Source organism: Shimia sp. R9_2, from assembly GCF_017743735.1.
In the GTDB taxonomy this organism is placed as follows: domain Bacteria; phylum Pseudomonadota; class Alphaproteobacteria; order Rhodobacterales; family Rhodobacteraceae; genus Shimia.
Genome location: NZ_JAGHRO010000003.1, coordinates 282781 through 398123 on the forward strand (window position 1 = coordinate 282781; position 115343 = coordinate 398123).

Here is a 115343-nt window from a genome sequence, read left to right on the forward strand (position 1 = left end):
GAGCTATGCGCCTCACGGGTTGCCGGATGTGGGCGCGATGGGGCCTGATATCTATCTTTTCTCCAGCTACAAGACCTATGGTCCGCATCAGGGGATCATGGTGATCCGGCGCACGCTGGGGGAGCTTTTGCCCAATCAGGCGCATTACTTCAACGCGGGCACGCTTGACAAACGGTTCACACCGGCAGGTCCGGATCACGCGCAGGTCGCGGCCTGTGCCGGAATGGTGGACTACTTTGAGGCGCTGGCCGCCCACCATGGGGTGATGGGCAGCACCGCAGCGGCAACTGGGTCAGCGGTGCATGATCTGATGAGAGATCATGAAATCAAGCTCTTACAGCCGCTTCTTGATTTTGCGTCCACACGCAATTCAGTGCGTCTTTTAGGCCCCAAAGATGCGGAAAACCGCGCGCCAACCGTTGCGATGGTTGCGCAAGCGCCCGGTGCTGCCCTGGCCGAACGGCTGGCGGCGCATGATATCATGGCGGGGGGCGGAGATTTCTACGCGGTGCGCGCGCTGGAGGGCATGAATGTGGATGTGATCCATGGTGTTTTGCGGGTCAGCTTCGTGCATTACACCTCTGAACAGGAGGTCTCAAGGCTGATTGACGCGCTGGACGCGGTTTTGTGAAGATTCGTGTGATCCACTCTCTGTAAAATCCCGTAAACTCAGAAACATACGGGATAGGACAACCAGACTTGGCCCAGAACCAAAACTCCAAAGCCACCACTCTCTTTTGGTTCCGGCGCGATTTGCGGCTGTGCGACAACCCTGGCCTTGCGGCTGCGGCCGCACGCGGGGATGTGGTGCCTGTCTTTGTATATGACGACGTGGTCAAGCGACTGGGGGCAGCGTCAAAGCTGCGGCTTGAGTCGTCGTTAAGGGCGCTGGCGCAGGATCTGGACGCGCACGGAATTCGGCTGATCCTGCGCCGTGGTGCGCCAGCGGACATACTCCGAGAGATCGCAGAGGAAACCGGCGCAGATGCGGTGCATTGGAGCCGGGCCTATGCGCCGGATTGGGTGGCACGGGATACAGCGGTTAAAGCGACACTAAAGGCCGCGGGGCTTGATGCGCAAAGCTTTGCAGGCACGCTATTGTTCGAACCCTGGACGGTGGAGACCGGGCAGGGCATGCCTTATCGGGTCTATACGCCGTTCTGGAAGGCTGTGCGGGGGCGCTTTGTAGAGGCACCGCTTGCTGCGCCAAAGCTGACAGCGCCGCAGGTTTGGCCGGATAGCGACGATCTGGAAGACTGGGGTCTTTCGGCAGAGATGCGTCGCGGCGGCGCTGTGGTGACGCAGTTTGTTGCCGCCGGTGAAGCTGCCGCGCAGGAAACTCTGGCGCGGTTTCTGGATGAAAAAATCGCAGATTACAAAGACGCGCGGGACCGGTTGGATCAGGCGGCGACCTCTGAATTGTCTGATGCACTGACCTTTGGGGAGATCAGCCCGGCGCAGATGTGGCACGGTGGCCAGCGTGCGCTTGGGACTGGTGCGGCGGGCGCGGAGCATTTCCTTAAGGAGGTGGTATGGCGCGAATTTGCCTGGCATTTGCTGTGGCATTTTCCGCAGTTACCGGAGGCCAATTGGCGCGAGGGCTGGAATCAGTTTGACTGGATTGAGGATCCGGAGCATCCGCATTTTCAAGCCTGGTGTCAGGGGCGCACTGGGGTGGCCGTGGTGGATGCCGCGATGCGCGAACTCTACATCACCGGCAAGATGCACAACCGCGCGCGGATGATCGTGGCCAGCTATCTGACCAAACATCTGCGCATTCACTGGAAGCTGGGCCTGAAATGGTTTGAGGATTGTCTGGTGGATTGGGATCCGGCCTCCAACGCCATGGGCTGGCAATGGGTGGCTGGCTGCGGGCCGGATGCGGCACCTTATTTTCGGATCTTCAATCCGGACACGCAGGCCGACAAGTTTGACCCCGATCAGCGCTATCGCCGCCGCTGGCTGGCGCATGAGGCGGGGGCTGGCAGCGCGACTGCGCAGCTGTTTTTTGAGGCGATGCCGCTCAGTTGGCAGGCCGGTTTTGACCGCCCGCAGATGCAGCCGATTGTCAGCCTGCCGGAAGGGCGCGCACGGGCCTTGGCCGCCTATGAGGCTTTCAAAGCTTAATAATTTCTTGCCGCTAGGCGGTTTCTGCGCCTAGGATTCAGACCACGCTAAGAGGAGGGAGAAAGATGTTCCTGACTTCAACACAAGGTGAGACCAACTTGCCGCGCTATTTTTCCGCTGTTTTTGCGACAGCCCAAAAGATCAATCACGGGCGGATTGATTTTGTGATGGAGGATGGCCGTGTGTTCCGAGCCGAAGGTCCAAAGCCCGGTCCGGTCTGTGAGATGCATGTGCACAATGGCGATACATTTGGCCGCTTGATGCGCGAAGGCGAACTTGGGTTCTCTGAGGCCTATCTGGAAGGCTGGTGGAGCACGCCGGATCTGCAGGCGTTTTTTGATTTTCTGCGCGCGGACAATGACGCGCTGTACGACGGTTTTCCGGGGATGTTCTTTGTGCGCGCCTATGAGCGTATGCGCCACTGGATGAACAACAATTCCAAGACGCAGGCCAAGAAGAACATCAGCTATCACTATGATTTGGGGAATGAATTTTACGGTCTGTGGCTGGATGACACGATGACCTACAGCTCGGCCCTGTTCAAAACTGGTCAAGAGAGCATGGAGGCGGCGCAAACCGCCAAATATGCCTCCATGGTGGATCAGATGGGCGTGAAGCCCGGCGATCACGTGCTGGAAATTGGCTGTGGCTGGGGCGGTTTTGCGGAATATGCCGCCAAGGAGCGCGGGCTGCGTGTGACCGGCCTGACCATTTCAGAAGAGCAGCTCAAATATGCGCAGGATCGCATTGAAAAGGCTGGTCTTTCTGATCTTGTGGATTTCAAGCTTCAGGATTATCGCGACGAGACCGCGCATTATGACGGGATTGCCAGCATCGAGATGTTTGAGGCCGTGGGCGAGAAATACTGGCCGGTCTATTTCCAAACCGTCCGGGATCGTCTGAAGCCCGGTGCCAAGGCCACGCTGCAGATTATCACGATCACCGAAAGCCGCTTTGAAGAGTATCGGAAGGGCGTTGATTTCATTCAGAAATACATCTTCCCGGGTGGCATGCTGCCGAGCCCAACCGCGCTCAAGGATGAGGTAAAGAAGGCAGGTCTGCTGTTCACCGGGTCGATTGAATTTGGCGAGAGCTACAGCCAGACCCTGCGCCGCTGGTATGACACGTTTAATGCGCAATGGGAGCGTATTCAGCCCATGGGGTTTGATGAAAGGTTTCGCAGGATGTGGAATTTTTACCTAACCTCTTGTGCCGCGGCGTTTCACAGTGGAAGTTGTGACGTAACGCAAATCACAATATCCAAACCGGGCGCATGATCTCATCCAACAAACTGATTGCTGCCATCTCACTCGCCGTGGTCGGCGGGTTTGTGGCGGAATTCGCCAAACCGCAAATGCCGGAAGGCTCAAACCCCGGCTATATGACGTTGATCTCCGCAGCTGTGGGGCTTTGTGTTGGCTGGCGCATTATGGGGCCGCGTGCGGGGCGCAGCGGCTCCATCGGTTTGGGGATGCTGGGTGTCGTGTCATTGGTGTTCTGGGGATTGGCGGTGTTTGGCACCATCGAGATGCTCAGGCTTGCCATGCGCCGACGGTTTGACGAACCGGTTGAGGCGCTTGAGATGATTGTGACCATCGCGTTGAAATATGGGCAATATCTCGCAGCGACGCCGGTCTATATCACCCTTGCGGTTGGCATTGTGATCAGCGGATATGTCACCAACTTTGCTTATCGCCGCTGGGGTTGATTTATGAAAAATCTGTTTGTGTATGGCACGTTGCGACACGTGCCTTTGCTTGAGGCTGTGCTTGGAAAAACCGCCGAAGCGCTGAAGCTGGCGCCCGCACGCCTGAAGGATCACGCGGTTTATGCGGTGCAGGGGCAGGATTTCCCGATCATCAAGGACGCGCCGGGCGAGGTTGCCGAGGGGCTTTGGATTGGCGCGCTCACCGAGGCGGATGTGGCGCGCTTGGAGTTCTATGAGGGCGGCTTTGATTATGATCTTGAGCCGGTCACTGTGGATCTTGATGGCACTACCCAGACCACGGAGGTGTTCAAAAGCGAAGACGCGGGTTGGGTGCCGGATGGGCCTTGGTCACTCAGCGCGTGGCAGGAACGATATGGCGTGGCAGCGGTGTTTGGTGCCATCGAGGAGATGAGCTATTTCGGCACGCGCAGCCGAGAGGACGTGGACAGGATGCTGCCGATGATCCGGGCGCGGGCGACATCCAAAGCACAGGCGCAAGCGCGCAATCTGGCGGTCAGCCCAAGCGGTATGACCCGCGACGACGTCAGCGATGTGATGCTGAACCGCCCCTATGCAAAGTATTTCACGCTCGATGAGCTGACCCTGAGCTTTCGCCGTTATGACGGTGCGCAAAGCGAGATGGTGGAGCGAGCGGTATTTGTGGCGACAGATGCGGTGATCGTGCTGCCGTATGATCCGGTGCGTGACCGTGTGATGCTGATTGAGCAGTTCCGGCCTGGACCTTATGTGCGTGGCGATGCGTTGCCTTGGCAGCTGGAGCCGATTGCCGGGCGGATTGATGCCGGGGAAACAGCGGAGAACACCGCGCGTCGAGAGGCTGAGGAAGAAGCTGGACTGACGCTGGGCGCGCTGCATGAGGTGGCCAATTGTTATGCTTCGCCGGGCTGCACAACCGAATTTTACAACATATTTGTCGGGCTCGCGGATCTGCCGGATGACGTGATCGGTGTCTCTGGTCTGGATCAGGAGGCAGAGGATATCCGCTCTTATCTGTTCAGCTATGACAGGCTTATGGAGATGGTGGATCAGATGCAGGCGGTGAATGCGCCGCTGGTGCTGGCGGCGCTGTGGTTGGCACGCCATCGTGATCGTCTGCGCAGGACCGCTTGAGTTCCGGCGCGCCCTTGCCTACACAGGTTTTCAAACATCCATAAAAGGACCGCGCAACATGCATATTGCCCGTGATCTTGCCCAAGCGATCGGCAACACCCCTTTGATCCGTCTCAACAAAGTGAGCGAGGCGACCGGCTGTGAGATTTACGGCAAGGCGGAATTCATGAACCCTGGCCAGTCGGTGAAAGACCGTGCGGCGCTTTACATCATCAAAGATGCGCTTGAGCGCGGTGAGCTGAAGCCCGGTGGCACCATTGTGGAAGGCACCGCCGGCAACACCGGGATCGGTCTTGCGCTGGTGGGCGCCTCCATGGGGTTCAAGACCGTGATTGTGATCCCTGAGACGCAATCTCAGGAAAAGAAAGATATGCTGCGCCTTGCGGGTGCGGAGTTGGTGCAGGTGCCCGCCGCGCCTTACCGCAACCCCAACAACTATGTGCGCTACTCTGGCCGTCTGGCCGCAGAGCTGGCCAAGACCGAGCCAAACGGCGCGATCTGGGCAAACCAGTTTGACAACGTTGCCAACCGTCGTGCCCATGTGGAAACCACCGGCCCCGAAGTTTGGGAACAGACCGGCGGCAAAGTGGACGGCTTTATCTGTGCGGTCGGCTCTGGCGGCACGCTGGCGGGTGTGGCCGAAGCCATTCAGAGCAAAGGCGTGAAAATCGGTCTGGCCGACCCAATGGGTGCGGCGCTGCACAGCTTCTACACCACGGGTGAGCTGAAGTCCGAAGGTGGCTCGATCACCGAAGGAATCGGTCAGGGCCGGATCACGGCCAACCTTGAGGGCTTTACTCCGGACATGAGCTACCAGATCTCTGATGAAGAGGCGCTGCCTTATGTCTTTGATCTGTTGCAGGACGAAGGCCTGTGCCTTGGCGGCTCTTCCGGTGTGAACATCGCGGGCGCGGTGCGCATGGCGAAAGAGATGGGCCCGGGCCACACCATTGTGACCATCCTCTGTGACTATGGCACACGCTATCAGTCCAAACTCTTCAACCCGGCGTTCCTGAAGGAAAAAGGCCTGCCGACCCCGGAATGGCTGGGCAACAAAGGCCCATCCAGCATTCCGGGCGTGTTTGAAGACGTCTAAGGGCAACTGACGATGCGCGCTTTCGCCCGGACCCTGCTAGCGGCAACCCTGTGTTTGGTTGTCTGGATGACGGCGGTCTGGGCGCAAAGTGCCAGCGGGCCAGATGCCGGGCCAAACTACGAGGATTGGCGCTCCGTCGCGGCCCGTGCCGAATTGGCCATTGAAAACAATCGCGCCTCTGAAGGCGCGATGACCGAGCTGCGCAAACAGCTGGTGGACTGGCGCCGACAGTTTGCCGCCGACAGTTCGCGCAGCAGCGTGTCTTCTCAGACCTTGGAGGCACAGCTCAACCGTCTGGGGCCGGTGCCTGAGGGCGGTGAGGCCGCTGATGTGGCGGCCGAGCGGCAGCGATTGGAAACCCAGCTTTCTGAGGCGCAGGCCCCAATCCGGCAAGCAGAGCTCGCCCAAGCGGAGGCCAATGAGCTGATCCGCGCGATTGATGCTTTGCTGCGCGACCGACAGACAGAATTGCTTTTGGAACCGGGACCAATCCCACTGATCCCCTCGCTGTGGCCTGCGGCCTTTGTTGAAGTGGGCAAGACCATCCGCCTGCTGACGCTGGAGTTTGAGGGCAACTGGAAACAGCAGCGCCTGCGCCATGAGCTGCGCAAGTCATTGCCGCTGATGCTGTTCTATCTGGCGATTGGCGCCTTGCTGGTGACGCGCGGTATGCGCTGGACCGATGCCGCCCTGAGCCGGATTGTTTCTCAAAGCGAGCATATGTCGGCGCTGCGCTGGATCTCGGTCTTCTTGCTATCCTTTGGTCAAGTGCTGTTGCCGATGCTGGGCGCGGTGGCTTTGGCAGAGGCGGTCTATGCCACTGATCTGGCTGGGCTGCGCGGTGGCGTGGTTCTGTCATTGCTGCCGCAGATGACCTTTGAGTTGTTGGTGGCCAAATGGCTTGGAGAGCGCTTTTTCTCCCGCCATGAGCGTCCATTGATGCCGGTCAATCTAACGGAGAAAGACAAGCGTCGCGGACGTCGGGCGGCTACGGTGCTGGGCGCATTGCTGGCTTTGGCGACGCTTACCAGCGAAATGTCTCGCTTTGAAAGCTGGGATCGCGGCACAGAGTCGGTGGTGTTCTTTGTGCTCTGCGTTCTGGCGGCTTTCTGTCTGGTGCAGATCGCATTGCTGGGCAAGAAACACGCCCATAGCCTGACCGATGAGACCTCGCTGAGCCGGTCTGCGCTTGAGCAAATGCTGCGTATTCTGGCGGTTTTTGCAATGGGCGCTGCGGTTGTCGGGATCGCGGTGTCGCTGGCTGGTCTGGTGCGCGGCGGCAGTTTCCTGATTTTCTCCACCGCCAAGACCATGTTGTTGGTGGGTTTCTTGCTGGTTTCCCAACGGGTGATCCAGAAGGTCTACGCCGCGCTGGAAGGGCGCGATGACGATGAAAGCTCACTGGCGGCGGTGATCACGGGCATCGCCATGGTGATTGCCGCGCTGCCGATACTGGCCCTGACCTGGGGTGTGCGCACTGCGGATTTGCAGGAGCTGTGGACCCAGTGGAACAACGGGCTGAGCTTCAGCGGGTTGACCCTGTCACCGCGGGTGATCCTGATCCTGATTGTGGTGTTTGTGATCGGTCACGGCATCACGCGTTTGATGCAGAGCTTTCTGCGCGACAACATCCTGCCAAAGACGCGCGTGGATGTGGGTGGGCAGACGGCGATTGTGTCCGGTGCCGGCTACATTGGTAATTTCATCGCCATTCTGGTGGCCCTGTCGATTGCTGGCATCAACCTGAGCAATGTGGCGCTGTTTGCCGGGGCGTTGTCTGTGGGAATTGGTTTTGGTCTGCAGACCATCGTGTCCAACTTTGTGAGCGGGATCATCCTGCTGATCGAGCGCCCGGTGAGCGAGGGCGACTGGATCGAGGTCGGCGGCCAGATGGGCTATGTGCGCGATATTTCGGTGCGCTCCACACGGATTGAGACCTTTGACCGCACAGATGTGGTGGTGCCGAACTCTGATCTGATCTCTGGCACGGTGACCAACTACACGCGCGGCAACACGGTTGGGCGTGTGATTGTGCCGGTGGGCGTGGCCTATGGCACCGATACGCGGCGGGTTGAGAAGATCCTGATGGAAATTGCAGAGGGCCATCCGATGGTACTGGCCAATCCGGGACCGGCAGTGGTGTTTCAGGGCTTTGGCGCGGATGCGTTGGACTTTGAAATCCGCGCTATTCTGCGGGATGTGAACTGGATGCTGACCGTAAAAAGCGATCTCAACCACGCGATTGCGGAGCGGTTTGTTGCGGAAGGCATCGAGATACCTTTTGCGCAGCGCGATATCTGGCTGCGCAATCCGGAAGCTTTGCGTGCTGCACCTGCTACCGGGCCGAAGCCGATGGATGCGGAGGCCAGAGCGTCAGTTGTGTCCGCCAAGAGCAAGCTGACGCCGCCTGACGCGGAGGATATGGGCGGTGACGGGACCGCTGAGGGGGAGCCTGACGGGGAGGGGCGATGACGGACTTGTTGTTTTTGAAAGATGCGTATCTGAAGGAAGCACCAGCAAAGGTGATCGGACACACGCCGGAAGGCGGCATCCTGCTGGATGAGACGCTGTTTTACGCCACCAGCGGCGGACAACCCGGCGACAGCGGCGAGCTGCGCTGGGATGGTAAGACGCTGAAAATCGCCACGGCTGTCAAAGTGCCGGAAGGCGGCATTGCGCTGTTGCCTTCGGAACCGGAGGAGCTGCCACCCGTAGGGGCGCAGCTGATGCAGGTGTTAGATTGGCCCCGTCGTCACCGCCACATGCGTGTGCACACGGCGCTGCATCTGTTGTCTGTGGTGATCCCGCTGCCGGTGACCGGTGGGTCGATTGGCACCGAGAAAGGCCGGCTTGATTTTGATATGCCGGAGGCGCCTGAGGACAAAGAGGCCTTAACGGAAGCGCTTAACGCGCTGATCTCTCAGGATTTTGCAATATCAGAGACCTGGATCACGGATGAGGAGCTGGAAGCCAATCCGGGGCTTGTGAAGACCATGTCTGTCGCTCCGCCTAAAGGCGCCGGTCGTGTGCGGCTGGTGCGGATCGGCTCTGACACGGAACAGGTGGATTTGCAGCCCTGCGGCGGTACACATGTGGCGAGCACCGCTGAGATTGGACGCGTGCGGATCGGCAAGATCGAGAAAAAAGGGCGTCAGAACCGCCGCGTATATCTTCATCTTGAGGGGTAAAGTCGCAGCGGGGCTCAAGCGCAACATCTATGCGCGAGCTGTGTTCTTTAGCGCTTTGAATTCACGGTAAAAAACGAAAAAAGGCGAGGTGCCATGACCAAATAGACCTCGCCTTTTTCGTGACCAGTGGAGGGATCTCCAGAGGTCTTAACTGTCAGTCACCACAAGCCGCAGGTGGGCATGTTTGGTGGGCGCCAGAGTTGTCTGCACAGCTGTCTTGGGCGCTTTGGCGCTTTGAGCGGCAGGATCAAACTGAGGCATGGAAATTTTCTGCGGGCGCAGGATTGTCGCGACCGGCTCAGAGCTATTCTCGCTTGCGGCTTCGATGCGGCGCAGGAAGCTGCCTTCCAGATCAAAGCGTTCCGGGCTGCGGCCAACGTCGCCATCGATGGTGATCGCGCCGAGGATACGGTTCACCTCACCGGAGTCGCTGCGCAGGGGCAGGAGCATCATTTCGCCTTGCAGACCGGTGCGGCCAAAGCTGCGGCGGGAGGTGAGCTCAAGACGGCCTACGGCGGGTGCGGAGAACACTTTTTCCAGCACTTCGCCAAAACCTTCGCGGGAGTCGCCGTTGATCAGGGCAGACATTGGCATGCCGCGCATGTCCATGCCCATCACGTCAGACAGGGTGTTGCAGGAGACGCGCAGGCGGGCGAGGCCCGGTGCAATACGCTCCAGAATGAAAGCGTGCTTCAGGAGTTTCTGGATACGGCGCGGATCAACATCGCTGCGGTATGGGATGGAGTCTCCATCGCGGAGACCTTCCCAGTAGGCTTTCACCTCCTGCATCACCTCGATGCTGTGCACTTTGGCGGCACCAGATTTTCCGTCTCCAAAAATTCTCACAACTCTCTCCCCGAATACCTATGGCGTTAGTCGTTACTCGTACGCAGAAGCTTTCGTTCTTTCTTGATTATCTGTCGGAACGGAAAGCGTTTACAACTCGTAAAACACTTATCTCACATTTTATTTGTTTTGCGCCCAAAATAGTCAAAATTGGTTAACGCATCGGCGCGTTAACATTGCTCTTCAGCTCAGAATAGATTTAGGTGCAGCAATAGCTTAGCGGCAGGAGGATCTGATGCTGGAGTCAATGACAGGATATGCGTCCCTAAAGGGAGACGCGCTGGGACACAGCTGGACGTGGGATCTGCGCAGTGTGAATGCCAAGGGGTTGGACCTGCGTCTGCGGGTGCCTGACTGGATTGAGGGGCTGGAGCCAGCGGTGCGCGGCGCTTTGTCCAAGGCGCTGTCACGCGGGAGCGTGAACCTGTCGCTGCGTGTTCAGAAAGAAGAAGAGCAGGGCGCGCTGTCGGTGAACGCCGGACAGCTGGTCGCCGTGCTGAGTGCGATCAAGACGGCAGAGGCACAGGCGGCAGAAGCCGGTGTGACACTCGCGCCGTCAAAGGCCAGCGATGTACTGGGCATCCGGGGCGTGTTGGAAACCACCTCTGAGGAGACCGACACCAAAGCGCTGTTGCAGGCGCTGATGGCGGAGGTCCCGGCGCTGCTTGAGAGCTTCAAGGCGATGCGCCAACAAGAAGGTCAAGCGCTTCAGGCCGTGTTGATGGATCAGCTCAGCCAGATTGAAACACTGACCGCACAGGCTGCGGAGGCGGCAGAGGCGCGGCGGGCCGAAAGCGCGGACACCCTGCGCAGCAATCTGGCGCGGGTTCTTGAGAACAGTGATGGAGCTGATGAAGCTCGGGTGGCACAAGAGCTGGCGATGCTGGCCGTGAAATCCGACGTTATGGAAGAGCTGGACCGGCTGCGCGCCCATGTTGAGGCTGCGCGCGGGCTGATCGAAACCGGAAGCCCGATTGGCCGCAAACTCGATTTTCTGATGCAGGAATTCAACCGTGAGGCCAATACGCTCTGTTCCAAGGCGCAATCGGTGGATTTGACGCGGATTGGGCTGGACCTCAAAGCCGTGATAGATCAGATGCGGGAACAGGTTCAAAACGTGGAATGAGACTATGAGCAACAGACGCGGCCTTCTGATCATTTTGTCGAGCCCCTCCGGCGCAGGGAAATCAACGCTGGCGCGGCGCCTGATGGCCTGGGATCCTGGCCTGAAGTTTTCGGTTTCTGCCACCACGCGCGCGCCGCGCCCCGGCGAGGAGCACGGGCGCGAATACTTCTTCATGAAAGAAGATGCATTCAAGGCGCAGGTGGCGGAAGGACAGATGCTGGAGCACGCACACGTCTTCGGGAATTTCTACGGCTCTCCGGCGGGCCCTGTGAAAGAGACCATCGATTCCGGTCAGGATGTGCTGTTTGACGTGGATTGGCAGGGCGAGATCCAGATCCGCAATTCGGATCTCGGCAAACACGCGCTGTCGATCTTTATCCTGCCGCCAAGCATTGTTGAGCTGCGCCGCCGTCTGGAAACCCGCGCGCAGGACAGTGAAGATGTGATCGCCAAGCGGATGCTCAAGAGCTGGGATGAGATCAGCCACTGGGGCTATTATGACTATGTGCTGGTAAATGATGATCTGGATGAGACTGAAGCGCGCTTGAAAACCATTGTCGAAGCCGAGCGCATGCGCCGGATTCAGCAGCCGGAGCTGCAGGACCATGTGCGCCAGTTGCAGATGCAGTTTGAGGAGATGTCCTGATGGCGATTTACGAGCTGGATGGGGTGCAGCCGCAGCAGGACGAGAACAGCTGGTGCGCGCCGGATGCCAATCTGATCGGCAATGTGGTGTTGGAAGCCGGTGCTTCGGTCTGGTTTGGCAGCACGTTGCGCGGTGACAACGAGGAAATCCGTGTTGGCGCGGGCTCCAATGTGCAGGAAAACTGCGTGCTGCATACGGATATGGGCTTTCCGCTTTCGATCGGCGCTGGATGCACGATTGGCCATAAGGTGATGCTGCATGGCTGCACCATCGGCGAGAACAGCCTGATCGGCATGGGCGCAATCGTTTTGAATGGGGCCAAGATTGGCAAGAACTGCCTGATCGGTGCAGGGACGTTGATCCCGGAAGGCAAAGAAATCCCGGATGGCAGCCTTGTGATGGGCACGCCAGGCAAGGTGGTGCGCGCGTTGGATGAGGCGGCGATTGCCAAGCTGCGGCTGTCGGCGCTGCATTATCAGGAGAACTTCCTGCGCTACAAAACGGGGCTGCGCGAAATCTGACGCGTGGGCGGTGAAATATGACAAAGCTGGCTTTGCTGGCCGGGTTTGTCATATCTCTGTTACAAATCTGCGGTTTGAGCCTTGCAAGTGCGCCATGCCGGATTGGCGCGGTGTTTGAGGCAGGGAGTCGACATGCAGCGTGAGTTTTACAGGTCTTATCTGGAGGCCATCCCGCTACCGGCGGTGCTGGTGGACAGCCGCGCCCGGATCATTGGCGGCAATGCGGCGGCGGTGAAGCTGAACCCGCATGCGGATGGGGATCGCCCCCTGATCCTGGTGTTTCGTCAGCCGAGCCTGAACACGGCGGTTGAGGACTGTCTGCGCGAGGGCGAAGCGCAGCGCGCGATCTATTTGCACAGCGAAGGCCCGCAGGAACACCGCTATGATGTGACCTGCTCCCCTGTGACACTGACACCTGATGACAGCGGCCCTCGGGGTTTGCGACTGCCGCAAGGCGGGCAGAGCTTCAAAGGTGTGCTGATCTGCTTTCAGGACGTCACGGAAATGCAGCAGCTCGATCAGATGCGTCGCGACTTTGTGGCCAATGTGAGTCACGAGCTGCGCACGCCGCTGACCGCAATCCTTGGATTCGTTGAGACCCTGCAAGGGCCTGCGCGGGCGGATCCCAAGGCGCAGGACCGTTTCCTTGGCATCATGTCGGCAGAAGCAAGCCGGATGAACCGCCTTGTGGGGGATCTGCTGTCTTTGAGCCGTGTGGAAGAGGTTTCACGGATGCGGCCCACGGATCCGGTGGATCTGGATCAGGTGGTCCGCTCTGTGCTGCAAAATCTTGGGCCAATGGCAGAAGACAACGATTGCGCGCTGATCTATGAGCGGGAGCGCGATCCGGCCGTGGTGGCAGGCGATGCGGATCAGCTTTTGCAGGTTGTCACAAACCTTGTGGAGAACGCGCTGAAATACGGCGGGAACGGCACGCAGGTGACTGTGACCCTCAAAGAGCGCAGCAATAGCAATGGCGTGATGGGGCCAGGCTTTGCGCTGGCGGTCAAAGATGACGGTCCGGGAATCGACTCTGTGCACATTGCACGTTTAACGGAGCGTTTTTACCGGATCGACTCTCATAGGTCGCGGGAAATGGGCGGAACCGGCCTTGGACTCGCAATTGTAAAACACATTATTAACCGTCACCGGGGGCGTCTGCAGATCGACAGCGTGGTGGGTAAAGGTAGTGTTTTCAAGGTGTTGCTTCCGCTGCGTTAACTTTTACCTAACGTCTTTTTTGCGCAAAAGACATATTTTCTGGCCCACTGTCATACAGCTGTTACATAGCCGTCACAAAAGCTTCGAACAGGCGCATTAGACCGCGTCGTGAGACTGACAACGACACAGTCCACAACACATGGAGTTAAATTAATGTCTGTCAAACTGACTGCCTCTGCTCTGGCCATCGCGGCCGTTGCTGCCACTTCTGCCGCCGCGCGTGACCAAGTTCAGGTCGCCGGTTCCTCCACGGTTCTGCCTTACGCTTCCATCGTTGCAGAAGCTTTCGGCGAAAACTTCGACTTCCCAACCCCGGTTGTTGAATCCGGTGGGTCTTCCGCAGGTCTGAAGCGCTTCTGCCAGGGTGTTGGCACCGAGCACACCGACGTTGCAAACGCGTCCCGCAAAATCCGCGACAAAGAAATCAAAGCCTGTGCCGAGAACGGTGTGACCGACATCATCGAAGTGCGCATCGGTTATGACGGCATCGTGTTTGCTTCCCAGCTGAACGGCCCTGAGTATGTGGCTTTCACGCAGTCTGACATCTTCAACGCGCTGGCACCAAAAGTGATGGTTGACGGCAAGCTGGTTGATAACCCGCATAAGAAATGGTCCGACTTCAACGCTGACCTGCCAGCAGAAGACATCCTGGCGTTCATCCCAGGCACCAAGCACGGCACCCGCGAAGTGTTCGAAGAGAAAGTTGTTGCAGCGGGCTGTGAAGCCACTGGCGCTTTTGAAGCGATGATGGCGGCTGGCATGTCTGAGGACGATGCAGAAGACGCATGTCTGGAAGTGATGTCTGACGGCCGCGCCGTGGACATTGACGGTGACTACACCGAGACTCTGGCATCCATCGACGCCAACGCAAACGGCATCGGCGTGTTCGGCCTGGCGTTCTATGAGAACAACACCGACAAGCTGAAAGTGGCGACAATGGCGGGCGTTGAGCCTTCCACCGAAACCATCTCCACCGGTGAATACCCTGTATCCCGCCCGCTGTTCTTCTACGTGAAGAAAGCGCACATCGGCGTGATCCCAGGCCTGAAAGAATATGCTGAGTTCTTCATCTCCGATGAGATCGCAGGCGGCGACGGCCCTCTGGCAGAGTACGGCCTCGTGTCCGACCCAGCACTGGTTGAAACTCAGGATGCAGTTGCTGCTGAGAAAACCATGGGTGGCGACAGCTAATCCGACCTGAGTGTCGATGAAACAAATTGAGGCGGCGCCCGTCGCCGCCTCTTTTCCAATTTGTCTTGGAATAAGACTACTGGGGGACCCATGCCTGTAATTTGGCTCTGTGTGATTGTGCTGGCGATATCCATCGTCGGCTTTATTTTTGGGAGACAGCGCGCGTTGAGCAGCGCTGGTGGTGACGCGCGAAATCTCCATTCCCTGCCGAACTACTACGGCTGGAATGTGTTTATGAAAGTCGTGGCCCCCGCGTTCGGGTTGATGATCGTTTGGCTGATTGCTCAGCCACTTGTCGTCCAGAACAGCATTTCCGGTATGATCCCTGAAACCGAGATCAAAGAAGGCTCCAGCATTGGCCTCGTGATGGCCGAGGTGCGCCGCACCGCGGACGGGCTGAACAACGCGGTGGCCGCCGGTGTGATCTCTCAGGATCTCTCAAACGATCCGGGTGCCGATGTTGAGGCGCTGACCGCCAGCTTGAAAGAGGCGGGGCAGGTTGTGACCTCCACCATCACCCAGCCAATTCTACTGGCCGCACAGGCCTACCGCACCATGACCAACACCGGCAGCCTGATTTTGGCCGCACTGGTGCTTCTGGTTTCGCTGGGTGCCGCGGGCTTTGCCGTGCGTCAGGCCGACAAGGACTACAAAGCGCGCAATGTGGTTGAGCAGGGCGTTCTGGCGCTGCTGATGGCGGCGGCCTCTGTCGCGATCCTCACCACCATTGGCATCGTGCTGTCGCTGGTGTTCAACACCGCCGAATTCTTCCGCCTCTATCCGGCGGCGGACTTCTTCACGCTACTGGAATGGGCGCCAAGCTTCTCCGGCCGTGGTGGCGCCTCCAAGCTGGGCATCCTGCCACTGCTGTGGGGGACGATCTATATTTCGATCATCGCGCTTCTGGTGGCTGTGCCGATTGGCCTGTTCGCTGCGGTATACTTGTCTGAATATGCCACGCCACGTGTGCGCGGCATTGCCAAGCCGCTGCTGGAGATCCTCGCGGGTATCCCGACCATCGTTTACGGTCTCTTCGCTCTGCTGACCATCGGGCCGCTACTGGTTTCCGTGTTTGGCGAAGATGGCGCGGGCTGGATGAGCGGCGGTCGCGCGGTGATGACCGCTGGTATTGCGATGGGCATCATGCTGATCCCATTTGTGAGCTCGCTGTCTGATGACATCATCAATGCTGTGCCTCAGGCGATGCGTGACGGCTCCTATGGTCTGGGCGCAACCCAGTCTGAGACCATCAAACAGGTGATCCTGCCAGCCGCATTGCCGGGCATCGTCGGCGCGATCCTTCTGGCTGCAAGCCGCGCGATTGGCGAGACCATGATTGTGGTGATGGGGGCAGGGGCCGCTGCACGGCTATCCCTCAACCCGTTTGAGGCGATGACCACCGTGACCGCCAAGATCGTCTCTCAGTTGACCGGAGACTCCGACTTTGCCTCCCCTGAGGCGCTGGTGGCCTTTGCCCTAGGGATCTCACTTTTTGTTCTGACTTTGGGGCTGAACGTCTTTGCCCTCTACATCGTCCGTAAGTATCGGGAGCAGTACGAATGACCGACGCAAGCCTTCCCACAGGCGGCGCAAAGCCGCAGTCCGGCTCGCTCACGACCGTGGATGCGCGCACCAAGAAGCGCAATGCCGCTGAGAAACGCTTCCGCGCCTATGGTGTCGCGGCGATTTCGACAGGCATCCTATTTCTGATCGTGCTGCTGTTTTCCATCGTAACAAGCGGTATTGGCGCTTTCCAGCAGACCTTCATCACGGTGCCGGTCTATCTGGATGAAGCCAAGCTCGACAAAAAGGGCAACCGCAACATTGACGACATCAAGAAGGTTTCAACCTTCGGCTATAACCCGCTGATTCAAAAGGCGGTTCTGAAATCTGTGCAGGATGCGGGCATCGAAACACCGCTGACCAAATCCAAACAGATGAAGGCGCTGATTTCGGCCTCTGCAGCTGGTCAGGTGCGCGCGGCTGTGATCGACAATCCGGCGCTGATTGGTCAGACTGTTGAGTTCAAGTTCCTCGCTTCCAGCCGCGTTGACGGCTATCTGAAGGACCGCGTGAAGCGTGAACATCTGGCGCGTGACAAGAACATCGACGCAGAGCACCTCGACATCGTGGATGGGCTTCAGGACGCGGGCGTTCTCGCAAAAACATTCAACCCGGCCTTCATCTTCGGCGCGGATGCATCCGAAAGCCGCGCAGAGCAAGCGGGTATCGGTGTCGCCATGCTGGGCTCGCTCTTCATGATGTTTGTGGTGCTGTTCCTGGCGCTGCCATTGGGCGTGGCCGCTTCGATCTATCTTGAGGAATTTGCGCCTAAGAACCGCCTGACAGATCTGATCGAGGTGAATATCTCCAACCTCGCAGCGGTGCCTTCCATCGTGTTCGGTATCCTTGGTCTGGCGGTCTTCATCCAGTTCATGCACCTGCCGCAATCCGCGCCACTGGTAGGGGGGCTGGTGCTGACGCTGATGACCTTGCCGACCATCATCATCTCGACCCGCGCGTCGCTGAAATCCGTGCCGCCAAGCATCCGTGATGCAGCGCTGGGGGTAGGGGCCTCCAAGATGCAATCGGTCTTCCACCACGTGCTGCCACTGGCTGCGCCTGGCATCCTGACCGGCACCATCATTGGTCTGGCGCAGGCGCTTGGGGAAACCGCACCTCTGCTGCTGATCGGTATGGTGGGATACATTGCCTCGAACGCGCCTGACGGCATTGCCAGCGGTCTGCTCGATCCGAATTCCGCGATGCCCGCGCAGATCTATGAATGGGCAAAACGGGCTGACCCGGCCTATTATGAACGCGCCTGGGGCGGGATCATCATTCTGTTGGTCTTCCTCATCTCAATGAACACTCTCGCAGTCATCCTGCGCCGCCGGTTTGAGCGCCGTTGGTAAGCAAAGGATTGAAACACATGTACGATCAAGCTGAACTGGGGGCCGCTGTGGACCAGAATTCAACCAAAATTTCCGCCCGTAACGTGCAGGTCTATTACGGCGACACCCATGCGATCAAAGACGTGAACGTCGATATCGACGCCAAAGCTGTGACCGCCTTCATCGGTCCGTCCGGTTGCGGCAAGTCCACTTTCCTGCGTTGTATCAACCGGATGAACGACACAATTGATGTGTGCCGCGTGAAAGGCGACATCCTTATTGATGGCGAAGACATCTATGACAAGCGCGTCGATCCTGTGCAGCTGCGCGCCAAGGTCGGCATGGTGTTCCAGAAACCGAACCCGTTCCCAAAGTCGATCTATGACAACATCGCTTATGGCCCGCGCATCCACGGTCTCGCCAAGAACAAGGCAGATCTCGATGATATCGTTGAGAAATCCCTGCGCCGTGGTGCGATTTGGGATGAGGTGAAAGACCGTCTGCACGCGCCGGGCACCGGTTTGTCCGGTGGTCAGCAGCAGCGTCTGTGCATCGCACGCGCTGTGGCAACCGAGCCAGAAGTGCTGCTGATGGACGAGCCATGTTCTGCGCTTGACCCGATAGCAACCGCACAGGTCGAAGAGCTGATTGACGAGCTGCGCCACCAGTATTCCGTGGTGATCGTGACGCACTCCATGCAGCAGGCCGCGCGCGTCAGCCAAAAAACCGCGTTCTTCCACCTGGGCAATCTGGTGGAATTTGGGGAGACCTCGCAGATCTTCACCAACCCAAAAGACGAACGCACCGAAAGCTATATCACTGGCCGGATCGGCTAAGGAGACTGGATTATGAACGACCAACATATTGCCTCTGCCTTTGACCGTGACCTTGAGGGCATTCAGGCGCATGTGATGAAAATGGGCGGCCTTGTTGAGGCGGCGATCGGTGATGCGGCCACCTCCATGCAGAACCGCGACGAAGAGCTTGCAGCTGAAGTGCGCAAAGGCGACAAGGCGGTGGACGCGCTTGAGGATCTGATCAACGAGCAATGCGCCAATCTGATTGCGCTGCGTGCGCCAGCGGCTGTGGATTTGCGGGTTGTGCTGTCGGTGATGAAAATCGCCTCCAACCTGGAACGCATTGGCGACTATGCCAAAAACATGGCCAAGCGCACCGCGGTTCTGGTGCATATGGAGCAGGTTGAAGGCGCGCACAGCTCGCTGCGCCGGATGGCACAGGAAGTGCAGCTGATGCTCAAAGATGTGCTGGATGCCTTTATCCAGCGCGACGTTGCATTGGCCCAGGACGTGCTGGAGCGCGATCAGAACATCGACCAGATGTACAATGCGCTGTTCCGCGAATTCTTGACCTTCATGATGGAAGATCCGCGCCACATCACGCCCTGTATGCACCTGCATTTCATGGCAAAAAACACCGAGCGCATGGGCGACCATGTGACCGCGATTGCCGAACAGGTGATCTATCTGGTGACCGGCTCCATGCCGGAAGAAGCGCGCCCAAAGGCGACCCGACTGGACGCCTGACGGCGGTTTGAGAGGCAAAGCAGATGGCAAAAGATCATCCCACAGTTCTCGTTGTAGAAGATGAGCCGGCGCAGCGCGAAGTGCTGAGCTACAACCTTCAAGCAGAGGGTTTTGACGTGGAGGCCGCCGCAGATGGCGATACGGCACTGCTGATGGTTCAGGAAGTGCTGCCGGATATTATCGTGCTTGACTGGATGCTGCCGGGCACATCTGGCATCGAAATCTGTCGGCGTCTGAAAACGCGTGCGGAGACCAAAGACATTCCGGTGATCATGCTGTCTGCGCGCTCTGAAGAAGTGGACCGTGTCCGCGGGCTTGAAACCGGTGCGGATGATTATGTGGTCAAACCATACTCTGTGATGGAGCTGATGGCGCGGGTGCGCAACCAGCTGCGCCGTGTGCGGCCATCCTCGGTGGGCCAAACGCTGACCTATGAGGATATCATTCTGGACGCGGAAACCCATCGCGTGACGCGCTCTGACGAAGCGCTGCGTTTGGGGCCAACCGAGTTCCGGCTGCTTGCGACCTTTATGGAGAAGCCGGGCCGGGTCTGGAGTCGGGAGCAGCTTCTGGATCGGGTTTGGGGCCGTGACATCTACGTCGATAGCCGCACGGTGGATGTGCATATCGGGCGGTTGCGTAAAGCGCTCTGTGTGCATGGCGGAGAAGATCCGCTGAGAACAGTGCGCGGTGCAGGCTACGCGCTTGGGTGATTTTCTTTTGTGTCATTAGATAGGCAGGGCGCGTTGAGGCGCGCCTTGTATGCGGTTGAGAATCAAGAGAAGTTCGGATGTTAGATTAAGTTTGGCTACGTGATCTGCGTTTCATATAATTGGTATTATGTAATTTTATGACGCACCAACGACCATGAAACCACCTCTGGACACATAACTGGGCTTTACTATAGCTTAAGGATTAGTTCGTGGGGATGAACGGTCCTGATGAAAACTCGAAATTCTGCCGAAATGAGCGCCCGTAGACCGATCCGGCGCTTGTTCGTCTACTTGCCAAACGGATGCACGTATGGACGAATCTTTGGATTATGTTGAAACGGTGATGAACCAGACCAGCCTTGAGGCGCTCTGGGAATTGCACTGCGCCAAAATGGCGACCTATGGTTTTGACAAAATCATCTATGGCTACACCAACTATCGCAGCGGTATGTCGCTGGGTGATGTGGAAGATTTCTTTATCCTGTCCAACCACCAGCGCGACTATCTCGACAAGTATATCGGTGAAGGCCTCTATTTTGACGGCCCTATGATGAAATGGTCGCTGGACAATGCTGGCGCACAAAGCTGGAGCATCATTCAGAACGCCTTTGCGGCTGGAAATCTGACCGAAAAACAGATGCGCGTTTATAAGGTCAACAGAAGCTACGGTTTGAACGCTGGCTACACTATTAGTTTTCCGACGGTTTCGTCACGGCACAAAGGTGCGATTTCACTGGGTGCGCGCACAGACATGTCTCAGGAAGAGGTTGATAAGCTGTGGAAATCTGTAGGTCGAGAGATCTCTCTGATCAACAATGTGGCACATCTTAAGATCCAGTCCCTGCCCTACAAAAACCCAGAACGGGAACTCACAAAACGTCAAAGAGAAGTTTTGGAATGGGTCGGAGATGGCAAAACTATTCAGGATATTGCCCTGTTGATCGAGCGCACTCCCGCGACAGTTGAGAAGCATTTGCGACTCGCCAGAGACGCCATGAATGTAGAGACAACGGCGCAAGCTTTGCTAAAGGCGTCATTTATGCGTCAAATTTACTTGCTAGAGGGGCAAAACTGACGCATGATAGGGTCATTAGTATGGTATCCCTGACTTGTTGGTTATTTGTCAGACTGGCACTATCGAATTGTTCCGTGAGTGGTGGCTTTGGCCTTGGAACACATCGGCACTGATCCTCGCAATTACGAGGCTCTCTGGGTCGACCGGTATCAACCCGGACGTTAGCTTTGGTTTATTTTAACTAGGAGCTGACACTTTTCGGTGGCCTCCCCATCCCCATGTTTTGGAGGCCTTGAAAAAGGGCGGCGTCATCTTTAGGTGGCGTCGCTTTTCTGTTTGGTGCGGAGTTTTTGCACTCCCGAGAATCGACTGCTTAGAAGATTCGGTTTCATACCAACGTGGGCAAGGCGCTGTACTGTTAGGGTTTAAGGTATGACGAGGCCGATCACCTTGCGCGTGCATTCTGAGAGATGGAAGGCCTTTTGCCTCTCAGACCTTTGCACCTAAATGCATAAAGTGATCCAACGGCTTTGTTGTAACGTAAAGAGCCATTCGAGCTGGCCCTCTCTTTTTTAAGCCTTTGTTTTTGAGGCAATTTCACTGCCATTTCTTCAGGCTACGCCTATGCGAGATGGCTCTCAAAACGCCCTCCCCTCATCAAACGCCTGATCAACTCTTTTGCGCGTTTAACCGTTCGTTATCGCCAATTTCTGAGTGTCGCCAAAAGACATGCGGTGGCTTCTGTGGCGATCGCGACAGGCTATAGGAAATGGAGAAGACATGAACAACCTAGCCATCGGTACACGATTATTTGTCACGTTTGGTTTTATGTTGGTTCTCATGATTGGCCTCGCGATGGTCGCCGTTTGGAGGGTTGAAGCAGCCCGCGAAACGCTGGCGCAGATCAACGAGATCAATTCTGTGAAGCAACGTCATGCAATTAACTTTCGCGGCAGCGTACACGACAGGGCCATTGCGATCCGCGATGTTGTCTTGATCCCTGCTGGAGCGGAACGCGATGCGCAGATTGATCTGATCGAAAAACTGGCTGCGGATTATGCGGAAAACGAGGTGCAGCTGACCCAACTTCTGTCTGACAGCACGCAAGCGCAGCCCGAAGAAATCGAAATCGCCGCGCGTATTGCTGAAGTGCAGGCCAAGACCAATCCACTGGTCGACGAGATCGCCGCCAAGATCTATTCGGGTGACCCTCAGCAGCAAGCGCAGGCGCTAGAACTGCTTTATGTGGTGTCGCCTCTGTTTTCTGCCTGGCTCGGGGTGATCAACGAGTTCATCGACTTTGAAGAAGCCGCGAACCAAGCGGCCGGGACGGAAGTAACAGCCGCAATGGACAGCTTTGGCATGCATGTGGTGATCATTCTTTTGTCAGCCGTTGTTTTGTCCGCCTTTGCTGCGCTGTCGGTCACCCGCTCTGTCACCCGCCCGATCGCGCACCTGCAGGCTTTGCTGAGCCGTATGGCGGATGGGGATGTGACCGCGGACGACAGCCTAGCCCAGAGAAAAGATGAGATTGGTGCGCTGGCGCGCGTGGTGGCGTCTCTGCGTGAGGCGCTTGAGGACAATCAGCGCAAGGAAGAGGAAATCCGCGAGAATGCTCAGCAGGTCGAAACCGTTGTTGAGGCACTCGGCAAGGGACTTAAGGAGCTTTCGAAGGGCGATTTGACCTATCGTCTGGACACGGCTTTTGCCGGCTCGATGGACACTCTGCGTAAAGACTTCAACACCTCAGCGGAGAAGCTGAACTCCCTGTTGGCTGCGATCCGTGCAAACTCCTCGACCGTGAAGCATTTCTCCTCTGAGTTGGCGAGCGCTTCTCGTGAGTTGGCACAACGTACCGAAGGCCAGTCGGCGACGCTTGATGAAACCACCTCTGCCATGGAAGATCTGACAGCCAGTGCAAAGTCTGCAGCACAAAGCGCGCGCAACGTCGAGCAGATCGTATCAGAAGCTCGGGAAGAGGCGGATCAAAGCGGCGAGATTGTCTCTATGGCCGCGAATTCGATGACCAAGATTGAGACCTCCTCTAACCAGATTTCGGCGATCATCGCGGTGATCGAGGATATCTCTTTCCAAACCAATCTATTGGCGCTGAATGCAGGTGTGGAAGCCGCCCGCGCCGGAGAAGCTGGACGGGGGTTCGCGGTTGTCGCCTCCGAAGTGCGCTCACTGGCGCTCAGATCCACAGACTCTGCGCAGGAGATCAAAGATCTGATCGCAGTCAGCTCGGATCAGGTGTCTGAAGGTGTGGATCTGGTGGCGCGCATGGGCGGAGAGCTGAAGAGCATCGCTGACAAGGTTGGCGGGATTTCCGATGTGGTCGGAGAGATTGTGCAGGTGGTGGATCAGCAGTCCAATACGATTGCAGAGGTCAACACCGGTATTGCGCAGCTGGATCGTGTCACGCAGCAGAACACTGCGATGGTCGATCAGACACAGCAGCACTGTACAACGCTGGAAGACAACTCCGTTGAGTTGATCCAGCAGATGTCCGTCTTTGAGATCGAAGAGACGGTTGGCTCCGCTGACGGTGATGTTGTCACTGAGACGGAAGCGCAGCACATCGCGGCCTGATCAACGCAGATTGTAGAACCAACGTGAGGGGATCCTGTTTCAGGGTCCCCTTATGCATTCTGGCCTTCTGAGAAGGCCGTATGGCGGCCTTTAGGATGAGAGCCGGAGAGATGCAGCCCCCTGCCCCTAAACGCTCCGTAGATGAAAAACAGAGCCGTTCGGATACAAAAAAACGCCGCACACTCTGCAGTGTGCGGCGTTCAAAATTTTCGACTTCAGAGGGGCTTAGCCCTGAGCGGCTTTCGCCACTTCTGCTGCGAAGTCTTCTTCTTTCTTCTCGATGCCTTCGCCCACTTCCATGCGGACGTAGCCAACGATTTCCGCACCTGCTTCTTTGGCAGCTGCTTCAACGGTCAGGTCTGGGTTGATCACGAAGTTCTGGCCCAGCAGGGTCACTTCGGACATGAATTTCTTCATGCGGCCCACGATCATCTTCTCGATCACCTGCTCCGGCTTGCCGGATTCACGTGCGATCTCGATCTGAACGTTTTTCTCTTTTTCAACGATGGCTGGGTCGAGGTCTGCTTCGCCCAGGGCCTGCGGGTTGGCCGCTGCGATGTGCATGGCAACCTGCTTGCCGAATGCTTCGTCGCCGCCTTTCAGCGCCACGAGAACGCCGATTTTGCCCATGCCGTCGGTCGCTGGGTTGTGAACATAAGAGGTCACAACGTCACCTTCCACGGACGCCATGCGGCGCACGGACATGTTCTCACCGATGGTGGCAACAGCGTCGGTTACGGTTTCTTCAACGGTCTTACCGCCCAGATCCGCTGCTTTCAGCGCGTCAACGTCAGCAACGTTGATTGCTGCGCCAGCAATTTTGGCAACCATGGACTGGAAGTCAGCGTTTTTGCCAACAAAGTCGGTTTCGGAGTTCACCTCGACGGCAACACCTTTGCCACCTTCAACGGTGACAGCCACCAGACCTTCGGCTGCGGTACGGCCGGATTTCTTGGCCGCTTTTGCCAGGCCTTTGGTGCGCAGCCAGTCGATTGCTGCTTCCTGATCGCCATCGGTTTCGGTCAACGCTTTTTTCGCGTCCATCATGCCTGCGCCGGTCATCTCGCGCAGTTCTTTAACCATTGCTGCTGTGATCGCCATCTGTGGCTCTCCTCGTCAGAATTCGGATTGTGGGGGCGGGTGTACCCTGCCCCCATGTCAGATTTGTAACGTCGCTTACGCGTCTGCTGCGGCTTCTTCGGCCACGGCTTCTTCAACCGGAGCTTCGAATTCGCCCAGATCCACACCTGCGGCGCCCAGCTGTGCGGTCATGCCGTCCAGAGCAGCGCGGGCTGCGAGGTCACAGTACAGGGAGATCGCGCGGGAGGCGTCGTCGTTGCCTGGGATGATGTAGTCAACGCCGTCTGGGGAGCAGTTGGTGTCAACCACAGCCACAACTGGGATGCCCAGTTTGTTGGCTTCGGCGATGGCCAGTGCTTCTTTTTTCACGTCGATGACGAACAGCAGGTCAGGAACGCCGCCCATGTCGCGGATACCGCCGAGAGACGCTTGCAGCTTCTCCTGGTCGCGCTCGATGCCCAGACGCTCTTTCTTGGTCAGGCCTTCTGCGCCGGATGCCAGCTTCTCGTCGATCTCTTTCAGACGGTTGATGGACTGGGAAACGGTTTTCCAGTTGGTCAGCGTGCCGCCGAGCCAGCGGTGGTTCATGAAGTACTGAGCGGATTTCTCTGCTGCATCTGCGATTGGCGCTGCGGCCTGACGCTTGGTGCCAACGAAGAGAACGCGGCCGCCCTTTGCAACAGTGTCACGAACGGCTGTCAGAGCCTGGTCCAGCATAGGAACGGTCTGGGTCAGGTCCATGATGTGGATGCCGTTGCGGGAGCCGTAGATGAACGGGCCCATGCGTGGGTTCCAGCGCTGTGTTTGGTGACCAAAGTGAACGCCAGCTTCCAGCAGCTGACGCATGGAGAACTCGGGAAGAGCCATGCTATTTTCCTTTTCCGGTTTACGCCTTGGCGGGGAGAAGTGAGAGCGGATGCTCCAACCGGCGGACCGACAGGGATGTCTCCCCTGCCCAAGCCCAAACCCCGCCTGCGGGTTTGAATGGCGCGCGTCTACAGCAGGTTTTACTATCATGCAAGGGCCGAGTGGCAGACTTGGCCGCAAAAGGTGCAAAACACCGCTGCTTTGGGTTGACCTTACCTCACAGCACGGCAAAATCCTTAATAGGTTTACGATTGCACAGCAAGCGCCGCTGACTGTAGGCGGCGCCGTGACCTGTGCGACCACTCAGCTAAGGAGCTGTTTTATGATCAAACTCTATCACCTCAACCGATCGCGTTCCCTGCGGATCATGTGGCTTCTGGAAGAAATAGGGGTCGAGTACGAGCTTTGCGCCTATCAGCGGAACAGTGAGACCTTTCTGGCACCCGAAGTGCTGAAAGACATCCACCCGCTGGGCAAAGCGCCGATGCTGGAAATCGACGGGCAGCTGATCACGGAGTCTGCCGCGATTGTCGAGATCCTGTGCCAAAGATTCGCGCCGCAAATGATCCCGGCCGCCACAGATGTCGCGGCCTCCCTTGAACATCTGCAGCTGATGCATTTCGCGGAAGGCTCCGCGATGACGCCTTTGTTGCTGGGGATTTATACCAGCACTTTGGGGGATGCCGCCGCGCCGCTGCAACCGCGCATCCAGTCAGAAACCAAGAACCACTTTCACTATATGGAGGGGCTGATCCGCCCGTCAGGTCATTTTGTGCTGGATGAGCTGTCTGCCGTGGATGTGATGATGCTGTTCCCCGCGCAATCTGCGATCCATCGTCTGGGATTGGCAGAGACCTACCCTAAGCTGGCGGCCTATGTCGCGGCGATTGAGGCGCGGCCCGCGTTTCAGCGCGCAGTGGCGCGTGACAACGGATGACAAAAGGCTTCTGTAGGACGCTTTGAGCTGATCAAGAGCGCCCCATTGGCGACATTTACTGGCCAAGCCCGGCGCGGATCTGATCTTCAGCGGCCCGCGCCAGAGCTTTGCGGTTGGCGAAGTCTGAAACCTTCAGGGGCGGATGATAGACCACCTCTACATTCCCCTGCCGCGCAGCAGCCAAGGTCGATAGAAGATGTGGGCCAAAGTCCATATCGCCCCACCAGCCGTAAAACCGCGGCTCTGCCCCTTTGGGGGCCGTGTAATGCACTGTGACAGGCTGGATCAGCATTTCCTCGCGCAGGCGGGGATCAAAGAACGCCTCAAACAGCGTTGTTTTGAAAGGCAAAACCCGCAAGCTGTCGCTGCTGGTGCCTTCCGGGAAGAACAGGAGCTGATGCCCGGCCAGCAGGCGATCCTCAAACATGGTTTTGTGCGCCCGTGCTTCGCGGCGGTCGCGTCGAATGAACAGCGTGCCCGTGGCGCGGGCCAGCCAGCCGATGCCGGGCCAATTGGCCACCTCAGCTTTGGAGACGAAGTAGACCTGCTGCGGCGCGTTGAGGGCAAAGATGTCAAGCCAGGAGGAGTGATTGGCCACCACAGCACCGCGATCTTTGATTGGCGTGCCGGAAACTGAAAAGCGGATGCCCAAGAGACGGAAGGCGTTTCTGCAGACAAATTGCGTGATGTAGGGCGTCCATGGGCGGCGCAGGCCGAAGAGCGGCCGCTCGATCAGGCGCAGCAAAAGCAGGAGCGCGAGGCAGCCAAAAACAAGGAGCGCCAAAGGAAGCCCACGCAGGATGGCGCGCACTATGCCCATGGCGCCAAGCTTGGGCAGCATTGGATAGCCGTCTTCGCTTTCCCAGGTGCTCACAGTGAACGCTCCTTGGTATATAGCGCGCGGTTTTTCTCGTTCATCCGAGCGGTGTCGAGGATCAGGCAGACGTCCGTGGTGTTAAATGCATGGTCGAGATAGGCCCCCTCCCCGACAAAGCCGCCAAGACGCAGATAGGCCTTGATCAGAGGTGGCACGGACAGCATGGCCGCGCGGCGGTCGATCTCCTCTTCGGGGATGAGGTCCATCGGTTGGAACACATCGGCCTGTGTGCGGGTGCGGATGTCTTCAGGGGCCAGATGCCGGCTGTGCAGCAGGGACAGCGCGGCCGCATGTTCGGTTACATCGGTGCCGTGGAAACTGGCGACTCCAAAGAGCACCTCGATTTCATGCGCGGCGACATAGGCGGCCAGCGCATTCCAGAGATGAAACATCGCCGCCCCGCCGCGGTAGTCTGGATGCAGGCAGGATCGACCCAGTTCCAGAAGGCGGCGGCCTGAGGCCTTCAAGGTGGAGAGATCATATTCATCCTCCGAGTAGAACTGTCCGATCTCTTGGGCTTTCTCATCAGTAAGAAGACGGTAGACACCGACCACCTGATCGATGGGATCGGCCTCTCGCGCGTGATCCATCAGGATCAGATGGTCAAAATGCGCATCAAAGCGGTCCTGCTCAAGTTTGGCCTCGTGATCCACCATCGGCCCGTCGGCGCCGAGCTCTTCCACAAAAACGCGATACCGCAGGCGTTGAGCGGCCTTTAATTCGGCCTCAGAGCTCACAATTTTAACTTCGAAATCAGGCGCCTGCGCAGTCATGGGAATGAGGCTTCCTCTTTGTTTTTAGGGTTCTTAGGCAGGGATGTGCGCAAAATCAACCGGCGTCGTTGGGTCGGCGTGTTGACGTTTTCAGATGCGCATGCACAATTTGTTAACCAAATTAGGTTTCTGATGCGGGCATCAACATGATACGCGTTCCATCGATGACAACTTTGCCCGCGTCTCGGAAATTGACGGTAACTTTGCCGCCGATGTTGGATTGCACCTGCCCCAGCCCCCAGTCAGGTTGGTCCGGATGGGTCACCAACATTCCGGGTTCAAGAAAGGCATTGAGATCGTCCATTGGGCCACTCGTCTCTAAAAGGAATACAGATGTCAGATAATACGGATTTCTCCGCATTGGTAGGGTCACGGATTTGCCACGACCTGATCAGCCCGGTCGGTGCCATTGGCAACGGGCTTGAATTGCTCTCGCTGACAGGCGACGCCAAAGGCCCGGAAATGGAGATGATCGAGGACAGCGTAAAAAACGCCAACGCCCGCATCCGTCTCTTCCGGGTGGCTTTTGGTCAGCCGGGGGATGAGCAGATGGTCGGCGCGCAGGAGATCCAGTCCATCCTTGCGGATCTGGCACCAAGCTCGCGGGTGGAAACCTTCTGGGAAGTCGAAGGCCCTGTGGCACGGCCCGAGCTGCGTCTCGCCTTCCTCACCCTCATGTGTTTTGAGGCTTCCATGCCCTTTGGCGGCACAATCAGCATCGCGAACGAAGGCGCGGGTTGGTACCTGCTGGCGGAAAGCGAAAAACTGCGCGCGGACACGGAACTTTGGGGGGCGGTGTCTCATGGCGACGTGCCTGCGGGGTTGGTGCCTGCAAAAGTTCAGTTTGGGCTTTTGCCTCAAGGCGCAAAGCTGCTTGGGCGTCCGCTCAGCGTGTCCATGACGGATATGAGTTTGGAAGTGCGCTTCTAAACACGAAAAAGGCGCCGGAGATCGGCGCCTTTCTTTTTTCTCAGGTGTCGTCGCTGTGTCAGGCGCGCGTGGTGCCGTCACCTTCGACCAGATATTTGAAGCTGGTCAGCTGAGCCGCACCCACCGGACCACGGGCGTGCATTTTGCCGGTGGCGATGCCGATTTCCGCCCCCATGCCAAATTCGCCGCCATCGGCAAATTGCGTGGAGGCGTTGCGCATCAGGATGGCGCTGTCCAACCGTTCAAAGAAACGCGCGGCAGTGGCGTCATCCTCAGTGAGGATACAGTCGGTGTGGTTGGAACCATACTGGCGGATATGCGCAATGGCACCATCAACATCAGGAACCACTTTGGCGGCGATATCCATGTCGAGATACTCCTTGCCCCAATCCTCGGACGTGGCCACTGTGGTGCCTGCGATCTTGGCTAGCGTCTCATCCGCATGCACGCGCACACCTGCATCAAGCAGCATCTGAATGAGCGCAGTGCCAAGCGTGTCAACAAGGCTTTCGTTGATCAGCAGGCATTCCGCAGCCCCACAGATACCGGTGCGGCGGGTCTTTGCGTTCAGGATCACATCCATCGCCTTTTGCGCGTCGGCTGCTGCATCCACATAGATATGGACGATGCCTTCCAAGTGAGCGAAGACCGGCACGCGGGCTTCACGCTGCACAAGACCCACAAGGCCTTTGCCGCCACGTGGCACAATCACATCCACCGTATCGACCATGGTCAGCAGCTCCTGAACCGCCGCGCGGTCACGGGTGGGCACCAACTGGATCGCCGCCTCGGGTAGACCTGCAGATTTCAGGCCCTCTACGAGACAGGCGTGGATGGCACCGGAGCTGTGAAAGCTCTCTGAGCCGCCACGCAGGATCACGGCGTTGCCGGATTTCAGGCAAAGCGCGCCGGCGTCAGCGGTCACGTTGGGGCGGCTTTCATAGATCACGCCCACAACACCCAAGGGCGTGCGCACACGGCGGATATTGAGGCCGGAAGGCAAGTCCCACTCGGTGAGCACTTCGCCGACAGGATCATCCTGTGCCGCAACCGTGCGCAGGCCAGTGACGATGCCGCCGATGCGGTCTTCATCCAGCATCAGGCGATCCATCATCGCGTCAGACAGGCCTTTGTTGCGACCAAATTCGAGGTCTTTGGCGTTGGCCTCAATAATCTCAGCCCGACGGGACCAGACCGCATCGGCGGCGGCCTCAAGCGCGGCGCGTTTCACCTCCGGTGGGGCAAAGGCCAGCTCCGCGCTTGCCGCTTTGGCTTGCGCGCCAATCTGGGCCATCAGGGCGGGGATGTCTGCGATGTCTTTCATCAGATCTGTCCTTTGTTGAGGGTCTTTGTTTGGATTTTTTTCGCCTTCGGCGAGGATATTTTTAGCAAGAGGAAGGCTAAAGCGCCATGTCGTCGCGGTGGATCAAGGCCGCGCGGCCTGGGTAGCCAAGGATGTCCTCGATTTCGCGGCTGTGGTGGCCTTTGATCTTGGCGGCATCCTTGGAGGTGTAGGCCGCAAGTCCCTGCCCCAGACGGTGACCGGTGCTGTCGGTGATCTCGATCGGGTCGCCCCGGCTGAAATCGCCGTTGACCGCGGTGACCCCGGCAGGCAGCAGGCTTTTGCCCGCCGCCAGCGCGCGCGCGGCGCCTGCATCCACCACCAAGGCACCTTGGGGTTTCATCGAGTTGATCCAGCGCTTGCGGGCGAGCTGTGGTGTGCCTTGGGCTGTGAACCATGTGGCATTGGCACCGTTTTCAAGCGCCTGAACGGGGCGGATGGCGGAGCCTTCGGTGATGGCCATGGCGCAGCCACCTGCGGTGGCGGTTTTGGCTGCCATGAGCTTGGTGATCATGCCGCCTTTAGAGAGGCCAGAGACCCCCTCGCCCGCCATATCTTCGATTTCGGGCGTGATGGTCTCGATCACCTCAAAGCGTTTGGCGCTTGGGTCGGTCATGGGATTGGCGGAATAGAAGCCATCCACGTCCGAGAGCAGGATCAGGTGATCCGCGCCGGTGGTTAGCGCAATCTGAGCGGCAAGCCGGTCATTGTCGCCATAGCGGATTTCATCGGTGGCCACTGTGTCGTTTTCATTCACGATGGGCACCACACCCAATGTGAGCAACTGATCCAGCGTGGCGCGTGAGTTCAGATAACGGCGACGGTTGGCGCTGTCCTCCAGCGTCACAAGCACCTGCGCGGTGGTGATGCCATGCGGCGCAAGCGCCTCTTCATAGGCACGTGCAAGGCGGATCTGGCCCACGGCGGCGGCGGCCTGAGACTGATCAAGCGTCAGGTCGCTGGCAGGCAGGCCAAGTGCGCCGCGCCCCAAAGCAATGGAGCCTGAGGACACCAGCACCACATCGGTGCCGCGTGCCTTCAGCATCGCCACATCTTCGGCCAGAGCCTTGAGCCAATCGGCTTTCAACAGGCCGGTGCTGCGGTCAACAAGCAGGGCTGACCCGATTTTTACAACAACCCGTTTTGCAGTCTTCAGGGTTGCCACGGTGCCTCTTCCTCGTCAGCGGTGTCTTCGATTTTCTGACGCAGGCGGTCATCGTCGATTTCCGCCCGCAGGGCGCGCAGGACTTCGGTGGTGCCTTCGTGGCTCGCGCCAGACATCAGTATCACTGGGCCGCCAACAACGGCCTCAAGCTCTTCTTTGAGGAACTCGCGTTCTTCTGAATCCAGCGAGTCGATCTTGTTGAGCACGGTCACACGGGGTTTGTCCGCGAGGATATCAGCGTAGTTGGTGATTTCCTGCACGATGGTTTTGTAATCCTCCAGCAAGGTGCCAGAGGTCCCATCCACCAGATGCAGAAGCACGGCGCAGCGCTCCACGTGGCCAAGGAAAAGATCGCCAAGTCCCCTGCCCTCACTGGCCCCTTCGATCAGGCCGGGAATATCCGCCACCACAAATTCCACGCCATCAACTCCCACAACCCCAAGGTTCGGGTGTAGCGTCGTGAACGGGTAATCCGCGATCTTGGGCCGCGCATTGGAGGTCGCCGCAAGGAAGGTCGATTTGCCGGCGTTTGGCAGACCCAGCAGGCCCACATCCGCGATCAGCTTCAGGCGCAGCCAGATGGTGCGCTCCACCCCCGGCTGGCCGGGGTTGGCACGGCGCGGCGCCTGGTTTGTCGAGGATTTGAAGTGCAGGTTACCGAAACCACCGTTGCCGCCTTTGGCGAGCAGGACGCGCTGGCCCACTTCGGTCAGGTCGGCAATCAGGGTTTCCTGATCCTCGTCCAGTATCTCGGTGCCCACAGGCACCCGCAGCACAATGTCGTCACCGGATTTACCGGTGCGCTGGTTGCCCATACCGGGCTGGCCTGATTTGGCAAAGAAGTGCTGCTGATAGCGGAAATCAATCAGCGTGTTCAGCCCGTCCACGGCCTCGGCCCAGACATAACCACCGTTACCGCCGTCCCCGCCATCGGGGCCGCCGTATTCGATGTATTTCTCGCGTCGGAAGGACACACAGCCACCCCCGCCGCCACCCGAGCGGATGTAGACTTTGGCAAGGTCGAGGAATTTCATAACATTTGTCCTTTTGCGGCGCGTTCTGCGCTCATACCCTGCCTGACGGCAAGGCTCAATCCAGTTTCAGACTGTAGGTCCAAGTGGGCACATTGGCGTTGCGTGCCAAAGAAAAGCTTTCCGCGTCACCCAGATACTGGAAACCACAGTTGGTCAGCACACGTGCCGAAGCCGGGTTGTCCTGAAAGACGCTGGCAAAGATGGTGCTGCTGTTCAGCGGGTTGGCCGCAATCAAGAGCCGCACGGCTTCAGAGGCCAGACCGGTGTTCCAGAAGGCTTTGCCAATCCAATAGCTGATCTCAACCTGACCTTCGTCAACACGTGTCAGACCGATGAGGCCCATGACCTCGGGCTGCTGATCAGAGCTGCCATCAATGGCCCAGACATCTTCCACGCGGCCTTCAGATTGGGCGCGCGTGATAAAGGCTTCGGTCGCGCCGGGCGGCACCGGATGCGCAATGCTTGTGGTCATGCGCGCCAGCTCGCGGTCTGCGGTGTGCATCTCGATCAGACCCTGATCGGAGCGGCGCAGCGGGCGCAGCACAAAGCGTTCGGTTTCGATCACAGGCTGGTTGACGATAGTATCCAGTTTCATGCCTGTTCTCCTCCTCAAAGAACTACGTAAAGCACAGAGGCCACAGTGAGCGCGGCAAAAGTGCGCATCAAATAACGTTCGGCGGGTTTTCCGGCGACGGTTTGAGCGATCCGGTCCCCTGCATAGGTCCAGATCGGATGAAAAACGGCTTGCGCCGCCAAAAGACAGATGGCGATGGTCGCCGTGGCCTGCAACGCCGGTGTCGAAGGTGTTACAAAATTTGTGAAGCCTGCGACGATCATCGCCCAGGCTTTGGGGTTGAGCGGATGCACCAGCAGACCGGCGGCAAAACCGGGTGCTTTGGTCACCGCATCCTTATCAGCAGAGAGGCGCAGGTGCGCCACTTTCCAAGCCAGCCAGCAAATATAGGCTGCACTTGCCCATTTCAGCCCGGCAAAAAGGCCGGGCACCGTTTCGGCCAGCTCCATCAGACCAAAGCCGATGGGCCAGATGATCAACTGTTTGCCCAAGGCCACACCCGCCACAAAAGGCAAAGCGGCGCGAAAACCAAAGCGCGCACCTGTGGCCAATAGCGCCATATTCGCAGGCCCAGGTGTACCCACCTGGCTTGCGGCAAAGACGCCAAGACTGATCACTGCGACGCTCATCTTTCTGACTGAACCTCATCAAACGAAAAAGGGACCGGCTGTTTCGCCGGTCCCTTAAATGTCTCATTACCCTTAAGGTCGGCTTACTCTGCGGCCTCCGCCACTGGCAGGACCGAAATAAAGGTGCGGCCTTTGAGGCCTTTGTGGAACTTCACGTTGCCGTCAACAGTTGCAAAGATGGTGTGATCTTTGCCCATGCCAACGCCTTCACCTGGCCACATCTTGGTGCCGCGCTGACGCACGATGATGTTGCCTGGGATCACGTTTTCGCCACCGTATTTTTTCACGCCAAGACGACGACCCGCGGAGTCGCGACCGTTACGGGAACTACCACCAGCTTTTTTATGTGCCATATCGTTAGTCTCCTATACTTCGCTTACTTCGCCAGTTCGGCTGCTTGTGCAACCCACTCAGGCTTCACTTTAACAGCGTCAAAGCTGTCTACGTCAACTGCTGCGAGCTGTGCAAAAGAGGTGATGCCTGCATCTGCCAGCTTTTTCGCTGCTGCCGGGCCTACACCGTTGATTGCGGTCAGGTCATCAGCTGCTGCAGCGGCAGGTGCCTCTGCTTTTGCTTCTGCCTTCGCCGCTTTCTTGGCTGGTTTGGCTTCTGCAGGTGCTGCAACGGAGCCTGCGCCCACTGCCGCTTTTACACCAGACTTGTCTGCGCCGGACGCGAGAATGTCGGTGATGCGAACCAGAGTCAGTTTCTGACGGTGGCCCACGGTGCGCTTGGAGCTGTGCTTACGACGACGCTTCACGAATTTGACCAGCTTTTCGCCTTTGATCTGGTCGATCACGTCTGCCTGCACGGCTGCGCCTTCAACGAAAGGTGCGCCAACAACGGTGTTGTCACCGCCAACCATCAGCACGTCGTTGAATTGGATTTTTTCGCCAGCGTCTGCAGCCAGTTTTTCGACACGCAGGACATCGCCTGCCTGTACTTTATACTGTTTGCCGCCGGTCTTCAGGACTGCGAACATGTCCTATTCCTTCGATCTGATCGCGTCCTGTGGCCCCTCCCCCTTGCGGGTTTGGCGTTTGTGGCTTTGTCTTTCGACGATGCCGCCTCGAACAGCGCGCCCCTTGTTGGGGCTGTGTTACAACAAAAACGCGGCGCAAAGTGCACACTCCACGCCGGTGGCGCGCTTATGCGTCGGATTTTGGTCTGGGTCAAGCCTTATATTGCAGGCGCTTTGCACCCTCCGAGGCGGCCTTTCAAAGCTCTTGTGCAGGCTGCAAATCCGCCATCCGAGCGGCCAAAGCCTGAAAGCGGTTTGACATGACCTCGAAATGCACCGCGTTCATCAGCTCATAAACCGTCATCATGGTCGGGTCTTCCAAGGCTTCGGTGTACTCGACGAGCTCTTCAAGCGAGAAGTCCTGATAGGTATAGGCGGCATTGCGCAGGGTCGCCAGTGCGATCTCCTCCTCCATCTCCGCGGCATTTTCGCTCAAGGCCGCGCGCAAACCGTCCTCATCCGTGCGCAGATCGATCACACCCGCGTAAGACGCCGCCAAAATAAACCGCACCTGGATCTCCAGAATGGCATCTGAGCCGACATCTTCAGGGTCAATTGCCACGGTCATGCGGCGAAACAGATCCACGCGCGGGTCATCTGCGGCTTCAAGATCCGCCAGCAAAGCTCCGCCAATCAACTCTTTTTCGTCATCATCCCCCATATGTGCGGCGTTTTCGACCTCGACCAAACGTTGCCCAAGATCGCTGGCATAGAAGGCCGCAGCATGGGCAAGGCTCTCATCATCCAGCGTTGCCTCCAGAATATCGAGCGCCCGGTTGTGCATGAAGGCTGTGTCAAAAACCTCCTTGGTTAGAGAGGTCCATTGCAGCCCGAAATCTTCCTCTTCAAGCCCCAACAGAAGCGGCGCTGAGGAAGCGGACAGCGCAATGGATTCAATGGCCACATCAAAACCGGTCACCTGCAGGAAGGCCTCGACCCGCGCACGATCAGCGGCCTGCGCCGTTGAGGCAAAAGCGCTGAACCACGCAAAAATACCAGCAAGCAGAACAGTTGCCAGACGCGGAAGTAAGACAGAGGACGGGGCCAGACGGGCGGTGAGTGTACTCATGGCTCTAAGCTAGTTCATTTCCAAAGGCGTTTCGAGATTAAGTTGAAACACAACGAGAATTTGAAACGCCCGCGATGTCGATAGGCTCTGAGCGTTTCGACGTCTTGTTATGTCTCAACAATCAATCGAAAGGCTTTGGGCAAAACAATGCAAATCCCACTTGCGCCGAAATCGAAAGGTGATTAAACGACGCCCTCACCAAGACCACGGTCTATGCGGACGGAGAGGTGCCGGAGTGGTCGAACGGGGCGGTCTCGAAAACCGTTGTCCCTTCACGGGGACCCAGGGTTCGAATCCCTGTCTCTCCGCCATTTCTTCCCTTGATCTAATCTTCAAAACCACACTGAACTTCGATGTCACTCGGCTAGTTATACGTGACTTTCGTGCGTGTTGTCTGCAGCACTAACCAGCGTCTGCTTTTTGTGAGTGGCAACGCTCTCGCGCGCCCTGGGTTTCCTCTCAAAAAAGGGTCATGAGATCTTGAAAAGAAACGTTTATTTCTTGAATTTCTCGTGGCTTTGCAAGGCTGGCTCCATGCGTTGAGGGGGCAAATATAGACAATCGGTTAACCATACTGTGCGAGGTTGAAGGCAAAGATGAGCTTTATGCTTTGTCGTATGTTGATGGGACAGATGGTCAGCCATGCAAAAGAAAAAACTCAAAAAGCCAGTTCTTGCGCAACAAATTGATGCAGCTTTCAGACAGTTGTCTGAAAGTGGCATGTATGAGGATGTGATAGATCAAGGTCTTCCCGTTCTACAGCAGATGCCTGACCTGCATTCTGTAAAGCAATTCGTAGCCTTGGCTCTATCTAAGACTGGTCGCCACAGTGAGGCTGTGCCTTTTTTTGTGTCCCTTTTAAAAGTCTTCCCTGAGAACGTCATAACACTGCGAAATCTCGCTATTTCTTTGCGTGAATCTCGTGAATATCAAGCAGCTGCAGATGTTTACCTGACACTTCTCCAATTGGATCCGACGACGGCACAGGAAGTGTATCTGAATCTGGCTGATATTTCCCGCCGTCTTGGCAATCGCTCAGCGGCGTTGGATTTTGCGCAAAAAGGCTATGAGCTTAACCCCGAAAACCTTGATCTTGCCAAAAACTATGTCGGCCTTCTATCGGCGCGCGGAAACATCTCCAAAGCCATTGAGATCGCGGAGAAAACACTTCTACAACATCCGACGCAGGATGATCTCAAAGCATTTGTGATAAGAGAGTTGGCGCATGTGTGTGACTGGGCCCGCCTCAAACCCTACGAAAATGAAATGAGCCAGATCGGGCTGGGTGCTGTGGCTGTTGATCCCTTCAGCTTCGTTTCGCTGGATGGCGATCCTGAGAGCACACGTCAAAGAATGCGCAAGCACACGGCGCGCGCGCTGGCTGCCACCCAGATGACACGCCCGCCTCTGGTATCGCCAGAGGGGCGCAAAATCCGCATTGGTTATTTTTCTTCCGATTTTTATGCCCATGCCACCATGGATTTGTTGCGCGGGGTTCTGCGAAACCACAATCGTGATCTGTTTGAAGTCCACCTGTTTTACTATGCAGATTACGTGGATGATGCGGAGCATCAATTCGCAAAGACCCATTCAGATTTTGTCCACTATGTCAGAGACAAATCCGATCTGCAGATTGCACAGCTTTCGCGTGAGCTGAAGATTGACGTGGCCGTTGATCTGAAAGGCCATACCAACAACAACCGCATTGCGATCTTTGGTTGGGGTGCAGCGCCAATCACCATCAGCTATCTTGGCTACCCCGGCACGCTGGGCAGTGAGGTGTTTGATTACATGGTTGTTGATGCGGTGACTGTGCCACCTGAGCTTGAAAACCACTATGATGAAAAGCTGATTTTCATGCCTGGCTCGTATCAGCCAAATGACGATCAGCGTATGCAGCCTGACTGGACAAAGACACGTGCAGACTATGGTTTGCCCGAGGATGCATTTGTATTCTGTTCGTTCAACAGCGCCTATAAGATCACGGAAGACTGTTTTGAGCGCTGGATGGAGATCATGACGCGCGTTGAGAACAGTGTTTTGTGGCTGCTTGCACGCAATGATCTCGCCTTTGAAAATCTACAAAAGGAAGCACAGGCACGTGGCATTGCACCCGAAAGGCTGATCCGGGCACACCCTGTGTCTCGCATGGAGCACCTCGCCCGGCATCATTTGGCAGATTTGTTCATTGATACATTCACCTGTAACGCCCATACAACGGCCGCAGACGCGCTCTGGATGGGTCTGCCGGTCATCACTATGCCCGGACAGGTGTTTCAGTCACGCGTGGCAGCGAGCTTGCTGAGCGCGCTTGAGATGGATGAGCTGATCGTAGAGACGCAGGAAGAATATGTGGCGCTTGTTTGTAAGCTGGCACAATCAGATGCGGCCCTCAAAGCGGTCAAAGAAAAGATCCTCAAAAACCAGAAAAGCGCAGCGTTGTTTGACACGCAATCCTATACGCGGGCTTTGGAAAGCGCCTTTGTCGAAGCGGTGACGCGCCATCATCTTGGCAAGCCCCATGAGCACCTGCGCGTCGATAACGCTTGAGGCGCCAAAATATTTAGAGCGGCGCGACCTGCACCTATTTGAGCATCCCAATAAAAAATCGCGGTACATTCTACCGCGATTTTTTTGTGCTCTTATGAGATGATTTGTAGAAATAGATCTCGCCATGGGCTGCGAGGGTCAGGCTTCCATACAGACCGGATACTCCATGCCATGTGCTTTGAGCAACGCGTGGCGTTTGGCAATCTTGAGATCCTCAGAAACCATCTCTGCACACATCTCTTTAACCGAGATTTCCGGCACCCAGCCGAGCTTCTCATTGGCCTTGCTGGGGTCACCCAGAAGCGTGTCCACCTCAGCGGGGCGGAAATACCTTGGGTCAATGCGCATGATCACATCGCCAACAGAGAGTGCTGGCGCCTTGTCACCCTTGATAGCGGCCACCACAGCCACCTCATCTACGCCCTGCCCCTTGAACTCCAGCGTAATGCCAAGTTCCTCGGCGGACCAGATAATGAATTCGCGCACGGAATGCTGCACACCTGTCGCGATGACAAAATCCTCAGCAGAGTCCTGTTGCAACATCATCCACTGCATGCGGACGTAGTCTTTTGCATGGCCCCAGTCGCGCAGGCTGTCGATGTTGCCCATATGCAAACAAGGCTCCAACCCTTGCGCAATGTTGGCCAGACCGCGCGTGATCTTGCGCGTCACGAAGGTTTCGCCACGCCGGGGGCTTTCGTGGTTAAACAAAATCCCATTGCAGGCATACATTCCATAGGCTTCACGATAGTTCACGCAAATCCAATAGGCATACATTTTGGCAACCGCATAAGGAGAGCGCGGATGGAAAGGTGTGGTTTCCCGCTGTGGTGTTTCCTGTACCAAGCCAAAGAGCTCTGAGGTCGACGCCTGGTAAAAGCGTGTGGTTTTCTCGATGCCTAGAAAGCGGATGGCCTCCAGCAGGCGCAGCGTGCCCATGGCATCCACGTCTGCGGTGTATTCAGGCGTCTCAAAAGACACCGCAACGTGAGATTGCGCCCCGAGATTGTAGACCTCATCCGGAGCCACTTCGCGGATAATTCTGGTCAGATTAGATGTGTCTGAAAGGTCGCCGTAATGGAGCTTAAAGCGGGCGTTATCGACATGCGGGTCTTGATAAATATGATCAATCCGGTCGGTGTTAAACGAGGAGGCGCGGCGCTTGATGCCATGCACCTCATAGCCTTTTTCAAGTAAAAACTCCGCCAGATAAGAGCCATCCTGACCGGTGATGCCAGTCACAAGAGCGCGTTTCGTCATGGGGTCCTCTTTTCTTTGTCAGATCGAGAAAGATCGTTTGGGGCTTAAGCGCAGCTTTCGAAGGGTTCGGTCAAGGGGCGAGCCACTGCGTTAAAGCAGTCCGCCACACGCGCTATGTCGGTTTCTGAGAGATTGTGATGGTTCGGCAGATAGATGCCAAAGTCATGGATCACATCAGCAGTCGGCAGGCTTTGTGCGCCATAGGTTCGCAGCCAGAAAGGGTGCCGGGCGATATTACCGCAAATCAATGGACGGCACTCGATATCTTGGACTTTGAGGGCCTGAGCCACTTCGATCCGGTTTTCCACCAGCGTGCCATAGGCGAAGGAAGACAGGAAATCGGTCTCGCTGCTTTGGGCATAAAACCCGGGCAGAAGCCTTTTATACGTGTCGAAGTTTTTCGCGCGGGTGACACCAATCTGATCGAGTTTTTCCAACTGTTGCAGGCCAATGTAGGCCTGAAGATCCGTTGAGCGGAGATTGAAGCCCGCATAATAAAAAGTGTAGAGATTGCGGAACTCGTCAATCTGATGGGTATTTTGCAGATCCGCCTGTCGGTGTGCTGACAAATCACGGCTCCACCCGTGTGAGCGCAACGACAGCATCACCTGATGAAGTTCCGGATCATCCGTGACCACCATCCCCCCTTCGATGGTTGAAATGTGATGGCCATAGTAGAAGGAAAAGCTGCCTGCCAAACCGTGGCAACCCAGTTTGCGCCCATCAAAGGTGGACCCAAGCGCTTCACAACTGTCTTCGAGCAAGACCACATCGTAGCGATCACAGATGGCTTTGATTTCTTTCAAGTGATTGGCGTGACCAAGCACATGCACCAAGATCAGCATTGCAGGTGCCTCTTCTCGACAGAGTGTCTCCAGATGCTCAAGATCAAGGCCAAGGTTGACGGCATCGCAGTCACAAAGCCGGACATCAAAGCCCAGTTGCATCAGAGGTGACACGGTGGTCACCCAGCTAACAGCCGGAGCGATGACCTTGTTGTTGCGAAGACGCCCTGCCTCTTTGGCGGCGTAGATCATCAAGAGGTTGGCGGAGGAACCAGAATTGACAAATACGGCATGCTCGCAGCCCATCCAGGCAGCAAACGCTGCCTCAAATTCCGTTGTGACCTCCGCTTTGGTCAAACGATTGCCTGCAAGCATCCATGCTGCTGTGGTTTCAAGATCTTGCTGAGAGATGGTCTCTTCTGCCAGCAGAACCGGTTTGTGAGCTGAGGTCATGATCGAGCCTTTCCTGTCTTCTGGCTGCGCTTATTGAGTGGCTCGAACCATTTGCATGGCTTTTAGCTCGACGTAGTAGGCACGCACCTCATTATAGGCTGCGGCGATCTCGCGCTGTTTTTGCGCATCTTTCAACGCGTCGATGGTGATGCTGCCATCATGGGCCCGAAAGCTGGCCAGCGGCTCTCTCACAAACCCAAGTTTTGGATAGCGCAGCATCGACAGAAGCGAGACAAAGATGTCAGGGCCAACACCGTGATATTCGTTGGTTTGCAGGGGCAACCCGCCCTGATAAAGCGCATCAATCAGCACCTGTTTGCGATACAACGCCGCGCCCGGAGAAATCAAAGACGCGACGATGCTGTCTTCGGCCAGGTGATTTTCAAAAATCCCAGTCGCCGGTAGCCAATCGAGAAATTGGGTCATCATCTGTCGCCCGGTTTTGTCGTCAACGACCTCTGCACCGCTGAAGGCAAATCCTACGTCATCGCCCATGACACTCACACATTTTTCAATGAAGTTGTCTGCGATCCAATCATCGTCATACTGCAAATGCACATATGTGCCATTAGCGTGAAGAATGCCTTCCAACCAGCAGAAATGTGGTCCAAAATCTCGCTCGCGACGCACATAGGTGACTTTGTCGCCATACCCGGCCACGACATCAGGTGTCTTATCCGTGGACCCATGATCCACCACGATGACTTCGCAGGGGAAAGTTTGCGCCAGAGCGCTGTCAATCGCCTTGGGGAGCATGGCTGCGCGGTTGAAAGTCGGGATGACGATGGAAACAGTCTCAGTCATTTACTTCTCCAAGGAGGCTTTTTAGGAGGGACACATCCGGCACCAGCGCATTGTCTGTGCCGATTGGTTTGATGTTCAAAGGAAATGGCGCGAGCGATTGTGCAAATTCCGCGACAGTCTGCGCCTTGCCAGATCCCACATTCACGACACCGTCGAAGGATGAAAAAGCCAAATCGACAAGATGTTGCGCCGCGGTTTTGGCAGGGAGAAAATCGCGCAAGCTGCCCGCGCCATGCAGCTCAAATACCTTCGCAGGGTCGGCATCTGCGAGACGCGTTGTCAGTGCGGGCCGCAGATAGCTGCCGGTTTGCGCGGGGTCGTGGATCGAAAACAGCCGCGCAACACACAGAGATCGCTCAGTCTCGGCACAAATGGAACGTGCCGCCTCCTCGCCCATCAGCTTGGTCTTGCCATAAACAGACGCTGGTGTTGTTGGGGCATCTTCACGAATAGGCTCCGCCTGAGGTGCGTAGACATGGCTGGAAGAGCAATAGAGCAACCGCGCCGATACGCCTGTCTCACGCTCACAGGAAGCCAAAGCGCTCAGAAGGTTGATTGTGCCACCGGCGTTGACAGCATAACCCAGCGCGGGGTTGCTGACCACATCATCAACGGGCACCAGCGCAGCAAGATGGATGACTAGATCGAGGGGGCCCGCAGCCTTTATCGCCTCTGTGGTCTCTGTCAAATTGGTCAAATCCACAGTGTTGCAGATCAGGTCACATTGCGGATGCTGCGCGCGGAGTGCGGTGGTCACATGGCGCCCGACAATACCATTGCTTCCCGTCAGAAAAATACGTTCGGGCCGGTTCATGCGGTGCGCCGTTCCTCTGCTGGGGCCTGTGTTGTTTGCCCAAATAGCGCGAGCATCTTCGCAGCCAAGTCACGGCTTTGTGTTTCGACCTTGTTGCGCGGAATTGGCAAGGTCTTAGGGGCCTGCTGCAGCATGTGGTCAAATGTCGTGCTGACCTGCTGTGCGAAGGACACTTTGTGAACACCATGGGTGCGCAAAGTCTCTTCGTCGTTATGTGGCCGAAACTCTGCCTGTGCGTCTGGGGAGGAATAGTACCGCCCTACCACCAAAGGCAGTCGCGCCATACGAAGTTTCTGGCTCATAAGATGGCGCCAGAACACGCTGTCACCAATCGACAGAATGGGGTCTTCGTTGCCAAAATAACTTGGATACCACCGCCCGGTTTTGTTCAGATCCCAAAGAGTTGCCGGGCCAAATGTGCCCCGCTCCCCGGTGCCACTCCCAAGCCGAAGCGGTTGCGCGTCTTCCAAGGGTTTTGGCGGCCAAGCGGATTCAAAGCCTGTTTGCTTAACTTCTGAAACCGGGAATTGTTGGGTTTGAAACGCATGATCAAAACTGATGATCCATTCGCCTCCAATCAGAGTCGCATTATGCTTTTGCAGTTGGGAGAGCATGATTTCGGCGGCATTGGTCGCCAGACGATCATCCATATTGAGATTCATGACATAGCGCGTACGCGCAAGCGCCACACCTGCTGACCAGGCCTCATAGATTGTCAGTGGTTCAGAAAAGGAATGCCAAGGCGCGTCAAGCCAATCTGGCGCTGTATCGCCGTTGTCAAAGATATAACAAGGTTCTACCTGAACTGACTGTTGCTTTAGGTTTTCCCAATGGGATTTCAGCAACTCTAGTTTGTTCGGTTGTTTATGCCACACTGCGCAGAACACGGTTACTGCGGGGCGTGCCGGTGCGTTCATATCCGGCGCATTATGGGATGCCAGGCGCATTCTGCGTCTCTCAATCTAGTGTTTATACGCCGAAGCGCAGGCCGTTTTGGCCCTTTAACACTCGTTAAATGAGATTGCTTAAATCGTGGTTAATGCGCGAAGGCCCTTCATGAAATTCAGTTGTACCTGATGCAGCTGTTGCCACTTTGTGGAAAGTAAAACGACCCTGTAGAGGCCTTGGCGCTCAGGCCTCAATTAGCTGCGAATGTCCTTGCTCGTTTTGTACCACGCATAGGTCTCTTTGAGCCCCTTCTCGAGAGGTATCTCAGCACGCCATCCCATATTGGCGAGCCGCGATACATCCATCAGCTTGCGTTCGGTTCCGTCCGGCTTGCTCGGATCGGTTTCGATTTTTCCTTTAAAACCGGTAGTATCTGCGATCATCTGAGCCAACTCTAAAATCGACATATCCGTACCGCTGCCTACGTTGATATGGCTGATCATTGGCTCTGTGTTGGCTGTATAGAGCCCCTTGTCCAACTCATGCACAAACAGGCTGGCGCGTGCCATGTCTTCCACGTGCAAAAATTCCCGGCGCGGTCTGCCGCTCCCCCAAATGGTCACACTCTTCGCGTCAGAACGGGCCGCTTCATCAAATCGTCTGATCAGCGCAGGAACAACATGAGAATTTTCCGCATGAAAATTGTCGCCAGGCCCATAGAGGTTCGTTGGCATCACCGATCGGTAATCAACCCCATATTGACGATTGTAACTTTCGCAGAGTTTGATACCCGCGATTTTGGCAATCGCATATGGTTCATTTGTGGCCTCTAACACACCGGTTAGCAAGGAATTTTCCGGCATAGGTTGTTGCACTGCGCGCGGATAGATGCAGCTCGACCCGAGCTGCAAAAGCTTGGGCACACCCACCTCAAAGGCAGCATTGATAACATTGCACTGAATCATCAGGTTTTGGTAGATGAAGTCGGCGGGGAAACTATTGTTGGCGTGGATCCCCCCCACTTTCGCGGCCGCAAGGATCACCTCATCGGGTTTTGCATCTTGCATGAACCGCTGCACTGCAGCCTGATTTGTCAGATCCAGCTCATTCGATGTACGCGTAATCAACTCTATCTTTTCACCCGTAGTTTGACGGGCCTGAAGCTGTCTCAATATGGCACTGCCAACCATTCCTCGGTGGCCAGCAACATATATCTTACGCATTTTCGTTTGCTCCCGGTCTCTACTGTAATGAGCCAATTCACCGCTCAAGTGCCGATTAGGGTCGTAAGCCCAATGCATGCACATCTCAGCGTATACGGCGCTGTATCATATCGCAGCAAACCGTCAACTTAGTGTTATTACGCAACATTTGGGAGGTAAATATCGCGAGAAACGCGCAAGCCGAGCACTACCGACAGGCCGCTGGTGCCTGTATCAGCCCCTGACCAAACACGTCATCTTGGCCCGGCACGCCAATGTCGCGGGTAATCGTGCGCAGGTCTTCTTTAATCTCTTCGACCGAAAACGCTTTCCAACCACTGTTGGCTGCAATGGAAGCTGTGACAAACGGCGTTGCTGCTGAAGTGCCGCTGAGGATCCGTGTGCCGGTGCTGTCTTGCACAAGAATGTCGACACCGGGGGCGGCAACATCAATCTGTGACCCCTGCACGGCCCGATCATAGACCGCTAGCGCACTATCTACCGCCGTCACGGCCACAACATAGGGAAACGCCGCCGGAAACTGCGGCGGGGCGCTGGCGCCTTGATTTCCTGCCGCTGCGACAAAGATCATGCCGTCATTGGCGGCACGCTCCATACCACGGTTGAGCAATTTGTTACGCGGCCCCGCGAGGCTGATGTTGACGACCTCCACATCCTGCTTTGCAAGCCAGTTCACCGCCTCAAGCATCGCGCTGACACCTGCGGTCGTCTCTCCGTCTGGGCCTTGTTCCACCACACCAGCGCTGTAAAGCACCGTATCTGACAGACGCCCCTCTCCAATCAAAAGGCTTGCCATCTGCGCGCCATGCTCGGCGTTGGCAACGGGCTGAGGAGCGACAAAAGTGGTTTGGACAACCCGCCCTGAAGCCAGATGTTCGTGCGCTTGCGGAAGTGCTTTATCTATGAGGCCGACGCGGCGCACCGCGCGGCAGCCGTCGTCCCGCCATCCGATCAGCCCATTCGCGTAGTTGGCGCCGGATGCGGTAAACGGGTTGGCTTGCAGGCGATACACATGATGCGCACCGGCGGTGACCCCCGGCACGGCTTGCTCGATCTGCGCAATTGCTTCGGGTATGGAGAGCCCTTCGGGGATCGTGAAGGCCACCAACACGTCCCCAAGCTCTTCAAGCGGGCGCACTGACCGGGTGACATATCCAAGGTTTTCGGCGTTGCTGATCAGCTCATCTGGCGCGCCAGCAACCATGACAATGAGTTCGCGCGTGTCGCGCACGTCCGCGCGTGCGACCGTAGAGGGACGTGAGCCGACACATGCGGTTAGCAAAAGCGCTCCGAGCAGAACTCCAATAAGTCGCGACATGCACATTCCCTCACCTGTTTGGGTTTAACCCCTATCACGGACGCGCCACGAGGGTCACGATATCTGAGCTCTCCAAAAGGATTTTTCCATCAATGAGAGCTTGTTGCGTCTCAAACTTCACACGAAAGAGTCGCAAAGCGCTCGGCCCATCCGCCAATTGTGCCCCTGCATTATCCAGAAGAGTGCCAATTTCAGCAATGCTGGCCTCTGCCTTAAACGCGATGGCCAATTCGATAGCCGCCTCGGGCTGAGACGCGGTTTGAAATCTTGCCTCATTGGGTGCAAACGACGGCGCAACAAGGAATGCGCCCTGAATAAGTACGGCAACACCAAGGGCAATGGCTGCGATGCGCCAATAATCTGGCTGCGTGGGGGCAGACGTTTCGTTGGATTGAGGCGCATCCGCCAGCGCAACCTCCAGACGCCGCCAGCCAAGCTCACCCGGCGGCATGCCAGTCGCGATCTCGGAAAGCGCGGGCTTGAGGCCTTGCTGTAGGGAGATCTCCGCACGCAGTTTGTCGTTGTGCGCCATCTCCCGTTCGATCTCTTCTACAAGCGCCGGTGCCGCCTGCCCGCGCACAAACGCGGTGACGTCTTCTTCACTGAACCTATGTTCCCATTCATCGCTCATCGATACTCTCGCTTACTTAAGGCACATCGCGTCGCGTGACACGTCTGCCCATTGGTCGACTGGCGCTTCACAAAGGTTCAAAATTACTGCTCCCCTTTGGACAGGCAGCGCATCAGAAGCTGCTTGGCGTGAAAAATGCGCGATTTGATTGTGCCTTCTGGCACGTGTTCGATCTCAGCGATTTCCGCATAGGTCAGCTCTTCGAAGTAGGATAAGTGAATCGCCGCGCGTTGGCGCTCGCCAAGTTTGGTAATACACGCGCGCAGGCGATTGGCATCCTGAGCGGCGGCCACCACGACCTCGGCGATTGGGGCTTCATCCGGAACCGTATCATCCGCGTCCCTCAAGTCGAGCCGCCCGTGTTTGCGCAGGTGATCGACCACTTTGTTGCGGGCGATGGACAGCATCCAAGACCTGACAGAGGCCCTGCCCTCGTAACGTGCAGCGGTCCGCCACACAGTGATCATCGTTTCATGGACAATGTCATTGGCTTCGAACTCATCACTCAAGCGACTGCGCACAAAGCGCCAAACAGCTTCCGAATGCGCCTCATATAAAGCGCGCATGGCTGTCTGGTCACCTGAAGCCACACGAGCGATCAGCGCGCTTTCGAGATCATTTTGCAATGGGGAGCTCATGAGGTTTGGAACAGTGCTCTCAATCAATAAAACAGCTGTATTTTCTGTCACCTAAGGTGAGACTGTCAACCGCTGCTGATACTGGGATTTCGGGGCTTGATGATGAATTTCCGGCTTCCGTTGCAAGTTGGATGGCCAACGCATGACCGATCAAAAGTGTCCTACTGCGAGAAAAGTCACATTTCTTGCAGAGACCCTCTGGACGTCCCCGAAAAGCAAAGTTATACCCGCCACATGTTCTGAGGCAGCTCAGAGATAGATGTTCCGGCGTAGCTCAGCGGTAGAGCAGTTGACTGTTAATCAATTGGTCGTAGGTTCGATCCCTACCGCCGGAGCCATAAAAAGCCCTTAGGTCTCAACGACCTGAGGGCTTTTTTGCTTTTAGGAGCGCTTGCAGGTTCGCTTCGCGCGGACAATGTGCCTCTTGTACCAAGCAGCGCCCTACTCTGGCTCACGCACCGAGGTGACCACCTCTTCTGCGCTGCAGCCAATTTCTTCCATGCAGATCGCCCCGAGCGTTTTGAGCAGAGAGCCTCGCTCTTCGCTGTCCAAGACGCGGTTGGCATGCATCGACGTGATCACCGTGCGGGAGGGCAGCGCCGCGGTGAAACCGCTGCCTTCTGGGACCACGATCCACACAATGGCGGCCTCAGCGTCAAAAACACGTTGGGTGAGCGCGCCGATGCGGGCCTTCAGGCTGGTCTCCACTGATTTAGGCACCTGCCCCGCCTGGACAACGCACATCACAGGGATCACCTCCTCTTGGCCGTCCTGCGGGTATGAAGGGCACTTAGACATGAAACTTCGTGGGAATTGGCGTGCTGCCGGTGTGGGTCCCCCGGCGCGTTTGATTTGCGCCGGGAGGAATGGCTTTTGTGATCAGCCCAAAGCGATCTGACCCGAGAGGTCTCATTTGATCAGATAGAGCGTCAGCTCCGGTATGAACGTCACCATCATCAACGCAAGAAGCATCAAGAGGATAAAGGGCACCACAGAGAGGCTGACCTCAGCAAAGCGCTTTTTGAAGGCGCCTGAGGCAACCAAGAGATTGAGGCCAATGGGCGGCGTCAACAGGCCGATCTCCAAGTTGATGATCATGATGATGCCAAGCTGGATCGGGTGCACACCAAAGTGCTGCGCCGCCGCCAGCATGACCGGCGCAAGCAGCAGGACTGCCGACACCACATCAATCAGACAGCCCACCAGCAACAGCGCCACATTGAGCGCAAGCAGGAAGGCGATCTTGCTGGAGATCACGGTTTGCAGCCACTCTGCAAAGGCGCCGGGAATGCCTTCGATGGCCAGCACCGATTTCAGCGACAGGGCCACGGCCACAATCGGGAAAAGTGTGCCGAGCATCACCGCCGTTGAGACCGCCTCGTCAAAGAAATCTTTGGCTGAAAGCTCGCGATAGACCAGTAGCTCCACCAAGATGGCATAGCCCACGGCCACGGCTGCGGCCTCGGTTGGTGAGAAATAGCCCGTGTAGATGCCGCCAAGCAGGATCACCGGGGTCATCAGCGCAAAGATTCCTTTGCGCACCGCCTCTGCCAGACGCGCTACAGAGAATGTGCCGCGCTCGTTTCCGAGGTTGGTGGTCATGCTGTAGATCGCAAAAATCGCGGTCAGCAGAATGCCCGGAATGATCCCGGCGAGGAAGAGGTTCGCCACATTGGTTTCGGTGACAATCCCGTAGATGATCAGCGGGATCGACGGTGGGATCAGAATGCCCAGTGTGCCCGCCGATGTGACCGCGCCAATGGCGAATTTCTCGGTGTAACCCGCTTCTTTGAGCGCCGGATACATCACCACGCCCACCGCCAGCAACGTAGCCGCTGAGGAGCCGGAAACGGCTGCAAACAGCGCGCAGGACAGCACCGAAGCGATGCCAAGTCCGCCGGGCATCCAATCGGTCGCTGCGCGCACCATCGCGATGAGATCACGTGCGATGGAGCCGCGCGACATCAGCTTGCCTGCGATGATATACATCGGGATCGCCAGCAGGACGTGGTTGTCCATCGAGGACCAGAGGTCTTCGACCACATAAAGGATATCGCCACCGGCCCAGACCAGCTGGATATAGGCAGTCACCACCAGAAGAATGAGAATGACGTTCTGGCGAAGGATCAACAGGCCCAGAACGATGCCAATCAGAATGAGAGCGTCCATATCAAGCGGTCCTCAGCTCGTCTTTTGCCTGAGGATTCAGTGCAAATATGGCGTGTTTGATGGCAGAGGATATCATCGCGTAAGGCACCACGATCTGCACCGGCCAGAGCATCAGATTAACAACCGGCACACGGTCGCCAAAATCGCGGGATTCCAGAACGAACTCCACCGCGTAGTAAGCAATCACAGCAAAAAGCACCGCCGAGATCAGATCGCCGATCCGGTCAATCGCTTTGAAGCGCAGAACACCGTCAGCAAATTCTGGCCGGAAATGCGCACCGCGCCCCGTGGCGAGTGTCAAACCGATCATACCCGCAAGGATGCTGCACAGAATTGCGGTTTGTTGGGCGCCCCAGAGGGATTGAGAGAAAAACTCGCGCGCGACAACATCCGCCAGCAATAGCAAAGTGGTGGCGGCATAAGCCGCCGCCGCCACAATGGCCTCTGCTTTCATCAGAAAACGTAGAAGCAACATCATAGACTTCAGGAACCACAGGCCACTTTGGCCGCGTTGATCTGCTCCAGAATGGAGACAGCCTTCGGACCAAGCTGCTCTGCCAGTTCTTCGCGCAGACCATCCGCAGAGGCGCGCCATTCAGCCGATTCCTCATCGCTCAGACGCGCGACAGGCAACCCTGCACCTTCAAGTTTGCCCAAGAGCGCGCCTTCGGCACCCAGCACGGCAGCAGACAGTGCCGCGCCACCTTCGGTGAAGGCAGACAGCCATTCTTTTTCCTGATCGCTCAGCTTATTGTAGCTGCGCTGAGACACGGCCACAGTGCCAATCAGGCGGGTATGGTTGCTGACAGTGACATTGGGCGCAACTTTATGCGTGCCGATAGCAATGCCAAACACGCCGGGCAGGAAGGCGGCTTCGACGTTGCCGGTCTGCAGTGCCGGGATGGTGTCCGAAGTGCCCATTGGCACACCAACGGCTCCGATCTTGCGAGCAAAGAGCTCGTCTGCGGTGGTGGCGGCCACGCGGACCTTGCGGCCTTCAAGAGCGGATGGTGTGCGTGCTTCGTCTTTGGAGAAGACGATATAGTTGCCAACTTCCATCCATGTCAGTGGCTCCAGACGGGCTTCGCGCAGGCTTGGGCCGAGAATTTCGCTCAGGTGGTTGAAGGCCACACAGCTGCCCTGCTCAACGCTGTCATAGAGGAAGGGAGACGACACCAGATCCATCTCCTGACCGATCAGGGACAGCGGAATGTTGGACACAAGCACCAGATCGACGCGGCCTTTCATGCCTTGGCGCAAAATGGTTTGCTCGTCGCCCAGCTGCGCATCGCCGATGACTTCGATTTTCATCTCACCGCCGGACTCTTCTTCGATCTTTTTCGCCACGCCTTGTGCCCACTGACCCCATGGGGACGACAGCGGCGCAACGGTGGCCAGTTTCAAAGTGGTTTCCGCAAGCGCTGTGCTGCTCATAACGCCCAACGCGAGCGCACAGGTGGTGGCGAATTTGGTAAATTTCATCGGCTTACTCCTCGTTCTTATCCGATCGAAGGAAGGCAGATTGAGAAACCGTTATGCGTTGCAAGCTCTTGCTATCACATCATAAATAACCTCTCCCTCAAGCGCAGATATGCTTAAGGTTGGCTTGATGAGATCACGCAGACAATTGCTGCGCGGCCTGCCCCAACGGTTTTCAGTCGCCTCCCTGGTCCTCCATCGGTATTTATGCTGGAGAGCGAAATTGGATGCTATGTCGCCATAGGCCAGAATTTTGACAATTTAGGACACGGGAAAATTACCGAAGTTAAATCAGCAGGTTATATAGTTAACCTCAGAGGTTCCCTCGCAAGGTGAGCATTGCGTAATGGCGTCCACGCTTTACAGGCTCTTTGGCAAGGTGCACGTTTGAAGGGCAGTACTCTTTTTCACGCAAGACATTGGGAAAACGCGGGGTCGTATGGCTTGCATCTGACCGGAAAAATCGGACATATGTGAAGCACTGTGACGATCGCCTTTTGCATAGGCGCTTTCGGACGTACTGGAGCAGTTTTGGAAGACAGGATCTACCATACGGCCAAGCTCAACGCGGCCTTGGCAGCATTGAAAAAACGGGGCATCGACACGGCGCATGTCTTTGAAGGCACTGAGCTTGAGCCCCATGCATTGAAAGACGGCGCTCTGCGCGTCTCGTCAGCGCAGATATTGCATGCCCTCAGGAATATCTCTGAACGGTTCTGGCACCCGCATTTACCCTATGAGATCGGCAGCCACATCCGAATTTCCGCTTACGGCATGTACGGTTACGCGGTGCTTTGCAGCACAAACTATCTAGAGACCGTGGCTTTCGCGCGCAAGTTTCACCATCTGGCGGCTCCAACGTCCCGACTGGCGTTTTCCTTTGAGGACGGCGCACAGGGATGGGAAGCAGAACCGCTTGGCGCGGCTTATGCGGATCGGGCGTTTTATACCTTCCTCGTGAACCTGCAGATGGGCATCTTCAATGCGCTGCACAATGATGTGGTTGGGGATCGGTTTCACTCAGACCTGATTGAGCTGCGCTATCCTGAGGACAGCGATTACACTTTGCCGCCGGAGGCCGCCAAAGAGATCCGGTACGGGGCCGCGCAAAACCGCTTCCATGTGTCGCCCGATTGGTTTGAGCGCCCGCTTGAGCGTGGGAACACTGTGACATTTCAGAGCGTTGTGCAGATGTGTGAAAGGGAGTTGTCCGAGCTTAACCAGCAAAACGCCGTCTCAGCTCAGGTCCGCAATACTCTGCTGCAAAGCGGTTGTTTGTCCTCCAGCATGGAAGAGATTGCCGACCGCATGAACCTCACGAGCCGCACCCTGCGTCGGCATCTGAAGCGCGAAGAAACAACCTTTAGCGATATTGTCGATATGACGCGCACCGAACTTGCGGTGAAGTATTTGCGCGAGGCGGATCTGAGCATCGAAGAGATCGCCCGTGTTCTGGGCTTCTCTGAGACCGCAAGCTTTGTGCGCGCCTTCAAGCGCTGTACCGGTAAGACCCCCAAAGCCTACCGGATTTCTGCATAAAATCACGCGCCAAGATCTGCTCTCGGCGCGTGCGGGATTTTAGCCCTCAGAGGACGGTGCATAAGCTGCCGGATCCACATGGCTTGGTCGGCCGGGCAGAGACAGCGCTGTCATCTGCGGGGCGTTCTGTGCAATCACCTTGCCGCTGCGGATCACCGCCAGACGATGCGCCCGCAGGCGGATCGCTTCAATCGGGTCTTGGGCCTGCAAGAGCACCATGTTGGCGCGACAGCCCGGGGCCAGGCCGTACCCTTCCAGCCCCATGATTTTGGCGGAGTTGGTGGTCACAGCCTCAAAACACCACGCCATATCCTCGCGGCTGGAGAGCTGCCCCACATGCAGCCCCATGAAGGCCACATCAAGCATGTCCGCCTTACCAAGCGAATACCACGGGTCCATCACACAGTCAGAACCAAAGCCCACGGTGATGCCCGCATCACGCAGCTCGCGCACACGGGTCTGGCCTCGGCGTTTGGGATAGGTGTCATGGCGCCCCTGCAACATGATGTTAATCAGCGGATTGGGGATCGCGTGCACACCTGCTTCGACCATCAAGGGGATCAGCTTGGACACGTAGTAGTTGTCCATCGAGTGCATGGAGGTCAGGTGAGAGCCAGCCACCCTGCCCTGCAGCCCCAGCCGCTGGGTCTCGTAGGCCAGCGTTTCGATTTGGCGGCTGTGCGGATCGTCACTTTCATCACAATGCATGTCGACCATCAGACCGCGCTCTGCCGCAATCTCACAAAGCTGACGCACGGACTCTGCGCCATCGGCCATGGTGCGCTCAAAATGCGGGATGCCGCCGACCACATCCACACCCATATCAAGCGCACGAATGGTGTTTGCCATGGCTGTCGGGTCGCGTAGCACGCCATCCTGCGGGAAGGCCACGAGCTGCAATTCGATGTAGTCCTTGACCTGCTCGCGCACCTCCAGCAGCGCCCGAACCCCTTTCAGTTCGTCATCGCAAGTGTCTACATGGGTGCGGATCGCACCAAGCCCCATAGAGGCCGCCAGGTCGCAATAGCGCATGGCCCGCGCGATGATGTCTTCAACGCTTTGGATCGGCTTCAACTCGCCCCAAAGCGCGATGCCTTCCAGCAAGGTGCCAGAGACATTCATGCGCGGCGTGCCAAGCGACAGCGTGGCGTCCATGTGAAAATGCGGATCCACAAAGGGCGGCGACACAAGGTTCCCGCCGACATCGATCACTTCTTGGGCCTCAGCTGTGATGCCCGCCTCAACAGCGGCAATCACACCTTCCTTAACGGCGATGTCTTGCCCCTTGCGCCCATCTGGCAGACTGGCGTTTTTGACAATCAGATCAAACATTTCTCAATCCTCAACGTTGACCTTTGAACCATGGCGCCAGAAGCGCGCGCGGATAATCGGCGCGGCGGGCGGCCACAACAAGGGCAATAATGGACAACACATAAGGTGCGGCCAGAAACGCCTGGCTTGGGATCACGGCACCAACTTCGGTTTGCAGCCGCACCTGAAGCGCGTCAAATGCCCCAAACAGCAAGGCCCCCAGCAGCGCTTTGCCCGGCCGCCAGCTTGCGAAAATCACAAGCGCAATGCAGATCCAGCCGCGCCCGTTCACCATGCCAAAGAAGAAGGCATCAAAGGCCGACATGGTGAGGAACGCACCGCCAAGCGCCATCAGCGCGGAACCGGCCACAACTGCACCAATCCGCAAGCCATAAACCGAGAGCCCTTGCGCATCGACACTGTCCGGATTGTCGCCCACCGCCTGAATGGCAACGCCAAGAGGCGTACGGTAAAGCACGTACCAAATGACCACGACCATCAGCAGCGCGAGCCAGGTCAACGCTGTCTGTTGAAACAGCACTGGCCCCAGAAACGGCAAGTCAGACAGCACCGGAATATCAAGCGCACGGAAGGGCTCGATGCGTGGTGGTGAAGAGACATTGGGCAAGGCGGTGCGGTAGGTGAAATAGCTCACTGAGGTGGCAAACAGCGTGACCCCAAGGCCTGAAACGTGTTGACTGAGGCCCAATGGCACGGTCAGCAGCGCATGGATGAGGCCAAAGAAGGCCCCCGCTCCTGCGGCGACCAAGACCCCGCCCCAAAGACCTGCGCCCAGCCAGACAGCCATCCACCCCGACATGGCGCCAGCCACAAAAACCCCTTCGATACCAAGGTTTAACACGCCAGACTTCTCACAAAGAAGCGCGCCGAGCACGCCAAATATCAGCGGAGTTGCGATGCGCAGAGAGGCGGCCCAGAAGCTTTCACTCAACAGGATGTTCAGAATATCCATCATGCGCCTTCTCCTTTGCCGGAAGCCACGCGCGCGATGCGGAAACGGGCGAAGAAGCCCCCGATCAGCACGCAGAGCAAAGACATCGCAACCACCAGATCCGCCAGATATGACGACACGCCCATGGCGCGGCTCATGGAATCTGCCCCAACAAAGACCGACGCAATGAACAAAGCGGAGATCACCACGCCCACCGGCGACAGCCCCGCGAGCATCGCAACCACAATGCCGGTGTAGCCAAAGCCTGGAGAGAGATCGGCGGTCAAATAACCTTTCAGACCCGCCACTTCGCTCACGCCAGCCATGCCAGCCAGCGCACCGGAGACAATGGCGACGCTCATCATGGTGCGGTTTACCGGGATACCTGCATGGCGTGCGGCAGCGGCGTTTTCACCAACCGCGCGCAATTTGAAGCCCCAAACGGAGCGGGTGAGCATGAATTGCGCCACCACCGCACAGAAGAGCGCGATGAACAGCCCGCTGTGCACGCGCATCCGCTCCATCAGCGGCGGTAACATGCCTTGATCCAGTATGGGCGCGCTTTGTGGCCAGCCCAGCCCCATGGGATCCTGCAACGGGCCTTCCAGCATATATTGTAGGAAAATCAAGATGATGAAGTTCAAAAGCAAGGTGGTCACCACCTCGTCCGCGCCAAAGCGGGTCTTCAGCGCAGTGGAGGCCACCATGCCCGCTGCCCCCGCGGCACAACCGCAGAGAATGATGGTTGGAACCAACACAATGGCGGGCACATCTAGAAACCCGGCACCCACGGCCACGGCGGCCATGGCACCAAGATAAAGCTGGCCTTCGGCACCAATGTTCCAGAGCCGCGCGCGGAACGCGAGTGCAGCGGCGAGCCCGGTGAAGATCAAAGGCGTCGCGCGGGTCAGCATTTCGGTGAAAGCAAAGGTGGAGCCAAAGACCCCGCGAAACATTTCGCCGTATGCTGTCGCAACATTGGCTCCGGCAAACATCAACGGCACCGCGGCTAAGGCCAAGGCTATCAAGGCTGACAGCACCGGAATGCCCAGTGTCAAAGCGCGCGAAGGCGCATTTCGTGGCTCGATGCGGATCATTCGTATTCTCCTGCCATCATCAGGCCGATTTCCTCTCGGTCTCTTGTAAAGGCTTCGATCAGCTCACCGTCATGGATCACCATGATCCGGTCCGACAGGCCAAGCAGCTCGTCCAGATCTTCGGAGATCAGCACCACACCGGCCCCTTGTTTGCGCGCCTCAAGCAAGCGACGGGCCACCTCAGCCGCCGCGCCCATATCAAGGCCCCGTGTCGGCTGATTGGCCAGAATGAGCTTGGGCGATTGTTCAAACACCCGCGCCAGAATGAGCTTCTGGATATTGCCGCCAGACAGCAGCCGTGCCCGCGCGCTCACGCCCGGGCCGCGCACGTCATAGGCTTCCGTCAAACGCGCGGCGTTCTCAGCAATCGCCTCACGTTTCAGAATACCGCCGGACTGCACTTCAGGATCATTCAACCGCTCGATCACCATGTTCTCAGCCACACTCATGGAGCCGACAATGCCGTCATGGTGGCGGTCTTCGGGGATGCGCCCCACCCCCGCTTTGATCATCGCAGAAGGGTTGCCATGGGCAATCGCTTCGCCGTCGATTCTAAACACCCCGTTGCTGGGGATGTTCAGGCCAGAGATCAGCCCGGCAAGCGCGCTTTGCCCGTTGCCCGATACACCGGCAACACCAAGGATTTCATGGCGCGCGACCTGAAAGCTCACGTTGGTCAGGCTGTCGCGTTTTGAACGGCCCGTCACTGAGACATTTTCAAGAGTCATGATCGGCGCACCGGGCGTCATGTCCTCGCGCTGGGTTTCGGGCGTGTCCGCGCCCACCATCATGCGCGCAATGCTGCGTTCATCCGCATCTTTGGTGGCGATCTCGCCCACTTTCACACCATGGCGCAGCACCGCGATGCGATGGGAAAACGCGAGCACTTCGCGCAGCTTGTGAGAAATAAAGATCACAGACAATCCGCGCTTTGTCATCGCGCCGATATTCTCAAAAAGCGTGTCCGCTTCTTGCGGCGTCAAGACAGCGGTCGGCTCGTCCAACACCAGAATGCGCACATCGCGGTAAAGCGCCTTCAGGATTTCGACACGCTGCCGTTCCCCCACTGACAACCGCCCGACAGGCACATCCAGAGCGACCTGCAAGCCTGTGTCAGACATGATCTTTTCGATCTTACTGCGTGCCATAGCACTGTCGCGACGCAACCGCCAAAGCGGCTCTGAGCCAAGCACAATATTGTCGAGCGCATTGAGGTTTTCGGCCAAGGTAAAGTGCTGGTGCACCATGCCGATGCCCGCAGAGAGCGCCGCCTGCGGATGGCCCAGCGTGAGTGGCTCGATCGCGCCAATTTCGTTGCGCACATCAATGGCGCCGCTGTCCGGCAAGTAGTGGCCGAAAAGCATATTCATCAACGTGGTTTTGCCGGCACCGTTTTCACCAAGCAGCGCCAGCACCTCACCCTGATGCAAATCAAGGCTCACGTCGTCATTAGCCACAACCGAGCCAAATCGCTTGGAGAGCCCTTTGAGGGATAGAACAATTGTCTGTGTCATGGATGTGCGAGGCCGGCGGATGGCCGGCCTCCTATGTCATCAGTTGTCAGACACGGGGCGTGCGTCGTTCACGTTTACACGGAACAGGCCGTCCATGATCTCGGTCTCCTTGGCACGCACAGCGTCGACCACCTCGGCAGGCACCAAAGCCTCATCCAGCACCAGAGAGCCGCCGCCGTAGGCCATGTAGCTGTATTGACCATAGTCCGCCGCCTCAAAGCTGCCGCCTTTGACGTTGGCGATGGCTTTGTCGATGGTGGCTTCCATGTGCCACAGGGCCGAGGCCAGAATGGTGCCCGGATAGTCACCGGAGGTGTCAATCACGTTGCCCACGGCCTTCACGCCGCGTTCCACAGCCGCGTCAGACACGCCAAAGCGCTCCGCATACATCACATCCGCACCCGCATCCATCATCGCAAAGGCGCTCTCTTTGGCTTTGGGTGGATCATACCAGCTGTCGATGAAGTTCACGATGAACTTAACTTCTGGATTCACCTCGCGCGCGCCATCCATGAAGGCATGCATCAGACGGTTCACCTCTGGAATGGCGTAGCCGCCAACCATGCCGATCACATTGCTTTCCGTCGCCTTGCCCGCAATCATGCCAGACAGGTAGCTAGGCTCGTGAATCCAGTTGTCAAACACCGAGAAATTCGGTGCAACCGGGCCAAAGGACGAGCCCATCAGGAAGGCGGTTTCAGGATAATCCTTTGCCACTTTGCGCGCCGCACGTTCAAGGCCAAAGACTTCGCCGACAACCAGCTGCGCGCCCTGCTCCGCATATTCCCGCATCACGCGCTCATAGTCGGAGTTGGCCACGTTTTCAGAAAATGTGTACTCGATGTCGCCACGCTCAGCCGCTGCGTTCAGCGCCTTGTGAATGCGGCTGATCCATTGCTGCTCGACGGGCAGCGTGTAGATCGCAGAGACTTTCACCGCGTCTGCCACTGCCGCACCTGCGCCAGCGACCAGACCAAAGCCCAATGCCGACGCCAGCAATGAGCGCCGGTTTAAATTGCCTATTTTACTCATCTTTTTCCCCTGTTGGTGGCTTGTGAAACAACCGTTCGTGTTTTTACTTCTTGGTCAAGTTTCAGGTGGAAGCACGTTAACACATTTCCTCCGCCGCCCAAGAGCTTTGCCAAAAAAAATGGCACAGCTCAAAATATGCGCATTTCGATCCGTGAACTTAGAGATTGTGGCAGCTCATGTCCTGCGAGTTCGGTTTTTCCGAAAGTTAGCCTTCGGCAATGGCCCTGACAGCTTCAGAAACAGCGCGCTTGGTCAGCGCCAGATCATCTTCCGTCAACGCAAGCGACGGATAGAGTTTGCCCGGAGATTTGAACACGCCATGAGCGCGCAAGGTGGCATTATAGAGCGCGTTTTGTTGCGGCACATCGTGCTGTGCGCTGCGATAGTCCCGGCAAGGTGAACCTGTGAAATAGAGATCAAACAGCGTTTCATCTCCAACGATCTGATGGGTGATCCCAGCGGATGTGAGCGCAGTGCGTTGCATCTCCTGCAGCCTGCGCCCGGTTTCACGCAGCTTGTCATAGGTGCCTTCCCGCCGCAGCACCTCCATGGTCTTCAGCCCGGCTGTGGCGGCGACAGGATTGCCGGACAATGTGCCAAGCTGCATGAGCCATTTTTCCGGGCCGATGACGGGCTTGTCAAAATGCGCCATGATCTCGCGACTGGCCCCAAGAGCGGCGAGCGGAAAGCCGCCCCCGATGATTTTGCCAAGGGTGCAAATATCTGGCGTCACGCCATAACGCTCCTGTGCCCCACCATAGGCCAGCCGAAATCCGGTGACAATTTCATCAAATATCAGCAACACGTGGTGCTTGTCACAGAGCGCGCGCAGCCCCTGCAGAAAACCTGGTTCCGGCGGGATAATGCGTTGCAGCGGCTCCACGATAATTGCCGCGATATCCGCATGTTCTGAGAGCAGCGCCGCCACGGCGTCCAGATCATTAAAGGGCGCGATCAGCATCTGATCCGCCACGCCTTGTGGAATGCCTGCACTGTCAGGCACAGCTTGCGGAAAGTTCACGCGCTTACTAGGGGCAAGGCTCATCTGCGCCTCTGCACTCATCCCGTGGTAGCCGCCCTCAAACTTCAGGATCTTGTCGCGGCCGGTATAGGCCCGCGCCAGACGGATGGCATACATATCCGCCTCCCCGCCAGAGGTCACAAAACGCACCTGCTCACAACAGGGCACCGCCTCCCCGATCGCTTCTGCCAGTTCGATACCCTTGGCGTTATTGGCAAAAAACGTCATGCCATTCGGCAGTTGCTCAAGCACGGCCTCCATAACTTCCGGATGGCCATGACCCAAAAGCATCGGACCGGAGCCAATCAGATAGTCGACGTATTCCTTGCCGTTTTCATCCCAGACCCGGCTGCCCTCACCACGTGCGATGATGATGTCGGCGTCAAAATTGCCAAATCCCCCCGCAGGCAGAACTTCCTGCGCGCGCGCGATCCACTCCGCTTGGCTGTGCACTCTGTTCATCATTCACTCCAGCTCTAAAATTGGCGATCCCAAGACATCCAGATCCGGCGTTACCCCCAATCCCGGCCCTTCCGGCGGCGCAATACGGCCTGCGCTGCGTGTTGGCGCCTCAGGGCACAGCCGTGGGCTGACGTAGCCTGAAAGATCACAGGTGTTCAGCAGCGCGCCTTTGGGTGTTGAGGCCGCAAAATGCAGCGCCGCGGCGGTCACAATGTCAGAGCCCCAGGTGCATTCAGCACAAATCTCAGCCCCAAGATGCACCGTGAGATCCCGTGCGCGGCGCATGGCGGATAGCCCGCCAAATTTGGAGAGTTTCAAGGCCACCGCATCCATGATGCCAAGCTCATAGGCCGTCAACAAAGTGGCCAAATCATGCGCGCCCTCATCCAGTTTCATGGGCAAACCGGTGGCTTGTCGCACCGCCGCGCAGTCCTCTAGCGTCTTGCAGGGCTGTTCCAGCATCACATCCAGATGCGCGACCGCGCGCCCTGTGCGCGTGGCCTGCAGACGCGTTGCCCCGCAGTTCCAGTCGCCATAGACAATCGGCCCCATGCCCACGGCCTCGCGCACCTTGATCAGACGTTCCGCATCCGCTTGCCAGTCTGCATCCGCGCCCAGCTTCACCTGAAACTGCCGAATGCCTGTGGCGTAGGCCTCCCGGGCTATCCTTGCCATCTCATCCGGCGCAATACAGGTGATCGAATGATAAAGCGGCATATCCCGCCGCGTGCGCCCGCCGAGCAAGGCATAGAGCGGTTGCTCCGTGATCTTACCCCAAAGATCCCAAAGCGCGATATCCACGAGGGATTTGGCATCCGGGTGGCCGATCAGATGGGCGTCCAGTCGATGCATCAGCGCATCCACGCCTGCCAGCTCGGCCCCGAGGATTTCCGGCGCCATTTCGACAATCGCACTGGGTACACCCTTTGCAAAGGCAGGCAGGTAATGCGGGATCGGGCAGACCTCGCCCCACCCTTTCAGGCCCTCATTTGTCTCAAGACACAGCACATGGCTTGCCACGGTCGTGCAGCTTTTGCGCTCAGCCATGTAGTAGTTTTCATGGCTGGTCAGGTCCACGGACCAGAGCGAAAGCTTGACTACGGACATGTGGCCACCTCGCGCACATCCGCTCTCGGGCGCAGACTGTCTGGATCATAGGCCGGTTGCCCAAGCACACGCGCCTGTCGCGGCTGCCCATGAATGACCACCTCCAGATCTGTGCCGGGCGCTGCGGCCGCTGGTTTCACATAGGCAAAAGCGAGAATTTTGCCGACAGCTGGCCCATATGCGACAGAGCTTGTCGCCCCGACCACCTCACCATTGTGCAGAACCGCCTCGCCGCCATGGCCGTCAATTTCCCCGTCGGGCTCAATTTCTAGGTAAGCACAGACCCAAGGCAGATCCTGGTTCAGGGTAAACTCCCGCCCGAGGAACGCTTTGTCCGTGCGCACAAACCTTAACACGTTTGCCTCCGCCAATGTGACCTCATTGGTCAGCTCTCCGGCGCCTTTGAAACCCTTCTCCATGCGCATCACGTTCATGGCGAAGCTGCCATAATCCGCGATCCCATGCGGCGCGCCAGCAGCCCAGAGCGCGTTGTAAACGTCCAGACAGGCCTCGGCAGGCATGTGCAACTCCCAGCCCAGCTCTCCGGCATAAGACATGCGCAGCGCCCAGACCTGATGCCCCGCGACGGTGATCTCCTGAGCAGACAGCCAGCGGAACGTAGCGTTGGACAAATCTGTTTCCGTACAAGCACCGAGCACGTCTCGGCTCTTTGGTCCGTTGAGCGACACTGCCGCCCAGGCTTCTGAAAGCGGCGTCACCACCACCTGCTCATCGGTACGGTTATGCGCCAGATGGTCCAGAAGGCGTTGTTCAAAAAACGCAGCGCAAACAAGATAATACCGATCTTTATTCATGCGTAGGATTGTTGTTTCCAACTCGATCCGGCCCCGCTTATTGAGCATATGGGTGAGCGTGATTGCCCCATCTTTCTGCGGCATCCGATTGGCAGTCAGCCTGTCCAAAAGCGCGTAGGCATCCGGGCCGGACACCTCAACTTTGGTAAATGCCGTGACATCCATGACACCGACCCGTTCACGTACCGCTTTGACCTCCGCAGCGACCATGTCGTCCACTGCCGTGCGACGGAAGGAGTAGTGATCCTGCTGCGCCACACCGCACCGCGCAAACCAGCGCGGGCGCTCAAAACCATAGACTTCCTCATGCACCGCGCCCTTGGCCTTCAAGGTCTCATAGAGCGGCGAAGGTTTGATCGGTCGCCCCGCCAAGCGGTTGTAATGCGGAAACGGTATCTCATGACGCAGGCAGTAGTCTTCCTCCGCCTTTGTGACTTGCCACGCCTTGCTCGCGTAGCTGCCAAAGCGGCGCGGATCAAACTCCCGCATGGAGATATCCGCCGCCCCATGCACCATCCAGCGCGCCAGCTCACGGGTCAAGCCCGGCCCCCAGCCAATGCCGATTTGCGTGCCACAGCAGCACCAATAATTGCGCATACCCGGCGCAGGGCCGATCAGCGGGTTGCCATCGGGCGGATGGCTGATCGCGCCGTGTACCTCGCGTTGAATGCCTAATTCCGCAAAAATTGGCATACGGTTCAGGCTTTCCTCAAGCCAGGGCATCACGCGGTCATAGTCCGCATCAAACAGCCAGTTTTCATAGTCCCACGGGCAGTGATCATGCCACACGGAATTCGGATTGCTCTTCTCGTAAATCCCGATCAGCCCGCGTTTTTGTTCCATGCGGATATAGCCCGAGACTTTGCGATCATCGCGGATCACCGGCAGCTCACGTTCAAGCGCTGCGAATTCCGGCACAGGTTCGGTGACAAAATAATGATGCGTCATCGAGGTCATCGGCAGCTGCAGCCCAGACCATTCGCCCATCTGCCGCGCATAGGTTCCGCCCGCATTCACCACATGCTCACAGCGGATCGTGCCCTGTTCGGTTTCAACCAGCCATTCGCCACTTGGTGCCTGGGTGATATTGGTAGCACGGCAATGGCGGATGATCCGCACGCCCTTTTGACGCGCGCCTGCCGCCATGGCCATGGTCACATTTGTAGGATCCACATGGCCATCATCCGGCGTGTGCAGAGCGCCCAGAACGCCCTCAAGATTATAGAACGGATGGTGTTTGGCGATCTCATCCGGCCCGACCAGCGAGATATTGAACCCCAGCGCGCGGCCCACCGACAGCGTGTGGCGCAGCCAATCCATTTCATCTTCGTTATAGGCCAGCCGGAACGAGCCGCAGCCATGCCATGTCACGGGTTGGCCTGTCTCCGCCTCAAGCGCGCCGGAATAGAGACCAATGTTGTAGTCCACACATTTGCCAAGGCCAAAGCTGGAGGTCGAATGGGTGATTTGCCCCGCCGCGTGCCATGTGCTGCCGCTGGTCAGCTCTGCCTTCTCAAGCAGAACCGTCTCTGCGCCCCAGCCCTCATGGCCCAGATGATAGGCCAACCCAACGCCCATCACACCGCCACCCACGATGACCACCCGTGCCTGAGTAGGAAATTCCGTTGCCACGTCCGCTTCCTCCTAGCGCATTTTTCTCTCGACAGGCTAAGCGATCAAAAATACCATCGTCAATCATGAATGGTACAAATGTGTCAAATACGATTCTGGAGCGGTTGGCGGAAGAACTGCCTGCGCTAACGCCAGAGACGCGCAAGGCGGCGACCTATGTGCTGGAAAACCCGCGCGATGTGGGCGTTTCCACCGTGCGTGAAATCGCCGAGGCCGCGAATGTGAAACCCAACACAGTTGTGCGCATGGCACGGCAGGTGGGGTTTGAGGGCTACGATGATTTTCGTGACCCGTTTCGCGAGGCGATCCGCCGCGGGGCTGCGGATTTCCCCGACCGTGCGCGTCTACTACAGGACATTCAGAAATCCGGCGATCTGGGCGGGCTTTATGCGGATATGGTGCAGAGCACCCTGCGCAATATTGAAGACAGTTTTGGCGGGATCAGTGCAGAACACCTTCACGCCGCTGCCAAAGCCATCTGGGCCGCTGACAATGTCTTCACGCTCGGCGTGGGGGTCAACAATTCCAACGCCCGCAATTTCACCTATCTGGCCTCCACAGGCATGGTGCGTTTTCACGCGATCCCCAAACCGGGCTCCACGCCCATTGACGATCTGGCCTGGGCGACAGGCAAAGATGTCCTGATAGCCATCACCTGCCGCCCTTACCGCTCTGAGGTGGTGCAGGCGGTGGAAACTGCACGCGATCAAGGCATGTGCATCATCGCCATCTCCGACAGTCCGGCAAGCCCGATCATACGGGCCGCGGATCATGGCTTTGTGGTGTCTTGTGACACGCCACAGTTTTTTCCCTCCTCCGTCAGCATCATCGCGCTCTTGGAGACGCTTTTGTCTTTTGTGATTGCGGTTGCGAGCGACGAGGTGGTGGCGCGTGTCGAAACCTTTCACGCCCGCCGGCACAAACTGGGGCTTTATCATGAGGAAGGGTGATGGCTGACATTCTGCGCTCATTGGAGGCTCGCTATTACACTGATCCGGAGGTCTTCCGGATCGAAACACAGGGTCTTCTGGCGCAGACGTGGCAATTCGCCTGCCATACCTCTGATCTCCCCGATCCGGGCAGCTACACCACCTTTGACATCGCGGGCGAAAGCCTCTTTGCCATCCGGGGTCAGGATCAGAAAATCCGCGTGTTCTACAATGTGTGCCAGCACCGCGCACACCAACTGGTCCAAGGTACAGGCCGCACCCGCGTTGTGGTCTGCCCTTATCACGCATGGACCTATGAGCTTACCGGCCAACTGCGCGCGGGCCCCAATCTAAAGGCCGTGGAAGGTTTCGAGAAATCAACGGTTTGCCTGATGGAAGTTCAGGCAGAAGAGTTCCTTGGTTTTCTCTTCGTGAACCTTGATCCCGAGGCAGCACCGATGGAGGACTGGTTCCCAAACGCACGGGCCGAGCTCTCTGAATGGGTGCCCAATTGGGCCGACCTCAAACCGCTGGAATGGGTCGAAATCCCAGAGCGCTGCAACTGGAAAGTCTCGGTCGAAAACTACTCGGAATGCTATCACTGCGCGCTCAATCATCCGACCTTTGCCAGCGGCGTGGTGAAGCCTGAAACCTACGACATCCAGCCCCAGGGCAAATGCCTGCGTCACACCACCGAATGCCAGAGCCTTGAGGACATGACCTATGACATTCATTCTGGCTTTGAGCATTTTGACGAATATTCCAGCTGGTTTCTCTGGCCGATGTTTTCTTTTCAGGTCTACCCCGGCAATGTGCTGAACACCTATCACTGGCGCGCGGTGGATGCGGATCATGTGGTGGTCTGGCGTGGCTGGTATTCCGTTGGCGGCGCTGAGGATCCGAAGCTGCGCCAGCTTGCCCAGCAAGACCGCGACACGACGGTGGCTGAAGACATCACATTGGTCGAATCCGTGCAGCGCGGCTTGCAATCGCGCGGGTATAAACCCGGCCCGCTGGTGGTCGATCCAAAGGGCGGCGTGAACTCCGAACATCCCGTCATGCACCTGCAACGCTGGATGCGCACGGCAATTGACAAAGCCTCCTCCGGGTGACGCCTCTGAGGATTTCTGCACGGCGGTGATTTTTTCATTTGACAGAGGGTCTTTGCAAACTTAATGGCCAGCGCAGTTTCGTGCAGCGTTGCCGCTGAGAAATGGCTTGGGAGTGTGCTCAGATGAAATGGCTTCATCTTCGTAATGCGGGGCAAATAGAGCCCGCCTAGTCGCCTGCGATCGCGTTATCGCCTGCCCCTTCTTCCATCTTATCAAATATCAGCTAAGGTTTGTTCTCATGTCCCATGAACAGCCGCTCTCTGACTCCATTTACGGCATCGATCGTTGGAGCAAAGGACTGGTCACTGTTCTGCCGAACGGTGATGTCGCGCTTTGTGATCCGGCTTTTCCGGACGCAAAGCCGATCAGCCTGCCCGGCATTCTCGAAGATCTCCAGCAGCGCGGCATCGCAAGCCCGCTATTGCTGCGTGTCAAAAGCTTTCTTGAAGCGGAAATTCGGCACCTCAATGAGAGCTTTGCGCAAGCAATCAGCAAGACCAACTACCGTGGTAGCTATCGTGGTGTCTTCCCGATCAAGGTGAACCAGCAATCGCAAGTGGTTGATCGCATTGTGGAGTTTGGGCGTCAGTATGAATTCGGCCTCGAAGCAGGCAGCAAACCGGAGCTGGTGATTGCTTTGGCGCACCGCCTTTCCAAAGAGGCGCTGATCATTTGCAACGGCGTGAAAGACGCCGAATTTGTCCGTCTTGCGATCCTGTCGCAGCGTTTGGGCTTCAACACCGTCATCGTGCTGGAAAGCCCAAAAGAGGCGGAGATCGTCATCGAGGTCGCCAAAGAGCTTGGCATTGATCCGCTGCTTGGGGTGCGGGTGAAACTCAACAACCAGATCAGCGGCAAATGGCAAAGCAGCTCCGGAGACCGTTCCGCCTTTGGCATGAACACCGATCAGCTTCTGCGCGTGGTGGATCGTCTGCGCAACGAAAACCTGTTGCATTGTCTGAAGCTGCAGCACTCCCATCTTGGCAGTCAGGTGCCGGATGTGAACGATGTGCGCCGCGCCGTCTCTGAGGCCTGCCGTTATTTCACCGAACTCACCCACGAAGGTGTGCCGCTCACCCATCTGGATCTCGGCGGCGGTCTGGGCGTGGACTACACCGGTGAAAAACGCGCCTCTGAAAACTCGATCAACTACACGGTCGAAGAATACTGCGCCAATATCGTGGAAACGGTGGGCTACGCCATGGATGAGGCGGAGCTGCCCCATCCGGTTCTGGTGACGGAAAGCGGCCGTGCGGTCTCTGCCACCTCTTCGATGCTGGTGTTTGATGTTCTCGAGAGCACGCTCTACGACGCACCGGACGCGCCAGAGGTGCAGCCAGACGACCACCATTATGTCACCGACCTTGCGGCGATTGGCGGCTATCTCATTCCGGCGCGCGTGCAGGAATGCTGGAACGACGCGCGGTTCTACCGCGACGAGCTGCGCGCCCTTTTCCGCCGTGGCCATATCGACCTGCGCCAGATGGCGCGTGCGGAGCGCATCTTCCTGCGTTTGATGTCTGATATCAAAGTGATAGCGCGCGAAAGTGAACCAAACAGCGATCTGGATCGAGAGCTGCAACAGGTGGCCGACGTCTACCATTGCAACTTTTCGCTGTTCCAGTCGCTGCCGGATGTCTGGGCCATCGACCAACTGCACCCGATTATCCCGCTGCAGATGCTCAACCAGATGCCGGATCGCCGTGCTGTGCTGTCTGACATCACCTGTGACAGCGATGGCAAGATGGACAAATTCATTCTTGCCGGAGACATCGCACCTTCCTTGCCGGTGCATACCCTGCCCGAAGACCGCCCCTATTGTCTGGGCGTGTTCTTTGTGGGCGCCTATCAGGAAACGCTGGGCGATCTGCACAACCTCTTTGGCGACACCAATGTCGTCACCATCGACCTACGCGCAGATGGCGGCTTTGATCTGCTGCATGAGCAGGAAGGCGACACCATCGCCGAGGTGCTCTCTTATGTGGAATATGACCCGGCCGACTGCATCGCGGCCTTCCGCAAAATGGTGGATGAGGCGATCTCTGCCGGCCACCTGCAATCCAAAGAACGCAAAACCCTCATCGGGGCCTATCGGGGCTCGATGAACGGATACACCTATTTTGAATAACCCTCTGAAGACCAACAGTCAGGAGAACCTCATGGGAAAGACACTTGTCGTCGGCGCTGGTGGCGTCAGCCATGCCGCCGTTCATAAGATGGCGATGAATGCCGATATCTTCAGCGAGATCACGCTGGCGAGCCGCACCAAATCCAAATGTGACGACATCGCCGCAAGTGTGAAAGAACGCGTGGGTGTTGATATCAAGACCGCGGAACTGGACGCCATGGATGTGGCCGCCACGGTTGCCCTGATCAAAGAGACCGGTGCAGAGCTTCTGGTGAACCTCGCCCTGCCGTATCAGGATCTGGTGCTGATGGATGCCTGCCTTGAAGCGGGTTGCCACTATCTGGACACCGCAAACTACGAGCCCGAAGATGTGGCCAAGTTTGAATACCACTGGCAGTGGGCCTATCAGGACAAATTCAAAGAAGCAGGCCTGACCGCCATCCTCGGCTCCGGCTTTGATCCGGGCGTGACCTCTGTCTTTGCCACCTGGCTGAAAAAGCACAAGCTCGACACCATCCGCCAGATCGACATTCTGGATGCCAATGGCGGCGACAACGGTCAGGCCTTTGCCACCAACTTCAACCCGGAGATCAACCTGCGCGAAGTGCTCGCCGAGGTGCGTCACTGGGAAAACGGCGCATGGCAGCACAGCCCGGCGCTGACCAACAAGGTGGAATTCGACTTCCCCGGTGTTGGCACAAAAAACATGTATCAGATGTATCACGAAGAGCTGGAAAGCCTCGCGACGCATTTCCCGGAAATCGAGCGCGCGCGTTTCTGGATGACCTTTGGCGATGCCTACATCATGCACGCTACGGTGCTGCAGAACGTCGGCATGACCCGCATTGATCCGGTGATGCATGACGGCAAGGAAATCATTCCGATCCAGTTCCTGAAAACCCTGCTGCCCGATCCCGGTGATCTGGGCGCGCTGACCAAAGGCAAAGCCTGCATTGGCGACATTGCCACCGGTCAGGCCAAAGACGGCTCCGGCGAGAAGACCTATTACATCTACAACATCTGCGATCACGAAGAGTGCTATGCAGAGGTTGGCTCTCAGGCGGTCTCCTACACCACCGGCGTGCCCGCCATGATCGGCGCTGCGCAGGTGCTGAAAGGCAACTGGAAAGAGCCCGGCGTGTGGAACATGGAGCAGCTCGACCCTGACAACTTCATGGACATGCTGAATGCACACGGCCTGCCTTGGCAGGTGCATGAACTCGACGGTCCGGTCAATTTCTAAACCCCAAGCGGCGGCCTCATGCGTGCCGCCCCTTCCTCTTGCCCAAAATATCCCGGGGGAGTCACCGCCTGCGGTGACGGGGGCAGTGCCCCCTCCTACCTTCGCCGCGTGGAGCCAAAGATGTCTGATATGATGCAAACCCAGGCCGGGGACGCAGGCGCGTTTCGCGACTTCGATCTCAGCCGTGTGCCAAGCCCCTGTTTTGTGGTGGATGAGGCTGCCATCACCCGCAACCTGCGTATCCTCAAAGATGTCTCTGACCGCTCTGGAGCCCATGTGCTGAGCGCGCTCAAAGCCTTCTCCATGTTCTCTTTGGCGCCATTGGTGCGCCAATACCTCGGCGGCACCTGCGCCAGCGGCATATATGAGGCCCGTTTGGGCCGCGAAGAATACGGCGGCAAAGTTGCCACTTTCTGCGCCGGCTACAAAGACGCAGACATCGACGACATCCTCGCGCTCTCTGACCACATCATCTTCAATAGCCCCGCACAGAAAAACCGCTTTCTGAACAAAGCCCTCGCGGCCAAGGTTCAGGTCGGCCTGCGCATCAATCCAGAACACTCCGAGGGCGAAATTCCCAAATACGACCCCTGCGCGCGCTGCTCGCGTTTGGGCACTCCGGTGAGCCAGCTCACCCCGGACATTATGGAAGGCGTGGATGGTCTGCACATGCATACTTTGTGTGAGCAGGGTTTTGACCCTCTGGCGCGCACATGGGCGGCGGTGGAGCCCAAACTGCGCCCCTATCTGGCGGATCTCAAATGGCTCAACTTCGGCGGCGGGCACCACATCACCCGGGCGGATTATGACCGCGACGCGCTGATATCCTTCATCCAGGAAATCCGCGCAACCTATGGTGTGGAGGTCTATCTGGAGCCGGGCGAGGCGGTGGCACTGGATGCGGGCATTCTGGTTGGGGAAATTCTTGATCTGCCCACCAACGGTATGGATTTGGCGATCACAGACATTTCCGCCACCTGCCACATGCCTGACGTGATCGAAGCCCCCTATCGCCCCGCCCTTCTGGATGAGGCAGACGTGGGACACAGCTATCGACTTGGCGGCCCCTCCTGCCTCGCGGGCGACGTGATTGGCGACTACACTTGGGCGCAGCCGCTTGAGATCGGCCAGCGCTTCGCCTTCCTCGATCAGGCGCATTATTCCATGGTGAAAACCAACACGTTCAACGGCGTGCCCTTGCCCGCCATTGCGTTGTGGAACAGCGAAACCGACGCGCTCAAAATGGTGCGCGAATTTGACTACACCGATTTTAAGGAGCGCCTGTCATGAGCGTTTTTCTGGACAGCGAACTGACTGAAGCCGAGCGCACTGAGGACGCGTTTTTCCACGTGATCCCCGTGCCGCTGGAGCGCACCGTATCTTATGGCGCGGGCACAGAGGCTGGCCCCGCCGCAATCATCGAAGCTTCCAATGAGCTTGAGCGGCTCTGTAAAGGTATCGAACCCTGCGCCAAAGGCATCTACACCCACGCCGCGCTGGACTGCGACGGCCCGCTGCCAGAGGTCATGGAGCGACTGGCGGCCAAAACCGAAGCCGTTGTGAAAGCAGGCAAACTGCCCGTCACACTCGGCGGCGAGCATTCCCTCAGCTACGGCGCGGTCAGCGGCGTGGCCCGCGCCTTGGGCCAACCCATCGGCATCGTGCAAATCGACGCCCATGCGGATCTGCGCATCGCCTATCAGGGCGAAAAACACTCCCATGCCTCGGTTATGCATCTTCTATCTGAGGATGGCATCCGGCTGGCCCAATTCGGCGTCCGCGCACTCTGCCCGCAAGAGGCAAAAAGTCGCAAAGAAAACAACGTCTTTCATGTCGATGCTGAGGAGATCGTGGTCAACAACATCCACGCCATCGACCTGCCCGAAGACTTCCCGGAGCTGGTCTACGTGAGCTTTGACGTAGACGGGCTTGACCCAAGCCAGATGCCTGCCACCGGCACGCCGGTCCCCGGCGGCCTCGGCTTCTACCAGGCGCTGCATCTGGTCGAACACGCCCTCAAAGGCCGCCGCTGCGTGGGCTTTGATGTGGTTGAACTGGCCCCAAATGGCGAAGAAGCGTGGAATTTCACCGCCGCCCAGATCGTATATCGCCTGATGGCTTTGTGACAACAATGTAGCTGACATAGCCCGTCACATTACCCTTGGGTTGTTGTTGACATCAGATAAACAACTCACATTAAGTACAATTAGAAATTGAACTTAAGGAAATATTAATGAACTTCAGAACTTCAAACCTCGTGATCGCACTTTTGGCAGCACCAGCCTTGAGCGCATGCGGTGGTGGCGGCGGTGACGAAACAATAGCATTTACAAGTGTCAGTGAGCTCCCAGACGACGGGACAGTACGGTTGGAAGGACGCGGAAACTCAGCGAATTTCCGGGTAAACGCCAGCACGGGAGAGTTAACGCTCAACGATCGCCAAACAGATCAGGCTGCGCGTTTGGACATCAAACGATCAGGCGGAAACGCAACAAATATATTGGCTAGTGCAGGCAGCGCAACTGTGTCTTTTGATACCAACGCCTCACCACTGACCGCAGTGCGCGATCTAGCAGCATTCGCGAGTCCGGACGGCGAACAAATTGCAGTTTTTGGCATTGGTGATGCGCTCACAGACTATGAGCATCAAACGTTCGGCGCCTGGATAGATGGATTTGGATCTGACAACGGAAGCATTGCGACAGCATCGGTGGGCGCCCGTACCGACGCAGCAAATCTGCCCACGAATTCAGCGAGCTACAGAGGGCAGACTGTCGGTTTGGCACAGTTGAATGACGGCAATACCTACCTAGCTGATTCCGAACTAACGGTTAGCACGTCAGATTTCAGAACATTGAATTTAGACAGCACCAACACAATAGTTGAAAACTTAGATACTTTCGTAGTCCGCTCTGAATCCGATCTCAACTTCACAGGAACAGCCACTGTATCTGGCTCCGGTTTCAGCGGTAACATCTCTGGCACAGCTGTAAACGGCAATATCGAAGGCAATTTTTTCGGACCAAACGCCGAAGAAGTGGGCGGTGTTTTCGATTCTCAGTCCGGTGACACAGCCTACATCGGCAGCTTTGGCGCAGTGCGTAATTAAATAGAGAGACCGCAGCGGTTTTGGCCGCCCGCTCTCCGGGCGGTCTCTATCCAAGCGTCACGCTAGATAAGCTCTCGAATGCCTTTCAAAAATACAGCCATCACAGTGATGCTCGCGCTCGTGCTGAGCGGCGGTGGAGCAAACGCAAAGCCCTTAGAAACTCAAGCTCAGATCGAGCGATACTTTCTCTCGGGACTGGCCAATGTAGAGGCTAGTCAGCCTGAAAAAGCCATTCCGGTGTTTCTTGAGATTTTGGCTCAGGATCCCTCGCTGGTGCGTGTCCGTCTAGAATTGGCGCGCGCTTACTTCAATGCCGAAGACTGGCAACGCGCCCGTCAAGAATTCTTCATCGTGCTTTCAGCCGATCTGCCCGAACCGGTGAAAGACCGTGTTCTGGCCTTTATCCGTGCAATCGACAGCCGCCGGGGCTTTGATTGGGATCTCAGCCTGTCTGTGGTCAAGGTTGGCAATCAACGCCGCTATGCCTCAGACACGGTCTTGGTGGACTCCGGCGGCGTTATGCTGCCCTTTGTATTTGATCGTGAAACATCAGACGAATTTGGCCTCCGAGCTGTTGGTGCGCTGAATTTTCGCAGACCCATCGCATCATTGAGCTCCGCCAAAGCCGCTATCAGTGGATTTGCCACCTTGGGTTTCGATCTGACCGAGGCAAAGACCAGCACCTATGATGACGCTATTTTCAGCCTCACCGCTGGGGTTCGCACTGCTAGATCACAGCTTACCTACGCCTTCGCGCCTTCGATAAGCACCCGCTACATTGCGGGCTCAAAATACGAAGATAGGTTCGGCTTGATTGCGAATTTTGAACGCCGGGGCCAAGAAGGTGGATCGGTGTTTGGACGCGCTACCTTTTTTGACGTCTCAAATGCCCGTAACGAAGCGCTCTCTGGCCATATCACCTCCGCAAGCCTTGGTGTGCGACAGGCTATTAACGGGCGTGCAATCCTTGGGATTTCTGGCCGTATCGAACGTGAAAATGTACCAAGTGCGCAAGAGGATGCGGTTACCACGCAAATCACAGCCTTTGGCACCTTTGAGATGAAATACGGCCTGACCGCCCAACCCAGCCTCTACTTCCGCTACAAAGACCTTAAAAATCCGAGTCCGATCCTTCCCGCAAGCCCGGATGAGAAGACTTACGGAGCGCAGCTTCGGGTGGAGAAAAACGACTGGTTCATAGCTGGCAGCTATACGCCATTCGTTGAGGTCAGCTATGAGGAAACCCGCAGCGACATTGCGGCTTTCAGCTACACCGAGACCCGTAGCCGAATTGGCATCACACGGCGTTTTTGAGCGCCTGTGATTGCTGGTCTTTAGCCCAATCCACAAAAAACAAAAAAGCCCTCAGGTCGTTGAGACCTAAGGGCTTTTTATGGCTCCGGCGGTAGGGATCGAACCTACGACCAATTGATTAACAGTCAACTGCTCTACCGCTGAGCTACGCCGGAACATGCATCTCTGAGCTGCCTCAGAAGGTGTGGCGGGGTATAGCTTTGCTTTTCAGAGACGTCCAGAGGATTTTTGGAAGTTTTTTGAAATTCCGCAAAAAACTTTTACAGAGGTTCAAAAACCGCCTCAGCGCTTAATCCACCCGGCGCAGTCACCATATTTTTCCTATATAAATCAATGAGGTGCGCAAAGACATTGCGCGCGGCTGCGGGCAACAAAGCAGCGGGGGTTTCCACGTAAATCACCTCAGCAACCGCTTGAGCGGTGGCCGGCCCGTCTTGCAAGGCTTTCAGGATCTCTGCCTCCCGCCCCTTGCGATGCATCATCAGCCAATCAAGGCGCCCTGCAGGATCGTCAATCGGTGCCCCATGGCCCGCGTGAAACACTCGCCAATCGCGTGCGCGCAGCTTTTCGCAGGACGCCATGAAATCTGTCAGATCCCCGTCAGGCGGCGACACCAGCGAACTGGCCCAGCCCATCACATGATCTCCGCAGAAACAGATGTCCCCCATCGCCAGCGAAATGTGATTTCCGAAATGTCCGGGCGTGTGGATCACCTCAAGCGCCCAGCCACGCCCGCGCAGCACTTCGCCTTCGCAGACCACCCGGTCCGGCATAAAATCCGCATCGACGCCCTCCCCGCCGCCTGCCAGGCCGCTGTCTGCGAGCTCCTGCATAACTGCGCTGCGCCCGGCGTCCACATCCCCATAGGCATAGATCGGTGCCCCGGTTTCCTCAGACAAAGCTTTGGCCAGCGGTGAATGGTCCAGATGTGCGTGGGTGACGATAATATGGGTGATGCTCTGCCCAGGTGTCAGCGCTGCGAGGATGGCTTGCAGATGTTGGGCATTCTGCGGACCCGGATCAATCACCGCGATCTCTGTTTCGCCAATCAGATAGGTGTTGGTGCCGCGAAAGGTCATGGGTGACGGGTTGGGACACAACAGCCGGCGCACATTGGGTTCCAATTGCTCGGGCACACCGGTTTCAGGGTTGAAAGCCAAGATTTGCGGGTCCATGGTCGTCCTCTCGGGATAGTCAATGACCAAGGTGTAGGCATGTTTTTTCGCTGGCTCAAACACTATATGCCGCGCAGCCTCTACGGGCGGGCGGCACTGATCCTGATCCTCCCGGTGGTGCTTTTGCAGGTGGTGGTGTCTTTTGTCCTGGTCAGCCGCCATTTTGAAGGCGTGACAGAACAGATGACCTTTGCCACATCGCGCGAAGTCATGCTGGTTCTTGAGGCCATGGAGGTGAGCGACACCTACCCGGACGCACTGCCCACCGTATTGGAAACGCTGGATATCTCGGTGTCCCACCCCGAGGCGCTCGCCACAGAGGACACCCGCCTTTGGTATGATTTCTCCGGCATCATTATGACGCGCGATTTCAAGAAGCTGCTGCCGAATGTGCAGGCCGTCGAGCTGGTTGATGACAGCAAGGTGGTGCTGAGTCTGGCCACAGCCTCGGGCCCTTTGGTGGTGGAGTTTGACCGCAAGCGCGTATCGGCCTCCAATTCCCATCAGCTGTTTGTGAACATGCTGGTCTTTGGGGCGCTCCTGACATTTGTCGCCTATCTCTATCTACGCAATCAGCTGCGCCCCATCAAACGGCTGGCGGTGGCCGCCGAGGCCTTCGGGCGCGGGCATTCCCTGCCCTACTCTCCGCGCGGCGCTATCGAAGTGCGCGCGGCGGGCAATGCCTTTTTGGACATGCGCGCCCGAATTGAGCGCCAGATCGAACAGCGCACGCTCATGCTATCCGGCGTCAGCCACGATCTGCGCACGCCGCTCACGCGCTTCAAACTCGGGCTGTCGCTTTTGGAGGACGAAGACCGCGAGCCGCTGGAGAAAGACGTTGAGGAGATGCAGCGCATGCTGGATGCTTTTCTTGATTTTGCCCGAGGCGTATATGCGGACGAAAGCGAAGACACCGATCCAACGGCGCTCGTGGAGAATCTCGTCAACAGCTACACCCGCAGCGGCGCAGCGGTCACTCTGAATGAACCGGTCGGGGCGGGCGAAATTCCGCTGCGCCCGGCCAGTGTCCGCCGCGCCGTCGACAATCTGATCGGCAACGCCATCCGCTATGGCACCCGTGCCGAAGTCTCCGTCGAGATCACCGAGAAATACGTCCGTATACGGGTGGAGGATGACGGCCCCGGCATCGCGCCGGAGCGCTATGAAGAAGCCCTGAAACCCTTTGCGCGGCTGGAACCGGGCCGCAACCAGAACAAAGGCATGGGGGTGGGATTGGGCCTGTCCATCGCCGCCGATGTGGCACGCGCGCATGGTGGCATCCTGCGCCTTGGCGAAAGCACAAAGCTTGGCGGGCTGCGCGCCGATCTTGTCCTTGGGCGCTGAACCCGCGGAAACGTCGGCTCAGCTTTACACCCGCCACCGAAGGCGGTAGCACTCAGGTCACCCTTCTGCGACGGAAAAGACAAATAAAAGGAAGCGTTATGCGTATTGGAAACCGTGACATTGGCCCCAATCACCCGCCCCTCGTGATCGCAGAGATTGGCATCAATCATGGCGGCGACCTTGCCGTGGCCAAAGAGATGGTGCGCCTTGCCGCCCTGTCCGGCTGTGAAATGGTCAAACATCAGACCCATTTTGTGGATGATGAAATGACCGAAGAGGCCAAGCAGATTTTCCCGCCGAACGCCGATGTCTCGATCTGGGAAGTGATGGAGCAGTGCGCTCTGTCCGGCGAGGAAGAACTGGAGCTGATGCGCTACACCGAAGAGTTGGGTATGATCTTCATCTCAACGCCGTTTTCGCGCAAAGCCGCTGATTTTCTGGCCGAGGCGGATGTGCCCGCTTTCAAAATCGGCTCTGGTGAGGCCGATAACCTGCCCCTGATCCGCCACATCGCGTCCTTTGGCAAACCTGTGATCATGTCCACCGGCATGCAGACCATCGAAACCATGCAGCGCTCTGTCGCCATCCTCGAAGAGGCCGGCGTCGAATATGCCCTGCTGGAATGCACCAACCTCTACCCGTCCCCGCCTGAAATCGTTTCCCTGCGCGGCGTGACCGATCTGAAAGAAGCCTTCCCAAACGCGGTTGTGGGCTTCTCTGACCACTCTATCGGCCCGGAAATGGCACTAGCCTCTGTGGCGCTTGGCGCCTGTATTCTGGAGCGTCATTATACCGACACCCGCTACCGTCAGGGCCCCGATATCATCAACTCGATGGACCCATCCGAGCTGCGATTTTTGATCGAGCGCTCCCGCGAGATCTGGATTGCGGCCAACAACCCCAAACAACGTACTGAGGCCGAAGAGCCCGTCTATGCCTTCGCCCGCGCTTCTGTCGTGGCCGATAAAGACCTGCCCGCAGGCCATGTGATCACCGAGCAAGACATCTGGGCCCGCCGCCCGGGCTCCGGCGAAATTCCAGGCTACGACTTTGACAAGGTTGTTGGCAAAACCCTGACACGCGCAGTCACCCGCAACACCCAGCTGAAGTGGGAAGATCTGGAGGGATAAAAAACAAGCCTTCTCCGCGAGGTGAACTTCTCTTAGAGAATATCAAAGACGTCATGCGCAGCATCTCAGGTGCTGCGCATTTTCGTTGGTTCAGGCTTTCGTCCCGCCCCAAATGCCATAGGTCTCTCGGAAGTAGTCAATGCACGCACGATTGGCCGCAATGCGGTCATGCCCCATGTAGACAAACTTCCTAAGTGCCGCGTCGCTGCCTTCGTTTTTGGGTTCCTTGGACCGAATTTTGTTGTCGGTGTTCAGCCAGATTGGAATACCTCGGCGTTCAAGACATCCGGACAGCCAAACATCATCAACCGTCCAAAGCACGTCAGGGATATCATAACATGCCTCGTCAAAGAACTCTGGGCGCACGAGCACACCGCCCCACCCCTCCAGAATGTCAACATAACCTGAACTCAGCGCCTTACTTGGCTTCCACTTGCCAAAAGTTGCAGCCCGCTTCGCACGATATTTCCAATCCTTTACCAAAAACTGCGCGCGTGGCCCTCTGCTCCCTTGCCAGCCATCATGCGCATAGACCGGATTATCCAAATGCCCGGCCTCTTCTACGATGCAGCAATCTGGGTGCGCTTTGGCAGCATCCACGTAGCGTTGAGCCCATTGGTTATCATAGAGCTTGTCGTCATCGCAGAACAGAATCTGCACATCTTGTCCGGCATACTCGCGCGCGGCCGGAAGAACCTTGGTCGCAGGCCCAAGATCTTCGTCAATAACGCGCAGATTTACTCCTTCAGGTACAACCGGCAGATCCGCAGCATCATAGTCAAAACGACGATATTTGCGCGCCACATAGAGGTTGATTTCAGCGATATCAGCAGTTTGCTCCAGAAGACGAGCAAGGTTTTTGTCAACATGCGGAAACCGTGGGGGGACCGTCGTGAGAGAAAGGACGAGTTTGGTCACGTTATCAATCCTGCAAAGAGCCGCCAAAGCCGACCCAGTAGTCAACCATCCATGGCACGCGCCCGCGCCCATAATGCGGGAACCGATCCCAATTGCCACGCGGCGGATTGATTAGGTCAATCGGCCGCGGAATGCCATGAAAACAAAGAATCTTTGCACTGGGCGGATTCGGATGTTTGAAACGATCAACGCCGAGGGGCTGGCGCAAATGGTACTTGAAGCTCTGAATCCAATCATCAGGCCAGTATTGGATGTCGCCAAATCCGAGCGAGCCGAACTCTCCGTGCAGAAAGTCCTGTTCGTTTTCATAGGTCGACAGGTGACCATTCATATTCTCATTAAGTCGATCAACAACAGCACCTAACGCGCTTATATCAAAAGCAAAAATGCCCGTACCTGTTCTCGGCGCACCAGATTTATAGCGCCAGGGCCGAGAATCCAGGCAAACAAATGCGCCCGCAAAATCGAACATTTCTGCGAGATCTCCCGAAATGACCGTGTCGAGGTCGATAAACAACGCCCGACCACTCAAACCATAGAGTTCTTTTGAAAACACACCCAATTTGGGCCACGCGCCAGCTCCCCAGGCCGACTTAGGCAACCCGAGATCAGGGATATCATAGGCCTCGACCCCATCAACAAATCCAGTGTTGTCATCTGTGAGGCAGACGAAACGAAACGGGACGGACATGTGCGCTTTGCAGGCATTGTAAAGTACGTTCACATATTCAGCCGAATACAGCGTACCCCACTTCATCGTCAAAATAATGCGATCCAATATAATGCCCTCCGCGCGATCGTCTCTTTTGTTCTCGGAAGAGAAACTGCGTGAACTCGTGCTATGCGCTATGCAATTTGTTGTCCAGAAAAGATCTTCGCCCGACAGCGCTGGCTTGGCACCGGCATAAGCATCTCGATGAATTACTGCTAAGCTGGACTTTGGCTGCGTCAATAATCGGGTATTTCAGAAACGCGCCACACGCCTAGGGATTTGTCACTGCGACTGCCCTTCACACCCGGCATACTTTCATCAATGGTGTAAACCGGAGCCCCAAAAGAGAACGGCGGCTTGGTCAGGTCCAATGCCCGCCAATATCCGGTAGCAATGTCTTCGTTGGATTGAACCGTCGGATTTGTCGTGGTGATCAACCACGTTGAGCCCGAAGCCTTGATGTTGCGTAAGGCGTCCATGACATGGGCATTTGACAAGTGAACCAAACAATCGCGGGTAAACACAATATCATGACGCGGCACCGGACCTTCGATTAGATTGATGACTTCGAAAGTCACGCCTTCACGACCATATTGTTTTTGGTTTTCTGCAATAAGATCGGAAACGATATCACCACCGGTGTATTTGGAAACGCCGAGATCGACTGTGCGCATCCAAAAAAAGTCGCCGCAAGGCAGGTCAAGAAAGCTATTTGCATCGAGCGTCCTGACCATTTTGGGCAATGCTTCGCGAACAGATTGTGTTGTGTTCAAGTTAGACCCTTTTCCTGAACGGCTATCAGGATCCCCCCATTTGTTGGTTCTGTAGTACTTGGAGAAAATTTCAGATGGTTCTTGTTTGGAAAGCTTCCAAGACCGCATCCGCGATTTGAAATCCGACAGCAGTTTCATTTGGTAATCAAGGACCTCTAGATTTGGAACACAACTGCGATCAAACCCTATTACCAAGGTTCTATCTATCGCTTTGATGTCTCAACTCATAGTGTTGCGCCAAAGGCTCAGGCAACACAAGCTCTCTGGCGGGTTCCTCGCGAGAAATTGCGGCCCGCCCCATGCTTGAGCTTCAAGAAGCTGTCAATTAAGGTCCGACGATCAAGGCGCAAATTCTATCGAGACTGCTATGACCCGCTCCCTCCTCTTCCTCACCGGCACCCGCGCGGATTTTGGCAAGCTGGAACCGCTCGCCGTTGCGGCGCGGGATGCAGGCTTTGACGTGACTTTTTTCATCACCGGCATGCATATGCTGGCGCGCTACGGGCTGACCAAGATCGAGGTGCACCGCATGCCTGGTGTGACCAAACACGAATTCCTCAACCAGCGCCCCGCTGACTCCCAGGACATCATTCTGGCCAAAACCGTGGTGGGGTTTTCAGACTACATCACTGAGACCAAGCCGGATCTGGTGGTCGTACATGGGGACCGTATCGAGGCGCTTGCCGGCGCGCTTGTGGCGGCGACCAACTATATCCCCTGCGCCCATATTGAAGGCGGCGAGGTCTCCGGCACGATTGACGAGATCTACCGCCACTGCAACACCAAGCTCTCCAGCCACCATTTTGTCAGCTCAGACGCGGCCAAAAAACGCGTGATGGCGATGGGAGAGCCAGAGGGTGCGATCCATGTGATCGGCTCACCAGAGCTTGATTTCCACGCCGGACCTTCCGGTGTGACGCTCGATCAGGTCAAAGCGCATTATGACATTCCGTTTGACGATTTTGGTCTGGTGACCTTCCATCCGGTCACCTCAGAGCAGGCCACCATGGGCGCACAGGCGAAAGACCTGTTTGATGAATTGAACGCATCGGGCAAAAACTTCATCGTGATTGCGCCCAACAATGATCCCGGTTCTGAAGATATCTTCAAAGTGCTCGACGCGCTGCCCAAAGACCGTTTCCGCCAATACCCGTCGATGCGGTTCAATCATTTCTCAGAGCTGATGAAAAATGCCGCCTGTATGATTGGCAACTCCTCCGCAGGGGTGCGCGAAGCGCCGTTCCTTGGTCTGCCATCACTGGACGTGGGCACCCGTCAGACCAACCGCGCGCAAGCCGGGTCTGTGGTGTCTTGCGCCGCCTCAGATCGCGCTGCGATCCGTGATTTCCTGTCCAGCCAATGGGGCAAGCCCCACGCACCGCACACGGGCTTTGGTGAAGGCCATTCCGCAGATCGCTTTGTGGATCTGCTCAACAGCGACACATTCTGGACCCAGGGTCTGCAAAAAGCCTTTCAGGACAACGCCGGAATGGCTTGATGTTTCAGGACATATCCATGTCCACCTTCCCTGTGAAACGCCGCGCCTCCCATGCGCGCGCAATCAACAGGCTGCTGTCACGCATGGTGTCAAAACGGGGGATCAGCGGGTTGCCTGATGTGCCCTGACCCCGCACAAGCGCCAGAAAATCACGCATCATATCCATGAACATGTCATTGCGTTCAAACACATAGGGCGTGGTCTCTATACCCTGTCCTATATCCTCAGACAGGCTCGGCGCAAGAAAGTCCAGATCCACCACGCGGTCACGCCCCCGCAGCGCCGCCCTGCGCAGCGATACGGGTGAGACATAATCCATCGAAATGGTGCCCACCGCACCGGTGGCCGCGACAACATCCACTCGGGTGGCAAAATCAATCTTCGGGAAGTCTTTATGTGCAAGTGCCCGCACATCAGAAATCTCTAGCGATCCCATTACTGCCAGCGCCAGATCCATCTCGTGGCAAAGATCCATCAAGACACCGCCGCCTTCCGGCTCTGCGGCGTAGCTCCCGGCAAAAGACCAGTTCTCCCGCCATTGGCGCACGTCATGGCCGATCTCGAATGAAAACCCGTAGGTCTGACTCATATCCAGCGCGGCCAGCGCCCGCACCGCCGGGTGATAGCGCATCATGAAGCCGACCATGGAGCGCGCCGCCACAGGGGCCGCGGCCGCATGAATGGCCTCGACCTGCGCCACCCGCCAGGCCAGCGGTTTTTCCGCATAAAACGGCCAGTTGTGCGCGGCGCACATTTCGATCAGCTCCAGACGGATTGGCGTAGAGGTGGCAATCACCACCGCCTCTATGTCTTGCCGCGCCTCAAAGCTGGCGCGGTCAAACCCGCGCCAACCAATAAGCTCCACCGCCTCGCCCAATGCGGCCAGATTGGCCGCATGGCGTTTGCCAATCGAGCCTGCACCGATGACCGCAATCACCACGCGGAGAAGCCCCCATCCACATTGACCATCTGACCGGTCATGTGGCCGGCGTGTTTGCTGGCAAGGAACAGCATCACATCCGCGATTTCATCAGGCTGCGCCATGCGGTCCTGCATGATCAGCGCGCCCACACGTTTCTGGAACTCCTCAGAGTGACCATTGAACACAGCGCCCGGCGCAATGGTGTTCACGGTGGCGTCGCGCTTGGCCCAATAACCTGCGAGCCAGACGGTCATGCCGTGGATGCCCGCTTTGGAGACCCCATAAGCGGAGAAATTCTTGAACGGCATGCCATCATAAATCGGGTGATGCGCGCCGTTGAGCGCATACATCGACGCCACATTGATCAGCGCACTTGGGTACTTGCCCACGATGTCGCGATCCATCTGGCGTGCAATCATGAAAGCACCGGTGAGGTTGGTGCGCATGGTGCGCTCAAAGTCTTCCACGCTGGTGTCGGCAAAATCCGGGAACGGCTTGCCGGCGCCCATCAGCATCTCACCGGTGATGGCGGCGTTGTTGAGCACCACATTGGGCTGCCAGCCATCCGCCATCACCCGCTTGAAGATCTCGACCACCTCTTCTTCGACGCCGACGTTCAGGTCGTAGTAGCCAAAGTTCGGATTGTCGCCATGCGCCTCTTTGAGGGCATCCGCGCGTGCGCCAGGCAGGTCCGTGGCCACAACCTTTGCGCCGACCTCCAGCATGCGGCGCACATAAGTGGAGCCCAAGACGCCGCCAGAGCCCGTGATAAATACCGTGCGTCCGTCCAACTGTTTGTCCATCTTGCGGCCTCCTTCAGCCTTTGCTGTCGAGCTGTTCTTGAAGCAGAAGCTCTACCAATTTGAAATCAAAAGGGGAATCGATGTCGATGCAGCGCTCTGGTGGCATCTCAAACGGGATCACCCGCCCCTCATAAATGGTCTGCGCCTCGCGCAGGTATTTGGGTGCAACCACATAGGTGGAGGCCGCATGCTCATAAACAGTGGGTGCAGCCTGACGGGCCCAGACCCCACCGGGCAAAGGTTTGCTCACATGCAGAGCGCCGGTTTCATCCGGTTCCACGAGGTTGAAATAAGGGTTCTTGCGCGCCTCACAGACGCTCATCACCATGTCTGGCCGCTCTTTTTGGTAAAGCTCCAGCGCCCCCGTGATGTCTTTCGGCAGGCGCAAGGGCGAGGTGCAATCCAGATCCAGAAAGGCTGTGGCCTCTTTGCCCGCTGCTGCCTCTCCAGCTTCCATCGCATGTTGCCACACACCCCATTTGGGCGCTTCATCTGTCGCCAGATGCGCAGGCCGAAGCCCAATCGGCAACGCCCCTTTGGCGACCGCGTGTTCATACATCTCTTCATCATCTGTAGAGACCACAACCGCATCCACCATCGGGTGGGAAAACAGCTGATCCAGCGACCAGTCAATCATCGGCTTGCCGCATAAGTCTTTGAAGTTCTTGCGAACCACCCCTTTGGAGCCTTTGCGTGCTCCGATGTGACCAAGGATCATAAAAGGCTCTCCTGTGTTGCGGGCTCTCTGCGTCTTGCCTGCCAGTATCGCAAGCGCGCCGCGCCCGTCCAGCGCGAAACGACGCGCCGCCCTGTTGTGATCTTGTTACGCAAGCCCCCAAAACCACGCAACGCCAAACTGGCAAACGGCTTGCGCGGAGAATCCGCAAACCATATGTATCGGCTATCTTGTTGGCGCAGAATGATTGATCACACCACCCATGCCGCTTTTCTCCCGCTCCTTCGGCCATTGGCTCACTGATACGGCCATACGCAGCTTTTTGTCTGCGATGCGCAGTCTGCCCTATGAAACGCGCATCAATACCTGCGGTCAGATCATGACCAAAGTGATCGCGCCCCTCACAGGCAACCGCCGCCGCATCCGCGAAAACCTCGCCCTTGTGATGCCGGAGCTGTCAGCGGAGGCGCGCGAAGCCATTGTGCGTGAAGTGCCGGAAACCATGGGGCGGATGCTGATGGAGATGTATTCCGCCGAGGAATTCTCTGCGCGTGTGGCCACCTATCCGATCAAAGGCCCCGGCCTTGCCGCTCTCAAAGCCGCAAAGGAAGAGGGCAAAGGCGCGATGCTGGTCACCGGTCATTTTGGCAACTACCTCGCCGTCCGCGCCGCCCTTCTGGCGCAGGGCATTCCGGTTGGTGGGCTCTACAAAAAGATGTCCAATCCCTATTTCAACGCGCACTATGTGGCTGCGATGGAGGACTTCGGCAAACCCGTGTTTGAGCGTGGCCGCCGCGGCATGTCCGGCATGATCAAGCATCTGCGCAGCGGCGGTTTTCTGGGGATTGTGCAGGATCAGCGTATCAATGATGCCCCTGTGATGGACTTCATGGGCAAACCCGCGCGCACCGCGACCTCTGCTGCCGAACTGGCGCTTAAGTACAAAGTTGATCTTGTGCCCTGCTATGGCATCCGCCAGCCTGACGGCTCCTATGTGATCGAGACCGAGGCTCCGGTGCCACACGCCACTGCAGAAGAAATGACGCAGGCCCTGAACGACAGCCTTGAGGCTCTGATCCGGGCCTATCCCGGTCAATGGATGTGGACCCACAACCGCTGGCGTGGCGCCGGAAATGACACATCTGAGGATCGTGCGCAGTAAATGCCCTGAGCATTCGCTGCAATTTTTCCACAAAATCATCCCATTTGCGCAACTTTTTAACCATTTCGCTCCTTTAGCAAGGTCAGTGACCCTGAAACGACTTTGCGGGTTACTGTTGCCAAAGGAGACTGTTGTGTTCCACGTCCGCTCGTCCACCTACGCCAAACCAGCGCGTCATGCGCGCCTGTTTGAGCTGCTGCGCCAGCAAAATCTGGCCTTAGCGCATGAAGAGGCGCTCGCGCGCCAACCCGTTGATATGTTTAAGGCGGATCACTTTGAATTTCGCGCCGAACGCATGGTGAAACACGCCACAGAGTCCCTGCTGCGCAGCGCCTAACCACCTCAACAACTTAGGGCTTTAGCCACGGAACCCTGTGGCCACCACGAATTTCTCGGAACTGTCCGCGCGGCTGCTTGGGGGTTTCACATTCGCCACTTTGGTGAATTTCTGCTTCAGAAGCTTTTGCAGCTCCCCTTCGGCACCACCAGCCAGAACCTTGGCCACAAAGGTGCCGCCCTCTTCCAGCACGTCAAAGGCAAAATAAGCCGCCGCCTCACAGAGCGCCATAATGCGCAGGTGGTCGGTCTGCTTGTGGCCGGAACTGGCCGCCGCCATGTCGCTCATGACAACATCCGCTTTGCCGCCCAGCCAGTCTTTGACCTTCACATCCGCATCATCTTCCATGAAGTCGAGCTGGTGGATGTCACAGCCGGCAATGGCTTCCACTTCCTGAAGGTCAATCCCCAGAATTGTGCCAACCTTTTTGCCGGATTTCTCACCCAGCGCGTTTACGCGCGGCACGGCCACCTGGCACCAGCCTCCGGGGGCACAGCCAAGGTCCACAACCCGGGCACCGGGCACCAGAAAGCGGTATTTGTCGTCCAACTCCATGATCTTAAACGCCGCGCGACCGCGATAGCCTTCGGCCTTTGCGCGCTGCACATAAGGATCATTGAGCTGACGTTGCAGCCAACGGGTGCTCGACAGTTTGCGCCCGCGCGCAGACTTCACCTTCACGGTCAAATCGCGCTGTCCGCGCCCGGATGTGTTCTTGCCGGTCGGTTTCTTGGCCATCTCGCTCACCACTTTGCTTTGAAACAAAGCCTTCTAGTCATTTTTGCCGTCACTTCAAGCTGTCTTGCAAGCTCAGAACGACCCATCCTCTAGCACGCCGTCCGCGCTCATCTGCGCATAAAGCAACCCTTCACGCAGTCCACGGTCTGCCACGGAAAGCCGATCTGTCGGCCAGCAGCGCAGCAGCGCCTGCAAAATCGCCGAGCCGCTCATGATCAACGCCTGCCGGTCCTGCCCGATCCGCGGGTCATTGCGCCGCCCCTTGGGGCCAAGATCGAGATAGCCCCGGATGACCTTGTCAATCTGGTCACTGGTCATGCGCAGACCGTCCACTTTGGTCCGGTCATAGCGGCGCAGCCCCAAATGGCTTGCCGCAACGGTGGTCACCGTGCCGCTTGTGCCGATGATCTGAAAGCCTTCGCTCGGCGGCGCATCCTTATAAGGTGCGAACTCGCTGAGGTTTTCTTCAAAGAACCAGCTCATCAGCGCAAAGCGCGCGGCATCATCTTCCACATCGCGAAACTGGTCTCGCAAAGTGGCCACACCCAGCGGCACGCTGATCCAATCCACCACTTTTGCGGCTGGAAACGGGCTGTCTGCAGTGTGAAACCCGCCACGCAGCCGCATGATCGCGCGCGACCGCTCAATCGGCGGGACAGAGGACAGGTCAATCCAGACAAGCTCTGTTGACCCGCCGCCAATATCCACCACCAAGAGCTGCTCGGTCTTCATGGAAACAAGCGGCGCGCAGCTGATCACCGCCAAACGCGCTTCTTCCTCGGCCTGAATGATTTCCAGCTGCAAACCTGACTCGCGCCGCACCTGCCGCACAAAATCCCGCGCATTTTTGGCGCGCCGACAGGCCTCAGTGGCCACCAGACGCATCCGTTTGACCTTATGGCGCTTGAGCTTCTGCTGACAGATCCGCATCGCTTGGATGGTGCGCCGCATGGAGCCACGGGAAAGCCGCCCGGTGCTTTCCAGCCCGGAGCCCAACTGGACAGACTTGCTAAAGCTGTCCACCACATGAATTTGACTGCCCTTGGGTTGGGCAATCAACATGCGACAACTGTTCGTGCCCAGATCCAAGGCCGCGTAAAGCGTACTTGGATCAGGCGGTTTCGGCGCGGGGCTCTCAACCGGTTTTGGGAATGCGCCCGCACCTTTGGGACGCTTGGGCGCCATCGTCACGCCCTCCATTTCGTGTTGCCTTCAACCTAGTCTCTCGCTGCCCCCCGCGCAATCCCTCCTTGGGTGACGCCGCGCATCTTTGGGGCGCGCTCATGGCACAACGCCCCGGAAGCTCATCTTTTTCATGCAAAGATTTCACGCGCCCAGCCATAGCCAGAGCGCCGCTCAGACCGCTACAAGCAGCTCACAACAAAGCGCTAGGTCGCGGAATGCTGTCTTCGTGTCGAAATTGACACAAAGCGACAGGCGGCCCTGATTTACGTATGATGTACTGATACCGGAGGAATCAAACCCATGCCTGATGTCACCATTGTCTACTGGCGCGATATTCCTGCTCAGGTGATCGTTGGCAAAGGGCGTCGCGGCGCAAAGAAACCTTTGGCTGAACGGTTTGAGCAAGCCATCGACCGAGCAGCAATGAAGGTTGGCGCATCCGACACGGATGCCTATCTAGCAGAGTGGCGGAAGGCAGATCCGTATCCGGTTGAGGGCGAGCCGCAGGCGATTGTTGAACAAGAAGTCGCACGGCTTGAAGCAGAGTACGATCAGACGCGCATCAAGGCGCTGATCGACAATGAAGGCTGGGCATGACACGCCCCTCGATTTGGGAGGCCGCAATGGCTTTGTTGAATTTCAAGCGCAAGACCGATGAGGTCAAATCCGCCACACCGGAAATGGAAGCTTTCCTGAAAGGCTACTCCATCGAAGTGATGCCGCGCACGGCCGCCAAAGTCGACGACTTCCGCGTGCTTCTGCCTGAGGGCACCCGCGTCTATATCGCCCACATCGAGGGCACCCCGATCGAGGATATGGTCGCCACCGCCAAGCGCATCAAAGGCGAAGGCTATGACGTGATGCCCCACTTCCCGGCGCGCATCATCAAAGACAAGGCAACGCTTGAGAACTGGATCTCCATGTATCAAGGCGAAGCCGATGTGAAACAGGCGCTCCTGCTGGCCGGTGGCGTTGCCAACCCACACGGCGATTTCTCTGACTCCATGCAGCTGCTGGACACGGGCCTGTTTGACAAAGCCGGTTTCACCAACCTGCACGTTGCGGGCCACCCAGAGCCCAACATGGACATCGACCCGGACGGCGGTCGCGCCAACACCTACGCCGCTCTGGACTGGAAGCTTGAGTTCTCCAAGCGCACCGACGCGGACATGGCGCTGGCCACCCAGTTCTGCTTTGAGGCAGAGCCGGTGATCGAATGGGCCAACACGCTGAAAGAGCGCGGCATGACGCTGCCGATCCACATCGGCATCGCGGGCCCGGCCAAGCTGCAGACCATGATCAAATTCGCCATTGCCTGCGGCGTTGGCCCGTCTCTCAAAGTGCTTCAGAAGCGCGCAAAAGACGTCTCCAAACTGCTGCTTCCGCATGAGCCAACCGAAGTTCTCGCCGGTCTGGCCGCCCACAAAGCGGCAAACCCGGATTTCAACATCGAGAAAGTCCACTTCTTCCCGCTTGGCGGCATCAAAACCAACGCCAACTGGGCAATCGAAAACGGCGGTGCCTCCACGCAGCCAGCCGCCCCACAAAGCACCTCTGTCTGACAGGATAAAACATGACCCGGACCATCATTGAATCACAAACAAAAACAGCGATCATGGGGTTTGACCAGCCGTTCACCGTTATCGGTGAGCGCATCAACCCAACGGGCCGCAAGATCCTGAACGCAGAGCTGGAAGCGGGCGATTTCTCCCGCGTTCAGGCCGATGCACTGGCGCAGGTGGCCGCAGGCGCCACCGTTCTGGACATCAACTCCGGCGCGGTTTTCTCCAACAAAATGGCCGAAGATCCACGCTACGCGGACAACAACTTTGTTGAGCCTGACCTGATGCGCCAACTGGTGGAAAAAGTGCAGGAAGTCACCGACTGCCCGCTCTGCATCGACAGCTCCGTGCCCGGCGCGCTTGAGGCCGGTCTGGAAGCTGCCAAAGGCCGACCGCTGCTGAACTCCGTGACAGGCGAAGAAGAGCGTCTGGAAATCGTTTTGCCGCTGGTGAAAAAGTACAACGTGCCTGTGGTGGCGATCTCCAACGACGACACCGGCATCTCCGAGGACCCAGAGGTCCGCTTTGCCGTGGCCAAAAAGATCGTTGAGCGCGCAGCCGACTTCGGCATCCCGGCGCATGACATCGTGGTTGACCCGCTGGTGATGCCAATTGGCGCCATGGGCACTGCTGGCCTGCAGGTGTTTGAACTCAACCGCCGCCTGCGCAACGAACTGGGCGTGAACACCACCTGTGGCGCGTCCAACATCTCCTTCGGCCTGCCGAACCGTCACGGCATCAACAACGCCTTCCTGCCAATGGCAATGGCGACCGGCATGACCTCTGCGATCATGAACCCGATTGCCCTGCCTGTTGGCCCCAAAAAGCTGGCCGAGAAGAAAGCTGAAATCGCCGCCAAAGGCATCATCATTCCAGAGGACATGGATGACGAAGCCTTCTGCGAAACCTTCGGTCTGGGCTCCACCAAAGCCCGCGCAGGTAAGGAAATGGAGGCCATCCGCGCCGCCAACTTCCTGACCAACAACGACGACGGTGGTGCTGAATGGATCAAATTCAACAAATCTCCTGCAGATGCAGCCGCAGGTGGCCGTGGCGGTCGCCGTCGCCGTCGCGCCTAAGCGCTCCCTGATCTTACGAAGAAGCCCGCATCCTTTGATGCGGGCTTTTTTGTTTTCTGAGAGAGGCTTACCCTCGCTTCTTCAGGTTGCGAAAATCGGAAGCACGCACCGTGGGATCCTGACCTTCACCAAACAGGCTGTGTTTCTGGATCTTCTGCGTCCCGGTCACCGGAATATCCGGATGAAACCGGATCCAGCCCGGTGCCTTGTAATAGGCCAGCCGCGCAAAGCACCAATCAAACAGCTCTTGTGACAGGGTCTCGCTCTCCGCGCCGATAACCTGCACACAGGCCATCACCTCTTCATCGCGCATTTCATCTGGCACAGCCACCACCGCCACGCGCTCAACAGCCGGGTGGTCCTGCAGACAAGCCTCGATCTCCGCTGCCGCAATATTTTCGCCAGACCGGCGGATGATGTTTTTCTTGCGGTCCACAAAAGTGATCATGTCGGTTTCATCCATCACCACCGTGTCGCCGGTGTGAAACCATCCTCCGCGCCAGGCCTCTTCTGTGGCCTCCGGCAGGTTCAGATAGCCCGAAAAAGCGCCGCGACGCGGGGTCTCTTCACTATAACGAAGCACCATTTCGCCCGGTGTGCCCCGTGGCACTTCTTGGTCGTCGCCATCCACCACACGCACGTCCAGCCCCGGTTGCGGGCGGCCCATGGCGCGGGTGTCGATGCGGCGCGGCTCCTCATAGTCGCCCAGCAGACGGCACATCTCCGTCATGCCCCAGACCTCGATCAGCGGGAAGCCAAAGCGCTCTTCAAACGGGCGGTGCAGCGTGGGCTCCACCCCTGCCCCGACGGCGAATTTCACCTTGTGTTTCTTTTCCCACGCCTCGGGCGCACGGTTCATCAACGCCGGAATGACGATCCCAAGATAATGCGCTGCCGTGGCTTCTGTTTCCGCCAGTTCACGCCACCATGCGCTGGCCCGGAAACGCTCCGGCGCAATCTGCGCGCTGCCGGTTTCAATCACCGCCATGAACAGCAGGATCGCCGCATTCACATGGAACAGCGGCAGCGGGCAATAGACCTTGGTCACCCCCGCCTCAAATTCAATGAGGCCGCCACGTGAGGCATACCACTGCCCCATCTCCACCTCATAGCCATGGCTAAGCATACAGCCCTTGGGCCGTCCCGTGGTGCCTGAGGTGTAGATCAGGCTGGCCTCGGTCTCCTGCGTGATCGGGCCTAACTTGGGCGCAGCGGTTTTGCTCTGTGGCAGTGCAGGCAACGTAGTGCCCATCTCCACCATCGGCACATCCAGACCGCTCTCCGCAATCCCGGCCTCCATCAGCGCGCGCTGCTCCCGCACCACAAGCGCCAGCTCCGCGCCGCTGTCTTGCAGCAGATAGGCCACCTCCGCGGGGCGGTAATCCGGGTTCACCGGCACCCAACTGATGCCCAACTCTGACAACGCCAATTTCAGCAAAAGCATCTCAGGGCGGTTTTCCAGCAGTGCTGCGATCCGGTGCCCATGGCCGTAGCCTGCGGCTTTCAGCGTGGCCACCATCGACGAAACCTGCGCCTGCGCATCGCCATAGGTGCAGAGGTACCCCTCCGGGTGATATGCGCGCTCTGCGTTGGCTGGAACCTGCAAAAACAGCTTGTCGGCATAGGTCTCTGCCCGTGCGGCAAACAGCCCACCAATCGTCATGCTCATGAGCCTTCCTCCCTCTTCTTGGCGCGCGACTTTAGCGGAGCGCACAGCAAGCGCAATCACCGTAGAAACACCTAGGCGCCGCCGCTTTCCTGCATCTTGCGCGCATCCATCAGCTGGCCGTTGAATTCCGCGCTCAGAACAAAAATCGCCGACATCAGATAGAGATAGACCAGCGTCGACATGATCCCGGCAAGCCCCGCATAGGTCACCGAATAGGTCGAAAACCGGCTGAGGTAGAACCCAAACCCTTTGGAAACCGCCCACCACAGGACAATACAGAGCAAGATCCCCGGCAACAGCTCGCGCGATGAATGCGGCATGCCTGGCAGCCATTTGTGACAGGCAAACAGGAAGAAAACCGAAACGGATAAGGTGAAAATCTGACGGAACTGTTCGTTGCTCAAAATCGATTGGCTCAACCATGGGACCAGATCATCAAAGTAGTGCACCACCAACGGCACAATCACGTTAAACGCCCCGGCCACGACAATCACGCCAGACCCCGCAATCACAAACAGGATTGCCAGTGCGCGCGTTTTCCAAAACGGCCGCGGATCCTCATCGCGATACGCATCCGTGATCACCAACCGGATGGCCTGCACCCCGTTTGAGGCAAAAAAGATCGCCAGAACCGCCCCGAAGGTCAGCGTGGAACTCCCCGCCTGCAGCACCGCGCGCAGCTCGCTCTCAATGGAATCCGCAATCGCATCCGGCCAGGCGCCAATGGTGAACTCGACCACATCGTCGATATGCGCCTGCGGGCTCAGCACCCCCGCCAATGAAAGCGCAAACAGACAGAAGGGAAAAATCGCAAAGAGAAAGGACAGCGCAAGGTGCGAGCTGCGCACAGCGCCGCCTTTTGACCCAAATCTGCGGACGGCTTCAAAAAAACTTTGCAGGAAATTCAACAGACCCACTCACATTCAGCGACTTCAGTTCGCCACTATAATAGATTGAATAAAAGGGGTTTTCCATGACCCCAATCCAACAATCCCAGCTCTGACGTAGGGGATTTGGGTCGCCTCCTAAAATTTTAGGTAAATACAGCTAAAAACTGATGACAGTCTAAAAGGATATTTTCAGAAACTGGCTCTAACACTGGTCTCAGAGGGAAGACGCGATCTGGGGACACAGCCGCAACCTTCCTTAAGGGTCATGCAGCAGCCTCTCCAAATGTGTTGCGTGGCCTCGGACGACCGGCGCGCGCTCTCCCTCCCGGTGGCGCTGGTTGGGCGCAAGATCGCTACGCCTTGGCGGTTTTGCAATGTCTGTGCCCATGCCAGACCACTCACAGAACCAAGGCTGGTGCTGGCTCTACTCCAAGGAGCCAGCACCAAATCCCCCACCCGCCATCAAGCACCGCACAGAAAAAAAAAAAGGCGCCCCAACCTGGGACGCCTGAAACCCTGCTTTGTGGATGCGTTAGTTTGCACCCAGATAGGATTGGATATCGCTTTGCGCGCGCGCCACGTCACGGCCCTTGGGCGCCGGTATCTCCCCGGCCTCAGCCATCTCTTCCACCAGCGACCGGTAGGTTTCCAGATAGTTCTCCGGCAGATTATGAGCGATGCCCTGGTGGCAATCGATACAGGTTTTGCCTTCATCCAGCGCCTGCTGGTGATTGGCCGCCGCGCGGTTCTCCTGAATGGTGAAATCCATATATTCGAAGTTGTGGCAGTTGCGGCATTCGCGGCTGTCAGACTTCTTCATTTTCACCCAGGATTTGGACGCCATGCCGAGCCGGTGTTCTTCGTATTTCTCCGGCGTGTTAATCGTGCCCACCAGCGTGTGATACACATCTTTGCTGGCCAGAATCTTGGCTTTGATCTTGTGCTGCCATTCCTTTGGCACGTGGCAATCCGGACAGGTCGCCCGCACACCGGAGTGGTTGTTGTAATGCACCGTCTCTTTGTACTCGACAAAGTTGGTCTCCATCTCGTGGCAAGAGACACAGAACTCCTCGGTGTTGGTCAGCTCAAGCGCCCAGTGAAAGCCACCCCAAAACAGGATGCCCCCCACAAAGCCCCCGATCAGCAACCCACCCAGAGAGAAGGTTGTCGTGGGCGATGTCACCGTGCGCCACACACGCCGGAAAAAGCCGGGTTTGTCGTCATGATCAGACATGTCTCAACTCCTTTCCTGCTGCGTTATTGGGACGGGGTGAAGGTGCTCTCCACCAACGGCGGCGTGTTGGCCTGCGGCACGTGGCATTGGTTGCAGAACCAACGGGTGCCCGCGACCTGATCAAGCTGTTCGCCCTCACGCCCCAGATAGTGGGTCATCGACAGCGTCGGTGCCCCACGATCCCCGGCATTGCTCCAGTCATGGCACGCGAGACACTGGTTGGCGCTCAGATCGATTTGATACTGATCGATGGAATGCGGGATCAGCGGCGGCTGCTGGCGATAGTTGCGCACAAACCGGCGACTCTCCTGATGCAGAACCTCATCAATCCGGTTGATGTGGTCAATCTGATCATTGCGTAGGCTCTTCACGGTGCCCGCCTGATCCGCAATCGCAAAACCGCTGCCCACAACCACAGCAACCGCTGCCAAGGTGCTGACAAAACTGTATTTTCTCATCTTACAATCTCCGTAGCTTGCGGGGGTGGCCTTGGGCCGCGCCCCGCGCTGGCTATGTTGGGTGAGCGCCCCTCAGGCGCGCTCCACCTTGCAGGCACATTTTTTGAAGTCCGTTTCCTTGGACAGCGGACAGGTCGCATCCAGCGTCAGCTTGTTGATCAGCTGGCCCTCATCAAACCACGGGACAAACACCACGCCGCGCGGCATCCGGTTGCGGCCCCGGGTTTCCACCCGGCTGTGCATCTCACCACGGCGTGTGGCGATAGTGATCTCCTGCCCGCGTCGCAGGCCGCGCTCCTTGGCGTCCTCTGGGTGCATGAACACCTGCGCATAAGGATAGGCCCGGTGCAGCTCCGGCACACGCCGGGTCATGGAACCGGAATGCCAGTGCTCCAGCACACGACCGGTGACTAGCCACATATTGAACTCCTCATCCGGAACTTCCGCTGGCGGCTCATATGGGGCAAAGATGATCTTCGCCTTGCCGTCTTTGTGGCCGTAGAACTTAACGCCCTCGCCTTCTTTCACGTAGGGATCATAGCCCTCGCGGAAACGATATTTGGTCTCCTTGCCATCAACCACAGGCCAGCGCAGGCCGCGCTCCTCGTGATAGACGTCAAAGTCCGCAAGATCATGCCCGTGACCCCGCCCAAAGGCGGCGTATTCCTCAAACAGGCCTTTCTGCACATAGAAGCCAAAATCCTCAGATTCCGCATTGGCAAAGCCCTCAGCGGTCTCAGAAAGCGCGTATTTGTCGACCTGCCCATTGGCAAAAAGCACATCAAACAGGGATTTGCCTTTGAACTCGGGGTTGGCATCCAGAATGTCGGCTGGCCAAACCTCATCAGTGGTGAAGCGTTTGGAGAATTCCATCAGCTGCCACAGATCCGACTTTGCCTCACCGGGTGCATCCACCTGCTGACGCCAGAATTGCGTGCGGCGCTCCGCATTGCCAAAGGCGCCTTCCTTTTCCACCCACATCGCTGTGGGCAGGATCAGGTCTGCTGCCAATGCAGTGACCGTCGGATAAGGATCAGACACCACAATGAAGTTGTCCGGATTGCGATAGCCCGGGTAGCCTTCCTCATTCATATTGGGCGCGGCTTGCATGTTGTTGTTCACCTGCACCCAATAGGCGTTGATCTTGCCGTCTTTCAGGTCTCGGTTCTGCTGAACAGCATGGGAACCCGGCTTGGCGTTCAGGATGCCGCTGGGCAGTTTCCACTTCTTCTCGGCAATCGCGCGGTGCTCATCATTGGCCACCACCATGTCAGCTGGCAGACGGTGGGCAAATGTCCCCACCTCACGCGCCGTCCCACAGGCCGAAGGTTGCCCGGTCAGGGAGAATGGCGAGTTGCCCGGCTCCGAAATCTTACCGGTCAGCAGGTGCACATTGTACATCAAACCGTTCACCCAAGAGCCACGGGAGTGCTGGTTGAAGCCCATGGTCCAGAGGCTCATCACCTTTCGGTCCGGATCGGCGTACTGCTGTGCCAGTCGCAGCAGATTGCTCTCCGGCACACCGGACAGCTCGCTTACATATTCCAGCGTGTATTCGCTGACATACTCTTTGTAAGCCTCAAAATCGATCGCTTCGAGCTTGCCGCTGTTCGGGTTCGCCGCCGCCTGCTGAAGCTCATGTTCAGGACGCAGGCCATAGCCGATATCGGTCGCGGTTTTGGTGAAGTTGACGTTTTTATTCACAAAGTCCCAGTTCACCGCGTCATTTTCGATGATGTAATTCGCGATGTAATTCAGGATGGCGAGGTCTGTCTGCGGCGTGAAGATCATGCCATTGTCCGCCAGCTCAAACGAGCGATGCTCAAAGGTGGAGAGCACATGCACCTGCGCGCCGGGCTTGGTCAGGCGTGTGTCGCTGATGCGCGACCACAGGATCGGGTGCATCTCCGCCATGTTGGAGCCCCAGAGCACAAAGGTGTCCGCCGCCTCAAGGTCATCATAACAGCCCATCGGCTCATCAATGCCAAAGGCCCGCATAAAGCCGACCACCGCAGAGGCCATGCAATGGCGCGCATTCGGGTCGATGTTGTTGGACAGGAAGCCCGCTTTCATCAGCTTGGCGGCGGCATAGCCTTCCCAGACCGTCCACTGACCAGAGCCGAACATGCCGATGCCGGTCGGACCTTTGTCTTTCAGCGCGGCTTTGAATTTCTCTTCCATGATGTCAAAGGCTTCATCCCAGCTCACCGGGGTGAACTCACCTTCCTTGTCATAGACACCATTGGTCTTGCGCAGCATCGGCTGGGTCAGCCGGTCCGCGCCATACATGATTTTGGACAGGAAGTAGCCTTTGATACAGTTCAGGCCACGGTTCACTTCGGCTTTCGGGTCGCCTTGGGTGGCAACCACTTTGCCATCCTTGACCCCCACCAGAACCGAACAGCCCGTGCCGCAGAACCGGCAGGCCGCTTTGTCCCAGCGGATATCGGGCGTGCCCACCTGCGCCTGCGCCTCTTTGGGCAGGGTGATCCCTGCGGCAGAGGCCGTGGCCGCAGCGGCCGAGGCCTTCAGGAAACTACGTCGGGACGTTGGCAATGTCATGGCTAGACCTCCTTCAGAGCGTTTTGGATGCGGCTGCATCCGCGCCGCTTGGTTCGAAATGGTGATAAGTCAGCGTGATGGTGATCACGCCGGGGATCTGGTGCATATCCATGATGATCTCCGAGGCCCGTCTGGTCTCGGTGTCTTCAACAGTGGTGACAATCCGCCCCTCTTCCTGGGCGTGCACCTCACAGCCTTCCGTGGCTTTGATATCAGCGACGATTTCTGAGACACGCTCAGGCATCGCATGAACTAGGCATCCGCAGATATTGTACATTTTGGCATCTCGCTGGCTTGGGTAAGGCTGGCTGGGGAAGTCTCGTCCTCCGCCGCGGCTGCGGGCGCAGGATGGTGAAGCGACAGGGCATCTGCCGGACAAGGCGCAACACAGGTCCCGCATCCGCTACAGGCATCCGCATCAATATTGGGCTGCGACCGCCCCCCTGTCATAAGGCGAAACCGAATGGCGCCTTCGTCGCAATGATCTTCGCAAGTGCGGCACATCACCCCCTGCAAAGAGAGGCAGCTCTCCGCGACAACCGCGCGTACCTCCCATCCTGTCGCAGGCAGGATCGCACCAGCGGTGCAAACGTCAGAGCAAGCGTTACAGAACTCACAAGCGCGGTCGCTCACATCCACCACAGGAAAGCCGGCGTCATCTGCTTTAATGATGGCTTGCGGGCATGCCGCCGCGCAGTCTCCACAATGGGAGCAGGTCTCTTCAAACAGCCCACTCTCAAGTGCGCCCGGTGGACGCAGCGCCTGCGTTTGCGCAAACTGCCCGGTCAAAAGGGCACGGCGCTCAGGCGAATGTCGCATCTCTAACGTCACGTAAACACCGTAGAAAAATTCTGTTCGGGTCTTGAAGTCGTAAGTGCGTTCTTGCGCCACAAATAGGCTGGCGTAATTGACCTAGATCATTATGCGCCGATTTAGTGAAGCTTTTATCTGCCGAGGCAGAGATTAAACTCAACAATTACAACTGCATATTCGCGACTTCCCCAGCGTACACCTCAAGCTATGCGTGTGTCAAAACATGCATGTTTGGCGCATCGATTTTTTGGCACTCTCAAAGCATTTCGGCAGAGAGCGCTAAGACGCATCGCGTTCCGCTACCTCAGCCCCCCCCTCAAAAAGACCTTAGCGCACAGCAATACGACGCGAGGTCCCTTTTCGAGTTCACGCTTCAACTCATTAAAGTTGTTTGTTTCATTTGCGAAGCATGTGCAGATTTTGGTAACGGAAAGCGTTACACAAAAATCTACACAGACCAGATAACGTAACTTTAACTTGCGACGAATCGAACCGACGCTTAGGAAAACACAAGGGATCGCGGCACGTGCCGAAACGCAGAGATCCCGGGAGGAACCATGTCAGACGCTTTTATCTGTGATGCCACACGCACCCCCATTGGCCGCTACGGCGGGGCGCTTTCTTCGGTGCGCACAGACGATCTCGCCGCAGCGCCCATCGCCGCATTGATGGCGCGCAATCCCCAAGTCGATTGGGCTGCACTGGATGACGTAATTTTCGGCTCTGCCAATCAGGCGGGCGAAGACAACCGCAATGTGGCGCGCATGGCCGCCCTGCTCGCAGGCCTGCCGACCGACGTGCCCGGCACCACCATCAACCGCCTCTGCGCCTCTGGTATGGATGCGGTCGGCATGGCGTCGCGCGGTCTGCGCGCGGGTGACTACGACATGGCCATCGCGGGCGGCGTGGAAAGCATGTCCCGCGCGCCATTCGTGATGCCCAAAGCCACCACCGCGTTTTCGCGTGCCAATGAGGTGTTTGACACCACCATCGGCTGGCGTTTTGTGAACCCGAAAATGAAGGCCATGTATAGCACCGACAGCATGCCGCAAACCGCGGACAATGTTGCCGAAGACTATAACATCAACCGCGAAGATCAGGACGCCTTTGCCGCCCGTTCTCAGGCGCGCTGGGCTGCGGCTCATTCCGCCGGATATTTCGCTGAAGAGATCACCCCGGTGACCATTCCCCAGCGCAAGGGCGATCCGCTGATTGTCGACACAGATGAGCACCCTCGCCCCGGCACAGACGCTGCAAAGCTCGCCAAACTGCGCGGCGTGAATGGCGCTCATCTCACCGTCACCGCGGGCAATGCCTCCGGCGTAAACGATGGCGCCGCTGCGCTCCTAATGGCCACCGAAGCTGCCGCCGCTGCCAACGGGCTCACCCCAATGGCCCGCATCGTGGGCATGGCTGCCGCAGGCGTTGCGCCGCGCGTGATGGGCATCGGCCCGGTACCGGCCACGCGCAAAATTTTGAAGCGCACAGGTCTCACCATCGCGCAGATGGATGTGATAGAATTGAACGAGGCTTTCGCGGCTCAGGGGCTCGCATCGCTGCGGGAACTCGGCGTGGCCGATGACGCGCCCCATGTGAACCCGAACGGCGGCGCCATTGCCATCGGCCACCCGCTGGGCATGTCCGGCGCGCGCCTCGTGCTCTCCGCCGCTTATCAGCTCAAACGCACCGGCGGCCGCTACGCGCTTTGCACCATGTGTGTCGGCGTTGGCCAGGGCACCGCACTTATTCTCGAAAGGGTCTGACAATTCTCAGCCCGACGCCAGAGGAGGATACCAATCATGTACGCTCAGATGATCCAGTCAGAAGCCAGCCAGGATGATCCGCAAAAGCTAGCGGAGTTTCAGGCCCGCATTGATGCCGACATCAAGATCGAGCCGCGTGATTGGATGCCCGAAGGTTACAGAAAAACCCTGATCCGTCAGATTGGGCAACACGCCCATTCCGAGATCGTGGGCCAACTGCCCGAAGGCAACTGGATCACCCGCGCCCCTACGCTGGAGCGCAAGATGATCCTGCTCGCCAAAGTACAGGATGAGGCCGGCCACGGCCTCTACCTCTACTGCGCAGCTGAAACCCTGGGCGTGAGCCGCGATGACCTGACCGAGCAGCTCCTGTCCGGCAAGATGAAATACTCCTCCATCTTCAACTACCCGACCCTGACATGGGCTGACATCGGCGCAGTCGGCTGGCTGGTGGATGGGGCGGCCATCATGAATCAGGTACCGCTGCAACGCACCTCCTACGGCCCCTATTCCCGCGCCATGATCCGCATCTGCAAAGAGGAAAGTTTCCACCAGCGTCAGGGCTTTGACATCATGATGAAGATGGCTCAGGGCACCGAGGCGCAGCGCCGCATGGCGCAGGATGCGCTCAACCGGTTCTGGTATCCCTCACTGATGATGTTTGGCCCCTCTGACGCAGAGTCGGTGCATTCCACCCAGAACATGGCGTGGAAAATCAAGATGAACACCAACGACGAGCTGCGCCAGAAATTCGTCGACCAAACTGTGCCACAAGCCGAATTCCTCGGCCTCACCGTGCCGGATGAAAACCTTGCGTGGAACGAGGAGAAAGGCGGCTACGACTTCTCTGAGCCTGACTGGTCAGAGTTCTTTGACGTCCTGAAAGGCAACGGCCCCTGCAACACCGAACGGCTGGAGGCACGCAACAAGGCGTGGGACGACGGCGCATGGGTGCGCGAGGGCTTGCTGGCCCATGCAGAAAAGAAACGCGCCCGCAAAACCGCTGCGGAATAGGAGGCAGACATGTCCAAAGAATGGCCCCTCTGGGAAATCTTCATCCGTGGCCAACATGGCCTAAGCCACCGCCACGTCGGCTCTCTGCACGCGCCAGATGCAGAAATGGCGATCAAAAACGCACGCGATGTCTACACCCGCCGCAACGAAGGTGTGTCCATCTGGGTGGTTGAAGCCAACAATATCGCTGCCTCGGCCCCGTCCGAGAAAGGCCCGCTTTATGAACCTTCTGAGAGCAAAATCTACCGCCACCCCACCTTCTACGACATCCCTGATGACGTGGGGCATATGTGATGGATCAGGATAAAACACAGCTCACTGAATTCCTGCTGCGGATGGGCGACAACGCCTTGATCCTCGGCCACCGCACCTCTGAATGGTGCGGCCATGCGCCCGTGCTCGAAGAAGACATCGCGCTCGCCAACACAGCGCTCGACCTGATGGGCCAAACCCAGCTCTGGCTCACCTATGCCGCAGAGGTCATGGGCGACGGCAAAACCGCCGACGACCTCGCTTTTTTGCGCGACGTCTGGGATTTCCGCAATCTCCTACTGGTCGAGCTGCCCAATGGCGATTTTGGCCAAACCCTGATGCGCCAATTCCTCTTTGACGCCTTCCAGTCAATCCACCTGCCCCGTCTGGCAAAATCCTCAGATCCGCGCGTCGCTGAGATTGCGGAGAAAGCCAGTAAAGAAGCCGCCTATCATGTGGAGCGGTCAGCTGACACCGTGGTTGGTCTTGGCGATGGCACCGAGGAAAGCCACAACCGTATGCAAGCCGCGCTCGATCGGCTCTGGCCTTACATTGGAGAGATGTTTGCCAGCGATCCGGTGGATGCCGCCATGGCCGAGGCCGGCATCGCCCCCGATCCCGCCAACCTGCGCACTGAATATGACGCTCTGGTGGGCAGAGTACTCGCTGAGGCCACGCTGACGGTCCCGGAAAGCACATTTGCGCACAAAGGTGGTCGCACTGGTCAGACGCACACCGAACACCTCGGGCATTTGCTGACCCAAATGCAGTGGCTGCAGCGCGCCTATCCGGGGGCAACGTGGTGATGCCGCTTTACTGCCACCCAATTCAGGGCTTTGCCCTGAACAGCGCCCGAACCGCCCCCACGGGGCGGGCGTTTCGCTTCCACCCCTCGGTTCGGCCGCTGGGCAAAACATGATAGGTCATACCATGTCTTTGCCGTCGACAGATACCGTCTGGTCTTGGCTCCACGCCATCCCTGATCCCGAAATTCCGGTGATCTCGCTCACCGATCTCGGCGTGATCCGCGATGTGACATACGAAGATGACACGCTCATCGTCACCGTGACCCCCACCTATTCCGGCTGCCCCGCCACCTCGATCATCAACCTCGATATCGAAACCGCTCTGCGAGACCACGGCATCACCGACCTCAAATTGCGCAGCCAGCTCAGCCCAGCATGGACCACCGACTGGATGACAGATCAGGGCCGCGCCAAGCTCAAAGCCTATGGCATCGCGCCTCCGACACCCTCTGGCCGCCCAGAATGCTGCCCGAACTGCAACGCAGAAGCGGTTGAAAAGATAAGTCAATTTGGCTCCACGCCCTGCAAATCTCTCTGGCGCTGCAAGAGCTGCCTGGAACCCTTTGACCACTTCAAATGCATCTGAGGAGACCACCATGGCGCGTTTTCATGCCCTCACAGTCACAGACATACAAAAAACCATCCGGGACGCGGTGGTGGTCACCCTCGCCCCGACAGCAGATGACGCGGCAGTGTTTGATTTCACCCAAGGCCAATACCTGACGTTCAAGCGAGATTTTGACGGCGAAGAGCTGCGCCGCTCATATTCGATCTGCGCGGGCAAAGACGACGGCGTGCTGCAGGTTGGCATCAAACGGGTTGATGGCGGGGCCTTTTCCACATGGGCCAATACCGACCTGAAAATCGGCGACACGCTCTCTGCCATGCCACCCATGGGCACGTTTTTCACAGTCCTAGACGCAGACAAGGCCAAAACCTACCTCGGCTTTGCCGGAGGCTCCGGCATCACACCGGTGCTTTCCCTGATCAAAACCACCCTCAGCCGCGAACCACGCGCCAATTTCACCCTGATCTACGCCAACAAAGGCGTCACCACGATCATGTTCCGCGAGGAACTCGAAGACCTCAAAAACCTCTACATGGGCCGCTTCAACGTGATCCACGTGCTGGAAAGTGACAGTCAGGAAATCGACCTCTTCACCGGGCTGGTGACAGAGGAGAAATGCGCGCAGCTCTTTGGCTCCGGATGGATCGACATCACAAGCGTCGACACCGCCTTCATCTGCGGGCCGGAACCGATGATACTTGGCATCGCAAAAGCGCTGCAGGATCACGGTCTTGCCAAAGAGCAGATCAAGTTTGAACTTTTCGCCAGCAGCCAGCCCGGCCGCGCCAGACAGAAAGCGGCCAGCACGACCTCAGAGGCTGACAAAGTGACTGCTACAATCACGCTGGATGGTGCCACGCAGACCATCACCATGGATCAGAACACCGCCATTCTAGACGCGGCGCGTGCGCAGTCACTTGACGTGCCCTATGCCTGCAAGGCGGGCGTCTGCGCCACCTGTCGCTGCCGCGTGCTTGAAGGCGAGGTTGACATGCACACCAACCACGCGCTGGAGGATTACGAGGTGGAGAAAGGCTACGTATTGTCGTGCCAATCCTACCCGCTCAGCGACCGCGTGGTGGTGTCATATGACGAATGAGAACGCTTTAAATTCAAGGCGCTAACAATCTACAATCTATGACCTTTTCTTAAGTCGGACCGTCGGTGGATGGCGCGGGAGAGCCTGAGCTTTCCTCTTCAGTGTCAAACGCGCCGCCAATACCGATGCCATAATCCAGCGCACCGATGCCGAGATCATATCCAAGGCTGAAATCGACGTAGAAATCCTCATCCAGATAGGCCGCACCCACCGTCGGCCGGATCGCACCGGAGCCAAACTTATAATCCGCCCCGATCGCCAAAACCGCACTTTCCGGCTCGTCATCACTGAAAACGCGAACGCCCGCAGCCACGTCGCCGCCAAACACAAGAGTGACGCCAAAACCAAAGGACGGATCGGCTTGCGTGAAGGTCGGCCCAGCCAGCGCCGTTACCAAAACAACAGATTTCATATAGGTCTTCATGAAAATCCCTCAAACAAATTAACCAAAAAACAAATCTTAACACCGGCGCTGACCAGTGCAAATATTAACGCATATTAAGGATGTTTTGTCAGGTCAGGGTTTCCCGCCCCCGGCGGTGCCAGTGTTTCCAGCGGTCCCTGTGATCCCGTTCAGCACAAGATCGGCCACCACATCCGCATAGCGCAGCCGCGCGGCCTGATCCGCAGCGCTCTGCCACATATAGTACCAATTCAGCATGCCAAAGATCGACATGGTGGTTTCATGCAGGCGCGCTGCATCCTCGGCAAACAGCTCTGGCGCATTGGCCGCCACAACCCTCTTCATCACCGCCACCATGTCACGCTGATAACCGCGCAGCACCTGCTGCTCTGCCTCAGGCAGGCGCGCAATGCCGCTGCTCTGCACCCGATGCTCATCGTCAGCACCCTGATAGGCCAGCAGGATTTCACGCAACAGTGCGCGCAGCTGCGCCTCAGGTGCCATCTCCGCCAGCTCCAAACCACAAACCCGATCACGCAACGCCCGCAGATAGCTGTCCAGCACATCAAACAGCAAGGCATCCTTGCCGCTGTAGTAGTGATAGATATTGGCCTTGGAGACGCCGCAGGCCTTTGCCAAGACCGTCATCGACGCGCGGTCAAACCCTTCGGCGGCAAAGACTTTTGCCGCCACCTTCAGGATATGCGCCCGCTTCTGATCGTGATCTTTGGCAATTGTACGCGCCATGGGCTCAGCCTTCGCTCCGCCGGTCAACAACCCGCCGCGCTTTGCCCTGAGAGCGCTCCACCGAGCCAGGCGCACCCACAGAAACCGCTGCAGAAACGCCGATCATCGCTTTGATATGTTTGCTCAAAACCCGCGTAGCCTCTTCTGTGTTGCCCGCTTCCGGCAGCGCCTCAACATGCACCCGCATCGCGTCCATCCGACCGTCTTTGTAAAGTTCGATCTGGTAATAGGGCGCAAGCCCCTCCGTGGCCAGCACCTGTTCCTCGATTTGTGAGGGGAACACATTCACCCCGCGCAAAATAATCATGTCATCACTGCGCCCCGTGATCTTCTCCATCCGGCGCATCGAGCGGGCCGTGCCGGGCGACAGCCGGGTCAAATCGCGCGTGCGATAGCGCACCATTGGCAGGCCTTCTTTGGTCAGGGTGGTAAACACCAACTCGCCAATTTCCCCGTCTGCAACCACTTCGCCGGTCTCAGGGTTGATGATCTCCGGATAGAAATGATCCTCCCAGATCACCGGCCCATCTTTGGTTTCCACACATTCGTTGGCCACGCCCGGCCCCATGATCTCCGACAGCCCGTAGATGTCGACCGCATGCATATCAAAGGCGGCTTCCACCTCTTTGCGCATCGCATCGGTCCAGGGCTCCGCCCCAAACACCCCAACGCTCAGCGAACTCTCTCGCGGATCAATCCCGGCCGCCTGAAACGCCTCCAGAATGTTGAGCATATAGCTCGGCGTCACCATGATCCCATCCGGCTTGAAATCTGTGATCAACCCAACCTGTTTCTCGGTCTGCCCGCCACTCATCGGCACCACCGTCGCCCCAAGACGCTCAATCCCGTAGTGCGCGCCCAGCCCGCCGGTGAACAGCCCATATCCATAGGCGTTGTGGATCATGTCACCCGCGCGCAATCCCGACGCCCGGAGGCTGCGCGCCATCAAATCCGCCCAATTGTCGATGTCCTTTTGCGTATATCCCACCACCGTAGGCTTGCCCGTGGTGCCGGAAGAGGCATGCAGCCGGGCAATCTGCGCTCGTGGCACTGCCAGCATGCCAAAGGGATAGTTGTCGCGCAGGTCGTCTTTGTGGGTGAAGGGAAATTTCGCCAGATCGCTGAGCGATTTCAGATCATCCGGATGCACGCCCGCCGCATCAAACCGCAGTCGGTACATCGGTACATTCTCATAGGCATGGCGCAGAGACCATTTCAGCCGCGCGAGCTGCACCGCCCGGATTTCGTCAATCGAGGCAATTTCGATTGGCTCCAGCTCCTCCCGCCGTGGTGACAAATCCTTCATGAAACCCTCCCAAGTTCCCCGCTAGTCTTCTTCAAATACCGCACCTTTGACCGCACGCGATGCCCCGCGAAAGGCGGCAATCACCTGATTGTCCTGATTGGTTACGGTAACATCATATAGCCCGCTGCGGCCGGTGAGGCTGATCTCCCGCGCCTCGGCCCGCAGCACATCGCCTTCTTGTCCTGGCGCGAGGTAGCTGATGGCGTTATGCTGCGCGACCGTCATCTGATTGCGACTGTTGCACGCAAAGGCAAAGGCACTGTCCGCCAGCATAAAGGTGATGCCGCCGTGACAGATCCCATGTCCATTGCAATGCTCAGGCCGCACCGTAAGCGTCAGCACTGCACGCCCGGCATCCACCTCGGCAATCTCCATGCCGATATGCTGGCTCGCGCGATCATTCGCCCACATCGCCGCCGCAGCCTTTTCAGCCCGCGCCTTTGGCGTCAGCTCTCCCATCGCGTCCTCCCCATCACTGCCTCCCCTGCGCGATGTTCCTCTCTCCCAGCTTGCATAAACCGAACGGTTGGTCAATAAATAACCAGAGGAGACATTCAGGGAGGGGCAGCCATGTCCATTCATCAGGTGGCAAGTTTTGCCGCAGGCCAGTGGATTGCGCCAAACAGCGCCGCGCGCGCAATTGACTGCGCGATCACCGGCGCGCCTTTCGCAACTGCGGGCAATGACACGCTCGATGTGCAGTTGATGCTGTCTTACGCCCGCAAGACCGGCGGCGCAGCCTTATGCCAGATGACCTTCCATGACCGCGCCCGCATGCTCAAGGCATTGGCGCTGCATCTGCGCGAACACCGTCAGGCGCTTTATGATCTCTCCTTTCATACCGGAGCCACGCAAACCGATCACCTGATCGACATCGACGGCGGCATCGGCACCATGTTGGTCTACGCCTCCAAAGGCCGCCGCGAGATGCCCGACAGCACGGTCTTTCCCGATGGCGAGGTCGAGCAACTCTCCCGCAACGGCAGCTTTCTGGGCCAGCACATCTGCACACCGCTGAAAGGCGTCGCGATCCACATCAACGCCTTCAACTTTCCGGTCTGGGGCATGCTTGAGAAACTCGCCCCCACGCTTTTGGCCGGTGTGCCCGCCATTGTAAAACCCGCCACCGCCAGCTGTTATGTCACCGAGCTTTGCGTGCGTCTCATCATCGACAGCGGTATTCTTCCCAAAGGCGCTTTGCAGCTGGTCTCCGGCGGCCTTGGCGACATGCTCGATCATCTCAGCTGTCAGGATGCTGTGGCCTTCACCGGCTCCGCCCAGATCGCATTAGCACTGCGCTCCAACCCGCTGATTTTGCGGAACTCAACCCGGTTCACCTCAGAGGCCGACAGCCTCAATGCCTCCATCCTTGGGCCGGACGCCACAGTGGGCACACCGGAATTTGACCTCTTCATCAAAGAGGCCGCGCAGGAAATGACCAACAAAGCGGGGCAAAAATGCACCGCCATCCGCCGCATCATCGTGCCGGAAAGCGCGACCGAAAGCGTCATAGACGCGCTCAGTCAGCGCTTGTCCGACACCCTGATCGGAGATCCCCGCGCCCCCAACACCCAGATGGGGGCCTTGGTCTCCGCCGCGCAGAAACGTGATGTACATGCCAAGGCCGCGCTTCTCGCCACCGAATGCGAACAGGTGTTTGACGGGGCCGGAAACATGGAACTTGCCAGCGACCTCGCCAAGGGCGCCTTTGTGCCGCCCATGCTGTTTCACTGCGCCGATCCGGACACCGCCACCCATGCCCATGGTACCGAAGCCTTCGGCCCGGTCTCCACCATCATGAGCTATCGCACGCTCGACCACGCCATTGCGCTGGCCAATAAGGGACAAGGCTCGCTGGTCACCTCACTGATCACACAGGATGCGGATGTTGCCCGCGACGTCGCGCTGGGCAGCGCAGCCTATAATGGCCGCATCTACATCAACAACCGCGACAGCATGGCCGAGGCCACAGGGCATGGCGCGCCCCTGCCCCATATGACCCACGGCGGCCCCGGGCGCGCTGGCGGCGGTGAGGAACTGGGCGGCATTCGCGCCGTCAAACACTACATGCAGCGCACCGCCATTCAGGGCAGCCCCGACATGCTCGCCAAAATCACCGGCCATTGGGTGCCCGGTGCCATCCAACAGCCCGCGCCTGCCCACCCGTTCACCCGCAGTTTTGGAGAACTGCAGACCGGCGAGACCCTGCACACCGCATCGCGCGAAGTGTCGCTTGAGGACATAGAACACTTTGCCCATTTCACCGGCGACACTTTCTATGCCCACATGGACGAGGCAGCCGCCGCCCGAAATCCCTTCTTCCCCGGCCGCGTCGCCCACGGGTATCTGCTGCTGTCCTTCGCCGCTGGTCTTTTTGTCGAGCCCAACGAAGGCCCTGTGCTGGCCAATACCGGCCTTGATAACCTGCGCTTCATGAAACCGGTGGTTCCGGGTGACAGCATCAAGGTCGCGCTTACCGTGAAGCAGAAAACCAAGCGCAATGACGAGTACGGCGAGGTCCGCTGGCACGTGCGCCTCACCAATCAGGATGATGAGGCGGTGGCCGAATATGAGCTCCTGACCATGGTGGCCTACTAGCAGCCCGCCAAGGGGCCGCAATAAGCCGCTTGTTCAAAGGCATACGGCGCGCTACCCATTGGCCTGCAACCACTTCGGACCCGCCCATGCCCCTCGCGCTCACCCAGCTTGCCGACCTCGCCACCCTGCCGTTTGACGAGGTCATCGATGTGCGCTCCCCAGCCGAGTTTGCCGAGGATCACATGCCCGGCGCGATCAACCTGCCTGCGCTTTCCAATGAGGAACGCGCCCGCGTCGGCACGATCTATGTGCAAGAAGACCCGTTCAAAGCCCGCAAAATCGGAGCTGCGTTGGTGTCGCGCAATATGGCTGCGCATCTTGAGGGCCCGCTTGCGGATCGTGAAGGCAGCTACAAACCCTTGGTTTATTGCTGGCGCGGCGGCCAGCGCTCAGGCTCCGTGGCCATCATCCTCAAACAAATCGGCTGGCGCGCGGACACGGTGGTGGGCGGCTATCAGGCCTATCGCCGTCTGGTCTCCAAGGCGCTGTATGATGGCACGATGCCCTGCCCTGTGGTGGTGATCGACGGCGGCACAGGCACGGCCAAAACCCGTCTTTTGCATCACCTCGCAGCCCAAGGCGCTCAAACGCTCGATCTGGAGGCCATGGCCGCCCATCGCGGCTCTCTCTTTGGCCCGATCTCAGAGGTGCAGCCGAGCCAGAAAGCCTTTGAAAGCCGGCTGGCTATGGGCCTCGCCGCGCTCAAGCCGGACCGTCCGGTCTATGTGGAGGCCGAAAGCTCCAAGATTGGCCGCCTGATCATCCCGCCAGCCCTCTGGCAGGCCATGATCGCCGCGCCCAATCTGCGCCTCACCGCCCCTTTAGAGGCCCGTGTCACCCATCTGATGACCGCCTATCCCGACATGCTGGAAGACAGCGCCAAACTCGCCGATGTGCTGAGCCAGCTGACCCGCTATCACGGCCATGAAACCGTGCAAGAGTGGCAGACCTTAGCGCAGGCCCGTGATTTTGCGCCCCTCATTCAGGCTCTGGTGACAACGCATTACGACCCGCGCTACGCCCGCATCAGCCGCGCGCACGCTCCGGCCGCCAAGGAGATCTCCTTGCAAGATTTGTCTCAGGATACGCTGGCCGCCACTGCCGCCGAACTGATCGCTGCGGAGTGATCAGATCAGGGTAATGGACGGGCCGCCCTCAGTGAGGGTGCCGATCACCGCCGCGTCATGCCCCAGCGCGCGCAGCTGCACCACCAAGCCTGCCGCTTCCTCCGCCTTCACTGCCGCCAACAGGCCACCCGCAGTCTGCGGATCATGCAGCAACACCGCCCGTGGGCTCTCCCCGCCAAACACCGTCGTATGCGCCGCGTTGTCATTGTAGATCGTGCTGCGGTGCCCTGCGGCTGCCAGCGCTTCGGCACCGCCATAAACCGGCACCGCGGCCAGATCGAGCGCCGCCGCCAGTTCGGAGGCCTTGCAGATAGCCATCAAATGACCGGCCAGGCCAAAGCCCGTGACATCCGTCATCGCATGGGCACCCCGCAGGATCGCAGCCGCATCTCCCTGCGGCTGCGCCATCTGCGCCAGCGCGGTGGTCACATCCGCCCCTTGCGCTTTGCCTTGCATCATCGCCGCCAGCAGCGTGCCGGAACCGATGGGCCGCGTCAGGATCAAGCGATCCCCGGCTTTCGCACCCGCCACCGTGATCGGCGCGCCGTCGAGCAATCCCGTGACGGTCAGGCCAATGCACAGCTCAGCCCCCATGGTCGAATGTCCGCCGACAATCTCGGCCCCTGCCTGCCGCACCACCAAATCGGTTTGCTGCATCATTTCGGCCATCGCCCGCGCCTGCAGCTCTGGTATCATGCGCGGCAGCGTCACAGAAAGCAGCGCAGACTGCGGCGCAGCCCCCATGGCCCAGACATCTCCCAAAGCATGCACCGCCGCAATCCGCGCCATCAGCCCGGGATCTTGGATAAAGCCGCGTAGATGATCGACGGAAATCACCTGACGCGCCGCGCCCATCTGCAACACCGCCGCATCATCTCCCGGACCGCTCAACACATCATCGCGCGTTCCCACTGGCAATGCCGCCACGGCCTGTGCCAATTGTTTGGGTGCCACTTTGGCCCCACAGCCGCCGCACAACATCTGATCCGCACCCAGCGAAGGGCCGCCCTGTGCTACCAGCTCAGGTTTGGTGGCGGTCGCCATGTTTGGCAGCTCGTCAAACTGGCGCATGAATTTCTGGTCGATCCCATCCTTGAGGGTCCACAGCGTCTTGGCCGGTCCGCGCAGCACACGACCCCATTTCGCAGCCATCGCCTCTTTGCCCCCCAGCGAGATCAGCTTCAGGTAATCCCCCTGCGGACGGAACACCTCATAGCTACCTCCGGTCAGCGCAGCGCGAATATTGGCCAGAAGAACCGGCGCGGCCCGCACCGCAAATACGCCAGCCTTGGGGCGCGGCGATGCCAGCAGATGCGCGCAATCACCTACGGCAAACAGACCTTCCTGCCCCTCAACCAACAGCCGGTCATCCACCTGCACAAAACCATCCGCGTCACAGGGAAGCCCTGAGCCCGCAACCCAGTCATGGGCAAAACCACCCGCGGTTGCCACAGTGAACTCAGAGGTCACATCCTCAGCGCCCTTCAGGGCCACCGCATCCGCACGCACCTGGCTCACCTTCGCGTTCACATGCACCGTGATATCAAGCGCTGACATGGCCGCACGCAATGGCGCATCCGCTCCCGGCACGCCAGTGCCAAGCCGTGCCCCCGCCTCGATCAGATGCACCCCGCCCGGTCGGCCGATCTGGCGCAGGTGGTGCGCCATTGCCATTGCCAGTTCCGATCCGGCGACCCCGCCGCCAATCACCGCCACGCGGCCTTCGGCCTGTCCCATCTCGACTTGTTTGAGGAACCCCGCCCATCTGTCAGCATAGAGCCCCAAGGGCTTCGCCCCGACGCCGTATTTGGCAAATCCGGCAATATGAGGCGTAACCGCATGCAGCCCTACGTCCAGCGACGCAACATCGTAGGGGATTTCGCGCGTTCCAAGGATGGCATCCTCTACCGTCACAACCCGTGCCGTAGGGTCAATCGCGGTTGCCGCCCCATCGATCAACCGAACACCGGCCCATGCTGCCAGCTTCACCAGATCGATATCAAGCGCCTCCCGGCTGTAGTGCCCGGCAATATGCCCCGGCAACATCCCCGAATAAGGCGCCGTCGGTCCGGGATTGATCAGCGTGACCTGCACACCGGCCACCGGCTGCATCCCCCACATGCGCAACAGCAGCGCATGGGCATGGCCGCCCCCCACCAGAACCAGATCGCGGGTCAGCATCCTGTCAGCAGTCATCGGCATTCTGTCTCTGTGCCTCATCCGTCCAATTTGCCCTTGGATACCCCAAGCCAACGCCCTGTAACACCCTTCTACCAAAACGTGATTTACGGCGACGAAAACCTGCCTGTTGCGCGGTGTTGCGCTGCAATGCGGCGCAAAACGGCACCTCCGCGATACCGACGCGATACCGAAGCCAAAAGTGAGCGGATTTCGACCGAACGGTAAAGAATTAACCCCGCCAGCGCCATGGCCGCTAGACATCGCCTGCCCACATTGTAAGTGTGCGCTCTCAACCATCAAAGAGGACGGCTATGAGCGCGCGCAAGATCATCATCGACACGGACCCCGGGCAAGACGACGCCGTCGCCATTCTGCTGGCGCTGGCCAGCCCCGAGGAGATCGACGTTCTCGGCATCACCGCCGTTGCTGGCAACGTGCCGCTCTCTTTGACCGCCAAAAATGCGCGTATTGTCTGTGAGTTAGCAGGCAAATCCGACGTGAAGGTCTTCGCCGGATGTGAGCGCCCAATGGGCCGCGTTCTGGTGACCGCTGAGCACGTGCACGGCGAAACCGGCCTCAACGGCCCCGTGCTTCCCGATCCTGAAATGCCGCTTCAGGACATGCACGGCGTTGAATTCATTATCGAAACCCTGCGCGCACATGAAGCTGGCACCGTCACGCTCTGCCCGCTTGGCCCGCTCACCAACATCGCGACCGCTTTTGAGAAAGCACCTGATATCATTGAAAAGGTTCAGGAAATTGTCTTGATGGGCGGTGCCTACTTTGAGGTGGGCAACATCACGCCCGCAGCCGAATTCAACATATATGTGGACCCGCAAGCCGCTGATATCGTGTTCAAATCCGGCGTTCCGATTGTGGTCATGCCGCTCGATGTCACCCATAAGGCACTGGTGACCAAACCACGCAACGACGCCTTCCGCGCGCTGGGCACCAAAGCCGGTGTCGCAGTTGCGGAAATGACTGATTTCTTTGAACGTTTTGACCGCGAGAAATACGGCTCAGAAGGCGCACCGCTGCACGATCCCTGCGTCACCGCCTATCTGATCAAGCCCGATCTGTTCACCGGCCGCCACATCAATGTGGAGATCGAAACCCAGTCTGAATTGACTATGGGCATGACCGTCGCCGATTGGTGGGGCGTCACCGACCGCAAACCCAACGCACTGTTCATCGGCGACGTGGATGCTGACGGCTTCTTCGGCCTGCTCACCGAAAGGCTCGCACGACTATGAGCGGCGCCGTACATCTCGCTACCGAGGCAGATTTTCACCGCCTGGACGCACTTGTGGCCGCATTTCACGCTGAGATGCACATGGCAAGCTCGCCAGAAAAACGCGCCGACGCGCTGGTGCCACTGCTAAATGGTTCGCCCTACGGAAGCGCCTACCTGATCGGCCCGCGCCGCGCCCCGGTTGGCTATCTTGTGGTGACCTTCAGCTGGTCGGTGGAGTTTGCCGGAATGGACGCCGCCATCGACGAATTCTACATCCGTCCCAATGTGCGCGGCCGTGGCATGGCCTCCAGCGCGCTTTACAGCATCTGTGAAGCGCTTGAAAACAATGGCATAACTGCGTTTCATATCGAAGTGGATCGCGAGGATGCCTCCACGCAGAAGCTCTATGAGCGCGCAGGGTTCACGCGACGTGACCGCTTCGCTTTGATGACCCGCGCGAAACGCTGACGCAAAGCCTCTGGATTTCTGGAGCGGGCGGATTATCTTGCCTCTATGAGCCTGCATATTCCCTTTGAAAACAGCTACGTCGATCTCCCCGATCGCCTGTTTGCCCGCCAGAAACCCACACCGGTCCGTGCACCCAAATTGATCGCCTACAACGCGCCCCTTGGTGCGGAACTGGGCATCACCGAAGACACGGACGAGGCAGAACTCGCGCAGGTCTTTTCCGGCACGCAACTGCCGGAAGGTTCAGATCCGATCGCACAGCTTTATGCCGGCCATCAGTTTGGCAACTGGAACCCGCAGCTTGGTGACGGTCGTGCGGTTCTCTTAGGGGAATCAAACGGTTACGACATTCAACTTAAGGGATCTGGAAAAACCCCTTTCTCTCGTCGTGGCGATGGCCGCTCGTGGCTCGGCCCCGTTCTGCGCGAGTATATTGTCTCCGAGGCCATGCATGCCTTCGGCGTTCCAACCACCCGCGCCCTTGCCGCCGTGGAAACCGGTGAAACCGTCTTTCGCGAGCGCCCACAACCCGGTGGCATCCTCACCCGTGTCGCCAGCAGCCACATCCGTGTTGGCACCTTTCAAGTCCTCGCTGCCCGCCAAGATATTGAGGGGCTTCAATCCCTTATGAGCTATTCCTGCGCGCGCCATTATCCTGAGGCTTCGAGCCCTGCGGAATTTCTGGCCTCCGTCATCGCACGCCAAGCCGCGCTGGTGGCCCATTGGATGGCCCTAGGCTTCATTCATGGGGTGATGAACACAGACAACTGCAGCATTTCGGGCGAAACCATCGACTATGGCCCCTGCGCCTTCATGGATGCGTTCCACCCCGGAAAAGTGTTCTCCTCCATCGACCACTACGGCCGCTATGCCTATGGTAATCAACCGGAAATCGCCGCTTGGAACATGGCACAACTGGCCACCGCACTGCTGCCGCTGGAAAGCAATTCCGACGCCGCTGTGCAAGAATTCACCAAGCTGGTGCACGCCATGCCCGAGATGATCCGCACCGGGTGGCGCAACCGCTTTGCCGCCAAGTTGGGCATCACGGAAGTTGTGGCCGAGGATGAAGACTTGATTGCGGACTTGCTGGAAATCATGACCGACACCAAGGTCGATTTCACCAATAGTTTCAGAGTCCTAACTGATGGAACTGCCACAGAGTCTCCTCTTGGTGCCAATGACACCTTCCAGAACTGGCACAGCAGATGGCAGCGTCGCTTGGAGGCGGAAACCGCTGATCCCAAAGCCACCATGGCTGCGGCCAACCCGGTGCGCATCCCGCGCAACCACCGCATCGAAGCGCTCATTCAGGCCGCGCTTCAGGGGGACTATGCTCCGTTTCACAGACTGCACGCCGCACTTGCGCAGCCCTTTGAGGTCATTGAGGAATTTGCCGACCTCACCGCCCCTCCGGAACCGGAAGAGGTTGTCACACACACCTTCTGCGGCACCTAAACGCGCTTTAAAAGCAAACACAAAGGGCTCTTTATGACCAAATATTTTGTTTATGACGTCTTCACCGAAGCGCCCTTTGGCGGCAACCCTTTGGCGGTGATCCCCGACGCGACAACGCTCGCCGAAGATCAGCTCCAAAAGATCGCCCGCGAGTTCAACTTCTCTGAAACGACCTTCGTTTACCCGCCAAATGAGGTGCAACACACTGCAAAGGTTCGTATTTTCACGCCGACCATGGAAATCCCATTCGCCGGGCATCCCGTTGTTGGCACCGCACTCGCGCTCGCCGATGAAGGCGCCCAAGGAGATCTGACACTGGAGCTCGGCATCGGCCCCGTCGCCTGCAAGATCAACGGACGACACGCAGAGTTTGTCACCACCGCCGCGTTGGATTTGCAGGCCGAGCCTGGCCCCGCGCTGGTAGCCGCAGCACTTGGCACCCGCACCGACAACATCGTCTTTGCCACCCATCCGCCCGTCATGGCATCTCTTGGACTGCCCTTCACTATCACACAGCTCAAATCCCGTGACGCACTCGCTAATCTGACCACAGACATTGCCGCCTTTAGGGAAGGCAACGCCAAACACCCCTCCGGGCTCGATTTTGCGCAATTTACCTATGTGCGTGACGGCAACCATGTCGATGCCCGCATGTTTGCCCCGCTGGACAACATTCCCGAAGACCCCGCCACCGGCAGCGCCTGCGCCACCCTTGGTGCTTTGCTCCATCGCATCGAAGGCGCGCCGGTGACGCTCTACATCGTACAGGGCGAAGACATGGGGCGGCGCAGCGAGATCTCCGTGCGAGCCGACAGCGCAGGCGTGGCCGTCGCGGGGAGCGCCGTGCGGGTCATGTCAGGAAATCTGACCCTCTAATCCGGAGTTTTCCCCAGAAATCTTGGCAAATTGCTGTGGAATTTGATGACGTCTTTGGATAGACAGGAAAGCCAGAAAAACAAGGCATCCAAAACGGGCGATCATGGGCGACACCATCATAGAACGCTGCGAAGCCAAAGGCTTACGCATGACAGGACAACGCAGGACCATCGCGGCCGTTTTACAGGACTGTGATGACCACCCCGATGTCGAAGAGCTCTATGCCCGCGCTTCGGCGCGTGATTCCGGCATTTCGCTGGCCACCGTCTACCGCACCGTGAAACTCTTTGAAGAAGCGGGCATCCTTGACAAACATGAGTTTGGCGACGGCCGCGCGCGCTATGAGGATGCGGAGCGCGCCCATCATGACCACCTGATTGACATCAACTCCGGCGAGGTCATCGAATTTGTCGATCCGGAGATCGAAGCGCTTCAGGAAAAGATTGCCGAAAAGCTCGGCTATGCGCTCAAGGGCCATCGGCTCGAGCTCTACGGCGTACCGATCAAGAAATAACCGCCTTTCAGGCATAGGTTTACCCCCTCTGAGGGGATCAGGTCCGTTGCGCTGCAGCGGGCCTTTTTGTTTGGGACAACCACCAACAAAGCAGACCGCGCTC

The 115343-nt window shown here is 57.8% G+C and carries 109 protein-coding genes and 3 tRNA genes (1 of these 112 running past the window's edge); 55 read left to right on the forward strand and 57 right to left on the reverse strand.

Annotation, left to right across the window (positions count from 1 at the left end):
* The 8 genes from J7400_RS09985 to J7400_RS10020 all read left to right on the forward strand — a co-directional run.
* On the forward strand, positions 1-631 hold the 3' portion of the coding sequence (locus J7400_RS09985; RefSeq protein ID WP_209063044.1) for an aminotransferase class V-fold PLP-dependent enzyme. Its footprint begins 593 nt before the window's first position; 631 of the gene's 1224 nt are visible here — the last part of the coding sequence; its start codon lies beyond the left edge, outside the window; its stop codon occupies positions 629-631.
* 68 nt (positions 632-699) lie between these two features.
* Positions 700-2127 (forward strand): deoxyribodipyrimidine photo-lyase, encoded by a 1428-nt coding sequence (locus J7400_RS09990; protein WP_209062669.1) that lies wholly within the window; start codon positions 700-702, stop codon positions 2125-2127.
* A gap of 65 nt (positions 2128-2192) precedes the next feature.
* The gene (locus tag J7400_RS09995) at positions 2193-3404 is read left to right on the forward strand and encodes a cyclopropane-fatty-acyl-phospholipid synthase family protein (RefSeq protein ID WP_209062671.1); all 1212 of its coding nucleotides are present in this window, start codon (positions 2193-2195) and stop codon (positions 3402-3404) included.
* On the forward strand, positions 3401-3835 hold the full coding sequence (locus tag J7400_RS10000; RefSeq protein ID WP_209062673.1) for a TrgA family protein: 435 nt from the start codon (positions 3401-3403) through the stop codon (positions 3833-3835). The genes J7400_RS09995 and J7400_RS10000 overlap by 4 nt, the downstream gene beginning before the upstream one ends.
* A gap of 3 nt (positions 3836-3838) precedes the next feature.
* Positions 3839-4966 carry a gamma-glutamylcyclotransferase gene (locus J7400_RS10005; protein ID WP_209062682.1) on the forward strand — a complete coding sequence of 376 codons (1128 nt, stop codon included), beginning with the start codon at positions 3839-3841 and terminating at the stop codon, positions 4964-4966.
* A gap of 58 nt (positions 4967-5024) precedes the next feature.
* On the forward strand, positions 5025-6062 hold the full coding sequence (locus J7400_RS10010) for a cysteine synthase A (RefSeq protein ID WP_209062683.1): 1038 nt from the start codon (positions 5025-5027) through the stop codon (positions 6060-6062).
* Positions 6063-6074: 12 nt separating this feature from the next.
* Positions 6075-8534 (forward strand): DUF3772 domain-containing protein, encoded by a 2460-nt coding sequence (locus J7400_RS10015; RefSeq protein ID WP_209062686.1) that lies wholly within the window; start codon positions 6075-6077, stop codon positions 8532-8534.
* Positions 8531-9250, forward strand: coding sequence for an alanyl-tRNA editing protein (locus J7400_RS10020; protein WP_209062688.1), 720 nt, complete (start codon positions 8531-8533; stop codon positions 9248-9250). Before J7400_RS10015 ends, J7400_RS10020 begins: the two co-directional genes overlap by 4 nt.
* A 147-nt stretch (positions 9251-9397) precedes the next feature.
* Here the strand turns inward: J7400_RS10020 and J7400_RS10025 are convergent, their stop codons facing one another.
* Complete coding sequence (locus tag J7400_RS10025; protein ID WP_209062691.1) at positions 9398-10096, reverse strand: PAS domain-containing protein; 699 nt, start codon at positions 10094-10096, stop codon at positions 9398-9400.
* Between the two features lie 235 nt (positions 10097-10331).
* Between J7400_RS10025 and J7400_RS10030 the strand changes: the two genes are divergently transcribed.
* The 12 genes from J7400_RS10030 to J7400_RS10085 all read left to right on the forward strand — a co-directional run bounded on the left by J7400_RS10030 (position 10332) and on the right by J7400_RS10085 (position 23559).
* The gene (locus J7400_RS10030; RefSeq protein WP_247738731.1) at positions 10332-11222 is read left to right on the forward strand and encodes a YicC/YloC family endoribonuclease; all 891 of its coding nucleotides are present in this window, start codon (positions 10332-10334) and stop codon (positions 11220-11222) included.
* Between the two features lie 4 nt (positions 11223-11226).
* The gene (gene gmk, locus J7400_RS10035) at positions 11227-11868 is read left to right on the forward strand and encodes a guanylate kinase (protein ID WP_209062693.1); all 642 of its coding nucleotides are present in this window, start codon (positions 11227-11229) and stop codon (positions 11866-11868) included.
* Positions 11868-12389, forward strand: a complete 522-nt coding sequence (locus tag J7400_RS10040) for a gamma carbonic anhydrase family protein (RefSeq protein ID WP_209062695.1) — start codon at positions 11868-11870, stop codon at positions 12387-12389. Before gmk ends, J7400_RS10040 begins: the two co-directional genes overlap by 1 nt.
* Positions 12390-12521: 132 nt before the next feature.
* Positions 12522-13610 (forward strand): ATP-binding protein, encoded by a 1089-nt coding sequence (locus tag J7400_RS10045; RefSeq protein WP_209062697.1) that lies wholly within the window; start codon positions 12522-12524, stop codon positions 13608-13610.
* 153 nt (positions 13611-13763) lie between these two features.
* Positions 13764-14801: a substrate-binding domain-containing protein gene (locus tag J7400_RS10050; protein WP_209062699.1), complete on the forward strand. Its 1038-nt coding sequence runs from the start codon at positions 13764-13766 to the stop codon at positions 14799-14801.
* Positions 14802-14891: 90 nt separating this feature from the next.
* Positions 14892-16364 (forward strand): phosphate ABC transporter permease subunit PstC, encoded by a 1473-nt coding sequence (gene pstC / locus J7400_RS10055; RefSeq protein WP_209062701.1) that lies wholly within the window; start codon positions 14892-14894, stop codon positions 16362-16364.
* Positions 16361-17716 (forward strand): phosphate ABC transporter permease PstA, encoded by a 1356-nt coding sequence (gene pstA, locus J7400_RS10060; protein ID WP_209062703.1) that lies wholly within the window; start codon positions 16361-16363, stop codon positions 17714-17716. Before pstC ends, pstA begins: the two co-directional genes overlap by 4 nt.
* A gap of 17 nt (positions 17717-17733) precedes the next feature.
* Positions 17734-18531 carry a phosphate ABC transporter ATP-binding protein PstB gene (gene pstB, locus J7400_RS10065; RefSeq protein ID WP_209062706.1) on the forward strand — a complete coding sequence of 266 codons (798 nt, stop codon included), beginning with the start codon at positions 17734-17736 and terminating at the stop codon, positions 18529-18531.
* 12 nt (positions 18532-18543) lie between these two features.
* A complete protein-coding gene (phoU, locus tag J7400_RS10070; RefSeq protein ID WP_209062708.1) occupies positions 18544-19239 on the forward strand; it encodes a phosphate signaling complex protein PhoU in 696 nt (231 codons plus the stop codon).
* Between the two features lie 23 nt (positions 19240-19262).
* The gene (gene phoB, locus J7400_RS10075; protein WP_209062710.1) at positions 19263-19952 is read left to right on the forward strand and encodes a phosphate regulon transcriptional regulator PhoB; all 690 of its coding nucleotides are present in this window, start codon (positions 19263-19265) and stop codon (positions 19950-19952) included.
* 310 nt (positions 19953-20262) lie between these two features.
* On the forward strand, positions 20263-21027 hold the full coding sequence (locus tag J7400_RS10080) for a LuxR family transcriptional regulator (protein ID WP_209062712.1): 765 nt from the start codon (positions 20263-20265) through the stop codon (positions 21025-21027).
* Between the two features lie 720 nt (positions 21028-21747).
* Positions 21748-23559, forward strand: coding sequence for a methyl-accepting chemotaxis protein (locus tag J7400_RS10085; RefSeq protein WP_209062714.1), 1812 nt, complete (start codon positions 21748-21750; stop codon positions 23557-23559).
* A gap of 225 nt (positions 23560-23784) precedes the next feature.
* On the opposite strand, the gene tsf is transcribed toward J7400_RS10085, so the two are convergent.
* Both tsf and rpsB read right to left on the reverse strand, forming a co-directional pair.
* Complete coding sequence (gene tsf / locus J7400_RS10090) at positions 23785-24660, reverse strand: translation elongation factor Ts (RefSeq protein WP_209062716.1); 876 nt, start codon at positions 24658-24660, stop codon at positions 23785-23787.
* A gap of 75 nt (positions 24661-24735) precedes the next feature.
* Positions 24736-25506, reverse strand: coding sequence for a 30S ribosomal protein S2 (rpsB, locus tag J7400_RS10095; protein WP_058240801.1), 771 nt, complete (start codon positions 25504-25506; stop codon positions 24736-24738).
* A gap of 322 nt (positions 25507-25828) precedes the next feature.
* Between rpsB and J7400_RS10100 the strand changes: the two genes are divergently transcribed.
* Entirely contained in the window at positions 25829-26443 is a 615-nt protein-coding gene (locus J7400_RS10100; RefSeq protein ID WP_209062718.1) for a glutathione S-transferase, read from the forward strand.
* Positions 26444-26498: 55 nt separating this feature from the next.
* Here J7400_RS10100 and J7400_RS10105 read toward each other — a convergent pair whose 3' ends face one another.
* From J7400_RS10105 to J7400_RS10115, 3 genes are all read right to left on the reverse strand, one after another.
* Positions 26499-27284 carry a lysophospholipid acyltransferase family protein gene (locus J7400_RS10105; RefSeq protein WP_209063048.1) on the reverse strand — a complete coding sequence of 262 codons (786 nt, stop codon included), beginning with the start codon at positions 27282-27284 and terminating at the stop codon, positions 26499-26501.
* A 29-nt stretch (positions 27285-27313) separates the two neighbouring features.
* The gene (locus tag J7400_RS10110) at positions 27314-28093 is read right to left on the reverse strand and encodes a GNAT family N-acyltransferase (protein ID WP_209062719.1); all 780 of its coding nucleotides are present in this window, start codon (positions 28091-28093) and stop codon (positions 27314-27316) included.
* 121 nt (positions 28094-28214) lie between these two features.
* Entirely contained in the window at positions 28215-28397 is a 183-nt protein-coding gene (locus tag J7400_RS10115) for a DUF3553 domain-containing protein (protein ID WP_209062721.1), read from the reverse strand.
* Between the two features lie 29 nt (positions 28398-28426).
* Between J7400_RS10115 and J7400_RS10120 the strand changes: the two genes are divergently transcribed.
* Complete coding sequence (locus tag J7400_RS10120; protein WP_209062723.1) at positions 28427-29023, forward strand: histidine phosphotransferase family protein; 597 nt, start codon at positions 28427-28429, stop codon at positions 29021-29023.
* Positions 29024-29081: 58 nt separating this feature from the next.
* On the opposite strand, the gene J7400_RS10125 is transcribed toward J7400_RS10120, so the two are convergent.
* The 8 genes from J7400_RS10125 to J7400_RS10160 all read right to left on the reverse strand — a co-directional run bounded on the left by J7400_RS10125 (position 29082) and on the right by J7400_RS10160 (position 35857).
* Complete coding sequence (locus tag J7400_RS10125; RefSeq protein ID WP_209062725.1) at positions 29082-30347, reverse strand: glutamate-5-semialdehyde dehydrogenase; 1266 nt, start codon at positions 30345-30347, stop codon at positions 29082-29084.
* Between the two features lie 76 nt (positions 30348-30423).
* Positions 30424-31530 carry a glutamate 5-kinase gene (gene proB, locus J7400_RS10130; RefSeq protein WP_209062727.1) on the reverse strand — a complete coding sequence of 369 codons (1107 nt, stop codon included), beginning with the start codon at positions 31528-31530 and terminating at the stop codon, positions 30424-30426.
* The gene (obgE, locus tag J7400_RS10135) at positions 31518-32564 is read right to left on the reverse strand and encodes a GTPase ObgE (protein ID WP_209062729.1); all 1047 of its coding nucleotides are present in this window, start codon (positions 32562-32564) and stop codon (positions 31518-31520) included. The genes proB and obgE overlap by 13 nt, the downstream gene beginning before the upstream one ends.
* A gap of 55 nt (positions 32565-32619) precedes the next feature.
* Positions 32620-33159, reverse strand: coding sequence for a GNAT family N-acetyltransferase (locus J7400_RS10140; protein WP_209062731.1), 540 nt, complete (start codon positions 33157-33159; stop codon positions 32620-32622).
* 14 nt (positions 33160-33173) lie between these two features.
* The gene (locus J7400_RS10145; protein WP_209062733.1) at positions 33174-33767 is read right to left on the reverse strand and encodes a LysE family translocator; all 594 of its coding nucleotides are present in this window, start codon (positions 33765-33767) and stop codon (positions 33174-33176) included.
* 83 nt (positions 33768-33850) lie between these two features.
* Positions 33851-34120 carry a 50S ribosomal protein L27 gene (gene rpmA / locus J7400_RS10150; RefSeq protein ID WP_209062735.1) on the reverse strand — a complete coding sequence of 90 codons (270 nt, stop codon included), beginning with the start codon at positions 34118-34120 and terminating at the stop codon, positions 33851-33853.
* A gap of 23 nt (positions 34121-34143) precedes the next feature.
* Positions 34144-34749 (reverse strand): 50S ribosomal protein L21, encoded by a 606-nt coding sequence (locus tag J7400_RS10155; protein WP_209062738.1) that lies wholly within the window; start codon positions 34747-34749, stop codon positions 34144-34146.
* A gap of 235 nt (positions 34750-34984) precedes the next feature.
* Complete coding sequence (locus J7400_RS10160; RefSeq protein WP_209062740.1) at positions 34985-35857, reverse strand: DUF2059 domain-containing protein; 873 nt, start codon at positions 35855-35857, stop codon at positions 34985-34987.
* 221 nt (positions 35858-36078) lie between these two features.
* Here J7400_RS10160 and J7400_RS10165 point away from each other — a divergent pair.
* Both J7400_RS10165 and J7400_RS10170 read left to right on the forward strand, forming a co-directional pair.
* A tRNA-Ser gene (locus J7400_RS10165) sits at positions 36079-36168 on the forward strand.
* A 454-nt stretch (positions 36169-36622) separates the two neighbouring features.
* On the forward strand, positions 36623-38407 hold the full coding sequence (locus tag J7400_RS10170) for a tetratricopeptide repeat protein (protein ID WP_348540172.1): 1785 nt from the start codon (positions 36623-36625) through the stop codon (positions 38405-38407).
* A 138-nt stretch (positions 38408-38545) separates the two neighbouring features.
* Here the strand turns inward: J7400_RS10170 and gmd are convergent, their stop codons facing one another.
* The 9 genes from gmd to J7400_RS10215 all read right to left on the reverse strand — a co-directional run bounded on the left by gmd (position 38546) and on the right by J7400_RS10215 (position 47209).
* Complete coding sequence (gene gmd / locus J7400_RS10175; RefSeq protein ID WP_209062744.1) at positions 38546-39667, reverse strand: GDP-mannose 4,6-dehydratase; 1122 nt, start codon at positions 39665-39667, stop codon at positions 38546-38548.
* Between the two features lie 44 nt (positions 39668-39711).
* On the reverse strand, positions 39712-40905 hold the full coding sequence (locus J7400_RS10180) for a DegT/DnrJ/EryC1/StrS family aminotransferase (RefSeq protein WP_209062746.1): 1194 nt from the start codon (positions 40903-40905) through the stop codon (positions 39712-39714).
* Positions 40906-40935: 30 nt separating this feature from the next.
* Positions 40936-41709 (reverse strand): glycosyltransferase family 2 protein, encoded by a 774-nt coding sequence (locus tag J7400_RS10185; RefSeq protein WP_209062748.1) that lies wholly within the window; start codon positions 41707-41709, stop codon positions 40936-40938.
* Positions 41702-42523, reverse strand: a complete 822-nt coding sequence (locus J7400_RS10190; protein WP_209062750.1) for an NAD(P)-dependent oxidoreductase — start codon at positions 42521-42523, stop codon at positions 41702-41704. The genes J7400_RS10185 and J7400_RS10190 overlap by 8 nt, the downstream gene beginning before the upstream one ends.
* The gene (locus tag J7400_RS10195; RefSeq protein WP_209062752.1) at positions 42520-43470 is read right to left on the reverse strand and encodes a glycosyltransferase family A protein; all 951 of its coding nucleotides are present in this window, start codon (positions 43468-43470) and stop codon (positions 42520-42522) included. The genes J7400_RS10190 and J7400_RS10195 overlap by 4 nt, the downstream gene beginning before the upstream one ends.
* 195 nt (positions 43471-43665) lie before the next feature.
* The gene (locus J7400_RS10200; protein ID WP_209062754.1) at positions 43666-44634 is read right to left on the reverse strand and encodes a GDP-L-fucose synthase; all 969 of its coding nucleotides are present in this window, start codon (positions 44632-44634) and stop codon (positions 43666-43668) included.
* Between the two features lie 187 nt (positions 44635-44821).
* The gene (locus tag J7400_RS10205; RefSeq protein ID WP_209062756.1) at positions 44822-45952 is read right to left on the reverse strand and encodes a S8 family serine peptidase; all 1131 of its coding nucleotides are present in this window, start codon (positions 45950-45952) and stop codon (positions 44822-44824) included.
* Positions 45953-45986: 34 nt separating this feature from the next.
* Entirely contained in the window at positions 45987-46583 is a 597-nt protein-coding gene (locus J7400_RS10210; RefSeq protein ID WP_209062758.1) for a hypothetical protein, read from the reverse strand.
* Positions 46584-46666: 83 nt separating this feature from the next.
* Positions 46667-47209 (reverse strand): sigma-70 family RNA polymerase sigma factor, encoded by a 543-nt coding sequence (locus J7400_RS10215; protein ID WP_247738732.1) that lies wholly within the window; start codon positions 47207-47209, stop codon positions 46667-46669.
* Between the two features lie 275 nt (positions 47210-47484).
* Here J7400_RS10215 and J7400_RS10220 point away from each other — a divergent pair.
* Positions 47485-47559: transfer RNA gene (locus J7400_RS10220), tRNA-Asn, on the forward strand.
* A 103-nt stretch (positions 47560-47662) separates the two neighbouring features.
* Here J7400_RS10220 and J7400_RS10225 read toward each other — a convergent pair.
* The 4 genes from J7400_RS10225 to dctP form a co-directional block, all read right to left on the reverse strand.
* Complete coding sequence (locus J7400_RS10225; RefSeq protein WP_209062763.1) at positions 47663-47941, reverse strand: hypothetical protein; 279 nt, start codon at positions 47939-47941, stop codon at positions 47663-47665.
* Positions 47942-48130: 189 nt separating this feature from the next.
* Entirely contained in the window at positions 48131-49390 is a 1260-nt protein-coding gene (locus tag J7400_RS10230; RefSeq protein WP_209062765.1) for a TRAP transporter large permease subunit, read from the reverse strand.
* Position 49391: 1 nt separating this feature from the next.
* Positions 49392-49865, reverse strand: a complete 474-nt coding sequence (locus tag J7400_RS10235) for a TRAP transporter small permease subunit (protein ID WP_209062767.1) — start codon at positions 49863-49865, stop codon at positions 49392-49394.
* 8 nt (positions 49866-49873) lie between these two features.
* Positions 49874-50872, reverse strand: coding sequence for a TRAP transporter substrate-binding protein DctP (gene dctP / locus J7400_RS10240; protein ID WP_209062770.1), 999 nt, complete (start codon positions 50870-50872; stop codon positions 49874-49876).
* A gap of 528 nt (positions 50873-51400) precedes the next feature.
* On the opposite strand from dctP, the gene J7400_RS10245 reads away from it, so the two are divergent.
* Entirely contained in the window at positions 51401-52408 is a 1008-nt protein-coding gene (locus J7400_RS10245; protein ID WP_209062772.1) for an AraC family transcriptional regulator, read from the forward strand.
* Positions 52409-52447: 39 nt separating this feature from the next.
* Here the strand turns inward: J7400_RS10245 and J7400_RS10250 are convergent, their stop codons facing one another.
* The 8 genes from J7400_RS10250 to J7400_RS10285 all read right to left on the reverse strand — a co-directional run bounded on the left by J7400_RS10250 (position 52448) and on the right by J7400_RS10285 (position 63351).
* Positions 52448-53740: an amidohydrolase family protein gene (locus J7400_RS10250; protein WP_209062774.1), complete on the reverse strand. Its 1293-nt coding sequence runs from the start codon at positions 53738-53740 to the stop codon at positions 52448-52450.
* A gap of 10 nt (positions 53741-53750) precedes the next feature.
* Positions 53751-54692 (reverse strand): ABC transporter permease, encoded by a 942-nt coding sequence (locus J7400_RS10255; protein ID WP_209063049.1) that lies wholly within the window; start codon positions 54690-54692, stop codon positions 53751-53753.
* Positions 54692-55765 carry an ABC transporter permease gene (locus J7400_RS10260; RefSeq protein ID WP_348540173.1) on the reverse strand — a complete coding sequence of 358 codons (1074 nt, stop codon included), beginning with the start codon at positions 55763-55765 and terminating at the stop codon, positions 54692-54694. Before J7400_RS10260 ends, J7400_RS10255 begins: the two co-directional genes overlap by 1 nt.
* Complete coding sequence (locus tag J7400_RS10265; protein ID WP_209062778.1) at positions 55765-57282, reverse strand: ABC transporter ATP-binding protein; 1518 nt, start codon at positions 57280-57282, stop codon at positions 55765-55767. Before J7400_RS10265 ends, J7400_RS10260 begins: the two co-directional genes overlap by 1 nt.
* 39 nt (positions 57283-57321) lie before the next feature.
* Entirely contained in the window at positions 57322-58314 is a 993-nt protein-coding gene (locus tag J7400_RS10270; RefSeq protein WP_209062781.1) for a BMP family protein, read from the reverse strand.
* A 205-nt stretch (positions 58315-58519) separates the two neighbouring features.
* Positions 58520-59797, reverse strand: coding sequence for an aminotransferase class III-fold pyridoxal phosphate-dependent enzyme (locus J7400_RS10275; RefSeq protein ID WP_209062783.1), 1278 nt, complete (start codon positions 59795-59797; stop codon positions 58520-58522).
* A gap of 3 nt (positions 59798-59800) precedes the next feature.
* Positions 59801-60904, reverse strand: coding sequence for an enolase C-terminal domain-like protein (locus J7400_RS10280; protein WP_209062785.1), 1104 nt, complete (start codon positions 60902-60904; stop codon positions 59801-59803).
* Positions 60895-63351 (reverse strand): FAD-dependent oxidoreductase, encoded by a 2457-nt coding sequence (locus J7400_RS10285; protein WP_209062787.1) that lies wholly within the window; start codon positions 63349-63351, stop codon positions 60895-60897. The genes J7400_RS10280 and J7400_RS10285 overlap by 10 nt, the downstream gene beginning before the upstream one ends.
* A 65-nt stretch (positions 63352-63416) precedes the next feature.
* Here J7400_RS10285 and J7400_RS10290 point away from each other — a divergent pair, with 65 nt between their 5' ends.
* The 8 genes from J7400_RS10290 (at position 63417) to J7400_RS10325 (ending at position 73186) form a co-directional block, all read left to right on the forward strand.
* Complete coding sequence (locus tag J7400_RS10290) at positions 63417-64301, forward strand: MurR/RpiR family transcriptional regulator (protein WP_209062789.1); 885 nt, start codon at positions 63417-63419, stop codon at positions 64299-64301.
* Positions 64301-65392 (forward strand): aromatic ring-hydroxylating dioxygenase subunit alpha, encoded by a 1092-nt coding sequence (locus J7400_RS10295; RefSeq protein ID WP_209062791.1) that lies wholly within the window; start codon positions 64301-64303, stop codon positions 65390-65392. The genes J7400_RS10290 and J7400_RS10295 overlap by 1 nt, the downstream gene beginning before the upstream one ends.
* Before the next feature lie 238 nt (positions 65393-65630).
* The gene (gene speA / locus J7400_RS10300; RefSeq protein WP_209062792.1) at positions 65631-67520 is read left to right on the forward strand and encodes a biosynthetic arginine decarboxylase; all 1890 of its coding nucleotides are present in this window, start codon (positions 65631-65633) and stop codon (positions 67518-67520) included.
* Between the two features lie 31 nt (positions 67521-67551).
* Positions 67552-68763, forward strand: coding sequence for a saccharopine dehydrogenase family protein (locus tag J7400_RS10305; protein WP_209062794.1), 1212 nt, complete (start codon positions 67552-67554; stop codon positions 68761-68763).
* A 120-nt stretch (positions 68764-68883) separates the two neighbouring features.
* On the forward strand, positions 68884-70053 hold the full coding sequence (gene nspC, locus J7400_RS10310; protein ID WP_209062796.1) for a carboxynorspermidine decarboxylase: 1170 nt from the start codon (positions 68884-68886) through the stop codon (positions 70051-70053).
* Positions 70050-70889 (forward strand): agmatinase, encoded by an 840-nt coding sequence (gene speB, locus J7400_RS10315; protein ID WP_209062798.1) that lies wholly within the window; start codon positions 70050-70052, stop codon positions 70887-70889. Before nspC ends, speB begins: the two co-directional genes overlap by 4 nt.
* 107 nt (positions 70890-70996) lie before the next feature.
* The gene (locus tag J7400_RS10320; RefSeq protein WP_209062800.1) at positions 70997-71872 is read left to right on the forward strand and encodes a transferrin-binding protein-like solute binding protein; all 876 of its coding nucleotides are present in this window, start codon (positions 70997-70999) and stop codon (positions 71870-71872) included.
* 78 nt (positions 71873-71950) lie between these two features.
* The gene (locus J7400_RS10325) at positions 71951-73186 is read left to right on the forward strand and encodes a tetratricopeptide repeat protein (RefSeq protein ID WP_209062802.1); all 1236 of its coding nucleotides are present in this window, start codon (positions 71951-71953) and stop codon (positions 73184-73186) included.
* Between the two features lie 80 nt (positions 73187-73266).
* Here the strand turns inward: J7400_RS10325 and J7400_RS10330 are convergent.
* Both J7400_RS10330 and J7400_RS10335 read right to left on the reverse strand, forming a co-directional pair.
* A tRNA-Asn gene (locus J7400_RS10330) sits at positions 73267-73341 on the reverse strand.
* Positions 73342-73446: 105 nt separating this feature from the next.
* Positions 73447-74361: an MBL fold metallo-hydrolase gene (locus J7400_RS10335; protein WP_209062804.1), complete on the reverse strand. Its 915-nt coding sequence runs from the start codon at positions 74359-74361 to the stop codon at positions 73447-73449.
* 39 nt (positions 74362-74400) lie between these two features.
* Here J7400_RS10335 and J7400_RS10340 point away from each other — a divergent pair, with 39 nt between their 5' ends.
* Both J7400_RS10340 and J7400_RS10345 read left to right on the forward strand, forming a co-directional pair.
* On the forward strand, positions 74401-75705 hold the full coding sequence (locus tag J7400_RS10340) for an ATP-binding protein (protein ID WP_209062806.1): 1305 nt from the start codon (positions 74401-74403) through the stop codon (positions 75703-75705).
* Positions 75706-75803: 98 nt separating this feature from the next.
* Positions 75804-76835 carry an N-acetylneuraminate synthase family protein gene (locus tag J7400_RS10345; RefSeq protein WP_209062809.1) on the forward strand — a complete coding sequence of 344 codons (1032 nt, stop codon included), beginning with the start codon at positions 75804-75806 and terminating at the stop codon, positions 76833-76835.
* A gap of 90 nt (positions 76836-76925) precedes the next feature.
* Here J7400_RS10345 and J7400_RS10350 read toward each other — a convergent pair whose 3' ends face one another.
* From J7400_RS10350 to J7400_RS10360, 3 genes are all read right to left on the reverse strand, one after another.
* Positions 76926-77780: a glycosyltransferase family 2 protein gene (locus J7400_RS10350; protein ID WP_209062811.1), complete on the reverse strand. Its 855-nt coding sequence runs from the start codon at positions 77778-77780 to the stop codon at positions 76926-76928.
* Positions 77758-78531 carry a hypothetical protein gene (locus tag J7400_RS10355; RefSeq protein ID WP_209062814.1) on the reverse strand — a complete coding sequence of 258 codons (774 nt, stop codon included), beginning with the start codon at positions 78529-78531 and terminating at the stop codon, positions 77758-77760. Before J7400_RS10355 ends, J7400_RS10350 begins: the two co-directional genes overlap by 23 nt.
* Positions 78532-78701: 170 nt before the next feature.
* Positions 78702-79376, reverse strand: coding sequence for a class I SAM-dependent methyltransferase (locus J7400_RS10360; RefSeq protein WP_209062815.1), 675 nt, complete (start codon positions 79374-79376; stop codon positions 78702-78704).
* Positions 79377-79605: 229 nt separating this feature from the next.
* Here J7400_RS10360 and neuC point away from each other — a divergent pair, with 229 nt between their 5' ends.
* Positions 79606-80736, forward strand: coding sequence for a UDP-N-acetylglucosamine 2-epimerase (gene neuC / locus J7400_RS10365; RefSeq protein ID WP_209062817.1), 1131 nt, complete (start codon positions 79606-79608; stop codon positions 80734-80736).
* Positions 80737-80740: 4 nt separating this feature from the next.
* Here neuC and J7400_RS10370 read toward each other — a convergent pair whose 3' ends face one another.
* The 3 genes from J7400_RS10370 to J7400_RS10380 are packed head-to-tail and all read right to left on the reverse strand — an operon-like array spanning position 80741 to position 83179.
* Positions 80741-81676: a Gfo/Idh/MocA family oxidoreductase gene (locus J7400_RS10370; RefSeq protein WP_209062819.1), complete on the reverse strand. Its 936-nt coding sequence runs from the start codon at positions 81674-81676 to the stop codon at positions 80741-80743.
* Positions 81670-82461, reverse strand: a complete 792-nt coding sequence (locus J7400_RS10375) for an SDR family oxidoreductase (protein ID WP_209062821.1) — start codon at positions 82459-82461, stop codon at positions 81670-81672. Before J7400_RS10375 ends, J7400_RS10370 begins: the two co-directional genes overlap by 7 nt.
* A gap of 13 nt (positions 82462-82474) precedes the next feature.
* Entirely contained in the window at positions 82475-83179 is a 705-nt protein-coding gene (locus tag J7400_RS10380) for an acylneuraminate cytidylyltransferase family protein (protein ID WP_209062823.1), read from the reverse strand.
* A 205-nt stretch (positions 83180-83384) separates the two neighbouring features.
* Here J7400_RS10380 and J7400_RS10385 point away from each other — a divergent pair, with 205 nt between their 5' ends.
* On the forward strand, positions 83385-84299 hold the full coding sequence (locus J7400_RS10385) for a lysophospholipid acyltransferase family protein (protein WP_247738733.1): 915 nt from the start codon (positions 83385-83387) through the stop codon (positions 84297-84299).
* The gene (locus tag J7400_RS10390) at positions 84271-84636 is read left to right on the forward strand and encodes a hypothetical protein (RefSeq protein WP_209062825.1); all 366 of its coding nucleotides are present in this window, start codon (positions 84271-84273) and stop codon (positions 84634-84636) included. The genes J7400_RS10385 and J7400_RS10390 overlap by 29 nt, the downstream gene beginning before the upstream one ends.
* Positions 84637-84657: 21 nt before the next feature.
* On the opposite strand, the gene J7400_RS10395 is transcribed toward J7400_RS10390, so the two are convergent.
* Together J7400_RS10395 and J7400_RS10400 are read right to left on the reverse strand one after the other, a co-directional pair.
* Entirely contained in the window at positions 84658-85374 is a 717-nt protein-coding gene (locus J7400_RS10395) for an RlmE family RNA methyltransferase (RefSeq protein ID WP_209062827.1), read from the reverse strand.
* Between the two features lie 72 nt (positions 85375-85446).
* The gene (locus tag J7400_RS10400; protein WP_209062829.1) at positions 85447-86559 is read right to left on the reverse strand and encodes a Ppx/GppA phosphatase family protein; all 1113 of its coding nucleotides are present in this window, start codon (positions 86557-86559) and stop codon (positions 85447-85449) included.
* 300 nt (positions 86560-86859) lie between these two features.
* Between J7400_RS10400 and J7400_RS10405 the strand changes: the two genes are divergently transcribed.
* The 3 genes from J7400_RS10405 to J7400_RS10415 are packed head-to-tail and all read left to right on the forward strand — an operon-like array spanning position 86860 to position 89200.
* Positions 86860-87156: a virulence factor gene (locus tag J7400_RS10405; protein WP_209062831.1), complete on the forward strand. Its 297-nt coding sequence runs from the start codon at positions 86860-86862 to the stop codon at positions 87154-87156.
* Between the two features lie 26 nt (positions 87157-87182).
* On the forward strand, positions 87183-88121 hold the full coding sequence (locus J7400_RS10410; protein ID WP_209062833.1) for a methylenetetrahydrofolate reductase: 939 nt from the start codon (positions 87183-87185) through the stop codon (positions 88119-88121).
* An 11-nt stretch (positions 88122-88132) separates the two neighbouring features.
* The gene (locus J7400_RS10415) at positions 88133-89200 is read left to right on the forward strand and encodes a methyltetrahydrofolate cobalamin methyltransferase (protein WP_209062835.1); all 1068 of its coding nucleotides are present in this window, start codon (positions 88133-88135) and stop codon (positions 89198-89200) included.
* Positions 89201-89267: 67 nt separating this feature from the next.
* Here J7400_RS10415 and J7400_RS10420 read toward each other — a convergent pair whose 3' ends face one another.
* From J7400_RS10420 to napF, 7 genes are all read right to left on the reverse strand, one after another.
* Positions 89268-90869, reverse strand: coding sequence for an AMP-binding protein (locus J7400_RS10420; RefSeq protein ID WP_209062838.1), 1602 nt, complete (start codon positions 90867-90869; stop codon positions 89268-89270).
* Between the two features lie 71 nt (positions 90870-90940).
* Complete coding sequence (locus tag J7400_RS10425) at positions 90941-91786, reverse strand: YihY/virulence factor BrkB family protein (RefSeq protein ID WP_348540166.1); 846 nt, start codon at positions 91784-91786, stop codon at positions 90941-90943.
* A 505-nt stretch (positions 91787-92291) separates the two neighbouring features.
* Positions 92292-92993 carry a NapC/NirT family cytochrome c gene (locus J7400_RS10430; protein ID WP_209062842.1) on the reverse strand — a complete coding sequence of 234 codons (702 nt, stop codon included), beginning with the start codon at positions 92991-92993 and terminating at the stop codon, positions 92292-92294.
* A gap of 23 nt (positions 92994-93016) precedes the next feature.
* Positions 93017-93451 (reverse strand): nitrate reductase cytochrome c-type subunit, encoded by a 435-nt coding sequence (locus tag J7400_RS10435; RefSeq protein WP_209062844.1) that lies wholly within the window; start codon positions 93449-93451, stop codon positions 93017-93019.
* A gap of 72 nt (positions 93452-93523) precedes the next feature.
* Entirely contained in the window at positions 93524-96013 is a 2490-nt protein-coding gene (gene napA, locus J7400_RS10440; protein WP_209062846.1) for a nitrate reductase catalytic subunit NapA, read from the reverse strand.
* Positions 96014-96026: 13 nt separating this feature from the next.
* Positions 96027-96257 carry a chaperone NapD gene (locus J7400_RS10445; protein ID WP_247738735.1) on the reverse strand — a complete coding sequence of 77 codons (231 nt, stop codon included), beginning with the start codon at positions 96255-96257 and terminating at the stop codon, positions 96027-96029.
* A gap of 8 nt (positions 96258-96265) precedes the next feature.
* On the reverse strand, positions 96266-96832 hold the full coding sequence (gene napF / locus J7400_RS10450; RefSeq protein WP_209062850.1) for a ferredoxin-type protein NapF: 567 nt from the start codon (positions 96830-96832) through the stop codon (positions 96266-96268).
* Between the two features lie 551 nt (positions 96833-97383).
* Here napF and pcaF point away from each other — a divergent pair.
* The 6 genes from pcaF (at position 97384) to J7400_RS10480 (ending at position 102328) form a co-directional block, all read left to right on the forward strand.
* Positions 97384-98589 carry a 3-oxoadipyl-CoA thiolase gene (pcaF, locus tag J7400_RS10455; protein WP_209062852.1) on the forward strand — a complete coding sequence of 402 codons (1206 nt, stop codon included), beginning with the start codon at positions 97384-97386 and terminating at the stop codon, positions 98587-98589.
* 36 nt (positions 98590-98625) lie between these two features.
* Positions 98626-99603, forward strand: coding sequence for a 1,2-phenylacetyl-CoA epoxidase subunit PaaA (gene paaA / locus J7400_RS10460; protein WP_209062854.1), 978 nt, complete (start codon positions 98626-98628; stop codon positions 99601-99603).
* 9 nt (positions 99604-99612) lie between these two features.
* Positions 99613-99897 carry a 1,2-phenylacetyl-CoA epoxidase subunit PaaB gene (gene paaB, locus J7400_RS10465; RefSeq protein ID WP_209062856.1) on the forward strand — a complete coding sequence of 95 codons (285 nt, stop codon included), beginning with the start codon at positions 99613-99615 and terminating at the stop codon, positions 99895-99897.
* Positions 99897-100661 carry a 1,2-phenylacetyl-CoA epoxidase subunit PaaC gene (gene paaC / locus J7400_RS10470; RefSeq protein WP_209062858.1) on the forward strand — a complete coding sequence of 255 codons (765 nt, stop codon included), beginning with the start codon at positions 99897-99899 and terminating at the stop codon, positions 100659-100661. The genes paaB and paaC overlap by 1 nt, the downstream gene beginning before the upstream one ends.
* Positions 100662-100785: 124 nt before the next feature.
* The gene (gene paaD / locus J7400_RS10475) at positions 100786-101247 is read left to right on the forward strand and encodes a 1,2-phenylacetyl-CoA epoxidase subunit PaaD (RefSeq protein WP_209062860.1); all 462 of its coding nucleotides are present in this window, start codon (positions 100786-100788) and stop codon (positions 101245-101247) included.
* A gap of 10 nt (positions 101248-101257) precedes the next feature.
* The gene (locus tag J7400_RS10480) at positions 101258-102328 is read left to right on the forward strand and encodes a 2Fe-2S iron-sulfur cluster-binding protein (protein ID WP_209062862.1); all 1071 of its coding nucleotides are present in this window, start codon (positions 101258-101260) and stop codon (positions 102326-102328) included.
* Between the two features lie 49 nt (positions 102329-102377).
* Here the strand turns inward: J7400_RS10480 and J7400_RS10485 are convergent, their stop codons facing one another.
* The 4 genes from J7400_RS10485 to paaI form a co-directional block, all read right to left on the reverse strand.
* Positions 102378-102752 (reverse strand): hypothetical protein, encoded by a 375-nt coding sequence (locus J7400_RS10485; RefSeq protein ID WP_209062864.1) that lies wholly within the window; start codon positions 102750-102752, stop codon positions 102378-102380.
* A 93-nt stretch (positions 102753-102845) separates the two neighbouring features.
* Positions 102846-103478 carry a TetR/AcrR family transcriptional regulator gene (locus J7400_RS10490; protein ID WP_209062866.1) on the reverse strand — a complete coding sequence of 211 codons (633 nt, stop codon included), beginning with the start codon at positions 103476-103478 and terminating at the stop codon, positions 102846-102848.
* A 4-nt stretch (positions 103479-103482) separates the two neighbouring features.
* A complete protein-coding gene (gene paaK / locus J7400_RS10495) occupies positions 103483-104784 on the reverse strand; it encodes a phenylacetate--CoA ligase PaaK (protein WP_209062867.1) in 1302 nt (433 codons plus the stop codon).
* Positions 104785-104805: 21 nt separating this feature from the next.
* A complete protein-coding gene (gene paaI, locus J7400_RS10500) occupies positions 104806-105234 on the reverse strand; it encodes a hydroxyphenylacetyl-CoA thioesterase PaaI (protein ID WP_209063054.1) in 429 nt (142 codons plus the stop codon).
* Positions 105235-105354: 120 nt separating this feature from the next.
* On the opposite strand from paaI, the gene paaZ reads away from it, so the two are divergent.
* Positions 105355-107382, forward strand: a complete 2028-nt coding sequence (gene paaZ / locus J7400_RS10505; RefSeq protein WP_209062869.1) for a phenylacetic acid degradation bifunctional protein PaaZ — start codon at positions 105355-105357, stop codon at positions 107380-107382.
* 86 nt (positions 107383-107468) lie between these two features.
* Positions 107469-108509, forward strand: a complete 1041-nt coding sequence (mnmH, locus tag J7400_RS10510; RefSeq protein ID WP_209062871.1) for a tRNA 2-selenouridine(34) synthase MnmH — start codon at positions 107469-107471, stop codon at positions 108507-108509.
* On the opposite strand, the gene selD is transcribed toward mnmH, so the two are convergent.
* Positions 108510-110711, reverse strand: coding sequence for a selenide, water dikinase SelD (gene selD / locus J7400_RS10515; protein ID WP_247738736.1), 2202 nt, complete (start codon positions 110709-110711; stop codon positions 108510-108512).
* Between the two features lie 290 nt (positions 110712-111001).
* Between selD and J7400_RS10520 the strand changes: the two genes are divergently transcribed.
* From J7400_RS10520 to J7400_RS10540, 5 genes are all read left to right on the forward strand, one after another.
* Complete coding sequence (locus J7400_RS10520) at positions 111002-111943, forward strand: nucleoside hydrolase (RefSeq protein ID WP_209062874.1); 942 nt, start codon at positions 111002-111004, stop codon at positions 111941-111943.
* Positions 111940-112392, forward strand: a complete 453-nt coding sequence (locus J7400_RS10525) for a GNAT family N-acetyltransferase (RefSeq protein ID WP_209062876.1) — start codon at positions 111940-111942, stop codon at positions 112390-112392. Before J7400_RS10520 ends, J7400_RS10525 begins: the two co-directional genes overlap by 4 nt.
* 45 nt (positions 112393-112437) lie before the next feature.
* Positions 112438-113850: a protein adenylyltransferase SelO gene (locus J7400_RS10530; RefSeq protein ID WP_209062878.1), complete on the forward strand. Its 1413-nt coding sequence runs from the start codon at positions 112438-112440 to the stop codon at positions 113848-113850.
* A gap of 33 nt (positions 113851-113883) precedes the next feature.
* Positions 113884-114726: a PhzF family phenazine biosynthesis protein gene (locus J7400_RS10535; protein ID WP_209062880.1), complete on the forward strand. Its 843-nt coding sequence runs from the start codon at positions 113884-113886 to the stop codon at positions 114724-114726.
* A 103-nt stretch (positions 114727-114829) separates the two neighbouring features.
* A complete protein-coding gene (locus J7400_RS10540) occupies positions 114830-115240 on the forward strand; it encodes a Fur family transcriptional regulator (RefSeq protein WP_209062882.1) in 411 nt (136 codons plus the stop codon).
* The last annotated feature ends 103 nt before the right edge of the window (positions 115241-115343 follow it).

Coding starts and splice junctions, on each gene's coding strand:
- J7400_RS10335 (WP_209062804.1), bottom strand. CDS start 74,361: ATGGACCCGCAAATCTTGGCTTTCAACCCTGAAACCGGTGTGCCCGAG.
- J7400_RS10340 (WP_209062806.1), top strand. CDS start 74,401: ATGTTTTTTCGCTGGCTCAAACACTATATGCCGCGCAGCCTCTACGGG.
- J7400_RS10160 (WP_209062740.1), bottom strand. CDS start 35,857: ATGAGTACACTCACCGCCCGTCTGGCCCCGTCCTCTGTCTTACTTCCG.
- phoU (WP_209062708.1), top strand. CDS start 18,544: ATGAACGACCAACATATTGCCTCTGCCTTTGACCGTGACCTTGAGGGC.
- speA (WP_209062792.1), top strand. CDS start 65,631: ATGTCCCATGAACAGCCGCTCTCTGACTCCATTTACGGCATCGATCGT.
- J7400_RS10210 (WP_209062758.1), bottom strand. CDS start 46,583: ATGAGCGATGAATGGGAACATAGGTTCAGTGAAGAAGACGTCACCGCG.
- J7400_RS10540 (WP_209062882.1), top strand. CDS start 114,830: ATGGGCGACACCATCATAGAACGCTGCGAAGCCAAAGGCTTACGCATG.
- selD (WP_247738736.1), bottom strand. CDS start 110,711: ATGCCGATGACTGCTGACAGGATGCTGACCCGCGATCTGGTTCTGGTG.
- J7400_RS10030 (WP_247738731.1), top strand. CDS start 10,332: ATGCTGGAGTCAATGACAGGATATGCGTCCCTAAAGGGAGACGCGCTG.
- mnmH (WP_209062871.1), top strand. CDS start 107,469: ATGCCCCTCGCGCTCACCCAGCTTGCCGACCTCGCCACCCTGCCGTTT.
- J7400_RS10195 (WP_209062752.1), bottom strand. CDS start 43,470: ATGCGCCTGGCATCCCATAATGCGCCGGATATGAACGCACCGGCACGC.
- J7400_RS10290 (WP_209062789.1), top strand. CDS start 63,417: ATGAATGGTACAAATGTGTCAAATACGATTCTGGAGCGGTTGGCGGAA.
- paaZ (WP_209062869.1), top strand. CDS start 105,355: ATGTCCATTCATCAGGTGGCAAGTTTTGCCGCAGGCCAGTGGATTGCG.
- obgE (WP_209062729.1), bottom strand. CDS start 32,564: ATGAAATTCCTCGACCTTGCCAAAGTCTACATCCGCTCGGGTGGCGGC.
- neuC (WP_209062817.1), top strand. CDS start 79,606: ATGACCCGCTCCCTCCTCTTCCTCACCGGCACCCGCGCGGATTTTGGC.
- napA (WP_209062846.1), bottom strand. CDS start 96,013: ATGACATTGCCAACGTCCCGACGTAGTTTCCTGAAGGCCTCGGCCGCT.
- J7400_RS10535 (WP_209062880.1), top strand. CDS start 113,884: ATGACCAAATATTTTGTTTATGACGTCTTCACCGAAGCGCCCTTTGGC.
- speB (WP_209062798.1), top strand. CDS start 70,050: ATGAGCGTTTTTCTGGACAGCGAACTGACTGAAGCCGAGCGCACTGAG.
- J7400_RS10190 (WP_209062750.1), bottom strand. CDS start 42,523: ATGAACCGGCCCGAACGTATTTTTCTGACGGGAAGCAATGGTATTGTC.
- J7400_RS10005 (WP_209062682.1), top strand. CDS start 3,839: ATGAAAAATCTGTTTGTGTATGGCACGTTGCGACACGTGCCTTTGCTT.
- J7400_RS10155 (WP_209062738.1), bottom strand. CDS start 34,749: ATGTTCGCAGTCCTGAAGACCGGCGGCAAACAGTATAAAGTACAGGCA.
- J7400_RS10020 (WP_209062688.1), top strand. CDS start 8,531: ATGACGGACTTGTTGTTTTTGAAAGATGCGTATCTGAAGGAAGCACCA.
- J7400_RS10410 (WP_209062833.1), top strand. CDS start 87,183: ATGGCTTTGTTGAATTTCAAGCGCAAGACCGATGAGGTCAAATCCGCC.
- phoB (WP_209062710.1), top strand. CDS start 19,263: ATGGCAAAAGATCATCCCACAGTTCTCGTTGTAGAAGATGAGCCGGCG.
- nspC (WP_209062796.1), top strand. CDS start 68,884: ATGTCTGATATGATGCAAACCCAGGCCGGGGACGCAGGCGCGTTTCGC.
- J7400_RS10275 (WP_209062783.1), bottom strand. CDS start 59,797: ATGAACAGAGTGCACAGCCAAGCGGAGTGGATCGCGCGCGCGCAGGAA.
- pstC (WP_209062701.1), top strand. CDS start 14,892: ATGCCTGTAATTTGGCTCTGTGTGATTGTGCTGGCGATATCCATCGTC.
- gmk (WP_209062693.1), top strand. CDS start 11,227: ATGAGCAACAGACGCGGCCTTCTGATCATTTTGTCGAGCCCCTCCGGC.
- J7400_RS10045 (WP_209062697.1), top strand. CDS start 12,522: ATGCAGCGTGAGTTTTACAGGTCTTATCTGGAGGCCATCCCGCTACCG.
- J7400_RS10445 (WP_247738735.1), bottom strand. CDS start 96,257: ATGCCTGAGCGTGTCTCAGAAATCGTCGCTGATATCAAAGCCACGGAA.
- J7400_RS10185 (WP_209062748.1), bottom strand. CDS start 41,709: ATGACTGAGACTGTTTCCATCGTCATCCCGACTTTCAACCGCGCAGCC.
- gmd (WP_209062744.1), bottom strand. CDS start 39,667: ATGACGAAACGCGCTCTTGTGACTGGCATCACCGGTCAGGATGGCTCT.
- pstB (WP_209062706.1), top strand. CDS start 17,734: ATGTACGATCAAGCTGAACTGGGGGCCGCTGTGGACCAGAATTCAACC.
- J7400_RS10400 (WP_209062829.1), bottom strand. CDS start 86,559: ATGGCGCCCAAGCGTCCCAAAGGTGCGGGCGCATTCCCAAAACCGGTT.
- J7400_RS10320 (WP_209062800.1), top strand. CDS start 70,997: ATGAACTTCAGAACTTCAAACCTCGTGATCGCACTTTTGGCAGCACCA.
- pstA (WP_209062703.1), top strand. CDS start 16,361: ATGACCGACGCAAGCCTTCCCACAGGCGGCGCAAAGCCGCAGTCCGGC.
- J7400_RS10405 (WP_209062831.1), top strand. CDS start 86,860: ATGCCTGATGTCACCATTGTCTACTGGCGCGATATTCCTGCTCAGGTG.
- J7400_RS10325 (WP_209062802.1), top strand. CDS start 71,951: ATGCCTTTCAAAAATACAGCCATCACAGTGATGCTCGCGCTCGTGCTG.
- J7400_RS10380 (WP_209062823.1), bottom strand. CDS start 83,179: ATGATCCTTGGTCACATCGGAGCACGCAAAGGCTCCAAAGGGGTGGTT.
- J7400_RS10015 (WP_209062686.1), top strand. CDS start 6,075: ATGCGCGCTTTCGCCCGGACCCTGCTAGCGGCAACCCTGTGTTTGGTT.
- dctP (WP_209062770.1), bottom strand. CDS start 50,872: ATGAAATTTACCAAATTCGCCACCACCTGTGCGCTCGCGTTGGGCGTT.
- J7400_RS10360 (WP_209062815.1), bottom strand. CDS start 79,376: ATGAAACTGCTGTCGGATTTCAAATCGCGGATGCGGTCTTGGAAGCTT.
- tsf (WP_209062716.1), bottom strand. CDS start 24,660: ATGGCGATCACAGCAGCAATGGTTAAAGAACTGCGCGAGATGACCGGC.
- paaC (WP_209062858.1), top strand. CDS start 99,897: ATGGATCAGGATAAAACACAGCTCACTGAATTCCTGCTGCGGATGGGC.
- J7400_RS10000 (WP_209062673.1), top strand. CDS start 3,401: ATGATCTCATCCAACAAACTGATTGCTGCCATCTCACTCGCCGTGGTC.
- J7400_RS10525 (WP_209062876.1), top strand. CDS start 111,940: ATGAGCGGCGCCGTACATCTCGCTACCGAGGCAGATTTTCACCGCCTG.
- J7400_RS10345 (WP_209062809.1), top strand. CDS start 75,804: ATGCGTATTGGAAACCGTGACATTGGCCCCAATCACCCGCCCCTCGTG.
- J7400_RS10120 (WP_209062723.1), top strand. CDS start 28,427: ATGTCAGATAATACGGATTTCTCCGCATTGGTAGGGTCACGGATTTGC.
- J7400_RS10480 (WP_209062862.1), top strand. CDS start 101,258: ATGGCGCGTTTTCATGCCCTCACAGTCACAGACATACAAAAAACCATC.
- J7400_RS10375 (WP_209062821.1), bottom strand. CDS start 82,461: ATGGACAAACAGTTGGACGGACGCACGGTATTTATCACGGGCTCTGGC.
- J7400_RS10305 (WP_209062794.1), top strand. CDS start 67,552: ATGGGAAAGACACTTGTCGTCGGCGCTGGTGGCGTCAGCCATGCCGCC.
- J7400_RS10270 (WP_209062781.1), bottom strand. CDS start 58,314: ATGAGTAAAATAGGCAATTTAAACCGGCGCTCATTGCTGGCGTCGGCA.
- J7400_RS09995 (WP_209062671.1), top strand. CDS start 2,193: ATGTTCCTGACTTCAACACAAGGTGAGACCAACTTGCCGCGCTATTTT.
- J7400_RS10100 (WP_209062718.1), top strand. CDS start 25,829: ATGATCAAACTCTATCACCTCAACCGATCGCGTTCCCTGCGGATCATG.
- J7400_RS10115 (WP_209062721.1), bottom strand. CDS start 28,397: ATGGACGATCTCAATGCCTTTCTTGAACCCGGAATGTTGGTGACCCAT.
- napF (WP_209062850.1), bottom strand. CDS start 96,832: ATGCGACATTCGCCTGAGCGCCGTGCCCTTTTGACCGGGCAGTTTGCG.
- J7400_RS10125 (WP_209062725.1), bottom strand. CDS start 30,347: ATGAAAGACATCGCAGACATCCCCGCCCTGATGGCCCAGATTGGCGCG.
- rpmA (WP_209062735.1), bottom strand. CDS start 34,120: ATGGCACATAAAAAAGCTGGTGGTAGTTCCCGTAACGGTCGCGACTCC.
- J7400_RS10205 (WP_209062756.1), bottom strand. CDS start 45,952: ATGTCGCGACTTATTGGAGTTCTGCTCGGAGCGCTTTTGCTAACCGCA.
- J7400_RS10420 (WP_209062838.1), bottom strand. CDS start 90,869: ATGAGCATGACGATTGGTGGGCTGTTTGCCGCACGGGCAGAGACCTAT.
- J7400_RS10230 (WP_209062765.1), bottom strand. CDS start 49,390: ATGGACGCTCTCATTCTGATTGGCATCGTTCTGGGCCTGTTGATCCTT.
- J7400_RS10430 (WP_209062842.1), bottom strand. CDS start 92,993: ATGTCTGATCATGACGACAAACCCGGCTTTTTCCGGCGTGTGTGGCGC.
- J7400_RS10490 (WP_209062866.1), bottom strand. CDS start 103,478: ATGGCGCGTACAATTGCCAAAGATCACGATCAGAAGCGGGCGCATATC.
- J7400_RS10250 (WP_209062774.1), bottom strand. CDS start 53,740: ATGTTTGATCTGATTGTCAAAAACGCCAGTCTGCCAGATGGGCGCAAG.
- J7400_RS10040 (WP_209062695.1), top strand. CDS start 11,868: ATGGCGATTTACGAGCTGGATGGGGTGCAGCCGCAGCAGGACGAGAAC.
- J7400_RS10390 (WP_209062825.1), top strand. CDS start 84,271: ATGACACATCTGAGGATCGTGCGCAGTAAATGCCCTGAGCATTCGCTG.
- J7400_RS10080 (WP_209062712.1), top strand. CDS start 20,263: ATGGACGAATCTTTGGATTATGTTGAAACGGTGATGAACCAGACCAGC.
- J7400_RS10105 (WP_209063048.1), bottom strand. CDS start 27,284: ATGCTGCCCAAGCTTGGCGCCATGGGCATAGTGCGCGCCATCCTGCGT.
- J7400_RS10110 (WP_209062719.1), bottom strand. CDS start 28,093: ATGACTGCGCAGGCGCCTGATTTCGAAGTTAAAATTGTGAGCTCTGAG.
- J7400_RS10010 (WP_209062683.1), top strand. CDS start 5,025: ATGCATATTGCCCGTGATCTTGCCCAAGCGATCGGCAACACCCCTTTG.
- J7400_RS10530 (WP_209062878.1), top strand. CDS start 112,438: ATGAGCCTGCATATTCCCTTTGAAAACAGCTACGTCGATCTCCCCGAT.
- J7400_RS10485 (WP_209062864.1), bottom strand. CDS start 102,752: ATGAAGACCTATATGAAATCTGTTGTTTTGGTAACGGCGCTGGCTGGG.
- J7400_RS10415 (WP_209062835.1), top strand. CDS start 88,133: ATGACCCGGACCATCATTGAATCACAAACAAAAACAGCGATCATGGGG.
- J7400_RS10140 (WP_209062731.1), bottom strand. CDS start 33,159: ATGAAACTGGATACTATCGTCAACCAGCCTGTGATCGAAACCGAACGC.
- J7400_RS10145 (WP_209062733.1), bottom strand. CDS start 33,767: ATGAGCGTCGCAGTGATCAGTCTTGGCGTCTTTGCCGCAAGCCAGGTG.
- J7400_RS10395 (WP_209062827.1), bottom strand. CDS start 85,374: ATGGCCAAGAAACCGACCGGCAAGAACACATCCGGGCGCGGACAGCGC.
- J7400_RS10200 (WP_209062754.1), bottom strand. CDS start 44,634: ATGCGTAAGATATATGTTGCTGGCCACCGAGGAATGGTTGGCAGTGCC.
- pcaF (WP_209062852.1), top strand. CDS start 97,384: ATGTCAGACGCTTTTATCTGTGATGCCACACGCACCCCCATTGGCCGC.
- J7400_RS10435 (WP_209062844.1), bottom strand. CDS start 93,451: ATGAGAAAATACAGTTTTGTCAGCACCTTGGCAGCGGTTGCTGTGGTT.
- J7400_RS10520 (WP_209062874.1), top strand. CDS start 111,002: ATGAGCGCGCGCAAGATCATCATCGACACGGACCCCGGGCAAGACGAC.
- J7400_RS10295 (WP_209062791.1), top strand. CDS start 64,301: ATGGCTGACATTCTGCGCTCATTGGAGGCTCGCTATTACACTGATCCG.
- paaK (WP_209062867.1), bottom strand. CDS start 104,784: ATGAAGGATTTGTCACCACGGCGGGAGGAGCTGGAGCCAATCGAAATT.
- rpsB (WP_058240801.1), bottom strand. CDS start 25,506: ATGGCTCTTCCCGAGTTCTCCATGCGTCAGCTGCTGGAAGCTGGCGTT.
- J7400_RS10280 (WP_209062785.1), bottom strand. CDS start 60,904: ATGTCCGTAGTCAAGCTTTCGCTCTGGTCCGTGGACCTGACCAGCCAT.
- J7400_RS10085 (WP_209062714.1), top strand. CDS start 21,748: ATGAACAACCTAGCCATCGGTACACGATTATTTGTCACGTTTGGTTTT.
- paaD (WP_209062860.1), top strand. CDS start 100,786: ATGTCTTTGCCGTCGACAGATACCGTCTGGTCTTGGCTCCACGCCATC.
- J7400_RS10265 (WP_209062778.1), bottom strand. CDS start 57,282: ATGACACAGACAATTGTTCTATCCCTCAAAGGGCTCTCCAAGCGATTT.
- J7400_RS10255 (WP_209063049.1), bottom strand. CDS start 54,692: ATGGATATTCTGAACATCCTGTTGAGTGAAAGCTTCTGGGCCGCCTCT.
- J7400_RS10050 (WP_209062699.1), top strand. CDS start 13,764: ATGTCTGTCAAACTGACTGCCTCTGCTCTGGCCATCGCGGCCGTTGCT.
- J7400_RS10235 (WP_209062767.1), bottom strand. CDS start 49,865: ATGTTGCTTCTACGTTTTCTGATGAAAGCAGAGGCCATTGTGGCGGCG.
- J7400_RS10180 (WP_209062746.1), bottom strand. CDS start 40,905: ATGACCTCAGCTCACAAACCGGTTCTGCTGGCAGAAGAGACCATCTCT.
- paaA (WP_209062854.1), top strand. CDS start 98,626: ATGTACGCTCAGATGATCCAGTCAGAAGCCAGCCAGGATGATCCGCAA.
- paaB (WP_209062856.1), top strand. CDS start 99,613: ATGTCCAAAGAATGGCCCCTCTGGGAAATCTTCATCCGTGGCCAACAT.
- J7400_RS10170 (WP_348540172.1), top strand. CDS start 36,623: ATGCCTGACCTGCATTCTGTAAAGCAATTCGTAGCCTTGGCTCTATCT.